This window comes from Microbacterium sp. Leaf151, assembly GCF_001424225.1.
Taxonomy (GTDB): domain Bacteria; phylum Actinomycetota; class Actinomycetes; order Actinomycetales; family Microbacteriaceae; genus Microbacterium.
Genome location: NZ_LMOR01000001.1, coordinates 230,687 through 345,007, shown reverse-complemented (window position 1 = coordinate 345,007; position 114,321 = coordinate 230,687). Strand labels below are relative to the sequence as shown.

Annotated in this window: 104 protein-coding genes and 2 riboswitches (2 of these 106 only partly in view); of the genes, 50 read left to right on the top strand and 54 right to left on the bottom strand. The window is 71.4% G+C overall.

What is annotated here, in order from left to right; all coding sequences use genetic code 11:
• The 15 genes from eccCa to ASF76_RS01370 all read right to left on the bottom strand — a co-directional run.
• On the bottom strand, positions 1-2,470 hold the 5' portion of the coding sequence (gene eccCa, locus ASF76_RS01440; RefSeq protein ID WP_082484787.1) for a type VII secretion protein EccCa. 1,610 nt of this gene lie to the left of the window's left edge; 2,470 of the gene's 4,080 nt are visible here — the first part of the coding sequence; it begins with the start codon at positions 2,468-2,470; its stop codon lies off the left edge, out of view.
• Complete coding sequence (locus ASF76_RS01435; RefSeq protein ID WP_235561204.1) at positions 2,467-3,255, bottom strand: hypothetical protein; 789 nt, start codon at positions 3,253-3,255, stop codon at positions 2,467-2,469. Before ASF76_RS01435 ends, eccCa begins: the two co-directional genes overlap by 4 nt.
• A 2-nt stretch (positions 3,256-3,257) precedes the next feature.
• On the bottom strand, positions 3,258-4,607 hold the full coding sequence (locus tag ASF76_RS01430) for an EsaB/YukD family protein (protein ID WP_055951863.1): 1,350 nt from the start codon (positions 4,605-4,607) through the stop codon (positions 3,258-3,260).
• The gene (locus ASF76_RS01425) at positions 4,604-4,861 is read right to left on the bottom strand and encodes a hypothetical protein (RefSeq protein ID WP_055951860.1); all 258 of its coding nucleotides are present in this window, start codon (positions 4,859-4,861) and stop codon (positions 4,604-4,606) included. The genes ASF76_RS01430 and ASF76_RS01425 overlap by 4 nt, the downstream gene beginning before the upstream one ends.
• A complete protein-coding gene (locus ASF76_RS01420) occupies positions 4,861-5,934 on the bottom strand; it encodes a DUF6177 family protein (protein WP_055951857.1) in 1,074 nt (357 codons plus the stop codon). The genes ASF76_RS01425 and ASF76_RS01420 overlap by 1 nt, the downstream gene beginning before the upstream one ends.
• Positions 5,931-6,692, bottom strand: a complete 762-nt coding sequence (locus tag ASF76_RS01415) for an FHA domain-containing protein (RefSeq protein ID WP_235561229.1) — start codon at positions 6,690-6,692, stop codon at positions 5,931-5,933. Before ASF76_RS01415 ends, ASF76_RS01420 begins: the two co-directional genes overlap by 4 nt.
• 245 nt (positions 6,693-6,937) lie before the next feature.
• Entirely contained in the window at positions 6,938-7,771 is an 834-nt protein-coding gene (locus ASF76_RS01410) for a hypothetical protein (RefSeq protein ID WP_055951851.1), read from the bottom strand.
• On the bottom strand, positions 7,768-8,205 hold the full coding sequence (locus tag ASF76_RS01405; RefSeq protein WP_055951848.1) for a hypothetical protein: 438 nt from the start codon (positions 8,203-8,205) through the stop codon (positions 7,768-7,770). The genes ASF76_RS01410 and ASF76_RS01405 overlap by 4 nt, the downstream gene beginning before the upstream one ends.
• Positions 8,206-8,208: 3 nt before the next feature.
• On the bottom strand, positions 8,209-10,917 hold the full coding sequence (locus ASF76_RS01400) for a hypothetical protein (protein WP_055951845.1): 2,709 nt from the start codon (positions 10,915-10,917) through the stop codon (positions 8,209-8,211).
• Positions 10,917-11,261, bottom strand: a complete 345-nt coding sequence (locus tag ASF76_RS01395) for a DUF6507 family protein (RefSeq protein ID WP_055951841.1) — start codon at positions 11,259-11,261, stop codon at positions 10,917-10,919. Before ASF76_RS01395 ends, ASF76_RS01400 begins: the two co-directional genes overlap by 1 nt.
• 103 nt (positions 11,262-11,364) lie before the next feature.
• Positions 11,365-11,676 carry a pore-forming ESAT-6 family protein gene (locus ASF76_RS01390; RefSeq protein ID WP_055951837.1) on the bottom strand — a complete coding sequence of 104 codons (312 nt, stop codon included), beginning with the start codon at positions 11,674-11,676 and terminating at the stop codon, positions 11,365-11,367.
• A gap of 20 nt (positions 11,677-11,696) precedes the next feature.
• A complete protein-coding gene (locus tag ASF76_RS01385; RefSeq protein ID WP_055951834.1) occupies positions 11,697-12,029 on the bottom strand; it encodes a hypothetical protein in 333 nt (110 codons plus the stop codon).
• A 117-nt stretch (positions 12,030-12,146) separates the two neighbouring features.
• Positions 12,147-12,719: an HhH-GPD-type base excision DNA repair protein gene (locus ASF76_RS01380; RefSeq protein ID WP_055951831.1), complete on the bottom strand. Its 573-nt coding sequence runs from the start codon at positions 12,717-12,719 to the stop codon at positions 12,147-12,149.
• A 41-nt stretch (positions 12,720-12,760) separates the two neighbouring features.
• On the bottom strand, positions 12,761-13,042 hold the full coding sequence (locus tag ASF76_RS01375; protein ID WP_156459077.1) for a hypothetical protein: 282 nt from the start codon (positions 13,040-13,042) through the stop codon (positions 12,761-12,763).
• A 251-nt stretch (positions 13,043-13,293) separates the two neighbouring features.
• Positions 13,294-14,640 (bottom strand): glutamyl-tRNA reductase, encoded by a 1,347-nt coding sequence (locus tag ASF76_RS01370; protein WP_055951824.1) that lies wholly within the window; start codon positions 14,638-14,640, stop codon positions 13,294-13,296.
• Between the two features lie 100 nt (positions 14,641-14,740).
• Between ASF76_RS01370 and hemE the strand changes: the two genes are divergently transcribed.
• The 5 genes from hemE (at position 14,741) to ASF76_RS01345 (ending at position 18,543) form a co-directional block, all read left to right on the top strand.
• Positions 14,741-15,841, top strand: coding sequence for a uroporphyrinogen decarboxylase (gene hemE / locus ASF76_RS01365; RefSeq protein WP_055951821.1), 1,101 nt, complete (start codon positions 14,741-14,743; stop codon positions 15,839-15,841).
• The gene (gene hemG, locus ASF76_RS01360; RefSeq protein WP_055951818.1) at positions 15,838-17,346 is read left to right on the top strand and encodes a protoporphyrinogen oxidase; all 1,509 of its coding nucleotides are present in this window, start codon (positions 15,838-15,840) and stop codon (positions 17,344-17,346) included. The genes hemE and hemG overlap by 4 nt, the downstream gene beginning before the upstream one ends.
• Before the next feature lie 111 nt (positions 17,347-17,457).
• Positions 17,458-17,859: a hypothetical protein gene (locus ASF76_RS01355; protein ID WP_055951815.1), complete on the top strand. Its 402-nt coding sequence runs from the start codon at positions 17,458-17,460 to the stop codon at positions 17,857-17,859.
• 5 nt (positions 17,860-17,864) lie between these two features.
• The gene (locus tag ASF76_RS01350) at positions 17,865-18,275 is read left to right on the top strand and encodes a phage holin family protein (RefSeq protein ID WP_055951811.1); all 411 of its coding nucleotides are present in this window, start codon (positions 17,865-17,867) and stop codon (positions 18,273-18,275) included.
• Positions 18,265-18,543, top strand: a complete 279-nt coding sequence (locus ASF76_RS01345; RefSeq protein WP_055951808.1) for a hypothetical protein — start codon at positions 18,265-18,267, stop codon at positions 18,541-18,543. The genes ASF76_RS01350 and ASF76_RS01345 overlap by 11 nt, the downstream gene beginning before the upstream one ends.
• Before the next feature lie 225 nt (positions 18,544-18,768).
• Here ASF76_RS01345 and ASF76_RS01340 read toward each other — a convergent pair whose 3' ends face one another.
• Entirely contained in the window at positions 18,769-21,546 is a 2,778-nt protein-coding gene (locus tag ASF76_RS01340; protein ID WP_055951805.1) for a hypothetical protein, read from the bottom strand.
• Between the two features lie 150 nt (positions 21,547-21,696).
• Positions 21,697-22,572, bottom strand: coding sequence for a bestrophin-like domain (locus tag ASF76_RS01335; RefSeq protein WP_235561203.1), 876 nt, complete (start codon positions 22,570-22,572; stop codon positions 21,697-21,699).
• Between the two features lie 52 nt (positions 22,573-22,624).
• On the opposite strand from ASF76_RS01335, the gene hemQ reads away from it, so the two are divergent.
• From hemQ to cofD, 6 genes are all read left to right on the top strand, one after another.
• On the top strand, positions 22,625-23,296 hold the full coding sequence (gene hemQ, locus ASF76_RS01330; protein WP_055951800.1) for a hydrogen peroxide-dependent heme synthase: 672 nt from the start codon (positions 22,625-22,627) through the stop codon (positions 23,294-23,296).
• Positions 23,293-24,291 carry a hydroxymethylbilane synthase gene (gene hemC, locus ASF76_RS01325; protein WP_055951798.1) on the top strand — a complete coding sequence of 333 codons (999 nt, stop codon included), beginning with the start codon at positions 23,293-23,295 and terminating at the stop codon, positions 24,289-24,291. Before hemQ ends, hemC begins: the two co-directional genes overlap by 4 nt.
• The gene (locus ASF76_RS01320) at positions 24,288-25,100 is read left to right on the top strand and encodes a uroporphyrinogen-III synthase (protein WP_055951794.1); all 813 of its coding nucleotides are present in this window, start codon (positions 24,288-24,290) and stop codon (positions 25,098-25,100) included. Before hemC ends, ASF76_RS01320 begins: the two co-directional genes overlap by 4 nt.
• A complete protein-coding gene (hemB, locus tag ASF76_RS01315; RefSeq protein WP_055951791.1) occupies positions 25,097-26,080 on the top strand; it encodes a porphobilinogen synthase in 984 nt (327 codons plus the stop codon). The genes ASF76_RS01320 and hemB overlap by 4 nt, the downstream gene beginning before the upstream one ends.
• Positions 26,081-26,183: 103 nt before the next feature.
• Positions 26,184-27,524 (top strand): glutamate-1-semialdehyde 2,1-aminomutase, encoded by a 1,341-nt coding sequence (gene hemL / locus ASF76_RS01310; RefSeq protein WP_055951788.1) that lies wholly within the window; start codon positions 26,184-26,186, stop codon positions 27,522-27,524.
• Positions 27,525-27,967: 443 nt separating this feature from the next.
• Complete coding sequence (cofD, locus tag ASF76_RS01305) at positions 27,968-28,933, top strand: 2-phospho-L-lactate transferase (RefSeq protein WP_055951785.1); 966 nt, start codon at positions 27,968-27,970, stop codon at positions 28,931-28,933.
• A gap of 289 nt (positions 28,934-29,222) precedes the next feature.
• On the opposite strand, the gene cofC is transcribed toward cofD, so the two are convergent.
• From cofC to cofG, 4 genes are all read right to left on the bottom strand, one after another.
• Positions 29,223-29,858 (bottom strand): 2-phospho-L-lactate guanylyltransferase, encoded by a 636-nt coding sequence (cofC, locus tag ASF76_RS01300; protein ID WP_055951782.1) that lies wholly within the window; start codon positions 29,856-29,858, stop codon positions 29,223-29,225.
• A 170-nt stretch (positions 29,859-30,028) separates the two neighbouring features.
• Positions 30,029-31,039 (bottom strand): glucose-6-phosphate dehydrogenase (coenzyme-F420), encoded by a 1,011-nt coding sequence (fgd, locus tag ASF76_RS01295; RefSeq protein ID WP_055951779.1) that lies wholly within the window; start codon positions 31,037-31,039, stop codon positions 30,029-30,031.
• Between the two features lie 11 nt (positions 31,040-31,050).
• Entirely contained in the window at positions 31,051-32,544 is a 1,494-nt protein-coding gene (locus ASF76_RS01290; RefSeq protein WP_156459076.1) for a flavin-containing monooxygenase, read from the bottom strand.
• Positions 32,541-35,339 carry a 7,8-didemethyl-8-hydroxy-5-deazariboflavin synthase CofG gene (cofG, locus tag ASF76_RS01285; protein ID WP_082484786.1) on the bottom strand — a complete coding sequence of 933 codons (2,799 nt, stop codon included), beginning with the start codon at positions 35,337-35,339 and terminating at the stop codon, positions 32,541-32,543. Before cofG ends, ASF76_RS01290 begins: the two co-directional genes overlap by 4 nt.
• A gap of 248 nt (positions 35,340-35,587) precedes the next feature.
• Here cofG and ASF76_RS16560 point away from each other — a divergent pair, with 248 nt between their 5' ends.
• Both ASF76_RS16560 and ASF76_RS01275 read left to right on the top strand, forming a co-directional pair.
• The gene (locus tag ASF76_RS16560) at positions 35,588-39,073 is read left to right on the top strand and encodes a family 43 glycosylhydrolase (RefSeq protein ID WP_082484785.1); all 3,486 of its coding nucleotides are present in this window, start codon (positions 35,588-35,590) and stop codon (positions 39,071-39,073) included.
• A 157-nt stretch (positions 39,074-39,230) separates the two neighbouring features.
• Complete coding sequence (locus ASF76_RS01275) at positions 39,231-39,620, top strand: hypothetical protein (protein WP_055951776.1); 390 nt, start codon at positions 39,231-39,233, stop codon at positions 39,618-39,620.
• A gap of 180 nt (positions 39,621-39,800) precedes the next feature.
• Here the strand turns inward: ASF76_RS01275 and ASF76_RS01270 are convergent, their stop codons facing one another.
• The 3 genes from ASF76_RS01270 to ASF76_RS01260 all read right to left on the bottom strand — a co-directional run bounded on the left by ASF76_RS01270 (position 39,801) and on the right by ASF76_RS01260 (position 42,757).
• Positions 39,801-40,619, bottom strand: coding sequence for a sulfite exporter TauE/SafE family protein (locus ASF76_RS01270; protein WP_055951773.1), 819 nt, complete (start codon positions 40,617-40,619; stop codon positions 39,801-39,803).
• A 138-nt stretch (positions 40,620-40,757) separates the two neighbouring features.
• Positions 40,758-41,576, bottom strand: coding sequence for an ABC transporter permease (locus tag ASF76_RS01265; protein ID WP_055951770.1), 819 nt, complete (start codon positions 41,574-41,576; stop codon positions 40,758-40,760).
• Positions 41,573-42,757, bottom strand: coding sequence for an ABC transporter ATP-binding protein (locus tag ASF76_RS01260; protein ID WP_055951767.1), 1,185 nt, complete (start codon positions 42,755-42,757; stop codon positions 41,573-41,575). Before ASF76_RS01260 ends, ASF76_RS01265 begins: the two co-directional genes overlap by 4 nt.
• Positions 42,758-42,866: 109 nt before the next feature.
• Here ASF76_RS01260 and ASF76_RS01255 point away from each other — a divergent pair, with 109 nt between their 5' ends.
• The 5 genes from ASF76_RS01255 to ASF76_RS01235 all read left to right on the top strand — a co-directional run bounded on the left by ASF76_RS01255 (position 42,867) and on the right by ASF76_RS01235 (position 46,607).
• On the top strand, positions 42,867-43,931 hold the full coding sequence (locus ASF76_RS01255) for an enoyl-CoA hydratase/isomerase family protein (protein ID WP_055951764.1): 1,065 nt from the start codon (positions 42,867-42,869) through the stop codon (positions 43,929-43,931).
• A gap of 7 nt (positions 43,932-43,938) precedes the next feature.
• Positions 43,939-44,775 (top strand): LssY C-terminal domain-containing protein, encoded by an 837-nt coding sequence (locus ASF76_RS01250; RefSeq protein WP_055951761.1) that lies wholly within the window; start codon positions 43,939-43,941, stop codon positions 44,773-44,775.
• On the top strand, positions 44,772-45,350 hold the full coding sequence (locus ASF76_RS01245) for a hypothetical protein (RefSeq protein WP_055951758.1): 579 nt from the start codon (positions 44,772-44,774) through the stop codon (positions 45,348-45,350). The genes ASF76_RS01250 and ASF76_RS01245 overlap by 4 nt, the downstream gene beginning before the upstream one ends.
• Positions 45,351-45,435: 85 nt before the next feature.
• The gene (locus tag ASF76_RS01240) at positions 45,436-46,362 is read left to right on the top strand and encodes a DnaJ domain-containing protein (protein ID WP_055953305.1); all 927 of its coding nucleotides are present in this window, start codon (positions 45,436-45,438) and stop codon (positions 46,360-46,362) included.
• A gap of 62 nt (positions 46,363-46,424) precedes the next feature.
• Positions 46,425-46,607 (top strand): DUF5302 domain-containing protein, encoded by a 183-nt coding sequence (locus ASF76_RS01235; RefSeq protein ID WP_055951754.1) that lies wholly within the window; start codon positions 46,425-46,427, stop codon positions 46,605-46,607.
• 85 nt (positions 46,608-46,692) lie between these two features.
• On the opposite strand, the gene ASF76_RS01230 is transcribed toward ASF76_RS01235, so the two are convergent.
• The 8 genes from ASF76_RS01230 to ASF76_RS01195 all read right to left on the bottom strand — a co-directional run bounded on the left by ASF76_RS01230 (position 46,693) and on the right by ASF76_RS01195 (position 55,068).
• Positions 46,693-48,240, bottom strand: a complete 1,548-nt coding sequence (locus ASF76_RS01230) for a bifunctional hydroxymethylpyrimidine kinase/phosphomethylpyrimidine kinase (RefSeq protein WP_082484784.1) — start codon at positions 48,238-48,240, stop codon at positions 46,693-46,695.
• Positions 48,237-48,881 (bottom strand): thiamine phosphate synthase, encoded by a 645-nt coding sequence (thiE, locus tag ASF76_RS01225; RefSeq protein ID WP_055951750.1) that lies wholly within the window; start codon positions 48,879-48,881, stop codon positions 48,237-48,239. The genes ASF76_RS01230 and thiE overlap by 4 nt, the downstream gene beginning before the upstream one ends.
• Positions 48,878-49,699, bottom strand: coding sequence for a hydroxyethylthiazole kinase (thiM, locus tag ASF76_RS01220; protein WP_055951747.1), 822 nt, complete (start codon positions 49,697-49,699; stop codon positions 48,878-48,880). The genes thiE and thiM overlap by 4 nt, the downstream gene beginning before the upstream one ends.
• A riboswitch (TPP riboswitch) is annotated at positions 49,691-49,783 on the bottom strand. (Overlaps the previous gene by 9 nt.)
• 340 nt (positions 49,784-50,123) lie before the next feature.
• Positions 50,124-50,789: an SDR family oxidoreductase gene (locus ASF76_RS01215; RefSeq protein ID WP_055951744.1), complete on the bottom strand. Its 666-nt coding sequence runs from the start codon at positions 50,787-50,789 to the stop codon at positions 50,124-50,126.
• Positions 50,790-50,815: 26 nt separating this feature from the next.
• Positions 50,816-51,229: a GNAT family N-acetyltransferase gene (locus tag ASF76_RS01210; protein WP_055951741.1), complete on the bottom strand. Its 414-nt coding sequence runs from the start codon at positions 51,227-51,229 to the stop codon at positions 50,816-50,818.
• Positions 51,230-51,340: 111 nt separating this feature from the next.
• Positions 51,341-52,702, bottom strand: coding sequence for an HNH endonuclease (locus tag ASF76_RS01205; RefSeq protein WP_082484783.1), 1,362 nt, complete (start codon positions 52,700-52,702; stop codon positions 51,341-51,343).
• A gap of 425 nt (positions 52,703-53,127) precedes the next feature.
• Complete coding sequence (locus ASF76_RS01200; RefSeq protein WP_055951738.1) at positions 53,128-53,484, bottom strand: GntR family transcriptional regulator; 357 nt, start codon at positions 53,482-53,484, stop codon at positions 53,128-53,130.
• 3 nt (positions 53,485-53,487) lie between these two features.
• Positions 53,488-55,068 carry a D-alanyl-D-alanine carboxypeptidase gene (locus ASF76_RS01195; protein ID WP_082484782.1) on the bottom strand — a complete coding sequence of 527 codons (1,581 nt, stop codon included), beginning with the start codon at positions 55,066-55,068 and terminating at the stop codon, positions 53,488-53,490.
• 36 nt (positions 55,069-55,104) lie between these two features.
• Positions 55,105-55,214, top strand: a riboswitch (TPP riboswitch).
• On the opposite strand from ASF76_RS01195, the gene ASF76_RS01190 reads away from it, so the two are divergent.
• The 3 genes from ASF76_RS01190 (at position 55,208) to ASF76_RS01180 (ending at position 58,070) form a co-directional block, all read left to right on the top strand.
• The gene (locus ASF76_RS01190; protein WP_055951735.1) at positions 55,208-55,840 is read left to right on the top strand and encodes an ECF transporter S component; all 633 of its coding nucleotides are present in this window, start codon (positions 55,208-55,210) and stop codon (positions 55,838-55,840) included. It overlaps the preceding riboswitch by 7 nt.
• Positions 55,840-57,288, top strand: a complete 1,449-nt coding sequence (locus ASF76_RS01185; protein WP_055951732.1) for an ABC transporter ATP-binding protein — start codon at positions 55,840-55,842, stop codon at positions 57,286-57,288. Before ASF76_RS01190 ends, ASF76_RS01185 begins: the two co-directional genes overlap by 1 nt.
• Positions 57,285-58,070 carry an energy-coupling factor transporter transmembrane component T family protein gene (locus ASF76_RS01180; protein ID WP_055951729.1) on the top strand — a complete coding sequence of 262 codons (786 nt, stop codon included), beginning with the start codon at positions 57,285-57,287 and terminating at the stop codon, positions 58,068-58,070. The genes ASF76_RS01185 and ASF76_RS01180 overlap by 4 nt, the downstream gene beginning before the upstream one ends.
• Positions 58,071-58,182: 112 nt before the next feature.
• Here the strand turns inward: ASF76_RS01180 and ASF76_RS01175 are convergent, their stop codons facing one another.
• Positions 58,183-58,917, bottom strand: a complete 735-nt coding sequence (locus ASF76_RS01175; protein ID WP_055951725.1) for an aminoglycoside 3'-phosphotransferase — start codon at positions 58,915-58,917, stop codon at positions 58,183-58,185.
• A 175-nt stretch (positions 58,918-59,092) separates the two neighbouring features.
• Positions 59,093-59,587, bottom strand: coding sequence for a GNAT family N-acetyltransferase (locus ASF76_RS01170; protein WP_055951722.1), 495 nt, complete (start codon positions 59,585-59,587; stop codon positions 59,093-59,095).
• A 127-nt stretch (positions 59,588-59,714) separates the two neighbouring features.
• Between ASF76_RS01170 and ASF76_RS01165 the strand changes: the two genes are divergently transcribed.
• From ASF76_RS01165 to ASF76_RS01150, 4 genes are read left to right on the top strand one after another with little or no spacing between them, the layout of a single operon-like run.
• Entirely contained in the window at positions 59,715-60,680 is a 966-nt protein-coding gene (locus tag ASF76_RS01165) for a hypothetical protein (RefSeq protein WP_055951718.1), read from the top strand.
• A 45-nt stretch (positions 60,681-60,725) separates the two neighbouring features.
• Entirely contained in the window at positions 60,726-61,487 is a 762-nt protein-coding gene (locus ASF76_RS01160; protein ID WP_055951716.1) for an SDR family NAD(P)-dependent oxidoreductase, read from the top strand.
• Complete coding sequence (locus tag ASF76_RS01155; protein ID WP_055951713.1) at positions 61,484-62,260, top strand: enoyl-CoA hydratase/isomerase family protein; 777 nt, start codon at positions 61,484-61,486, stop codon at positions 62,258-62,260. Before ASF76_RS01160 ends, ASF76_RS01155 begins: the two co-directional genes overlap by 4 nt.
• Complete coding sequence (locus ASF76_RS01150) at positions 62,257-63,111, top strand: SDR family oxidoreductase (RefSeq protein ID WP_268774060.1); 855 nt, start codon at positions 62,257-62,259, stop codon at positions 63,109-63,111. The genes ASF76_RS01155 and ASF76_RS01150 overlap by 4 nt, the downstream gene beginning before the upstream one ends.
• A 385-nt stretch (positions 63,112-63,496) precedes the next feature.
• On the opposite strand, the gene ASF76_RS01145 is transcribed toward ASF76_RS01150, so the two are convergent.
• Genes ASF76_RS01145 through ASF76_RS01120 form a run of 6 tightly spaced genes read right to left on the bottom strand, consistent with a single transcriptional unit; the run spans position 63,497 to position 70,793 of the window.
• Positions 63,497-64,486 carry an ornithine cyclodeaminase family protein gene (locus ASF76_RS01145; RefSeq protein WP_235561202.1) on the bottom strand — a complete coding sequence of 330 codons (990 nt, stop codon included), beginning with the start codon at positions 64,484-64,486 and terminating at the stop codon, positions 63,497-63,499.
• Positions 64,486-65,709: an amidohydrolase family protein gene (locus ASF76_RS01140; RefSeq protein WP_055951711.1), complete on the bottom strand. Its 1,224-nt coding sequence runs from the start codon at positions 65,707-65,709 to the stop codon at positions 64,486-64,488. Before ASF76_RS01140 ends, ASF76_RS01145 begins: the two co-directional genes overlap by 1 nt.
• Positions 65,706-67,244, bottom strand: a complete 1,539-nt coding sequence (locus tag ASF76_RS01135) for an ABC transporter substrate-binding protein (RefSeq protein ID WP_055951707.1) — start codon at positions 67,242-67,244, stop codon at positions 65,706-65,708. The genes ASF76_RS01140 and ASF76_RS01135 overlap by 4 nt, the downstream gene beginning before the upstream one ends.
• Positions 67,241-68,983: a dipeptide ABC transporter ATP-binding protein gene (locus ASF76_RS01130; protein ID WP_082484781.1), complete on the bottom strand. Its 1,743-nt coding sequence runs from the start codon at positions 68,981-68,983 to the stop codon at positions 67,241-67,243. The genes ASF76_RS01135 and ASF76_RS01130 overlap by 4 nt, the downstream gene beginning before the upstream one ends.
• The gene (locus ASF76_RS01125) at positions 68,980-69,879 is read right to left on the bottom strand and encodes an ABC transporter permease (RefSeq protein WP_055951704.1); all 900 of its coding nucleotides are present in this window, start codon (positions 69,877-69,879) and stop codon (positions 68,980-68,982) included. The genes ASF76_RS01130 and ASF76_RS01125 overlap by 4 nt, the downstream gene beginning before the upstream one ends.
• A complete protein-coding gene (locus ASF76_RS01120; RefSeq protein WP_055951702.1) occupies positions 69,876-70,793 on the bottom strand; it encodes an ABC transporter permease in 918 nt (305 codons plus the stop codon). The genes ASF76_RS01125 and ASF76_RS01120 overlap by 4 nt, the downstream gene beginning before the upstream one ends.
• 187 nt (positions 70,794-70,980) lie before the next feature.
• On the opposite strand from ASF76_RS01120, the gene ASF76_RS01115 reads away from it, so the two are divergent.
• Entirely contained in the window at positions 70,981-71,682 is a 702-nt protein-coding gene (locus ASF76_RS01115) for a GntR family transcriptional regulator (protein ID WP_055951699.1), read from the top strand.
• A 211-nt stretch (positions 71,683-71,893) separates the two neighbouring features.
• Here the strand turns inward: ASF76_RS01115 and ASF76_RS01110 are convergent, their stop codons facing one another.
• The 4 genes from ASF76_RS01110 to ASF76_RS01095 all read right to left on the bottom strand — a co-directional run bounded on the left by ASF76_RS01110 (position 71,894) and on the right by ASF76_RS01095 (position 77,193).
• Positions 71,894-72,739 (bottom strand): Cof-type HAD-IIB family hydrolase, encoded by an 846-nt coding sequence (locus ASF76_RS01110; RefSeq protein WP_055951697.1) that lies wholly within the window; start codon positions 72,737-72,739, stop codon positions 71,894-71,896.
• Positions 72,740-72,798: 59 nt separating this feature from the next.
• Complete coding sequence (locus ASF76_RS01105) at positions 72,799-74,214, bottom strand: glycoside hydrolase family 1 protein (protein WP_055951694.1); 1,416 nt, start codon at positions 74,212-74,214, stop codon at positions 72,799-72,801.
• A gap of 19 nt (positions 74,215-74,233) precedes the next feature.
• On the bottom strand, positions 74,234-76,093 hold the full coding sequence (locus ASF76_RS01100) for a beta-glucoside-specific PTS transporter subunit IIABC (RefSeq protein WP_200936064.1): 1,860 nt from the start codon (positions 76,091-76,093) through the stop codon (positions 74,234-74,236).
• A 191-nt stretch (positions 76,094-76,284) separates the two neighbouring features.
• Positions 76,285-77,193: a PRD domain-containing protein gene (locus ASF76_RS01095; RefSeq protein WP_055953286.1), complete on the bottom strand. Its 909-nt coding sequence runs from the start codon at positions 77,191-77,193 to the stop codon at positions 76,285-76,287.
• A 212-nt stretch (positions 77,194-77,405) separates the two neighbouring features.
• Between ASF76_RS01095 and rlmN the strand changes: the two genes are divergently transcribed.
• From rlmN to ASF76_RS01065, 6 genes are all read left to right on the top strand, one after another.
• Complete coding sequence (rlmN, locus tag ASF76_RS01090; RefSeq protein ID WP_082484778.1) at positions 77,406-78,719, top strand: 23S rRNA (adenine(2503)-C(2))-methyltransferase RlmN; 1,314 nt, start codon at positions 77,406-77,408, stop codon at positions 78,717-78,719.
• Positions 78,720-78,909: 190 nt separating this feature from the next.
• Entirely contained in the window at positions 78,910-79,785 is an 876-nt protein-coding gene (locus ASF76_RS01085) for an ABC transporter ATP-binding protein (protein ID WP_055951691.1), read from the top strand.
• Positions 79,782-80,585, top strand: coding sequence for an ABC transporter permease (locus ASF76_RS01080; protein WP_055951688.1), 804 nt, complete (start codon positions 79,782-79,784; stop codon positions 80,583-80,585). The genes ASF76_RS01085 and ASF76_RS01080 overlap by 4 nt, the downstream gene beginning before the upstream one ends.
• A gap of 261 nt (positions 80,586-80,846) precedes the next feature.
• On the top strand, positions 80,847-81,860 hold the full coding sequence (locus tag ASF76_RS01075; RefSeq protein WP_055951685.1) for an aldo/keto reductase family protein: 1,014 nt from the start codon (positions 80,847-80,849) through the stop codon (positions 81,858-81,860).
• Positions 81,861-82,322: 462 nt separating this feature from the next.
• The gene (locus ASF76_RS01070) at positions 82,323-84,050 is read left to right on the top strand and encodes a DUF4407 domain-containing protein (RefSeq protein ID WP_055951682.1); all 1,728 of its coding nucleotides are present in this window, start codon (positions 82,323-82,325) and stop codon (positions 84,048-84,050) included.
• Complete coding sequence (locus ASF76_RS01065) at positions 84,050-84,529, top strand: NUDIX domain-containing protein (protein WP_055951679.1); 480 nt, start codon at positions 84,050-84,052, stop codon at positions 84,527-84,529. Before ASF76_RS01070 ends, ASF76_RS01065 begins: the two co-directional genes overlap by 1 nt.
• Before the next feature lie 510 nt (positions 84,530-85,039).
• Here ASF76_RS01065 and ASF76_RS01060 read toward each other — a convergent pair.
• Positions 85,040-86,014 carry a zinc-binding dehydrogenase gene (locus ASF76_RS01060; protein WP_055951676.1) on the bottom strand — a complete coding sequence of 325 codons (975 nt, stop codon included), beginning with the start codon at positions 86,012-86,014 and terminating at the stop codon, positions 85,040-85,042.
• Between the two features lie 211 nt (positions 86,015-86,225).
• Between ASF76_RS01060 and ASF76_RS01055 the strand changes: the two genes are divergently transcribed.
• The 6 genes from ASF76_RS01055 (at position 86,226) to ASF76_RS01030 (ending at position 92,808) form a co-directional block, all read left to right on the top strand.
• Positions 86,226-86,810: a TetR/AcrR family transcriptional regulator gene (locus ASF76_RS01055; protein ID WP_055951673.1), complete on the top strand. Its 585-nt coding sequence runs from the start codon at positions 86,226-86,228 to the stop codon at positions 86,808-86,810.
• Between the two features lie 161 nt (positions 86,811-86,971).
• Positions 86,972-87,601 (top strand): GntR family transcriptional regulator, encoded by a 630-nt coding sequence (locus ASF76_RS01050; RefSeq protein WP_156459129.1) that lies wholly within the window; start codon positions 86,972-86,974, stop codon positions 87,599-87,601.
• On the top strand, positions 87,598-89,124 hold the full coding sequence (locus ASF76_RS01045; RefSeq protein WP_055951666.1) for an MmgE/PrpD family protein: 1,527 nt from the start codon (positions 87,598-87,600) through the stop codon (positions 89,122-89,124). Before ASF76_RS01050 ends, ASF76_RS01045 begins: the two co-directional genes overlap by 4 nt.
• A gap of 202 nt (positions 89,125-89,326) precedes the next feature.
• Positions 89,327-90,226, top strand: coding sequence for a methylisocitrate lyase (gene prpB, locus ASF76_RS01040; protein WP_055951663.1), 900 nt, complete (start codon positions 89,327-89,329; stop codon positions 90,224-90,226).
• 219 nt (positions 90,227-90,445) lie between these two features.
• A complete protein-coding gene (locus tag ASF76_RS01035) occupies positions 90,446-91,630 on the top strand; it encodes a bifunctional 2-methylcitrate synthase/citrate synthase (protein ID WP_055951661.1) in 1,185 nt (394 codons plus the stop codon).
• Positions 91,630-92,808: a thiolase family protein gene (locus ASF76_RS01030; protein ID WP_055951658.1), complete on the top strand. Its 1,179-nt coding sequence runs from the start codon at positions 91,630-91,632 to the stop codon at positions 92,806-92,808. Before ASF76_RS01035 ends, ASF76_RS01030 begins: the two co-directional genes overlap by 1 nt.
• A gap of 123 nt (positions 92,809-92,931) precedes the next feature.
• Here ASF76_RS01030 and ASF76_RS01025 read toward each other — a convergent pair whose 3' ends face one another.
• A complete protein-coding gene (locus ASF76_RS01025) occupies positions 92,932-93,348 on the bottom strand; it encodes a hypothetical protein (protein ID WP_200936063.1) in 417 nt (138 codons plus the stop codon).
• 39 nt (positions 93,349-93,387) lie between these two features.
• Between ASF76_RS01025 and ASF76_RS01020 the strand changes: the two genes are divergently transcribed.
• Positions 93,388-94,104, top strand: coding sequence for a Type 1 glutamine amidotransferase-like domain-containing protein (locus ASF76_RS01020; RefSeq protein ID WP_055951655.1), 717 nt, complete (start codon positions 93,388-93,390; stop codon positions 94,102-94,104).
• A 72-nt stretch (positions 94,105-94,176) separates the two neighbouring features.
• Here the strand turns inward: ASF76_RS01020 and ASF76_RS01015 are convergent, their stop codons facing one another.
• Positions 94,177-97,659 (bottom strand): choice-of-anchor I family protein, encoded by a 3,483-nt coding sequence (locus ASF76_RS01015; protein WP_055951653.1) that lies wholly within the window; start codon positions 97,657-97,659, stop codon positions 94,177-94,179.
• A gap of 184 nt (positions 97,660-97,843) precedes the next feature.
• Between ASF76_RS01015 and ASF76_RS01010 the strand changes: the two genes are divergently transcribed.
• The 3 genes from ASF76_RS01010 (at position 97,844) to ASF76_RS01000 (ending at position 100,992) form a co-directional block, all read left to right on the top strand.
• Entirely contained in the window at positions 97,844-98,581 is a 738-nt protein-coding gene (locus tag ASF76_RS01010) for a VIT1/CCC1 transporter family protein (protein ID WP_055951650.1), read from the top strand.
• A 185-nt stretch (positions 98,582-98,766) separates the two neighbouring features.
• Positions 98,767-99,945: an acyl-CoA dehydrogenase family protein gene (locus tag ASF76_RS01005; RefSeq protein WP_055951646.1), complete on the top strand. Its 1,179-nt coding sequence runs from the start codon at positions 98,767-98,769 to the stop codon at positions 99,943-99,945.
• A gap of 258 nt (positions 99,946-100,203) precedes the next feature.
• Entirely contained in the window at positions 100,204-100,992 is a 789-nt protein-coding gene (locus ASF76_RS01000; RefSeq protein WP_055951643.1) for an enoyl-CoA hydratase-related protein, read from the top strand.
• Between the two features lie 82 nt (positions 100,993-101,074).
• Here ASF76_RS01000 and ASF76_RS00995 read toward each other — a convergent pair whose 3' ends face one another.
• A complete protein-coding gene (locus ASF76_RS00995) occupies positions 101,075-101,602 on the bottom strand; it encodes a MarR family winged helix-turn-helix transcriptional regulator (protein ID WP_055951641.1) in 528 nt (175 codons plus the stop codon).
• Positions 101,603-101,806: 204 nt separating this feature from the next.
• Between ASF76_RS00995 and ASF76_RS00990 the strand changes: the two genes are divergently transcribed.
• From ASF76_RS00990 to ASF76_RS00980, 3 genes are read left to right on the top strand one after another with little or no spacing between them, the layout of a single operon-like run.
• Complete coding sequence (locus tag ASF76_RS00990) at positions 101,807-102,583, top strand: electron transfer flavoprotein subunit beta/FixA family protein (RefSeq protein WP_055951638.1); 777 nt, start codon at positions 101,807-101,809, stop codon at positions 102,581-102,583.
• On the top strand, positions 102,583-103,548 hold the full coding sequence (locus ASF76_RS00985; RefSeq protein ID WP_055951635.1) for an electron transfer flavoprotein subunit alpha/FixB family protein: 966 nt from the start codon (positions 102,583-102,585) through the stop codon (positions 103,546-103,548). The genes ASF76_RS00990 and ASF76_RS00985 overlap by 1 nt, the downstream gene beginning before the upstream one ends.
• Complete coding sequence (locus ASF76_RS00980; RefSeq protein WP_082484777.1) at positions 103,549-105,558, top strand: cytochrome b/b6 domain-containing protein; 2,010 nt, start codon at positions 103,549-103,551, stop codon at positions 105,556-105,558.
• A gap of 472 nt (positions 105,559-106,030) precedes the next feature.
• Here the strand turns inward: ASF76_RS00980 and ASF76_RS00975 are convergent, their stop codons facing one another.
• A complete protein-coding gene (locus ASF76_RS00975; protein ID WP_055951632.1) occupies positions 106,031-106,636 on the bottom strand; it encodes a TetR/AcrR family transcriptional regulator C-terminal domain-containing protein in 606 nt (201 codons plus the stop codon).
• A 53-nt stretch (positions 106,637-106,689) separates the two neighbouring features.
• Between ASF76_RS00975 and ASF76_RS00970 the strand changes: the two genes are divergently transcribed.
• Genes ASF76_RS00970 through ASF76_RS00960 form a run of 3 tightly spaced genes read left to right on the top strand, consistent with a single transcriptional unit; the run spans position 106,690 to position 108,574 of the window.
• Positions 106,690-107,295 carry a biotin transporter BioY gene (locus ASF76_RS00970; RefSeq protein ID WP_055951629.1) on the top strand — a complete coding sequence of 202 codons (606 nt, stop codon included), beginning with the start codon at positions 106,690-106,692 and terminating at the stop codon, positions 107,293-107,295.
• Positions 107,292-107,972, top strand: a complete 681-nt coding sequence (locus tag ASF76_RS00965) for an energy-coupling factor ABC transporter ATP-binding protein (protein ID WP_055951625.1) — start codon at positions 107,292-107,294, stop codon at positions 107,970-107,972. The genes ASF76_RS00970 and ASF76_RS00965 overlap by 4 nt, the downstream gene beginning before the upstream one ends.
• Positions 107,966-108,574 (top strand): energy-coupling factor transporter transmembrane component T family protein, encoded by a 609-nt coding sequence (locus ASF76_RS00960; RefSeq protein WP_055951622.1) that lies wholly within the window; start codon positions 107,966-107,968, stop codon positions 108,572-108,574. The genes ASF76_RS00965 and ASF76_RS00960 overlap by 7 nt, the downstream gene beginning before the upstream one ends.
• Before the next feature lie 92 nt (positions 108,575-108,666).
• Here the strand turns inward: ASF76_RS00960 and cofE are convergent, their stop codons facing one another.
• Both cofE and ASF76_RS00950 read right to left on the bottom strand, forming a co-directional pair.
• Positions 108,667-109,419: a coenzyme F420-0:L-glutamate ligase gene (gene cofE / locus ASF76_RS00955; RefSeq protein WP_055951619.1), complete on the bottom strand. Its 753-nt coding sequence runs from the start codon at positions 109,417-109,419 to the stop codon at positions 108,667-108,669.
• Between the two features lies 1 nt (position 109,420).
• Positions 109,421-109,927 carry a GNAT family N-acetyltransferase gene (locus tag ASF76_RS00950; protein WP_055951616.1) on the bottom strand — a complete coding sequence of 169 codons (507 nt, stop codon included), beginning with the start codon at positions 109,925-109,927 and terminating at the stop codon, positions 109,421-109,423.
• Positions 109,928-110,189: 262 nt separating this feature from the next.
• On the opposite strand from ASF76_RS00950, the gene ASF76_RS00945 reads away from it, so the two are divergent.
• A complete protein-coding gene (locus tag ASF76_RS00945) occupies positions 110,190-110,750 on the top strand; it encodes an acyl-CoA thioesterase (protein ID WP_055953277.1) in 561 nt (186 codons plus the stop codon).
• Positions 110,751-110,936: 186 nt separating this feature from the next.
• Here ASF76_RS00945 and ASF76_RS00940 read toward each other — a convergent pair whose 3' ends face one another.
• The 3 genes from ASF76_RS00940 to ASF76_RS00930 form a co-directional block, all read right to left on the bottom strand.
• Positions 110,937-111,914: an acetylxylan esterase gene (locus ASF76_RS00940; RefSeq protein WP_055951612.1), complete on the bottom strand. Its 978-nt coding sequence runs from the start codon at positions 111,912-111,914 to the stop codon at positions 110,937-110,939.
• Between the two features lie 70 nt (positions 111,915-111,984).
• Positions 111,985-112,605 carry an FMN-dependent NADH-azoreductase gene (locus ASF76_RS00935; protein WP_055951609.1) on the bottom strand — a complete coding sequence of 207 codons (621 nt, stop codon included), beginning with the start codon at positions 112,603-112,605 and terminating at the stop codon, positions 111,985-111,987.
• 187 nt (positions 112,606-112,792) lie between these two features.
• The gene (locus tag ASF76_RS00930) at positions 112,793-113,917 is read right to left on the bottom strand and encodes a S1 family peptidase (RefSeq protein ID WP_235561201.1); all 1,125 of its coding nucleotides are present in this window, start codon (positions 113,915-113,917) and stop codon (positions 112,793-112,795) included.
• A gap of 223 nt (positions 113,918-114,140) precedes the next feature.
• Between ASF76_RS00930 and ASF76_RS00925 the strand changes: the two genes are divergently transcribed.
• A protein-coding gene (locus ASF76_RS00925; protein WP_055951606.1) for an aldehyde dehydrogenase family protein crosses the window boundary here: on the top strand, positions 114,141-114,321 show its 5' portion. 3,650 nt of this gene lie beyond the right edge of the window; only the first 181 of its 3,831 coding nucleotides appear in the window; its start codon is at positions 114,141-114,143; its stop codon lies beyond the right edge, outside the window.

Below are 114,321 nucleotides of genomic sequence, written 5' to 3'. Positions count from 1 at the left end.
CCGTGATCGAGACGTGTCCGCCCGAGCGCGTGAGATCCAGCATCCAGGGCCCCTGCGTCTGGGTCGAGGGGTCGTCGAGCAGGCCCATCGGTGCGCGCAGCGTGCCGGCGCCGTCGGCCTGCGGCAGCACTCCGCCGAGCGTCAGCACGGGTGGCAGCGGTGGCAGCCATACCGGCCGGGTGCGGGCGATGCCGCGTGCCAGTTGCGAGGTCGCAGCCTGCACGAGTGTGCGACCGGTGGTCGGCGTCTCGGGCTCGGAGCTGTCGAGATGCGCGTCTTCGGGGGTCTCGTCCGGGAGGTCGTAGGCACTGAGCGGCAGCACGGGCGGGGCGTCGTCGTGGCGGGGCCCCGACTCGACGGTGTCGGGGACGGGGCCCGAGACGTATCCGGCGCGGAATCGCGTGTAGACCGAGGTGTCGACCTTGAGGTAACCGAAGCCGGGGATGGCGGGCAGGTGGAACGCATCGGGGGTGTCGAGTACGACGGCCGATTCCGACTCCGAGAACGTGCGGAGGCCGATGCGGTACGACAGGTAGGTGTCGAGACCGCGCAGGCGCCCGGCCTCGATGCGCTGGCTCGACAGCAGCAGGTGCACGCCGATCGAGCGGCCGATGCGCCCGATCGTCAGCAGCAGTTCGACGAAATCGGGCTCGGCGGTGAGCAGCTCGCCGAACTCGTCGATGACGAGGAACAGGTGCGGCAGGGCGGGGAGCTCCGGGCGGTCGCGGCGTAGCTGCCGATAGTGACCGATGGATGCCGCGTTGCCGGCATCTTTGAGCAGACGCTGTCGACGCACGACCTCGCCCTGGATGCTGGCGCGGGCGCGCTCGGTGAGCTGGGGGTCGTCGGCGAGGTTGTCGATGATGCCCGCGACATGCGGGAGTCGCGCGAAGGGCGCGAACGCGGCCCCGCCCTTGTAGTCGACGAGGATCATGCTGAGATCGTCGGGCGCGTGTGTCAGCGCGAGACCCAGGATGAGCGTGCGCAGCAGTTCGCTCTTACCGGAGCCGGTGGCGCCGATGCAGATGCCGTGCGGCCCCATACCGAGCTGTGCCGATTCCTTCAGGTCGAGCAGCACCGGTCCGCCGCGGTCGTCGACGCCGATCGGCACGCGGAGGAACTCCGCGGCGCTGCGGGTGCGCCAGGCGGCGGCGGTGTCGATGGCATCCACGTCGGCCACACCGATCAGCTGCGTCACATCGGGGGCGAGGGTGGTGCCGGTCTCTTCGGCCGAGGTGCGGCGAAGGCGCAGGCCCGCGAGGGGACGCGCGACGATCTCGAGGGCGGCGGGGGTGAACGCATCGATCCGGATGCCGTCGACGGCGGCCTCCCCCGACCCCGGTGTTTCGATGGTGGCGACGCCACCGTCGACGGTGACGCGGACGGCGACCGTCGTCGGCTCCTTGAGCCGGTCGTCGACGAGGTGCACGACCGTGACGCCCAGCGCCGTGAGGTCGAGGGCGGCATCCAGACGGGGGACGGCGGATGCCGCGTGGTCGGCCTCGTCGACGAAGACGACCAGTCGGCCGGGTTTGGTGCGTCGGCCCGCGCGGCGCGAGGCGGCGGCGGTGGCGACGCGGTCGCGCAGCTCGTCGCGCAGCAGTGACAGGAGCCCGTCGAGGCTCGGCGCGATCCGCCGCGCGGTGACGGCTCCGGCGGGAGGCGTGTCGCCGGTGACGTGGGGGAGCAGGTCGAAACCGTGCCAGTCGTCGCGCTGCGCGGGGGCGACGGCGAGGGCGACGTGCACGTCGTCGGGGGAGTGGAACGCGGCGATCTGCGCGGCGAGGGCACGGGCGACGCTCAGGGTGTCGCGGCGCGCGCCGACGAGAGAGACCTGTCCGCCGCGCTCGAGGTCGACCGTCGCCGGCATCCCCTGGGAGACGCCCGCCAGGCGCACCATGCGCTCGGCCGACTCGCGCATCACGGGGTCGAAGGGTTGCACGGGGTTCTGCTCGGGCGGCAGTGCGACGTCGACGGCCCGCAGGTCGCCGGTGCCGATACGGGTGCGCAGGAAGTCGGCGTCGCCGGGGCGCCGCTCCCAGCGGCGGGCCGGGTCGGCCGCGATCTCGACGAGCGTGCCGGGAGCGGGATGCAGCGCGAGCGCCCTGCTGCGCTGGGTGTCGGCCGTGCGGCGCACGTCTTCGCGCGTCTCCTCGAGGTAGTCGAGGTAGCGCTCACGCTGCACGCGGCGCTGGCGGGCGGCGTTGCCGCGCTGGGTGAGGGCCATGCCAAGACCGCCGACGAGGGCGACCACGAGGATGACGGCGCCGACCACGACCATGATCGGGTTGTTGCGCAGCAGCACGATCATCGTGATCGACGAAAGGCTGCCGACGATCGGCAGCAGCGACTGCAGCGGGAAGCCGGTGTTTCCCTCGCCGATCGGCGGCGGCGGGGCGAGGATCACGTCGGGAGCGGGCTCGACCGCTTCGCTGATGCGGGCCGGACGGTGAACGATGCGGACGGTCACGCGGGCCTCCCCGTCGCCCCCACCACGGAGGCCGCGAGGCGGATGACCGCGAGGTGCGTGACCGAGCGGCGCGCCCGCCCGCCCGCGGCGAGACCCGCGTCGAACGGGAGGGGCAGCACCACGTGGTCGGCCCCGGTGGCGATCGCGCGCGCGACGCCGTCGCCTTCGCGCGCCTGGTCGACGAGGGCGAGGGCGACCGACGGCGATTCGGGCAGAGCGCGCACGGCCTCGACGACCGAGCGGGCGTGTTCCGCCGCGGCCCGGCGGGCGTCGCTGACGAGGCAGACGACGTCGCACAGCGCCGCGCACGCGGCGAGATCGACCACCGGATGACGCGTTCCGAAATCGGTGACCGCGACGTCGAAGAACCGGGCGATGGGCGCCGCTTCGCCGAGCCACGCGCCCACCGCGTCGTCGGTGTCGCGGGGACGGAGCGCCACGATCCCGTCGCGCTCGGCGAGCCCGCTCAGGGCTTCGGCGGTGGTGCGTGCGGCGGCTCGCGTCTCGTCGGGCGCGACCGGGGCCCTGCCCAGGCGCCCGGCGAGACCGGCGGCCCCGGTCGAGACGTCGACGGCGAGCACCGGCTCGCCGCGTCGCCCGGCGATCGCGAGAGTGAGCTGGTGGGCGACCGTACTGGTGCCGGCGCCCGGTGCGAGCGACATCACGCCGACCCGCCGCGTCGTCGACAGGCCACCGCGGATCGCGGCGTCCCATTCCGTCAGCCGAACACGGCCGTTGGCACCGCTGCCGAACACCGCGTTCGACACCGCACGCAGGTCGAGCACGCTCACGAGCGTCCGCCGAACATGCCGAGCAGATCGGCGTAGACACCCAACGCCCCCACGAGCAGCGGCACCAGCGAGACGACGGCGAGGGTCTCGACGACGTTGCCGAGGCCGCGCAACCGCGCCCGCACGTGCGGGCGGGGCCGTACCAGCACCATCGTGGCGATCAGAGCGGCCAGCACGATCGCGGCACCCGCGCCGACCCATCCGAGGCCGTCCGACAACAGCACCGTCAGACCCGCCACGGCGATCGCACCCGCGGCTGCCCAGAGCAGCCAGCCCTGCCAGCGCAGGGGGAATGCACGCGTGCGGAGGGTGGCGACGAGGAAGAACGCCAGGGCGAGCAGTTCGGTCCAAACCGTGCCCGAGAACGCGAGCGCGACGCCGGCGACCCCGAGAACGGATGCCACGGCCCCCACGCTCCACGTGAGCGCCGCGTACGCCTCGTCGATGGCGGCGAAAGCGCGGGGACGGGCGGGCGGGGCGCCGTCCGCGGCGCGCTGGTCGAGGTCGGTGAGTCCGGCGGCCGATAGGGCGATCCAGGGCAGCGGGCCGGTGGCGAACGCGGCGATGACGCCGGTGATGGCCGCGGCGGCCACGGCATCCACCCCGCCGAGGACGAGCCCGAGCAGCAGTGACGACAGCACCGCGCCCAGTGCTCCGCCGGACGCGGCGCCGCGACGGCGGTGCGCGACGCCGGCGCCGAGGAGGGCGACGGCGAATCCGGTGGCCAGTGCCGCAGCGATACCCCCGACGAGCGCGGCGTCCGCGGCGAACCCGTGCGATGCCAGGACCGTCGTCGTCGCCGCTCCCACGGGCAGCGTGAGGCCGGCGGCACCCGCCGACACGCACGTCGACAGACGGCGGAGCCCGCCGAGGCCGAGGCCCGTGGCGACGGCCACGAGCACCACGGCCGCGACCAGCGACGCGAAAGCTGCGACGGTCGGCGACGACCACGGCGACAGCAGCCCCGCGACGGCGAAGGCGGCGGCGATCCCCATCCCGCCCGCGACGGCCCGAGCCCGCTCGTCCCACCGGTCGGGACGGGCATCGTGCGCATCGGCCGCGGCGTCGGTCACGTCGATCACCACGGGCGGTGGCGGTGCGGCGTCCAGGCGCACGAGGCGCACGAGGGAGCCGTCGACGAGATCCAGCTGGTGAGGCGTCAATGCGATGTCGATCTGCTCGCCGTCGGGCGCGATCACCGCCAGCGGCCGCTCGACGGTGCCGGCTGTCTCACCGAGCAGGTCGAGCAGGCGCGGCAGTGCGGCGCCGACAGGCTCGCCGCTGGGGACGACGACCTCGGCTCGACGCTCCGAACCCGAGACGGTCAGGCGGGTGTAGATGCTCACGGGGTGACGGCTCCGGTCGGGGTCTGGATGGAGGTGCTCGTCTGCGCGCGCTCGGTGAGCAGCTGCGACACGAAGGACACGCCCACGCACGCGGCGCAGGCGATCGCGGCGACGACGATGGATCCCATCAACCGCTTCATGTGATCGTTGACGGTGCGCCGCTCGCCGATGTGGCCGTAGACGAGGGCGGCGCCCAGGCGCATGCGCTGGATCTTGGCCTGCTCGATGAGAACCGTGTCGCGCTGGTCGGGCATCAGCGGGCTCCTTCCCGCGCGATGAGCTGGGCGCGCACCTGCGGCGCGAGATCGAGCAGTTCGGCGAGCCGCGTCGGATCCACCGTCGCCAGCACCTCGTTCAGGCGCGTCCATCCGCCGCCGTCGACGGATCCGAGCGGCAGCAGTACGCTCGGGAGCCGGGGGCTGCCGACGGTCGTGCCACCGACGTCGTCGATCCAGCGCTTCGCGTCCATGCCCAGGGCTCGCACGCCCACGGGCCCGATCAGCAGCACGAGGGGCTCAGGGTGGGGGGCCGCGGTAGCGCGGCGGGCGAGGTCGGGGGCGCCGATCGCCGCGAACGCGACGCCGATGAGCGGAAGCCCCACGGTCGCCGCTCGCGCCAGGAGTTCACGGGCCTCGGCCGTCGCCGCCGTTCCCGCGTCGCGCCCCACCCCGGGGACCGCGGCCCACACGCGCGTGGTCTCCTCGAGTCCCTCGCTGGTGCGGGCGGCCTGGATCGTCGCGATGACCGCGCGCTCGCTGCCCCCGACCGCGGTCCAGTGGCTGTCGAGGGGGACCCGCCGCCGTGAGCGCTCGGTGAGGTCGTCACGGTCCCAGGGGGCGAGGAGCGGTTCGACGGCGCCCCACGCCGCCGGTCCCGCCCCGGTGAACAGCGCGACAGCCGCCTCGGCGACCCCGCCCATCCGCACCGGGCGGGTCACGCGGTGACGCGTCGACACCGTCGCCACCACCTGCAGACTGGATGCCACCTGCGCCCGCACGAACAGGGGGTGCACGTTCTCGGGCGTCGGCGTTCCGGCGGTGAGCGCGTCGGCCGGAGCGTCGAGGCGCACGCCCGTGCGGGCATCGTAGAAGCCGTCGTCGCGGGCGCGGACGACCCAGTGGCCCTGCACCGACGACAGCACCTGGGCCAGCGGTTGCGTCATGCGCGAGTGCTCGCCCGAGACGATGATCGGGCGCAGACCCTGGGTGGCCGTCTTGTGCAGCCAGTCGCTCGTCGCGGTGGTGAGGGCGATGATCGGCACGCGCGTCTCGGTGCCGACCCAGCCCGGGCCGGCGGCATCGACGAGGGGGTGGTCGACGGTTGTCATGCGGCATCCCGGACGGTCAGCGTGCGGTCACCGATCTCGAGGACGACACCGGTGGGCACGGGGGTGCGTTGGTGGGGGAGGAGGGGAGTGGACGCCCCGTCGCCGCGAACGAAGGTGCCGTTGGTCGAGCCCAGGTCGATGACCCATACCTGCCGGCCGTCCCACTCGAGGCGCACGTGCGACTTCGAGAGCGTGCGCGACATATCGGCCCAGCGGTACACCTCGGCCGGGGCGTCGGCCGGGGCCGAGGGCGCCCGACCCAGGATGAGGGCGGTGTCGAGGGGAAGGCGTTCGCCGGAGTCGAGCAGCAGCGTCGGCACGCTTCCGCGCCGGGCCCGGCCCGGGGCTGCGGGGGCGACCTCGGGGAAGCGGAAGGGCGCGATCGCCGGGGCGAACGGGTCACGACCGCGGCGCAGGTCGACCATCGCGAGCTTGCCGGACACCAGTGCCCACACGGCCGCGCCGCCCGCAGCGGCACCCGTCGTCCGGCGGACGATGCGCGCGTCGACGGTGGCCGTACCGAGGGTGCGTCCGGTCCGCCCCAGCAACCAGACGGCAACGGCGAGGAGGCCGATTGCGGCGATGACGAGGAGCCACCCGAGAGCGGACGGACCCGTCACGATGACGACGATCCCGCTGGCGAGAAGAGCGAGCGGCATGACGATGTCGAGGGCTGAAGCGCCGACGATCTTTCCGGCGCGGGCGCGCTCGGTGAAGACGAAGGGGTCCACGTCGGCCAGGCGTGATGCTTCCTGCATGCTCGTCACGGGTGCCTCCTCGACCTTCCACCATAGGTGGGTCGCCGCGGTGCTGCCGAGTTGATGCGTCCCTTGCGTGGACAACTCACGGCGCGGCAGAATCGCGCACTCACGAGCACGTCTGCCCCTCCGCGTCCAGGCCGGGACGCGGAGGGATCCAGGCTCGATCCCGTCTCCCTCGCGCAAAGCCGCAAGGGAGCGCGACGCGACCGCGCCGCGGCCGACGCGGGGAGAACTGCGGGCATTCAGGCGACGAGCTGATCAGCTACGAGCTGCGTATCGCCGAGTTCAGTCCCCGGAATGCCGGAGACTTCGAAGACGCCGTAGTCCACCATGACGGCCGACAGTCGGCTGGCGGTCTCGGGGTCGTCGGTCAGGAGTTGGGCGCGTACCGCGCCGTCGTACTGTTCGAGCACGCGCAGGGGGACGCCGCCGAGAGTGGCCGTGAACCCGAGTTCGTAGACGTCGCAGGCCACGAGGGGAACGGTTCTCGTCCATGCGCCGATGCGCACGGGGGACCACTCCGCGGAGGTCTGCTCGACATACGAGGTGAGTTCCACCTGGTCGCCGTGGACATCCGCGGCGAACTCGGTCCCGTCGTGGACCGCGCGCGTGCCGAAGAAACGGCTGGATGGGTGCCATTCCTCGACCGGCGGTTGATCTGGGAGCGCGGTCCACCCGCGCGCCGCTCCACCGTAAGCCGCGAGGAGCTCTTGTTGACCGTCGTCGGAGATCCGCCAGAGTTCGGCGCCGGGAGAGTAGCGCGTGGTCGACATGCTCCACACCGGAACGATCGCTTCGTCGACGGGACGAAGGAAGCCGAGCGGGTAGGACGGCCACGGCCGCTCCACCTGCGGTGGCGCGGTGAGGGTCGCGCACACGGGGACCTCGAAGCGGACGACGTCGACGTGACCGGAAGGATCCGACGGCCAACCGTATGCCTCCCGGAGAGCGTTGGCTGTTCGCAGCCCCGTCGCGTCTGCGGCTGCCACGACATGCCCCCCGACCTGCGCGTAGCCGCGCTCGCGGACGAGCTGAGACATCCCGGGGTGCAGGAGCTTCTGCAGGACGGCCCTCATGGGCTCACCATCGGGTGTCGTGTCGATTCGACGTGCACGTCGCCCACGTCACTCGGTTGCGCCAACGCCGACCACCCGTCGTTCTGGTTTCCGTCGAGTCCCGCGGCGAGAGCCTCGTCCGGCGTGGTGCCCGCGTACCAGACCCTGACCATTCCGCGGCGGAGGCCTGTCCTGATCCGCTCGCCCACCGTGACGGGCACACCGTGCCAGGTGCCGGTGACCTCCTGCGCGAAGCGAGCGGAGATCACCCGCCGCGGGAGTTTCACCCACGGATCCTGGGGGTCGTCGTTCAACTCGATCGCGTCAGGGAAAGCCTCGCGGGTCGGCGCGTCGTCCGTGACGAGGCGGACGTAGTCGTCACCACCGGAATGCCGCGAGTAGCGCTTCCCGCGGTACTCGAACTGCGTCTCGCTTACGGGAATTGTCGACGACATCCGTCACCCCACCGGTATCCACTCGCCGGCGCGTAGCACCGCGAAGAGTCGTTGCGTTCCATCATCCAGGACTTCCCACATCTCTGCGCCATCTCGCATATCGACACGTTGGGCGCGGTACTCCGGGATGATGTCGTCGCCCGTCTTGAGGAATCCGTTGCCCGTGAACGGCGGGCGGTAATGGTCGACGGACCCGTCGCCACCCATCGAGCTGTGCAGCTGGGGCTTCACCGACCCCGACGTGTCGATGTCCGGCTGGAACCGGACGACGAATGCCGACTGATCGTCCTTCAGGAAATTCGTTCCGGGATAGTCGAGCCGCAGGGACCGGTAGAAGTCCGCGGGCGTCGTCAGGTGCGCGGTGTCTTCCGCGACCGACACGGACCCGGTGATCGTGCCCTCGTCGCCGAGGACGATGTTCTCGCCCTGCCCGAATGTCAGGGTCCCCGTCGAGTCGAAGTGCGGCTGGTCGAGCACCTTCTGGAAGACCGTGTCCGGAGATACCTGAGCGGTGAGTTCGTTGCGAACGCCGTTGACGACGGTCTTCTCAGCCGTGCTCAGGGTGTCGATCGGCCTGTTGATCAGGTCTTCGAATTGCGAGCGCGTCACCCCGTGCTTGTCGAGAAGCGGCGTGGTCACACGACTGTCGCCGAGCGACTCCGGCGCGAACGAGGTCGTGTGTTCGGTCCCGTCCATCATCGAGTACACGCGTCCAGGCGCCCCAGGCGCCCCAGGCGCCCCAGGCGTCGTCGTGTCGTTCGTGGACGCGTTCGCGTTGTCGGGGGTGGTCCTCTCACCAGGACCGGCGTCCGAGCCACGGTCGTCTTGCCCGCCGTGGGGGACTCCGTCGTCGCCGCGGCCCACGCCGCCACTCCCGATGCCGTTGTCGGAACCGAGGTGGCCGCCAGCGCCGGTGCCGTCGCCGCCCGCGGTGCTGTGGTCGCTGCCCGTGGAGGGCTCGCGCACGACCGTGGACTCTCCCGAACTGCTCGTCTCGCGGCGGACGGGGGCGTCTTGGACGAGGGAGTCCACGGCGCCGGGACTCGCCTCACCGCGCACGCCACCGGCCGCCACGAGCTCGGGCTCGCGTACGGGCGCCGTAACACCGGCATCCACTCCGCCGTCGGTGCGCACGGGCGCGTCCGTACGCATGGGCACATCGCCGCCGCGCACGCCGTCGAAAGCGCCGGCGGGCATCTCGACGCGGCCGGAAGGGATCTCGGCGGTCGGGGGGAATTCGTACACGGGCACGCCGTCGTCGATGCGGGCCGTGACGGTGCCCAGATCCACGCCCGCGCCGTCCAGTGCGCTCAGCGCCGACGTCGGGCCATCGGCGACCAGCGGCATGTCGGGGGTGTTGAGGTGGAAACCGTCGGTGGTGTTCGAGCCGAGGCGGCCGATGAGGCCGTCGAGGCTGTGCAACCCCGCGCCGCCGAGGCGCATGGCACCGTTCATCGCGAGCGCGGCCGGGTCGACGAAGTCGGCGACCCGCGCCATCTTCGACACGACGGAGGCCGCGGTCGAGGCGGTCTTGACGCCCGCGACGGCCGCACCGCCGACGGGGATGAGCGCAGTGCCCACGTTGAAGACCGACTCGCCGAGGGCGGTGCCGGGGTCGTCCTGCCACTTGTCCCACGCGATGAGCGCTTTGCCGGTGTTGATCGCGGCTTCGTCGGCCTGCGCCTTGAAGTCGCGCACCTCTTGAGGGAGGAACCCGTCCATGCCCATGGACTGCATCAGGGAGTCGGATTGGAAGATGGGCGCGAGGATGCCGGTGTTGGCGGCGCCCGCGAAGAGGAGCATGCCGAGATTCCCCCAGGCGGCGCCGTAGGCGTCGCCCGAGAAGAAGTCGCCCGTTTCGGGGTTGTAGCCGAGCACGAGTGTGCCGAGACCGGTGATCGTGCCCCAGACTCCACCGACGGCGATGCCCTCCCACAGGAAGTCCTTGAACACGAAGTTCACGGTCGCCTCGCCGCAGCCCTCGGTGCGTTCGACTTCGGCGCCCCAGGGCATCTCGGTGCCCTCGGGGATCTCGGAGATGCCGTAACCGAGGGAGTCGTCTTCGGACTGCGCGGCTCGCAGAGGGGCGGCGCCGTACAGCGCGCGGATGCGGTTCGCGCACGTGCGCTCGGCCTCCCACAGCTTGACCTGCTGCGCGTTCACCGCGGCGAGCAGCTCGTTGTTGCGGTCGACGTGCTCCTGCGACTCGTGCCACTCCTTGGTGACCGTGCGGTACTGCTCGGGAGCCGCCGGAGCCGTCGTCGTCGACGACCCCCACGATCCCTGATAGGTCGGCATGGTGGTCGCCCCGCCGTAGGGCGACTGCGCGGCCGTCCACGCCGGGTTGATCTCGCGCACCTGAACGCCACCCTGGATGGAATCCACGAACGTCTTCGCGTCGGCGCGTAGCGCGTCGAGCTCGGCCTTGATCGGCCGGACGTCGGCGGCGAAGGCGACGAGCGCCGCCGACACCTCGGCCAGGTTGTCGCCCGCCTGCGTCGCCTGGGAGCTGACGGGGGCCATGAGCCCGAGCAGCGTCGGCGATTCGGGCGCTTCGTAGACCGCCGCCATGCCCTGCCAGGTGAAGTTCACGTTGGATCCGTGCTCCGCCACCTGGCCGGAGATCGTGCCGACCGTGCGGGCGTTCTCTTCGATGGCATCCGGCTGGATGTCGGCGCCGGGGATCTTCTCGTAGTCGATGGGGCTGGGCATCACATCGCCCCGTTCGGAAGGTCGGGCGGGTAGACGGCGGCGACGGCGGCGGACTGCGCGGTGGCGGCCATCTCCATGTCGCCGGCGACGTACGCCTCGGTGGCGGAGACGACACCCTGGGCAGCCGCGCCGATGCGCGTGCTCATGCCCTGGATGCGCGGGCCCTCCTCCTGCTCGAAGTACGCCTGGACCGCCTCGGAGATCGCACCCGACTGCGTCGCCGTCACCGCTCCCTCGAGAGCAGGGCTCAGTGCATTCAGCGCCGTGCCGAGAGCCTCGGCATCGACGTTGACGTCCTGCAGTACGGATACGACACCCGACGGCTGAATACGCCACGCTGTCATCGCCCGATCCCCTTCACTTCTGTTCTGCGCGCGCGTCGCTCACCCCTGACGCCGCGCACCGGCGATGCCGGGCGCGACCGCGCCCGGCATCGTGCGGCCCGTATCAGCCGATCGACTCCACCGCCGCGCGAGCCTTGCTCAGCGCGGTCTGGGCCGATTCGTCATTGCGCTCGAGCGAGGAACGCAGCGTCTGGATGATGCCGCGCACCTCGGCGGCGGCGTTCTTCCAGCGCAGCTCTTTGGCGCGGTAGTCCTCCGACACCCCGTCGGCGGAGTAGTCGGCCATGGCCGCCTGCACGTCGCGGTCGCGCTGGTCGATGAGCGACTCCAGCAGCGCGGCGACGCGGTTGAAGTTGTCCTGTGCGTTCTGCGAGGCCGCGATCGAGTAGTCGCGACGGTCTCCCTGGTTCACCATGAGTCAGTCCTCTCTGATCCTCAACGCGCGCCGAAGCGGGCGGCGTCGAACGACGACCCTGCTTCCAGGCCGGTGGTCTGATCGACCATGGACGACTCGCCTTCCTGGAAGGAGCGGTCCATGCTCGAGATGCCGCCGAGCACGCCGTCGAGGGCGAGCTTCAGCTCGGACGAGATCGCGTCGGTGCGCGACTTGAACCGGTCGAACGCGGCGCGACCCGCGCCCTGGAACTGCCCTTCGAGCGGCTCGGCGGCCTCGAACAGCTGACGCACCAGCAGGGACAGCTCATCACTCGACCCCGAGGTTGCCTTCGTCAGCACACCCAGAGTGTCGGAACCCATTGCGAACTTCACGAGCCCACCCTTCGATCGTGAACAACTTGCAGCGAACTCGACGACTCTAACCATCGCTCCCGGACGACGAAGCGAATATGAGAGAACTCTCCTTTTTCGCGCACGGGGGAGGAGGGGTCAGTCGCCCGCTTTCGCGGCGGCTTTCGCGGCGCGCTTGTGTTCGCGCACCTTGGTGAGCGATTCGGGGCTGACGATGTCGGCGACGGAGCGGAACGAGCCCTCCTCGCCGTACGGTGCCGACGCCTCCCGCCAGCCGGTGCCGTCGTATCCGCGCTGCTTACCGAGCAGGGCGAGGAAGATCTTCGCCTTCTGCTCGCCGAAGCCGGGCAACGCCTTCAGACGCTTCAGCACGGTCGCGCCGTCGGGGTCGTCGCGGGTCCAGATGTTCGCGGCATCCCCGTCCCAGTCCTGCTCGACGGCGGCGCACAGCGACTGGACGCGCTTGGCCATCGACCCCGGGAAGCGGTGCACCGCGGGCGACCGGGAGAACGCGGCGGCGAAGTCGTCGGGGTCGTCGTGCGCGATGGTGGCGGCATCCATCGACCCGGTGCGCTGCTGGATCTTCAGCGGGCCGGCGAACGCCGTCTCCATCGCGACCTGCTGGTCGAGCAGCATCCCGATGAGCAGTGCGAGCGGGTTGCTCGTCAGCAGGTCGTCGGCGGCGGGGTCATCGGTGATGCGCAGGCTCATGTCTCCATTCTCGCGCCGTGGCTCGTATCGGGCGTCGCGGGTCACCCGCGCTCGGCGACCCACTTCTCGGCGAAGGGCACGGCGTCCATCGTCGCGAGGTCACGGGTGATCTCGTTCAACTGGTCGGTGAAGGCGTCGACATCGCCCGGCGGGAGCCGCTTGACCACCGACCCGTCGACGCGGCGGATCACGACCTCGCTCACCGATGGCGCATTCCCGCCTGCGTCGAAGAAGCCCATCACGACGGTGGCTGCCCAGCGCAGTCCGTTGCGGGCGCGGTCCTCACCGGCGACGGCGTAGACCTCGGATGCCGGTGTGTTCACGGCATCCATCCTGCCGGAGCCACCCCGCCCCTCGAGGCGAGGCGCTGCGGGAGGCGATTCGGGGAAGGGAGGACGGATGCCGCGGTCTCGGTCCTCCGGTCGCGATCCGTCCTCCGCTCGCCGGCGCCGGCGCCGGCACCGGCTCGAGGCGCCTCGCGGCCGGCTCGGCGTCGGACGTGATTCGGGGAATGGAGGATGGATGCCAAGGCGGCAATCCTCCGCTCGCGGGGAAAGCACCGCAGCGCGGCGCGTCAGCCCGCGTCGGCGATACCGCGCTGGTCGAGGGCGGCAGGATCGACGGCGGCGGGGTCGGTGACCTCGATACCGAAGAGTGCGGAGAGCGCATCGACGTACTCGTCGGCGCGGCCGGTCTCGGCGAGCTCGTGCGCCCGCGTCGTCGGGGTGTGCAGCAGTACGCCCACCAGGTGGCGGAGGGCCTGCTCGGTCTGTCCGCCCTCGTCGCCGCGGGCGCGCACGCGGGCCACCTCGGCGTCGAGCACGCCGAAGACGTGGGCGCGCAGGGCGACGACCGCGGGGGTGATGTTCTTGCGCTCGCCGACCGAGGTGAAGCGGCGCGCGGCGTCTCGCACGAGGTCGCGCGCGGCATCCGTCGCCTGCAGTTCTTCGAGCGGGGCGTGCAGGCGGATGGTCTCGAGGTCGAGCAGGTCGATGCCGGCAACCGTGGCGACATCGGGGTCGACGTTGCGGGGCAGCCCCAGGTCGATCACGAGGCGACGCGCGGTGTGGTCGACGGGGCAGACGCCGGCCGAGGTGTCGACGGCGGTCTCGTAGGCCCCGCGTCCGGCGGCGAACGTGGCCGCGCTCAGTACGTAGTGCTCGGCGGTGGTGCACGTGATGACGAGATCGGCGTGGGCGACGGCGGCGGGGAACGTCTCAGCCGACACCGCGCGCAGACCGTGCTTGAGGGCGAACTTCGCCGCCCGGCCCGAGGGCGAATGCACCGAGATGTCTTCGGCGCCCTGGTCGCGGAGGGCGGCGACCGTGGCGGCGGCGTAGGCGCCGGTGCCCACGAGGAGCACGCGCTGCGTCGACCAGTCGGTGATGCGGCTGTCGGCGAGCTCGAGGCCGAGACGCACGAGCGATCGACCGGCGCGGCCGATGGCTGTGGAGTTCTTCACGCCGCGCTGCGCCTCGGACGCCCGCTGGAACAATCGCTCCAATTCGGCGGACGTGGTGCCGAGCTTGCGCGACTCGGTGAGGGCGCGGCGCACCTGGCCGGCGATCTCGCCCTCGCCGACGACGACGGATTCGAGACCGGATGCCACCGAGAACAGGTGCTCGGCGACCTCGCTGCCACCGAGCACGGTGTACCGGCCCTCGAGCTCGCCGGCGGGCACGCCCGTTGCGGCCTCGATGGCGGCGAGGGTGGCCTCGATGCCGAGGGCGACGGCGGCGGTGACCGGCTCGTCCATGTCGACGTACGCCTCGAAGCGATTGCACGTCGCGACGACGACAGCGCCCTGCACGCACTCGTCGTGCGCGGCGATCAACGGGGCGACGGGGGTGCGGGGTACGCTGAGCCGCTCGAGGAGCTCGAAGGACGCGGTCTTGTGACTCGCGCTGACGCACAACAACACCTCATCATTCTACGCCCGGGTGTCGCGAGGTGTTCCGGACGGCGTCTCGACGTCAAGGCATCCCCTTCTCGCCCAGGGGGCGGGTGGGAGGATGGATGCCATGGCATCCCTCGACGCACCCCTCCTCCGCGCCCTCCGTGGCGACCGCCCCGAGCGGCAGCCGGTGTGGTTCATGCGGCAGGCAGGGCGCTCGCTGCCGGAGTACCGGGAGCTCCGCGTGGGCACCCGCATGCTCGATGCGTGCCTGACCCCCGACCTCGCGGCCGAGATCACGCTGCAGCCGATCCGCCGCCACGACGTGGATGCCGCGATCTTCTTCAGCGACATCGTCGTGCCGTTGCGCCTCGCCGGTGTCGACGTGGTCATCGAGCCCGGGCGCGGCCCGGTCTTCGCCGATCCGGTGCGCACGGCCGACGACGTGGCCCGCGTCACCTCGATCGACCCCGACGACGTCGCCGCCGCGGCGGAGCCCGTGCGCGAGGCCGCCCGCCGCGTCACTGCCGAGCTCAGCGACGCGGTGCCCCTCATCGGTTTCGCCGGAGCGCCTTTCACCCTCGCCGCCTACCTCGTGGAGGGCGGTCCGTCGAAGGAGCATCTGCGCGCCCGCGGCATGATGCACGCCGACCCCGCCTCGTGGCACCGGTTGGCCGGCTGGCTCGCCAAGGTCTCGCGCGCTTTCCTCGACGCGCAGATCGAGGGCGGCGCCCAGGCGGTGCAGCTCTTCGACTCGTGGGCCGGCTCGCTGTCGCCGTCGACCTTCCGCGAGTTCATCGCCCCGCACTCGCGCGACGCGCTCGAGGGTATCGAGGTCCCCCGCATCCACTTCGGGGTGGGAACGGGCGCGTTCCTCGACGACATGCGCCTGGGCGGCCTCGCCGACGCGGTCGGCGTCGATTGGCGGATGCCACTCGACGAGGCCGCAGCCCTCGTCGGTCCCGACGTCACCCTGCAGGGCAACATCGACCCGGCGCTGCTCGGCGCCCCCTGGCCGGTGCTCGAAGCCCACGTCGACGACGTGTTGACGCGTGGCCGCGTGGCGCGCGCGCACGTGCTGAACCTCGGCCACGGGGTGCCGCCCGACACCGATCCCGAGGTGCTGACCCGCATCGTGGCGCACGCGCACGGGCACGACGTGGATGCGGGCGGCACGGCCGCTGCGGGCGACACGACCGGCGAGAGCGCGCGCGGGAACGCCGCGTGAGCGAGGCCCTCGACCGCCTGGTGCAGCATGCGCACGACACGCGCGTGGTGGTCGTCGGCGGCGGGGTCTCGGGCCTCGTCGCCGCCCGCGAGTGTGCGAAGGTCGGGCTGCAGGTCACGGTGATCGAGGCGTCCGACGCCTTCGGTGGTGTCCTGCGGTCCGCGGAGGTCGGCGGGATGACCCTCGACGTGGGGGCCGAGAGCTACGCGACCCGGGGCGGAGTCGTCCGCGAGCTGCTCACCGAGCTCGACCTCGGCGAGGCCGTCGTGTCGCCGAATCCGGCGGGTGCGTGGGTGGCGGGTGTGCCCGGTGTCGGCGCCGCGCCGCTGCCGAAGGGCGGGGTGCTCGGCATCCCCGACAATCCCTTCGCCCCCGATGTGCGACGCGTCATCGGCTGGTCGGGGGCCTGGCGCGCCTACCTCGACCGGGTGCGTCCGCCGCTGACCATCGGACACGCGCACAGTCTCGGAAAGCTCGTGCGCTCGCGCCTCGGCGCGCGGGTGCTGGAGCGCCTCGTCGCCCCCGTGACCAGCGGGGTCTACTCCGCGCGCCCCGACGACATCGACGTCGACCTGGCCGCTCCCGGGCTGAACGCCGCCCTCACCCGCACCGGCTCGCTGACGGGCGCTGTCGCAGAGCTTCGCGCGCGTCGATCGGGTGCGCGGCCCGCCGACGCTCCGGCATCCGATGTGCCCGTCGCCTCCGGCTCCGCGAGGGTCGCCCCCGCGCCCGGCGGTGCGGTGGAGGGACTCAGGGGAGGCATGTCGCGCCTCGTCGACGCCCTCGTGGAGGGGTTGCGCGAGAGCGGCGTCGAGCTTCGCACAGGAGTCGCCGCCACGAACCTGACCCCGGCCGGCGACGGGTGGGCGATCGGAACGTCGCTCGACGACGAGCCCCTCACCGCCCGCGCCGTCATCGTCGCCCTGCCCGAGGGGCCGGCGCGTGCGCTGTTGGCACCGGTGGTCCCCGGACTCGAGGTGGGCGACCCGATCGCCCCGGTGGTCGAGGTGGTGACCCTGGTGGTGAACGCCCCGGTGCTCGATCGCGCTCCCCGCGGGACCGGCGTCCTGACGGTGCCCGGCAGCCACACCGCCAAGGCCCTCACCCACTCGAGCGCGAAATGGGACTGGGTTCGGGATGCCACCGAGCCCGGCGTCCACGTCGTGCGGGTGTCGTTCGGGGCGCAGGGCGAAGAGCCGGCCACCGCGGCCCTCGACGACGACGATGCCGCGCGACTCGCCCTGTCGGAGGCGGCGGCCCTGCTCGGCGTCGAGCTGCCGGCATCCGTTCTGCTGGCGGCGCATCGCTCGCGCTATGTGCAGTCGCAGCCCGCCGCGACGATCGGTCGTGCGGCCGTGACCGCCGCGGCGCGCGGTGCGGTGCGGGCCGTCCCGGGTCTCGGTGCCACGGGAGCCTGGATCTCGGGCACCGGGCTGGCGCAGGTGATCCCCGACGCGCGCGACGAAGCCGATCGCGTACGCAGCGCCGCACTCTGGCGCAGCTGAGCGCCGCCGCGATCGTCCATGCGGGCCGCGCTGTCAAGGGCGGATGCCGGAGACGGCATACATGACTACTGTGAGACTCGACCAGCACTCGATCGAGCGTGAGGAGACCCCATGAGGGGCAAAGCAGCACTCGTCGTCGGACTCGTGGCGGGCTACGTGCTCGGAGCACGCGCCGGCCGCCAGCGTTACGAGCAGATCAAGGAGCAGGCCGAGAAGGTCTGGGACCAGCCCGCCGTACAAGGACAGGTCGAGAAGGTGAAGGCGCTCGGCGTCTCCGCGCTCAAGTCCGTCCCCGGCGTGGTGTGGAAGGGCGCGAAGTCCGTCACGGGCGCCGCGAGCCAGTCCGGCACCGTTCAGGAGCGCGCCGAGCGCGCGACGCGGGCGGCCAAGCGGTCGGCATCCGAGGTCGCCGACGCCGTCGAAGACTCCGTCGACGACGCGAAGCAGGCCGAGAAGACGGCGACCGCGCGGGCCAAGGCGGCCCAGAGCGGCTCCAACGCGTCGGAGGGCTGACGCGCATGACCACTCCTCGCGGGTTCCGCGATCGTTCCGACGACGGCTTGTTCACACTCATCGGCGACATCCCCGAACTGGTGCGCAACCTCGTCGTCGCCGAGATCAACGGGGCGAAGGCGTGGGCGCAACGGACGGCCAAGGACGCCGGGATCGGCGCCGGCTGGTTCGTCGGCGCCCTGATCGTGCTCTTCTGGGCCGTTCCGGTGTTCTTCGCCTTCGTCATCGCCGGCCTGTCGTCGTGGTGGCCCGTGTGGCTGTCGGCCCTCGTGGTCTTCGGCGTGATGGTCGTGATCACCGCGATCCTGGCGTTGCTGGGCTACCTGCGTTTCAAGAAGCTGTCGAACCGCGAGAACCCGGGCAAGGCCATCGCGGAGGACGTCCGCATCGTTAAGGAGGCCCGCGATGAGTATTGATCGTCCCGTCCCCGTGCCCCGCACCGCCGTGCCTCTCGGGATCTCCGACCCCGTCGAGTCGGCCCGCGCCGAGCTGAAGGCGGCGTTGGCGGCCATCGAGGTCAAGGCCAACGTCCCGCGTCGTGCCAGTGACGCCGTCGACCGCACGGTCAGCGAAGTGCGTGCCAAGGCGCGGTCGAACCCCACCGCGGCCGCTGCCGCCGTGGGTGGTGTCGCAATCGCCGTCGGCCTCGCCGTGTGGGGGATCGTCAACGCCTACACGCGCTGAGCATCCGCGTCCGGCACTCCAGAAGCTCCCCGGCGGGGAGGTCGTCCGTACAGGGCGGCCTCCCCGTTTCTGCGTCGAGCATCGTGTGCGGGATGCCGAGCGGGCGGGGGCCCGATCCATCTCGCGGTCGTAGCGGGTTCCGAGGCCCGATCCGGCTCGCAGCCGGGCGGACGCCGGCGTGCACCCGCTGCGGCACGAGTCCGGGTGAAAGCGTGCGCGGAGGGGCTACGCGCTCCGTCTCGACCGTCGGGTCCGGACCAAGACGATCAGAAGCGCGCCGAAGATCAGCAGGAGAAGGGCTGCCACGGCCGGTCGCCAGGGCTCCCCACCGATCCCCGAGCTCGCCAGGACGTCCCGATCGGTCGCGCCGACCGATCGCGCCGCGGTGTCGTGCGCCGAGCTGCCCGCCGCCGACGATCCCCCGGCGCCGACCGGTGCCGCGCCGGACGGGTCCGGGATGACGCCCGGACCGGGGGTGACCCCCGGATCGCCCGGCGTCCCCACGCCGACGCTCGGGAAGACGAAGCGATCGTCGACGCGGACGGCGGCGACGGTCGCACTGCGCACCTCCGTCTCGTTCGCCACCTCGGCGGTGCGGGCGGTGAACGAGCAACGGAGGGTGATCCGCCCCGACTCCCCGGCGCTGCCGCCCGTGTTCCAGCCCGCCTCCGTCACAAGGGCGAGCAGATCGAGGTGGGCGCCGAACGGGACGACCTTGGTGAAGGGTTTCCCGGTGCGCGACCAGGCTGTCCACGCCACGTCGCCGTACTGCATGACCGAGCTCGTGTTCCAGGCGGGGGCGACGCATACGGCGGTTCCGTCGTCAGCCCGGTCGACGGTGACGTCGGTGGTGGCGACGGGTCCGCTGAGGCTCGGGTTGGGCACGTGCGACGTGATCCACGCTTCCAGGGCGGGCCCGCACCGGGTCTTCGCGCCCCAGGTGGTGAGGGCGCAGTCAGGAACGGGAGCGCTCGGCCAGAGCGTCCGGGTGGCGGCGGGGTCTCCTTCGTAATGCTCCCCGTTGGCCGCATCGATCGGGGCGAGCCATGAGGGCGCACCCTGGGCGAACGACTCGCCGCGGGTGGAGTACATCGCGTCGATGATGGTCGCGCATTCCTCGTCGATGTTCGGCTGGCCGCGGCACTCGCGCTTCCTGTCGATCATCACCATGCTGTCGATGTCGGGGTTCACGGGCGTGACGCGGTACGCGTTCTGCACGGACATGGCCCCCTCGATCGAGAGCCGGTTCACCCACCACGACCCCACCGACTCGTGACACACGGCGCCGTCCTGTGTCGCGACGAAGCACTTGACACTCATCTTCGCGTCATCCAGCACACGCGGCGCGAAGTCGACAGTCATCCAGAGTCGCGAGTGCGGGAACGACAGGCCCGTGCCCCGGGACCATTCCGGTATCGGACTCCGCCACATCGGGAAGTTCTGACTGGCCGCCTCGTTCGGCATCCACGCGCTCGTGTCCGCCTTCACCGTGAATGCGTGCGAGGGATCGGTGCCCGCGGGCGCCGGAGACACGGAATCCTTCATGGTCGTGAGAATGTCCAGCGGGGCGAAGGGGGCCACACCGGAGTTCTGCCATCCGCTTCCCGACCGCCACCGCATGGCCTCTTCGCGTGTCGTGGTCTGCACCGTCGGGTGCGTCGCACGGTAGCCGTTGCTCAGGTCGGACCACTGCTGTGAGCCCGCTGGCACGAATCCGTCGATCCCGTAGGCCGAGACGGCGCCGGCGGTCGTCGACCAGGTCCCGGTCGTCCACGCCGCCGGGAAGGTCGAGGGATCCCTCGCCCACACCCGGGATGCCACCCCCACCGGCGCTCCGGCCGAGAGGAGGGGCTCGTCGGCGGGGGCCCCGGCCGCCCGGGGTGTGGTGGGTTGGTACGACAGGCCGGTCACATCGGTGCCCATGCTCATCACGACGTTCGTGTCGCTGATCGGCACGCCCACCTCGCGCCACTCGGCCGCGAAGCCGTTGTAGATGGTCTTGGCGAGGGTCAGGCCGCCGTCGCACGTGGCTCTGGCCATCGCCGGGCCGTTCGTCTTCGCCAGGGCGCACACCCTTGCCGAATCCTCGACGCTGAGGGGGCCGTGGGCGGTGACGTAGTCCCTGCTGACCCGCATGAGGGATGCCTGCTGGTGGAGGTAGGTGCCCTGCGCGACGGCGGTCTGCCAGAACGAGACGAGCTTCTGCAGCGGGTCGTAGTAGTCGCGATCATCGAGCCACGCGCCGTGAGCGGTCGCCGGCATCCCTCTCAACGCCGCCGCGGAGGTGTTCCCGATCTTCCAGTCGTTGAGGTAGGCGCGCCCGCAGCTCTGGATGATGCCCGCGACGCCGCCGGTGGTACCCATGTCCGCGTGCACGCTGCGGAGGGATTCCGCGAAGGCGCTGTGGTCCGGAAGGATGGCCTCGCTCTCGCCGGTCGTGTACGCGATGAACGAGTTGATCGCGACCTTGAGGTCGTCCTCGTCAGCGGTGCCCACGCGCACCTCATCGATCTTGTCGACGACGTTCGCGTAGGCGTCGTTCGCGGCAGCCAGCTTGGTGAGATAGTCGCGCGGTCGGCTGGCCTGCACGGCGCAGGTGCCGGTCAGGACGTCTTGGCCGACCGTGGCGATCTCCGCCTCGATCGTCACGAGGGAGTTCTGCACCTGATCGATCTTGTGCTCGATGTCGTCGAGCTGCTTCAGGCGTTCCAGCACGTCGCCGATCGACGGAGCGGACGAACCGCCGAAGATCGCCGAGATCAACGGGGAGGCGATCGAGAGAGCGGTGTTCCACGGCCCGGTCTTGAGACCGAACAGTCCCTCGGCCCAGCCGAGACCGGTCTGCATGCTCGCGATCCAGCTCTGCGCGTCTTCCTCCCACGCGGCCTGCGCCGGCGCGGGGGCCGCGACCACGTTCCCGGCGACGATGACCGCGCCCGCGAGGACGGCGGCCGGGTACTTCAAGAAGCGGCGGGATCGTCGGGGGGTGCGCGAGCGGAGCATGGGGCCTCGAATCATCTCGGGTCGTCGCGCGGGGGCGCAGTTCACTGTGGCAGGCGCAGGAGGTCGGCGCCACAGGAAATTCAGCGGTGGCGACTCGACTTGCCCGGACGGCTGCCCGACCCCTCGTCACGCTCCGGGGCCGGCTGCAGGTCACGGCTCGGCGGCGAACAGCCCCTGCAGCAGATCCTCGAAGTACTCCGGCGTCACGGCGATCGGGCCGGCGTAGGCGTGGTCGAAACCGGCGATGGCGTAGAGCAGCAGCGCGACGAACAGCGCGAGCATCGCCGACATCAGCAGGTGCACGCGGAGGTTTCGCACCTCGATGAGGCCGATGAGGATCGCGTTCAGTACCGCGCCGACGGCCAGCACGATCCACAGCACGCTCGGCAGCGCCAGGTGGGTGAGGGCGATGCGCTCCCGCCGGCTCTCCACGAGCGAGTGGAACTGATCGAGCGACTGCTGCACGTACAGGATCTCGGCGGGGGAGGTGGGCTGCACGGAGGCGATCGCCTGCTGCATCGCGGTGATGTTGGCATCCGTCTCGGCGGGGATCTGGAGCTGCCGCTGCATCGGCCAGTCGAGGTCGATGACGTTGCGCGTGTATTCGGCGATCTGCTGCTGCAGTTGTGTCGACGCCGGTTCCGGAAGCAGCGCGCCCGTGCGGTAGAGCGCGGCGAGCGTCGAAGACTCCTCGAGCACGACCCCGTCGACCTCGGTGAAGTTGCCGTAGGCGGCCGCGGCGATGAGCGCCAGGGTCACGCCGTAGAAGACGCCGTAGGCGCCGACCGCGTAGCTGAGGACGCGATCCCACTCCTCACCCTGGGGCGCGACCCGGAAGACCCACTTGCGCAGGACCAGCAGAATGGCGCACGAGCCGCCGACCACGAGCACGATGAACACCGGCAGTCCCACGGACAACGGCAGGTCGTAGAGCCACATCCGGCACCCCTTCACCGCGGCATCCCCCGACACCGTCGTCGCACAGTACCAATGGCGGGCGGCGCGCCGCACCTGTCGGTCTTTCACCGGTGAGTCAACCGGTTTGGCCCGCCGCCGCAGCGAGACGAGACTAGGACGCATGTCCCACGACAGCTCATCTTCCGTGTACACGCTGTGGGCGGTTTTCCGCCGCGATCCCGAGAACCCCGTCACCGCCGTCGACGCGACCGAGCTCGCCGACCTCGTCTCGCTCGTCGAGGCCGACGGCGTCACGGTCCGAGGCTTCTACGACGTCAGCGGCCTCCGCGCCGACGCAGACCTCATGGTGTGGCTGCACGGCGAAGACCCCCAGGCACTCCAGCGCGACCTGCGCCGTCTCCGTCGCACCGAACTGCTCAAGAACCTCCTGCCGACCTGGAACGCCATGGGCGTCCACCGCGATGCCGAGTTCAATCGCTCGCACGTGCCCGGGTTCCTCCGCGGCATCGAGGCGCAGCAGTGGCTCTGCCTCTACCCGTTCGTGCGCAGCTACGAGTGGTACCTCCTACCCGAGGAGGAGCGCCGCGAGATGCTCATCGAGCACGGCAAGAAGGGGTCGCAGTACCGCGGCGTCATCGCCAACACCGTGGCATCCTTCGCTCTCGGTGACTACGAGTGGCTCCTGCCGATGGAAGCCGACGTGCTCACCGATCTCGTCGACATGATGCGCGACCTGCGCTACACCGAGGCCCGCCGTCACGTGCGCGAGGAGGTGCCGTTCTACACGGGTCGCCTCGTCGCCCTCGACGAGATCCCCGAGATCCTGCAGTGAGCGCACCCCTTCGCCTCGGCACGCGTCGCAGCGCTCTCGCGATGACGCAGTCGCAGACCGTCGCCGACGCCGTGGCCGCGGTGTCGGGGCGTGTGGTCGAACTGGTGCCCATCGTGTCGGAGGGAGACGTCAACCGCGCCTCGCTGTCGCAGCTGGGCGGACGCGGGGTGTTCGCCAACGGTCTGCGCGAAGCGCTCGCCGCCGACCGGTGCGATTTCCTCGTGCACTCGCTGAAAGACCTGCCGACGCTCCAGCCCGAGGGGCTGGTCATCGCGGCGACACCCGCGCGCGAGGACGCCCGCGACGTCGTCGTGACGCGCGACGGCACCCCGCTGGGCTCCCTCCCGCCGGGGTCGCGCGTCGGTACCGGCTCGCCCCGTCGCGTCGCGCAGGCCCGGCGGCACAACCCCCGGCTCGACATCCATGACATTCGCGGCAACGTCGATTCGCGTCTCGCGCGGGTACGCGATGGGGAGCTGGATGCCGTCATCCTCGCGGCCGCGGGCATCTCGCGCCTGGGCGGAGATCTCGGCGGACTGCACGCCGAAGAGCTGGGCCTCAGCGAGTGGCCCACCGCTCCCGGGCAGGGGTCGCTCGCCGTCGAGACCCGCACCGACATCGATCCCGAGATCCACGCCGCACTCGCTCAGCTCGACGACGCGGACACGCGAACGGCCATCACGGCGGAGCGCACGGTGCTCTCGGCTCTCGACGCCGGTTGCAGTGCGCCCGTGGGTACGCATGCCTCGATCGCCGACGGCGACCTGCGGTTGCGCGCGATCGTCTACGCCCTCGACGGATCCCGCCGGATCGGCATCGATCGGACGGTGCGACTTGACTCGGGGTATGCTCGGGAACCTGGCAGTGGCAATGATGCGGATGCTGCCGACGACGGGGGATCCATCGCGCGCGCGACGCGTATGGGCCGAGAAACCGCGCGTCGGTTGCTCGAACGCGGGGCGGCCGACCTGGTACCACGAGAGTCGACCACATGAATGAAGGCCACTGGCACACGCCGAACCCCTCGACGGGCAGCGTGCCCAAGCCCCTTGCCGGACGGCGCGTCCTCGTGCCGCGCGGCGGCCCCTGGGGCGACGGTGTCGCCGCGCGCCTGCGGCAGCTCGGGGCCGTGCCGGTCATCGCTCCATTGATCAACTTCGCACCGACGAACGATCAGGCGACCCTCGACGAGGCCTTGTCGGATCTCGCCGGGGGCGAGTTCGACTGGCTGACGCTGACCAGTGCGACGACCGTCGACGTGCTCTACGCCTACAAGGCGGTCATCCCCACGCGCACCCGTGTCGCCGTCGTGGGCGAAACCACCGCCGCCGCCATGCAGGCGGTCGGGTACCGCGTCGACCTCGTGCCCGAGCGCGACAACTCTGCGCAGGGCATGGCCGAGCAGATGATCCACCTCGAGTCGGTGCCCCGCAAGGTTCTGACCCTCCGCAGCGAGATCGCCAAACCGGTGTTGACCCGTCTGCTCATCGAAGCGGGCCACGACGTGCGCAGCGTCGTGGCGTACCGCACCGTCGGGGTCCCCGCCTCCGAGAAGATCGCGGGCGACGTGCACTCCGGTCGCATCAACGCGATCCTCGTCACCAGCGGTTCGGTCGCCGAACAGGTCGTCGAGCAGTTCCCCGACATCCCGGCATCCACCGTCATCGCCGCCATCGGACCGCGCACCGCGAAGGACGCCAAGCGCGCCGGTCTCAGCGTCGACGTCGTCGCCGAACGGCAGACGGTCGACGCCCTCATCGAGGCGGTCGCTCGTTTCCCCGTCCCCACCGAATCGACCCCATGAGTTTTCCCGAGCACCGCCCGCGGCGCCTGCGCCGCACCCCCGCCGTCCGTCGTCTCGCCCGAGAGACGCACCTCGTGCCCTCGCAGCTCGTGCTGCCGATGTTCGTGCGCGAGGGCCTCGCCGAGCCGAGCCCCATCGGCTCGATGCCGGGAATCGTCCAGCACTCGCTCGACTCGCTCCGGCGCGCGGTCGCCGAGGCGGCAAAGGAACGCATCGGCGGCGTCATGCTGTTCGGCGTGCCCGAGACCCGCGACGCGGTGGGCTCCGGCGCCGACGACCCGAACGGCATCCTGAACGTCGCGACCGAGGCCGTCGTGGCCGAGGTGGGCGACGCGCTGGTGGTGCAGACCGATCTGTGCCTCGACGAGTTCACCGACCACGGGCACTGCGGGGTCCTGCAGCCCGACGGGGCCGTCGACAACGACGCCACTCTCGAGCGCTACACCGCGATGGGTCTCGCGCAGGCGAGGGCGGGCTCGGCGATGCTGGGGCTGTCGGGCATGATGGACGGCCAGGTAGGCGCGGTGCGTGAGGCACTGGATGCCGAGGGCTTCACCGACACGCTCATCCTGGCGTACTCGGCGAAGTACGCCGGAGCGTTCTACGGCCCGTTCCGCGAGGCCGTCGACTCGCAGCTCAAGGGCGACCGTCGCTCGTACCAGCTCGATCCCGGCAACGGTCGTGAGGGTGTGCGCGAAGCGCTGCTCGACGTCGAAGAGGGCGCCGACGTGGTCATGGTCAAGCCCGCACTGCCCTACCTCGACGTGCTCGCCGACGTGAAGGCCTCGGTCGACGTGCCGGTGTGGGCCTACCAGGTGTCGGGGGAGTACGCGATGGTCGAGGCCGCCGCAGCCCACGGGTGGATCGACCGCCGGGGCGCGATCACGGAGAGCCTGCTCGGCATCCGCCGGGCCGGCGCGGACGCGATCCTGACGTACTGGGCCGTCGAGGCCGCCCGCTGGTTGCGCGCCGATCTCTGAGCTTCGCCCCCTCACGCGTGAGGGGTCACTCTTGGTCGCCCAGACCGCGCCCAAGCGACACTTTTCGACCCCTCACGCAGGGGCGCCCGGAAGAATGGATGCCATGACCGATCTCAACGACCAGTGGTTCGCCCGCGCCAAGGACGTCATCCCGGGCGGCGTGAACTCGCCCGTGCGCGCGTACGGCTCGGTGGGCGGAACGCCGCGGTTCATACAGTCGGCATCCGGGCCCCGCATCACGGATGCCGCGGGCCGCGAGTACGTCGACCTGGTCGCGTCGTGGGGTCCGGCACTCCTCGGCCACGCGCACCCCGAGGTGGTCGGGGCCGTGCAGTCCGCGGCATCCCGTGGTCTGTCGTTCGGCGCCCCGACCGGGGCCGAGGTGGAGTTGGCCGACCTCATCGCGCACCGCGTGCAGGTGGGCGAGCTCAAGCCGATCGAGAAGGTGCGCCTGGTCTCGACCGGCACCGAGGCGACGATGACGGCGATCCGCCTCGCGCGCGGTGTGACGGGCCGCGACCTGCTCATCAAGTTCGCCGGGCACTACCACGGCCACTCCGACGGGCTGCTGGCCGCCGCGGGCTCCGGCGTCGCGACCCTGGCCCTGCCCGGCTCGGCGGGTGTGCCCGCGCCGATCGCCGCGCAGACGCTGGTGCTGCCCTACAACGACCTCGACGCCGTGCGCGAGGTGTTCGCGGTGCACGGCGAGAACATCGCCGCGATCATCGTCGAGGCGGCCTCGGCCAACATGGGGGTCGTACCGCCGCTGCCGGGCTTCAACGCCGATCTCGCCGACATCGCGCACAGCCACGGTGCGCTGCTCATCGTGGACGAGGTGCTGACCGGCTTCCGCGTGCACCCGGCCGGTTTCTGGGGCCTCCAGGCGACGCAGGGCGAGCGGTACCTGCCCGACATTCTCACCTACGGCAAGGTCGTCGGCGGAGGGATGCCGCTGGCCGCCCTCGCCGGCCGCGCCGAGATCATGGACCACCTCGCGCCCCTCGGCCCGGTGTACCAGGCCGGAACCCTGTCAGGGAACCCGCTGTCGGTCGCCGCGGGCCTGGCGACTCTCCGCCTCGCGACGCCCGAGGTGTACGCCGCGGTCGACGCGGCGGCCGGTCGGGTCGCCGATGCGCTCGACGCGGCGCTGACGGCGGAGGGAGTGGTGCACGTCGTGCCGCGCGCCGGGTCGCTGTTCGGCGTCGCCTTCCTGCCCGAGGTCCCCCTCGACTACGCGACCGCGCTGACGCAGCAGTCGTACCGGTACGCCGCGTTCTTCCACGCGATGCTGGATGCCGGAGTCTCGCTGCCCCCGAGCGTCTTCGAGGCGTGGTTCCTCACCGCGGCCCACGACGAGATCGCGCTCGAGCAGGTGATCTCGGCGCTGCCGGGGGCGGCCAAGGCCGCGGCGGAGGCGTTGGATCCGACGCTGCTCGCGCAGTAGGGGTCGCTCGGGCGCATCTCATCCGCCGGGGTGACGCACATCGTCCTCGCGGTCGATGTGGGTGCGAGCGCTCCCGTCGAGGCTGGACGCATGACCGACAACCGTCCGATCCCCGTGTCCGCCTCTCGCACCGTGTCCGGGGTTGTGACGCGGATCGCCGCCCTCCGGCCGACCTCGATGACACCTCGGCGTCATCGCGCGACCTGGCAGCCGCGCCGACGGCGTGCGGCGTGACGCCGCGCGTCTGTCTCTCACGCCGGCGCCCGGATGCGTTGCACGGCTCGGCTGTGCGAAATTCCGGAAGATGAGCGGACCGGTGACAACCGCCCCGCGGAATTGCGCGGCCGGCGGCGGGACCGTCGTCCGGATCTCCGACGCTGCGCGCACGCCGTGCGCCATCGCATCCCGCGCGATCGCGCACGGCGCGGTGGAAGACTGGACGGATGCATATTCGTCAGCCCCGCGTCGTCGTGCTCGCCGGAGGAGTCGGGGGGTCGAAGTTCACGCTCGGCGTGCGCGCGGCCCTTCGTCGGCTCGGCGCGCCCGAGGCCACCGTCGTGGTCAACACCGGTGACGATCTCTGGCTCTCCGGCGTGCGTCTGCAGCCCGACGTCGACTCGATCACCTACGCGTTGGCGGGGCAGAACGACACCGTGCGCGGATGGGGACGCGCGGGCGACACCGAGCGTGTCAACGAAGAGCTCCAGGCGTGGGGCGCCGGCTGGCCCTGGTTCACCCTGGGCGACCTCGACCTCGGCACGCACCTGGCGCGCACCGGGTGGCTGCGCGAGGGTCTCACCCCGAGTCACGTGCTCGCCCGTATGGCGGAGCGGTGGCCGCTCGGCATCCGTCTGCTGCCCATGACCGACAGCGAGGTCGACACGCACGTGCTCCTGGAGGACGGCGGTCGCCTGCACTTCCAGGAGTGGTGGACCCGTCACCGCGCGAAGCTCACGCCCCGCGCGTTCGAGAACCCCGGGATCACGGATGCCGTCCCCGCGCCCGGAGTCACGGATGCGATCGCTGCGGCCGACGTGGTGCTGCTGGCCCCGTCGAACCCCGTCGTGTCGATCGGTCCGATCCTCGCGGTGCCGGGTGTGCGCGAGGCCCTGCGCGAAACCGCGGCGCGGGTGGTGGGCGTGTCGCCGATCATCGGTGGGCGGGTCGTGCGCGGGATGGCGGACGTCTGCCTGACGGCGATCGGGGTGGAGACGTCTGCCGCGGCGGTGGCGCAGCATTACGGGGCGCGGTCGGCGGACGGCGTGCTCGACGCGTGGCTGCTGGCCGAGGAGGACGCGGCCGCCGCGGCGGAGGTCGAGGCCGCGGGGATCCGTGCCGTCGTGCGACCGCTGTGGATGAGCGACGAAGACGCTTCGGCTGCGATCGCTGAGGCGGCGCTCGAGGCGTGAGGCGGGCCGCCCGTCCGGGCGGCGGCGGGGTGAGGGGCGGTGACCACGCTTCGGCTGCGATCGCTGAGGCGGCGCTCGAGGCGTGAGGCGGGCCGCCCGTCCGGGCGGCGTCGGGGTGAGGAGCCTCGGCCATCATCGCCACGGCGGTGCCGCGGCCCGAGGGGCGGTAACCACGCCGGGGATGTGCGCCGGCTCGTCGGACTGAGCGATGTGCGGCGGGATTGGGCGAAGCGCACGGCCGATTCCGTTCATCACGCGGCGGGCGGAACGCGCGCGCGATGCCGGGGGACTAGGCCGCCGCGGCCGCCAGGACCGCCGAGGTGTGCGCACCCACGCCGAGCGTCACGGCCTGAGACAGCTGCGCGGCGGTGTCGACGTCGCGACGCAGCGTCGAGTCGCGCTCGACGGCGAGGTCGGTGCAGCCGAGCAGGCGGTGGCGGGCCGCGGAGTCCTCGCCGAAGGCCGAAACCCACACCGCCCCGGCGCGGGCGGTGACGAGCGTGGAGCCGGTGGTCTCGGCATCCGGAACCAAACCCCGCTCGACGGATGCCGCGAGCTCGAGCGCGAAGTCGAGGTCGGCGGCGCGCAGAGCGGGCAGGTCGCCGAGCAGGGCGGCGCGTGCGGTGCTCTGGCCGGCAACGGCGGCGCCGAGCGCGATGGCGGCGTCGAGGCCGCGGATGTCGCCCTCGGGGATCACCTCGACGATGCGCGATCTGCGGAACTCGGTACGGACGCCCTCGTCGTCGGTGACGACGATGACCCGGGACACCAGATCGGCGGCCGCCGCGGCGGCGATGGTGTCGTGGGCGATGGCGCGCGCGAGCGCCTCTCGGTCGGTGCCGACGTCGGTCAGACGCGACTTGCCGACGGCGGCGGGTTTCACCGGGACGATGATCGTCCAGCCGGAGGTGTCAGGAATGCTCATCGCGTCCATTGTGCGCCGAACCCCCGACGTTCACGGGCGCGGGCGCGTCTGAGATCGTGAATCAGTGACCGGCGAGGTGATCCGCGATCGCCGAGATGACCCGCGTCTGCGATGAATTACGGGTCATCTCGGGAAGCGCGCGTCATCCCGCCGTCGGCGGTGCCCCCGTGTCAGCTGAAGCGCTTGCGCAGGCGCGGCAGGATCTCCTCGCCGTACATCGTCAAGAACTGCTTCTGGTCGTGCCCGGGGTCGTGGAACACCAGGTGGCGGAAGCCGAGGTCGACGTAGCGCGCGATGCGCTCCACGTGCTCGTCGGGGTCGGTCGACACGATGAACCGGGACGCCGCGCGCTCGATCGGCAGTTCGTTCGCGAGCCGCTGCATCTCGAGGGGGTCGTGCACGCTCATCTTCTCTTCGGCGCTGAGGGCGAGCGGGGCCCAGAAGCGCGTCTTCTCGAGCGCGGTGTCGTGGTCGGGGTGGTACGAGACCTTGACCTCCATGAGCGTGTCGACGTCGTCGCGCGTGCGCCCGGCCTTCGACAGCCCGTCGTCGAGGGCCGGGAGGAGCTTGCCGGTGTACAGCTCGGCATCCTTACCGCTCGTGGTGATGTACCCCTCGGCGATGCGGCCGGCCAGGCGCGTGGCCGCGGGACCGGAGGCGCCGATGTAGATGGGCACCTTCTGTTCGGGGCGGTCGTAGATCGTGGCGTCCTTCACCGAGTAGTACGTGCCCTCGTAGGTGACCCGCTCGCCCGCCCACAGTTCATTGATGATCGTGATCGCCTCTTTGAGGCGCTGGAAGCGTTCGGGCGGGTCGGGCCATTCCAGCCCGAGGGTGACCTCGTTGAGGGCCTCGCCGGTGCCGACGCCGAGGACGACGCGACCCGGGTACATCACGCCGAGGGTGGCGAAGACCTGAGCGACGACACCCGGGTGGTAGCGGAAGGTGGGGGTGAGCACGCTCGTGCCGATGATGACGCGCTCGGTACGTGCACCCAGGGCGCCGAGCCAGGGCAGGGCGTTGGGGGCGTGGCCGCCGTCGTGCATCCACGGCTGCAGGTGGTCGGAGAGGAAGACGGAGTCGAAGCCCACCTGCTCCGCCATCACACCGAAGTCGAGCAGTTCGTTGGGGCCGAACTGCTCGCTCGAGGCCTTGTAACCGAATCTCAGCGGAACGCTCATGACTGTGTCTCCTAGGCGTGCGGATGGGTGGGGGTGGACTCTATGACGGGGGTGTGGACGGGCTCGAACTCCGACCCGTCGGTTCCGGCCAGGCGCTCACGGAACGCTTGCACCGTCCCCGGCCAGAGCAGAGTGAGCCGGCCCGAGCGGTCGTCGACGTACCAGTTGCGGCATCCGCCGGTCAGCCAGGGGGTGGATGCCGCGGCGGCGGCGATCTCGTCGGTATAGGCCGCCTCGGCTTCGGGGCGTACGCGCAGGACGGGCTCGGGGCGGCGGTCGCGCTCGCAGAGAGCGCGTACGACGTAGGCCGCCTGCTCCTCGGCCATGAGGACGGCCGAGTTGTGACCCAGGCTGGCGTTCGGGCCGTTCAACACGAAGAGGTTGGGGAAGCCCGCGACCACCGTCGAACCGAACGAGGTCATGCCCTCGGACCAGTGCTCCGCGAGCGTGACCTCCTCGCCCCGCACGAGGTCGGCGTAGGGCTGCTGGGCCGACGCGAAGCCCGTGGCCAGCACGAGCACGTCGGCCTCGTAGCGCTCACCCCTCGCGGCCGTCAGCATCGGGCCGTCGACGGCGGCGAGGGCTGTGGGTTCGAGGGTCACGGCATCCGAGGCCACGGCGGGGTAGAACGCGTCGGAGAGCAGCACGCGCTTGCATCCGAAGGCGTAATCGGGGGTGAGGACGGCACGCAGCGCCGGGTCGGCGACCTGGGCGTGCAGGTGGTCGAGCGCGGTGGCGCGGGCGGCGGCGGACGCCGCGGCGTCGCCCGAGCGCGAGGCATAGCGCTGCTCGCCTTCGGCGTAGAGGTCGGCGCGCAGGCGCGCCAGGTCGCCGGGGTGAGCGTCGAGGTGATCCCGATCGACGTCGGCGATATCGCCGCCCCCGCGGGGCACGATCCACGCCGGTGTGCGCTGGAACAGCGTCACCCGGGCGCCGCGACGGGCGAGCTCGGGCACCAGCTGTACGGCGCTCGCGCCCGTACCGACGACCGCGACGCGCGTGCCGGTGAGGTCGACGCTGTGATCCCACCGTGCGGTGTGGAAGATCGGGCCGTCGAAGGATTCGAGTCCGGGGATGCCGGGGACGTGCGGCTCGGTGAGGCGGCCGCACGCCAGCACGAGGGAGCGGGCCACGACGGGTTCGGCGCCCGTGTCGAGGCGCCAGACCGAGCCTGCGGCATCCCATTGCGCGCCGAGAAGGGGGGTGCGAAGGCGCAACCGGTCGCCGAGGCCCTCGCGGGCGGCGACGCCCCGCAGGTACGTCTGTATCTCCTGGCCCGGCGCGAACGTGCGCGACCAGCCGGCGTGGGGGTGGGCGGCGAGGCTGTAGAGGTGCGCGGGCACGTCGCACGCCACACCGGGATAGGTGTTGTCGCGCCACGTGCCGCCGACGTCATCGGCGCGTTCGAGCACGACGATGTCGTCGCGTCCCGCTCGGCGCAGGGCTCCGGCCATGGCGAGTCCGGCGAAGCCGGCGCCGACGATCGCGACGTCGACGACCCTCACGGCCGCGGCCCGTCGGCGGGGAGCGGGTAACGGGTGCCCCCGCTCGTGACGAGGTACGGGGCGGAGGGATCGGGCAGAGCCGTGGCCACCTGATAGTCGGTCGTGCGCAGACGGAACGGCCGCATGAGGCTCCGCGCGATGCGTTCGGCCGCGGCGACCGGCAGTTCGAGCCCCTGCTCGATGCCCGCGTCGGGCAGGACCTGGCCGTCGTAGAGGGTGCCGCCGAGGTCGTCGCCTCCCGAGCGCAGCAGCACGGCCGACGTCTCGGCGCCCACGCGGGTCCACGGGATCTGGACGTGCGGGATGCTGCCCGACAGCAGCAGCCTCGACACCGCGACCATCGCCCGATGCTCGTCGATCGGCGCGCGGCCCGCGACGAGCGGCACGTCGCCGCCGGGCAGGGGGATCGGGACGAACTCGGCGAAGCCGCGGGTCTCGTCCTGGATCGCGCGCAGACGCCGCAGGTGCGCGATGCGTTCTTCGGCCGTCTCGACGTGGCCGTAGAAGATCACCGAGGTCGAGCGGAAACCGGCGCGATGCGCCGCCGAGATGGTCTCGACCCAGTGATCGATCTCGAGGTCACCCGGCGCGACGAGCGCGCGCACCCGCTCGCTGAGGACTTTGACACCCGTGCCGGGGACGGTGTCGACGCCCGCCTCGCGCATCGCCGTGAGGGCACCGTCGAGCCCGAGGCCGCCCCGGTCGGCGAGATCGCGCACGTCGAGCGGACGGTAGGCGTGCACGTGGATGCCGGGAGCCCCGCGCTTCACGGCCCGCACGATGTCGAGGTACCCGGCGGGGTCTTCGTCGTTGCGGAGCGCACCCTGCACGCAGACCTCGGTCGCGCCGAGGTCGGCGGCATCCGCGGCGATGGCGGTGGCGTCGTCGAGGTCGAACTCGCCCGGGCCGGTGCGTCCGGTGCGGCGGAAGCCCGTCGAGGTGAGGTTTCGGTTCTGCACGAGCGTGATCGGCTCGCCGACGGTGTAGCGCCGCGCGTCGTCGGCGACGGCCGTCAGCTCGTCGAGCTCTGCGCCGGTCGCGTGCAGCAGACGCACCCAGTCGCTGTCGTCGAGGGCGAGGGGACCGGATGCCGCGCGCTCGGCGAGCCGGCGGACGCCCGGGTCGGCGCCGGGCCGCGCAGCCCCGGCGTCGGCGTGGGTGGCGGAGGGCAGCGCCGCGGCGGGGGCGGCGCCGGGAGCGGAGGAGATTACGGCAGCGGAGGATGCGGCCGGGGCGATGCGTCCTCCCGCGGCGGATTCTCCTCCCGTCGAGGGAGTCACGGACGTCGCGGAGGTCGCAGAGGTCTCGGAGGTGACGGCGACGGGGTCCGGATCGGCGCCGGGCCGCTGGCCAGCGGCCGCGGCGGAATCGCCCGAATCGGCGTCGGTGCCGGGGGCGGAGGGGATTCCGGCAGCGGAGGATGAGGCCGGGGCGGTGCGTCCTCCCGCGGCGGATTCTCCTCCCGTCGCGGCCGTCGCGGAGGCCGCGGGAGCCAAGGGAGTCGCGAAGGTCGCGGCCGCTCCCGTCGCGGGTACCGCGGGCACGACCGCGCCGACCGGCTTCACGTCGGCCGCGAGACCCGTGGCATCCGCCAATGCCCGCAGGGGCGCGTGAAGCGTCTGGTCGATCCAGCGGTCGGCATCGCGGACGAACTCGGGGTGGGCGGTGAGGCGTTCGCGCAGCAGGTAGCCGCGCGCGGACGTGTGCGCGGCGAGGTCGTCGATCTGCGGCCAGGGGCGCTCGGGATTGACGTGGTCGGCGGTGAGCGGCGACACCCCTCCCCAGTCGTCGGCGCCGGCCTCGATGAGCAGGCCGAGCTCGCGCGGATCGGAGAGATTCGGCGGCACCTGGATGCGCATGTCGGGGCCGAACACGAGCCGCGCGACGGCGACCGCCGCGAGGTAGTCGTGCATGTCGGCATCCGGTGCGCCCTGCATGGCCGTACGGGGCTTCGCGCGGAAGTTCTGCACGATCACCTCTTGCACGTGCCCGTGGCGGTCGTCGAGCTCGCGCAGCGCGACGAGCGATTCGGCGCGGTCGCGCACGGTCTCGCCGATCCCCACCAGGATGCCGGTGGTGAACGGGATGCCGGCGGCCCCGGCGTCGTCGATGACTTGCAGGCGCAGCGCGGGGTCTTTGTCAGGAGAGCCGAAGTGCACCTGGCCGGGCTCTTCGTACAGGCGCCGCGAGGTGGTCTCGAGCATCATGCCCATCGACGGCGAGACGGGGCGCAGCGTTTGCAGTTCGTCGGGATGCATCACGCCGGGGTTAGCGTGCACGAGCATGCCGGTCTCGGCGGTGACGAGACGGGCGATGTGGGCCACGTAGTCGATGGTCGAGGCGAAGCCGTGGGCGTCGAGCCAGGCGCGTGCCTCGGGCCACCGCTCCTCGGGGCGGTCGCCGAGGGTGAGCAGCGCCTCTTTGCAGCCGAGGGCCTGCCCCTGGCGCACCACCGTGAGCACCTGCTCGGGGCTCATGTAGGCGGGTTTGCGCAGGAGGTTGAGCTGGCCGGGCGTGTCGACGAACACGCAGTAGTGGCACCGGTCGCGGCACAGGGTCGTGAGAGGGACGAACACCTTGCGCGAATAGGTGATGACGCCGGGTCGGCCGGCGCGGGCGAGTCCCTCATCTCGGAGAGCGGATGCCGCGGGCAGCAGTGCCTCGAGGGGCGCGTACAGCAGTGCCTCGGTCTCATCGGCGTCGGGGCGGTGACCCGCCGCGACGCGCGCCAGGAGGTCGCCCATCGAGGTGCCTCGGGCCGATGCGACTCGCGGCGCAGCGCTGCCCGTACTCATCGCTCCAGGCTATCCCCCGCCCCCGACATCGGGGCCGGGTACCGCGGCGGCGCGGTCCGGTCGGAACGCTGGCTCATGATGCCCGCGCGATCTCCGCGTGGCCGCCCCGCGCAATGACCGTGGACAGACACGAATGTTGCCGCTAACATCACCGCACGGGCACCCCCCACCTCCGCCGACTCGGTCGGCGTCGACGAGCACATCGCTCGACGGGGTGCACGATCACCCGAGCAAAGGAGCCGGACCACGTGAGTACCCGACGACGCCTCGCCTTCCTGACCGCGCTCGCGGTCGGAGCGGCGACCTTCGCGACCGCCCAGCCCGCAGTCGCCGCCGCCCCCGCCGACGGCCTCGTCGCCGCCTACGACTTCCGTCAGCCCTCCGGCGCGACGGTCCCCAACACCGCGACGGGGTCGTCACTCGGGCCCGCGACCGTCCGCAACGTGCAGAGCGCCGACTGGACCGCGAGCGGCCTGACCATGCGCGGCGGGGCCAAGACCTCGACGGGGAACTGGGTCGAACTGCCCGACGACATCCTGGCGGGTGACCGATCGGCGACGGTCGTCGCCGAGGTCAAGGCGTCGCAGGCCATGCTGAACTCGTTCCACTTCCTGTGGAACGTGGGCAACGAGTCGGCCGCGACCGAGTACTTCTTCGCCTCCCTCAACTGCGGCTCCGGTCGGACGCCGCTTCTCGGTGTGAAATCGGCCGGGGTCGAGCGGCTCGTGGGAGCGTCGTCCTGCGGCGTCACCGCGAATCAGTGGGTCAACGTCGCCTCCGTCGTCGACGGTGCCACGGGGCGCGCGTCGCTCTACCTCGACGGCGTCCGCGTCGCCGACGCCGCGATCGATCGCACCCCCGCTGACGTGCGCGACCAGTCACTGAACACCATCGGCCGCGCCCCCTGGCCCGACCCGCTCTTCCAGGGAGCGATCTCGGCCTTCCGCGTCTACGACCGCGCACTGTCGGCGACCGAGGTCGCGGCGACGGCTCAGACCGACGCCGAGACCCACGTGACCGAACTGCGGGCGCAGGCTCAGGCGATCCTCGACGCACTCGCGCTGAAGGACATCTCGACCTCGACCGACATCGACCTGCCGACCTCCGGCGGACGCGTGACCTGGACCTCGAGCAACCCCGCGCTCGTGGCGCCCGATGGAACGGTCAGCGCTCCCGTCGCCGGTCAGCCGGGCGGCACCGCGCAGCTGACGGCGACCGCCGCCGTCCGCGGGGTGACGGCGACCCGGACCATCACCGTGACCGTGACCGCCTCGACCGAGACCGCCGCACAGCGCGCGGCCCGTCTCGCGGGGCGGTTCGTGATCCCCAGCGTCCTCGAATCGGGTTCGACGCTTCCCGCCGCCCCGGAGGGGACGACGGTCGCCGTCAGCTCGACCGACGGCGGTGTCGTCGTGACCGACGGCGTCGTGTCGGGTGCCGACGGATCGATCACCGTGCGCGTGACCGACACCGCGACCGGCGCGACCGCCGAGCGCACCTTCGCCGTCACGGTGCTCCCGGCCGACTCGACCGAGCAACTGCTCGCCTACAACCGCGTGCCCACGCTGGTCACCGAGGCGAACAACGCCGATGTGGCGCTCAGCATGCACCTCGCCGTCGGCGAGGACGACGCCTGGCGTCCGCTCAACGAGAACTACGGCATCTTCTTCCCCAAGACCGCCGTCCCCGTGCCGGCGAACGGTCCGCGTGACGGCGACATCCGGAGCCTGCGCGACCCGCACCTGTTCACCCTCGAAGACGGTGGCTACGGCGTCGTCGCCACCCGCACGGCGCGAGGCGGCGGTGCCGACGGGACGCAGACCTCGAGCGTGCTCTTCGCCCGCAGCGCCGACCTGCGCAGCTACGACGAGGTGGGCATGGTCGACCTCGGCGTGACGTCGGGCGTCAACGACCCCGCAGCCGTCTACGACTCCGCCGCGGACCGCTACGTGGTCTCGTGGACATCGGACGCGGGAGCCGCGATGTACACCTCGTTCGCCGACCTCGGCGACGTCTCCACCCGCGGCGAGGTGCGCCGCGGCGAGGTCGCCGCGACCGCCGGCATCGACGAGGCCGAGGTGGCGAACTTCGACTCGGGCAACACCGTCCCGGTCGACGCCGACACCCTGGCCGGCCTCGAGGTGCGCTTCGGACGCGTCGTCAACACCGGTGTCACCGCCCCGGCGCGGGTCGAGATCGCGCAGGGGGCGACCCTCGACGCGGCAGCCCTCGCCAAGCGCGTCGACCTGTCGTACTCGGACGGCTCGAAGGCCACCCGCCCGGTGACCTGGGATGCCGCATCCATCGGCGCGGTCGACACCTCGAAGCCCGGTACCTACGAGGTCACCGGCACGGTCAAGCAGCCGGAGTACGCGACGCCGTTCGCCGACGAGCGCGCCGACCCCTCGGTGTTCCGTTACGACCTGAACGGACAGCAGAAGTTCCTCATGATCGCGACCGAGGACATCTACGGCGGCAACATCGACCCGCAGGGCGGTGCGCACATGCCGATCCGCATCGCGAACTCGATCGAGGACCTGTCCGACGAGGCGATCCGCGCCGGACGCAACGTCGAGATCGACCTGCTGCGTCGCGGTGACACCGACGCCGAGGGCCGGGCGATGACCGGGTGCTTCTGGGCTCCGGAGTACCACGTCATCGGCGGCAAGCTCTCGATCCTGTTCATGCCCTGCTACGACGGCGCGAACGGTCGGCCCGACATGTTCACCGGCCAGGCCAGCATCATCCAGCTCAAGAAGGACGCGCAGGGGCGCGACCTCGATCCCGCGGTGCCGGCCAACTGGACGAAGGCGCAGAAGGTGCTGCGGGCAGGCGGCGGCATCTTGAACCCCGTCCAGACGATCTCGCTCGACATGACCTACGTCGAGGACTCGGGTCAGTCGTACTACGTGTGGCAGCAGCTCGGCGCTCTGTTCATCGCCAAGATGGACCCGGCCAACCCGACCCGTCTGACCTCGGAGCCGGTGCGCATCCTCGCCCCCGAGTACGCCTGGGACAACGTCATCGCCGAGGGACCGAACGTCTACGCGCGCGACGGCAAGCTGTACCTGATCTACTCCGGATCGACCGTCGGCGACACCTATACGACCGGGCTCGCCCTGGCCACGGCCGGGAAGAACGTCGATCTGACCTCGCCGAGCGCGTGGAGCAAGCTCAACTACCCGATCCAGAAGTCGGGCGTCTTCAACGGCTCCTGGCAGCTCGGCACGGGCCACGGCATGTGGTCGCAGGACGAGGATGACAACCTGCTGTACGTCTTCCACGCCCGCACCGACAACAACAACCTCAGCGGTCGGGACATGTTCGTGCGCCGGGTGCACTTCGCCGCGGACGGCCTGCCGATCTTCGACATGGAGAGCGCCGAAGAGGTCGCGCCCGACAACCGTCGCGTCACGGCCACGGTCGTCGTCACCGCGCCGGCGGGCCTCGAGGTCACCGGAGCCGTGAGCTCCCGCTGCATCTCGGGCAAGGTCACCCAGACCGTCACGGTGCGAAACGCCGAGGGCTTCCCGGTGACGATGACGGCGAAGGGTCCGTACGGAACGAAGGCGTTCGGCTCCCTCGCCGCGGGCAAGAGCTCGTCGGCCGCCTTCACCACCCGTCTGGGGTCGATCCCCGCCGGAACGGTGACGGTGGATGCCACCGCGACGGTGAACGGCAAGGCTGTCACCGACACGGTCTCGCTGCCGTTCGCCGCCGCGAGCTGCGGCTGACCACACGGCTGATCGCCCACGACGAAGCCGCGTCCGGACCTTCCCCGGGCGCGGCTTCGTCTTTCGGTGGTGTCAGAACTCGAGGTGAGGGCGATCGTTGCGCTCTCGTGAGGTGCGGTGCCGGTGGGCACCCGTTCGCGCTGGCAGGATGGATGCCATGGTCACCCTGCTGCTCGATTCGACGCAGCTCGAGGTCGTGCTCTCGTCGACCGAGCGGGCGATGTCTTTCCGCAGGTCCAACATCGTCGTCCCGCGTGAGCACATCGAGCGCGTGCAGCTCACCGACGACGCGTGGACGTGGTTGCGCGGCGTCCCCAACCCCGGCATCAACCTGCCCGTCGCGGTGGGCATGGGCACGTGGAAGTCGGCGGGCGGCAACGACTTCGTCGTCATCCGCGGGCGAAAGCCCAGCGTGGTGGTCGACCTCACCGGTCACGACGAGTTCGAACGGCTCGTGTTGACCACCAAGCACGGTGTGGCGCTGCTCCAGGCCCTGCGGCTCGACGTGGCATCCGAACCCGAGAACGTGGCCGACATCGTCGCCTGACGCGCGTCGGCCGCCGGCGGTGGCAGCCCCGTGGTCCGCGCGGCGGGCTCTCCGTGATCCGTATGAGGTCGGCGCGGATGCCGCGATCTCGGCTGAGGTCGTGCGAATCGCTGAGGTGGTGACGATGCGCCGCGCTGCGGCGCGCCCCGCGGGTCGGCAGGCGGTGAGCGATCCTGCGCGTCAGCTCGTGAACTGCACCACGGTGTCCCACGCGAGTTTGACGATGAGGATCGACAGGGTCACGAGGAAGACGATCCGCACGAAGCCGCTCCCCCGCCGCGTGGCCATGTGGGCGCCGATGAACCCGCCGGTGATGTTCATCACGGCCATCGCCAGGCCCAGCACGAGCAGGATCTCGCCGTGCACGCCGTAGACCGCGAGGGCGGCGAGGTTGGTGGTGAGGTTGGCGATCTTGGCGTTGGCGCTCGCCTGCAGGAAGCCGTAGCCCAGCACCCCGACGATCAGGATGACGAAGAACGACCCCGTCCCCGGCCCCAGGATGCCGTCGTAGAAGCCGACCAGCAGACCGATCGCGGCGGCGCGCCAGGCGATGGCCGCGGTGCTGCCGTGGCGCGGCGCGTGCTCGAGGCCCATCTTCGGCTTGAAGAGGGTGTAGAGCGCGACCACGATCACCGCGACCAGCACGATCGGTGTCAGCACCTCGCGAGGCACGTAGCGCGAGAGCGCGGCGCCCACGGTCGATCCGGCGTACGCCCCGGCGACCAGGGGGATGAGCAGCACGAGCTGCACCCGGATCCTGCGCAGGTACACCCAGCTGGCCGAGAGCGTGCCGAAGAACGACGACAGCTTGTTCGTGCCGAGGATGAACGGGGTCGCCACGTCTTTCGGGACCGCGATGACCAGGGCGGGGAGCTGGATGAGTCCGCCGCCGCCGACGACCGCGTCGACCCAGCCGGCCACCCCCGCGGCGACCAGCAGCAGGAGAAGGGATGCCACCGACACCGGCAGCCACTCCGCGATCACCGGTCCATCGAGCACGGTTGATTCTCGCCGCTGGTCCCGGTCGCGCCAAAACCAACTGCGGGTGGCGGCCGAGGTGCGCCGGCGAACGCGGGCGCACGGCGACTCCGGCCGCCGTCAACCGTCGCGGGTCATGGTTCCCGCGAAGCGCCGTGCTCAGTCGATGTCGCGACGCCAGGTCGTCAGCAGTCCGATGACGACGAGCACCACGGCGTAGCCGAGCAGGACGAGCCCGCCCGCCCACCACTCGAGGGTGTCGCCACCGGCGGCTCCCATGATGCCGAAGATCGTCTGCCCGACGAGGGCATCGCTCGCGGCGCTCGGGAACCATTTCACGACTCCGGCGAACCCCTCGACCAGACCCCCGGCGGTGCGCACGATCGGCTCGACGAAGAGCGTCACCGCCAACACGATGACGATCGCGGCGACCTGGTTGCGCACGACCGTGCCGACGCCGATGCCGACGAGCGCCCACAGTGCGAACGCGAGCAGCATCCGGCCGACGAGCTCCCAGGTGTCGGGCGCGCCCAGGGCGGTGTCGATGCCGAAGATGCTCAGCACGCCCGCGCCGGCGCCGAGCGCGGCGATCGAGCCCAGGATGCCGTACAGCAGACCCACCACGATGCCGACGACGAACTTGCCCACGAGCACCGTGCCGCGGCGCGGGGTGGCGAGGAACGTCGGCGTCAGCGTCTTGTGCCGGAACTCCGTCGTGACCATCAGCGTGCCCACGAGCAGGGGGAAGACGTAACCGACCGCGGTCGCGGAGCTGTAGACGAGGGCGGGGATGCCGTCGGTCGACAGTGCGGGACCGCGCGACCCCGTCAGCTGACCGGATGCCACTCCGCCGAACACGAGGGCGAGGACGCCGGCCGTGAAGGCGACGTAGACGACGAGCACGATGCCCAGCACCCACCACCCGGCGGTGGTGAACTGCTTTGTGTACTCGGAACGGGTCGCGGCGACGAGGCTCATCGCGGGGCCTCCGTCTGATCGGGGGCGGCTGAGGGGACGATGTCGATGACTCCCGTCGATGCGACGGAATAGGAGCGTCGCGGGCCGTCGTCGGCCGGCGACGCCGCGGGACGGGCGGAGCGAGGCGGCGGCGTCACCGCCACCATGGCCGTCGAGGGACGCGGGTCGTCGTCGGGATCCGCCGATGCAGAGGTCGCCGCGATCGGTGCGGGCGCCGAGGTGACGGCATCCGGGGCGTCCTCGGCATCCGGAACCGGGTCGGGAACGGCGCCGGCGCTCGCGTGCACGCGCACGCCACTGACGAGCTCGAGGAAGATGTCTTCCAGGCTCGCGCCCTTGCTCTGCAGGTTCGACAGCGCGATGTCGGCGCCCGCGGCGAGGGCGCCGATCTCGACCGGTTCGTGGTGGCGGATCGTGAAGCCGTTGCGCAGCAGCTGGTGGTCGATCCCGCGGTCCTCGAGCAAGCGCGACAGCGCGGCACGGTCGGGGGAGTCGACGACCGTGGCGTACTCGTCGGGGTCGGCGAGGTCTTCGATGCCGCCCTGGAACACCAGGCGACCGCGCGAGATGATCAGCAGCGCGTCCACGGTCTGCTGCACCTCGGCGAGCAGGTGCGACGAGATGAGCACCGTGCGTCCCTCTTCGGCGAGGTGGCGCAGCAGCGAGCGCATCCACCGGATGCCCTCGGGGTCGAGCCCGTTGGACGGCTCGTCGAGCACGAGCACGCCGGGGTCGCCGAGGAGCGCCGTGGCGAGGCCCAGACGCTGGCGCATGCCGAGCGAGAAGCCGCCGACCCGGCGACCGGCCACGTCGGCGAGTCCGACGAGGCCGAGCACCTCGTCGATGCGGGAGGTCGGGAGGTTCGCTGCGCGCGCGTAGACCTTCAGGTGGTTCGCGGCCGAGCGACCGGGGTGGAAGCTGGATGCCTCGAGGGCCGCGCCCACGCTCTGCAACGGCGAGGCGAGGTCGGCGTAGCGCTTGCCCCCGATCGTCGCGGTGCCGGCGGTAGGACGCACCAGCCCCAGCAGCATGCGGAGGGAGGTCGTCTTGCCTGCGCCGTTCGGGCCGAGGAAGCCCGTGACCTGCCCGGGTTCGATGCGGGCGGTCAGGCCGTCGACGGCCGAGATCGCCCCGAACCGTTTGGTGAGGCCGGCCAGTTCGAGCACCTGTCCGTCGGGCATGCGGCCCCTTTCCTTCGGCAGACGTTCCGCCTATCTTCCCCGATCCGGGGCCGAAAACGTATCCTCCCGGAGGCGGAGGCGGTGCGCGGGGTCTGTGTAACGTGGCAGCGTGCACGCAGAGCGAACCGAGAACGACAGTGTCCTGGTCGGTGGCCGCGGTGGTCTCGGCCACCTCACGCTCAACCGTCCGGCGGCGATCAACGCGCTCGACCTCGGCATGATCCGCGCGCTCCACCTCACCCTCGACAGGTGGGAGAGCGACACCGACGTCGACATCGTGCTGCTCGACGGAGCGGGCGAGCGTGGCTTCTGCGCCGGCGGCGACGTGCGGGCACTGCACGAGATGGTGGTGGGGGGCCGGGTCGACGAGGTGCACGCGTTCTTCCGCGAGGAGTACGCCCTCGATCACCGCATCGCCACGTCGAAGAAGCCGGTCGTCGCCATCGCCGACGGCGTGTGCATGGGCGGGGGCATCGGCCTGGCCGGTCACGCGGCGATCCGCATCGTCACCGAACGCTCGCGTCTGGCGATGCCCGAGACGCGCATCGGGCTCACCCCCGACGTGGGCGGGTCGTGGCTGCTCGGCCGTGCGCCCGGCCGGATCGGCGAGTACCTCGCGCTGACGGGCGGGACGATGGATGCCGCCGACGCCCTCTACGCCGGCTTCGCCGACCACATGGTGCCCACCGCCCATCTCCCGGCGCTCTACGAAGCGCTGGAGTACCGTGCGGACCCCTCCAGCCCGACCGAGCTGGTGCTGCTTTTCGACGAGACGCCCGAGCCGTCGCGCTTCGAGACAGAGCGGGAGTGGATCGACGAGGCGTTCTCGGCCGCCGATGTCCCCGGCATCCTGGAGCGCCTGCGCGCCCGGCCCGAGGCCGAGGCGCAGCAGACGGCCGAGGTGCTCGCGACCGCGTCGCCGACGGCGCTCACCGTGACGCTCGAGGCGGTCCGCCGGGCACGCGAGCTGCCGTCGCTCCGGGCCGCCCTCGCGCAGGAGTACGGCCTCGTGCTGTGGTTCGCGTTCACGCAGCCCGACCTGGTCGAGGGCATCCGCGCGCAAGTCGTCGACAAGGACCGCTCTCCGTCGTGGTCGCCGGTACGGCTCGACGACCTCCCCGCCGAGCGCGTCACCGAGGCGTTCGCCTACGAGCCCACCCCTGCGTTGTGGTGACGAGCGCATGACCCCGTCGCGGCGTCGCTGGTCGATCGGTCGGGCCCTCGACGGGTTCTTCTTCGTCTTCGCCGGTGCTGCCGCGATCTGGCTCGCCTACCTGAGCCTCACCCAGTCGTTCTCGCTCGGGTGGGGCGGGGTGCTCATGGCGGTGGCGTTCTGGGTGCTGCTCGCCTACTTCGCGCTACCGCGGCTTCATCGCATCCTCACCGCCGTCTACGTGCCCGACTACTTCATGGGCCGCACCCGCACCTCCGACGGGCTGCTCGGCGATCCCGTGAACCTCGCCCTGCAGGGGTCTTGCGAGAACGTCGAGACCGTGATGGCCTCGGCCGGATGGATCCCGGCCGACCCCGTGAGCCTGCGGTCGTCATGGCGCATCGTCGTGTCGACGCTGCGCCGTCGGAGCTACCCGCGCGCGCCCGTGAGTCCGCTGTTCCTCTTCGGACGGATGCAGGACCTCGCCTACCAGCAGGAGGTCGCGGGCTCTCCCGCCCAGCGCCACCACGTGCGGCTGTGGAAGTGCCCGGACGGGTGGCTCCTGCCGGGGGGACGCCGCGTCGACTGGCTCGCCGCGGGCACGTTCGACCGCGCGGTGGGGCTGTCGCTGTTCACGTTGCAGGTGACGCACCGGATCGACGCCGACACCGACATCGAGCGCGACCACATCGTCACGAGCGTCCGCGGAGTGCCGGGCGTCGAGGTCGACGTCATCCGCGACTTCGCCACCGGCTACCACTCGAGAAACGGCGGGGGCGACAGCATCAGTACCGACGGCGACTTGCCGATCATCGACGTGAGCGCGGTGCGTCCGTCCGCACCCGAGGGGGTGTCGGCGCCGTGAGTGCGGAGCGGCTTCCCGAGAAGCGCGTGGCGTTCGAGCCGCCGGTCGACCCGACCACGGCCGATCCGGCGATGCGTCGGCCGGCCTCCATCGTCACCGGCAGCGTCCTCGTGCTGCTGCGCGCGGCGGCGGGGGCGTTGTGGGCGGCCGGGGTGGCGTTCTCCCTCCCCCCATGGTTGCGCGAGATCGCGGGCGCGGCGAGCGGGAACGCCGACGAGCCTCTCGATCTGAGCGTGTCCGACCTGGGTGTGGACACCGCGGTTTTCCTCGGCGTGGTCGCCGTCGTCTGCGCGGTGCAGGTGGTCTTCGGCATCCGGATCTTCTTCGGGGGCAATCTCGCGCGGGTGCTGGTGATGGTCATATCGGTGGCGTCGATCAGCGCCAGTTTCGTGGGGTGGTGGGAGTTCGGGCAGGTGATCACCGTGCGGACGACCCTGATCACGCTGAGCCTGGACATCCTCGTGCTGCTGGCCCTGTCGAGCCGCGACGCCGCGGCCTATGCGCGGAGGCCGCGTCGCCCCCTACGGCGGCGCCGGGATCGTCGTCGAGGGGCGGATGCCGCGGAAGCGGTGTGAGACGCCGTCGCCACGGGCCGTGCACGGCCGCGGCGGGTTAGCCTGAGAGGCGCCGCGCACCCGGGCGGCAGAACGGATGACGCACGTGTTCGACAGCCCCATGTCGTCCTCGGCATACGAGGTGCTCCGCGTCGCGGCCGACGTCGATGACGAGGGTCTGCGCCGCGCCTACCGCGTACGGTTGCGCGAGACGCACCCCGACACCGGCGGCGACGCCGCACTGTTCGTGCAGGTGCAGCGCGCATGGGAGCTCGTCGGGACGCCCGAGGCCCGCAGCGTCTACGATCGCGGCCGCGGGTCCACCGCGGGTGAATGGGGCGGCGGATCCACGGCATCCGCTCCCTCCCGTCCGACCGACACGCGACCACGCGCCCGGTCGTACGGACAGCCCGGCGGCTGGCGTCGCGAGCGCTACCTCGGCCTGATCCGCGAGTGGGTCGGTCGCGGCGTCGACATCGCCGACCCCTACGACCCCGCGCTCGTGCGCTCGGCTCCGCCCGAGATCCGGCACATCCTCGCCGACGCGCTCGCCGAGGAGGAGACGGCGCGGCTCGTGTCGGAGCTGGGCATGGGCTACACGGTCTGGCACGACGTGTTCGCCGACCGTGACGGACGCGATCCCGAGCAGAAGCTCGACCACCTCGTGCTCGGACCGAGCGGACTCTACGCCCTGCTCAGCGAGGACTTCGGCGGCCCGGTCGGCGTGCGCCGCGGCGAGATCAGCGGCCCGAACGTCATCGGTGCGCCCGTGACCGAGTTGGTGTCGCGTGCCCGCGTCATCGCGCGGTCCGCGGGCGTGCGCTTCAGCGGTGCGATGGTCGTGCTCTCTGACGACGACGTGCTCGAGGCCGTCACCGAGCTCGGCAAGATGCGCGGTACACCGGTCGCCCTGGTCACGCGCAGCGCGTTGACCACGCTGCTGCGTCGTGGCATCCCGGGTGCGCGCGAGGTCGGCGGGACCGAGCTGTTCGACATCCGCACGCGGTTGCAGCAGCGCGTGCGCCACGTCTAGGACGACCCCCACGGTCCTGTTTCGATGGTCCGCTCTCGCGCGGTCATGTCTAGGGTGGAGCCATGAGTACCGACGAGACCTCGGACGCTTCGGCGTCCGACGACATGAAACGCAAGTTCAAGGAAGCGCTCGAGAAGAAGAACGGGCACCAGCGTTCGGGTCAGGCGCACCTCGACGGCCACTCCGCCGTGCAGGGCACGCACGGAGCGGTCACCAAGCGCGAGTTCCGCCGCAAGAGCGGCTGACGCAGCGGCCCTCTCACCGGGGTCGGTCATCGGATCGCACGGAGGTGTCGCCTCGCCGCTCGCGGCGGCGACACCTCCGTCCGGTTCACAGGCGCTTCAGCGGCGCCTCGAAGAACGCCAGCTCGAGGCGCATGGAGCGGTCGTAGGCCGCGGCCATCGCCGAGCGTTCGGACGCGGATGCCGTTCGGGCCGCGTCATCCACGATCGCCGCCGCCCGAGCCGACGACGCAGCGAACGCCTCGTCGCCGTAGGCGGTGAGCCAGTCGGCGTAGGGATGGTCGGCGGCGAAGGTCCCCCGCCAGCGGGCGCCGATGTCGGTGTACAGCACGAAGCAGGGCAGGATCGCGGCGACCAGGACCGCATAGGAGCCCACGGTCGACGCCGCGTGCAGGTGGTCGGTGTAGTCGAGGGTGGATGCCGCGGGCTCGAGCCCCGCCGGGTCGACGTGCGTCTGGTGGAGCGCCGCCTCCTCCTCGAGGCAGGAGACGGAGGCCTCGGCCCAGAACCGCTGCTCGTCGACCGTCGGTGCCAGTGCCGCGGCACGCGCGAGCACCCGCGCGTACTCGCGGAGATACAGCAGGTCTTGGCCGAGATACCAGCCGAAGGCGTCGCGATCCAGGTCGCCGGATGCCAACCCCCGCACGAAGGCGCAGGCGTCGACGTCGGCTCTCACCGGGGCCAGGGCATCCCATCGCTCGGTGCTCCAGGATGCAGCCGCGTTCCGCGCGGCGTGCGGTACCCGCGGGCCGAGCTCGACGTGCGGGCGCAGCTCGTGCAGGTGGTCGATGGGACCGTTGCCGCGTCCGACCCGCAGGGCATCGGCGTGCTCGAGGGCGCCGGTGAGCCAGTGCTTCGCGCGCGTCAGAGCCTCGGGCCACGACAAGCCGTGCGCCGCGAGGGTCGCCATCGCCGACGACAGTGAGCAGCCGGTGCCGTGGGTGTGACGCGTGGCCACCCGGCGCCCGGGCACCGGGTGGACGTCGGCGCCGGCGATGATGGCATCCGGACTCTGTGCGCCGTCGAGGTGTCCGCCCTTCAGCAGGACCGCGGTGTCGGCTCGCCCGGCGAGGGTCTGCGCCTGAGAGACGGCTTCGTCCCAGCTCGTGGCGACGGGTGCGCCGACCAGGACGGCGAGCTCGGGCAGGTTCGGCGTGACGAGGTCGGCGCGGCGGCACAGTGCTCTGACCGCCTCTTCGGCGTCGGCGTCGAGCAGGCGGTCGCCGCTGGTCGCGACCATTACGGGATCGAGCACGACGATCGGGGGGCGCACGTCGGCCAGCACATCGACCAGCCACGCGTCGACGGTGGCGACGACCTCGGCCGAGCCGAGCATGCCGATCTTCACCGCGTCGATGTCGACGTCGTCGCTGACCGCGCGCAACTGCGCGTCGAGGAACGCCGTCGGCGGCACGTGCACCTCGCGGACGCCGAGGGTGTTCTGCGCGACGAGCGCCGTCACCGCGGCCATGCCGTAGCCGCCGAAGGCCGCGATCGACTTGAGGTCGGCCTGGATTCCCGCGCCGCCGGTGGGGTCGGTGCCGGCGATGCTGAGCACGCGGGGTGTCGCGCGCGTCGCGTCGGGCGACCCGGGCCGCGGTGCGGCGGATGCGGTGTCGACGGATGCGGCGTTCACGCGACGGCTCCCCACGCCGCACGCAGGGCGCGCACCACCGCGCCCGGGTCATCGGCCGCGCACACCGCCGAGACGACGGCGACGCCCGCCGCTCCCTCCGCGCGGAGGGCGGCGACGTCGTCGACGTCGATCCCGCCGATCGCCACGCACGGCAGGTCGGCGGATGCCGCGAGTTCGCCGAACCCGCGGATACCCAGGGGCTGCGGATGGTCGGGCTTCGTCGCCGTGGCGCGGATGACGCCGACACCGAGGTAGTCGATGGTGCCTTCCGGCAGGGCGGCGGCCGCGGCGAAGTGGGCCGGGGTGTTCGCCGTCCAGCCCACGAGGGCGTCGGTGCCGAGCAGGGCGCGCGCGGCATCGACGGGGAGGTCGCTCTGACCGAGATGGATGCCGTCGACCCGGGCGCCGCGGTCACGTGCGGCGAGGACGACGTCGAGGCGGTCGTCGACGAGGAAGGCGCACCGCCCCGCGACGACGTCGGCGAGGTCGAGGGTGCGGGCGAAGAGTTCGGCGCCGCCGGCGACCTTGTCGCGTAGCTGCACGACGGTGACGCCCGCGGCCACGGCCTGATCGACGATGTCGCGCAGGCGGTCGAAGGGGACGCGATGGTCGGTGACGAGGTGGAGCGAGAGGTCGGTCATCGTGCGAACTCCGCCCGGCCCGTGAGGTCTTCCGGTCGCACCGCGGCGAGTTCGTCGAGGAAGGCGACGGCGAACGATCCCGGTCCTCGGGATCCGGATGCCGCTCGCTCCGACGCCACGGCCCACACGGCGGACGCCGCGATCGCCGCCTCGAACGGCTCGGCCACGGCCGCGAAAGCCGCCATCGCCGCGCCGAGGGCGCAGCCGCCGCCGGTGACCTTGGTCAGCAACGCGCTTCCGCCGGGCACACGGGCCGTGCGCTCGGCATCCACGATCACGTCCACCTCGCCCGAGACGGCGACCGTTCCGCCGGTGCGTTCGGCGAGCGCGCGGGCCGCGTCGAGGGCGTCTTCGGCCGCGTCGGTCGCGTCGACGCCGCGTCCGCCCGCGCCGACTCCGGCCAGGGCGAGGATCTCCGACGCGTTGCCGCGGATGATCGCCGGGCGTGCCGCGAGGAGTTCGTGGGCCAGGGCCGTGCGGACGGGGAGGGCGCCGACGGCGACCGGGTCGAGCACCCAGGGCGTCGGGGCGGTGACGGCTTCGCGGGCCGCGTCGCGCTGTTCGGCGGTGGGGGTGCCGAGGTTGACGAGCACGCCGCCGGCGATCCCCGCGAACAGGCCCGCTTCGCCCGGGATGTCGCACATCGCGGGGGCGGCGCCGAGCGCGAGGAGGGCGTTGGCGGTGAAGTTCGTCACCACCGCGTTGGTGATGCACTGCGTGAGCGGTGCCGCCTCGCGCAGGCGGGCGAGCGCCCCGGCGGGGTCGGCTTCCCACGCGGGTGTGGAGGTGGACGGAGACGACGACGTGCGAACGACCATTCGCGACATCCCTTCGCTAGTACGAGCTAGATCAGGTTCAACGGGTGTGTTCTCAGCCCCTTGCGGGCACCCCGTGTCACTGCCGGCGACGCTAGCACGACCGGCGAGGGCGTCGCGGCGCGTGCGGCGCGGGGACGGGTGGCGCGGGGACGGGTGGCGCGGGGACGGGTGGCGCGGGGACGGGTGGCGCGGGGACGGGTGGCGCGGGGACGGGCGGCGTGGGAGTGGGCGGCGCGCGCTGTGACTGGTGGCGCGGGGATGCGCAGCGCCGACGGGGGGCGAGAGCGGGCGCGGGCGTCGCAGCACGTGACACAAGGCAGGAGAGTCGGTCGCGGCCCTCCGTTGGGCGCAGAGGCGCGCTATGCGGGCGACGGATCTCCGGCGTCGCGTTGCACTGCCGGGTCCCGCGCGGTCCTGTCGTGCGTCAGAACCGCGCCGAGAACCCGCCGTCGGTGTGGAGGAGCTGTCCGCTGATCCAGCGGCCCTCGTCCGACAGGAGGAATGCGGTGATGCCGGCGATGTCACGGGGTGTGCCGAATCGACCGAGGGGGTGGTGTCCGGCGAGGGCGTCGCGGGTCTCGGCATCCATCCATCCGGTATCGATCGGTCCGGGGTTGACGACGTTGGCGGAGATGCCTCGGGGGCCGAGCTCGCGTGCGGCCGAGATGACGATGCGGTCGAGGGCACCTTTCGATGCGCCATAAGGGAGGTTGCCGGTGGTGTGGTCGCTCGTGAAGGCGACGATCGCGCCGCCCGTCTCGTCGACCTGTCGGGCGAAGGCGGCGATCATCAGCAGCGTCGCGCGGGCGTTGACCGCGACGTGACGGTCGAAGCTCTCGGCGGTGGTGTCGAGGATGCCGGATTCGACGCCGTGCGCATGGCTCAGCACGAGGGCGTGGATCGGCCCATGCTCCCGCGAAACGCGTTCGACGAGCTCCGTCGGTGCCGTGGGGCTCACGAGGTCGCACGGGTAGTCGCCGGAGTCGAGCTCGCTGGTCACGACGTTCCAGCCGTCGGACTCGAGGCGGGGGATGATTCCCGCCGCGATGCTGTTCGCGCGTGCGGCTCCGGTGACGAGGGCGAGAGGCATGCAACGAGGGTACGGGTGAGTGCACGCTAGGGGCGGCTGAGGTGCATGAGTCCCTCCGGGTTCGGGAAGCTCTCGAATCCGACCTTCTCGTACAGGCCGTGCGTGTCGACGGTGGACAGAAGCACTCGTTTGAGGTTCAGAGGACGCAGGACGGCGACGACGGATTCGCTGAGAAGCAGTCCGATCCCGCGGCCGCGTGCGGTGGGGATGACGTACACGTCGCATACCCACGCGAATGTCGCGTGGTCGGTGACGACACGGGCGTATCCGAGGAGCGTTCCGTCGGCATCCACCGCCCCGAAGTTGAGCGACGCGCGGGCAGCCTGATCGACGGTCTCGCGGCTCCGCCCGATCGCCCAGAACGCGTCCTCCGACAGCCATCGGTGCACGAGGTCGAAGTCGATCTCGGCGGGGTCCATGGTCATACGCGGAGATGCCATGTGCTCACCGTGACGACCCGGGCGTGGACAACCGGTATGCGAGTCGGCGACGCGGAGTGTGCGTGTGTTGTGGCGCGCGCGAGTCCGGTGAGGGAACGTGGGGGAAGGGAGTCAGAACGGCGGGGAGCCTTCTTCTGGGTCGGGTGGGGGTGGGTCGTCGGGGAGGAAGCGGACGGCGGGGGAGTAGGGGAGGGGTTCGTCGGTGTAGGTGCGGCCGGTGGGGCTGGTCCATTCGAGGACTCCCCCGGGGAGTTGTTTCACGGTCCAGCGGGTGAACTGTTTCTGGGTGTGGTGGCGTTGGCAGAGGTGGGCGAGGTTGGTGATGGTGGTTTCGCCGCCGAGGGCGTGGTCGTGGGTGTGGTCGACTTCGCTGCGGGTGGCGGGGACGGTGCAGCCGGGCCAGCGGCAGTGTCGGTCGCGGGCGCGGAGGTGGCGGTCGATGGCGGTGGTGCGGTGGTAGGTGTCGGTGTGCAGCACGGCCCCGGTGATGGGGTGGGTGATGACGCGGTCCCAGGGGAGGGTGGTGGTGTCGGCGAGGGTGCGGGCGGTGTCGGCGTCGAGGGGGCCGTGGCCGACGAGCTCGGCGGGGTCGAGGTTCTCTCGGTCGGGGGTGAGCAGGGTCAGGGCGGGGACGATGACCTGGATGCGGGCACGGATGGTGCCGAGGGTGCCGGGGCCGTCGTCGGTGCGGGTGGGGTCGGCTTCGGGTGCGGCGGTGAGCAGCAGGTCGGTGAGGATGTCGGCGCGGAGCTGCGCGGTGGTGCGCTCATCGGTGAGGGTTTCATTGGTGTTGCCGCGGGCGTCGACGATGGTGCGGGCTTGTTGGGTGAGGCGGTCGGAGATGCCGACGGCGAGGACGGTGGGGAGGGTGGCGATCAGGTCGGACATGCCGTCTTGCCCGGTGACGATGCGTACGCTGCGGGTGTCGCGGCCGCGGTGGTGGCGTTCGGTGATCGTGGTGGGGTGGAGGCGTTCGGCGAGCATCGCCAGGCGGGAGCGCAACCGGCCGGGGCTGAGGCCGTCGGCGGTGGCCACGGCGAGCAGGTCGTACTCGGCGCGGGCGTCGACGGGGAGGGGGCAGCCGACGTCGATGATGACCTGCACGTGTGTGCGGGTGATCGCGCCCGCCTCCCATGCGGCGAGGGTGTGCGGGTAGTCGTCGACGAGGGTCATCGCCCGCCCGATCTGGGTCTGCACGGTGCGGTCGGACAGGTTCTCGGCGGCGGCGAGTTCGGATGCGACCTCTCGTAACGCCAGTTCGGCGGCGCGGGCGGTGGCGCGTTGGTCGGCCATCACGTCGAGGGCGAGGTGCCCGGCTTCCGCCAGCGCGCGGGTGCGGGCGACCTCGGCGGCGGCGAGGGCAGCGCCCGTGCGCAGGACGTCGTCGAGGACGACGGTGAGGGGTCGCGCCGGGCGGGATGGGTCTGGTGGGGGAGGGTCAGGCGGGGGTGCGGAGACGGTGTCGGAGTGCATGTGTGCATGCTAGCGACGACCTCCGACATCGGACCGGGCGACCAGGGGCGTTCGGGGAGAGATGCGCTCCTTCGCCGGGTGGGGAGGAGGGGCGGAGCGTCGGCGGAGCCGGCCCCGGGGGGCATCGTCGCCCCTCACCGAGGTCACTGAGCCCGTCGAAGTGGGACCACACGATGTTCCGATGGCTTCGACACGCGCAACCACGACGCAGATACCGGTGGCTTCTACACGCTCAGCCACATCGCGGCGCGCGCGGGTCGGTGACGCGGATCCCGGTGGTTCATACACGCCCCGCCACCTCCCGGCGCGGTCGACACACTCACCCACCCCACCCCGCACCACAGCACCGTCCATCGGGACGGCTCGCGCCGGCGCTCGCCCAGCGCCACCCCGCACCACAGCACAGTCCATCGGGACGGCTCGCGTCAGCGCTCGCCCAGCGCCGCCCGCACCAGCGCGACCGCGTCATCCGGGTCGATCCCCAGACGTCGGACCGTGTCGGCGTACGCCCGAGCCGCCTGCGCCGCGCGCGACGAGGCCGCATCGCCGCCGCGAACGATCGTTCCGGCTCGCCCGCGGGTCTCGACGTACCCGGCCTCCTCGAGCTCCCGGTACGCGCGGGCGACGGTGTTCGCGGCGAGGTTCAGGTCGGCGGCCAGCGCCCGGACGGGCGGCAGGCGCGTGCCCGCGACGAGCGACCCGTCGTCGATGGCGGCGATGACCTGCGCCCGCACCTGCTCGTACGGCGGCGCGGGCGACGTGGCATCCAGGGAGAAGTCCATGTGTCAGTCGTTCAGGCCGAACAGGTCGAGCGGATGCGTCAAACGCCACCACGGACTCGGCGGCTCGATCTCGCCGGCGAGCCGTACGTCCACCGTGTCGGCATCGACCGGACCGGTCGCGGTGAAGGTGCCGACCGTCGCGCCGGGGGCGGTGGCCCCGCCCAGGTCGAAGGTGGCCGAGGTTTGCGCGGCGCCGCCGTTCCACAGCACCACGGTCGCGTCTGAGGCGGTGACCAGGTCGATGTCGTCGCTCCATCGCGTCTCGACCTTTCCGACGACGGTGCCCGCGGTCACCGAGGGGCTCGGCTGCAGCTCCTGTTCGATGCGCGCGAACAGGTCGCGGGTCGCCTGGTTGCGGGTGTCGGGTCCGGGCTGGCCGAGCACCGCGGCGTAGGCGCGGATGGTGGCGTCGCCGACGGTGATGTCTTTGGCGGTGAGCAGGTTCCACGCGTCGAGCGTGCCGGTCTTCACGCCCACCACGCCCGGATCGGCGAGCAGGGCGTTGCCGTTCGAGAACGTGCCGGCGCCGGGGAGCGTCAGCTCGGGCGTCCGCACGATCTCGGCGATCACGGGGTTGGCGAGAGCCCGTTCGGCCAGCGCGATCAGGGCGGCCGGGGTGGCGGTGTTGCCCTCCTCGATACCGGTGGGGTTCACGATCGTGATGCCCTCGATCCCCCGCTCGGCGAGGTACTGATTCGCGGCGGCCGAGAACTCGGCATCCGTGCCGAAGAGATCGGATGCCAGACGCTGGGCGTAGTTGTTCGCGGAGGCGATCAGCATGCCCTGGAGCATCTGCAGCTCGGACAGGCTGCCGTCGATGGGGACGTCGAGGGAGGACTCCCCGCGGGCGCGGTACTGCCAGTAGTCGGCACTGTCGGCCTGCGTGAACGCGTACGACGGTCCCTGCTCGTCGGGCGCGAGGGGCAGGCGGTCGAGCACCACGAGGGCCGTGACGACCTTGGTGATGCTCGCGATCGACTCGGGCGCCGTGGCCCCCGTCGACAGCGTCTCGGGAACGCCGTCGATCGCGATGGCGGCCTCGCCCTCGGCCGGCCACGCGGGATCCGCGACGGGGGCGGCGGCGGGTTGCACACCGACGGCGCGGGTCGTGGGCGCGACGGCGTTCAGCGGCCACAGCAGGGTCGCCGCGGCGTACAGCCCGAGGATGAGCAGGATCAGCACCGGCGGGATGACGGTCGCCGGGCGAAGACGACGGCGGCGACGGCCCGCCAGCAGGTCGACGGGCCGAGAAGCGGCACCCGATACGACGAACGCGGGTGCGGGCCGCGTATCGGCGGCGTCGTCGGGGTCGAGCCAGGTCAGCGCTCCGATGAGGACGGGGGCTCCGGATGCCGCGGTCGCCTGCGCTCCGGAGGCGGGCGCCGTTCGCACCGGGTCGACGGGTGCTCCGGATGCCGCGGTCGCCTGCGACCAGGAGGCGACCGCCGTTCGCACCGGGTCGGCGGGAGCTCCGGATGCCGTGCCCGCCGGGTTCGTTGTCGCCTCGCCCGCCCCGGAGCCGAGATCCGCAGCCACCCCTCCCCGGCGCTGATCGCGTCGCGTGGCCGGGGTCTGCTCGTGCACCCGCCCACGCTACCCCGGGCATCCCCCTATACTCGTCACGTCAACCACGGGAGTCCGGTGAGCCGGGCTGAGAGGAAGCGATCCACGCTTCGACCGTCGAACCTGATCCGGATCATGCCGGCGCAGGGAGGAGCACCTCATGCACACGTCCACGTCTGCCCGCACGGCCCCGTCCGTCGCCTCCGCGAACCGCTTCCAGTGGCGGGTCGTCGACATCGTCGTCGCCGCCGTCCTCGGCGTCGCGATCGGCCTGGTCTTCTGGGGCTGGAACACCGTCGGCGGCCTGTGGTTCGTCGCGATGGACGGTCTGACCCCCGGCCTCGGCGGCATCGCGGTCGGCATCTGGCTGATCGGCGGCGTCATCGGCGGGCTCATCATCCGCAAGCCCGGTGCGGCGCTGCTCGTCGAACTGATCGCCGCCATCGTCTCGGCCCTGATCGGCAACGTCTGGGGCGTCACGACGATCTTCTCCGGCCTCGCGCAGGGCCTCGGCGCGGAGTTGATCTTCCTGGCCTTCCTCTACGTGCGCTTCACGCTGCCCGTCGCGATGCTCGCGGGCGCCGGCGCCGGTATCGGCGCGTGGGTGCTCGAACTGTTCCTGTCGGCGAACATCGCCAAGACCGTGGAGTTCAACCTCATCTACCTCGGCTCGCTCATCGTCTCCGGTGCCCTGCTCGCGGGCCTCGTCGGTTGGCTGCTGGTGCGCGCGCTCGCCGCCACCGGAGCGCTCAGCCGCTTCGCCGTCGGTCGGGACGCACGCCGCGACGTCTGATGACGGGCCCCGCGCGCGTCGACGTCGAGGGCTGGGGCTGGCGCTACGCCGGCCGCAAACTGCCCGCCACGCGCGACGTCGAGCTGTCGATCGAGCCCGGCGAGCGCGTCCTGCTGCTCGGTGCCTCGGGGGCGGGTAAGTCGACGCTGCTCGCGGGCCTGGCGGGCCTGCTCGGCGGCAGCGACGAAGGAGAGACGACCGGGCGCATCCGCGTCGACGGTCAGGCGCCCGAAGAGCAGCGCGGCCGGATCGGCCTGGTGCTCCAGGACCCCGAGTCGGGCATCGTGCTGTCGAAGGTCGGCGACGACGTCGCCTTCGGCTGCGAGAACCTCGGCGTACCCGCGACCGAGATCCCCGCGCGTGTGGCCGAGGCCGTGGCATCCGTGGGTCTGAACGTGCCGCTCGAGCGCCCCACGAAGGCGCTGTCGGGCGGGCAGAAGCAGCGCCTCGCCCTCGCCGGGGTGCTCGCGATGCGACCGGGCCTGCTGCTGCTCGACGAGCCCACCGCCAACCTCGATCCCGAGGGCGTCGCCGAGGTACGCGCGGCCGTCGAGCACGTCGCCCGCACCGACGGGACGACCCTGGTGCTGATCGAGCACCGCACCGACGTGTGGGTCGACCTCATGACCCGCGTCGTGGTGCTCGCGCCGGGAGGCGGCGTGCTGGCCGACGGGCCACCCGCTCGCGTGTTCGCCGAGTACGGCGATGCGCTCGCCGACGCGGGCGTGTGGGTGCCGGGGCGCCCCGTCGACCTTCCCGCGCTCGCGCCGCTCGAGACACCGGATGCCGTGCTGTCGGCTGCGGCGCTGTCGATCGGGCGCGAGAGGCGGACGGTCGTGGCATCCGGACTCGACGTCGTCGTCCCCCGCGCGGCCGGGACCGTGGTGACGGGGCCCAACGGCGCCGGCAAGTCCACCCTCGCGCTGACCCTTGCCGGACTGCTCCCCGAGCTCTCGGGCGAGGTCATCGCGGCATCCGGCCTCGCCGCCCGCGGCATCCGTCGCCCCTCGCGCTGGCGCTCGACCGAGCTGCTGACACGCATCGGCACGGTGTTCCAGGAGCCCGAGCACCAGTTCCTCTCCTCGACGCTGCGCGACGAGCTCGCCGTGGGGCCCCGGGCGCTCCGGATGCCGGCGGCCCAGGTCGACGCGATCGTCGACGAGCTGCTCCAACGGTTGGATCTGTCATCACTCGCCCTCGCCAACCCCTTCACCCTCTCGGGCGGGCAGAAGCGGCGCCTGTCGGTGGCGACGGTGCTCGCCGCCTCGCCGGAGGTGATCGTGCTCGACGAACCCACGTTCGGGCAGGACCGCCGCGGGTGGAGCGAGCTCGTCGGCCTGTTGCAGCGCGAGATCGCGCGCGGGCGTACGGTCGTGGCCGTCACGCACGACGCCGACGTGGTGAGGCACCTGGGACAGCACCGGATCACCCTCGGGGGCGCCGCGTGAGCGCCTCGTTGCTCGTTCGCCCGCGGCCGGTGTGGCTCGACGGGGTGAATCCCGTCGCCAAGGTCGCGATGGTCATCGTGCTCGCGGTACCGCTGCTGGTCTCGATCGACGCCGTGAGTGCGGCCACGGCCATCGTGCTCGAGCTGCTGTGCGTGCCGTTCACGGGTGTCGCCTTCACCGCGGTGCTGAAGCGCCTGTTGCCGGTGCTGGTCTTCGCACCGGTCGCCGGGATCAGCATGCTGCTGTACGCCCGCCCGGGGGGAACCGTCTATGGCTCCTTCCTCTTCGCCACGATCAGCGACAACTCGATCTCGCTGTCGGTCGCGGTGCTGTTGCGCGTGGTCGCCCTGGCGCTGCCGATGATCCTGCTGTTCGCCCGCACCGACCCCACCGAGCTCGCGGACGCGCTCGCGCAGGTGGCGAAGCTGCCGAGCCGCTTCGTACTCGGTGTGCTCGCCGGCGCCCGCACCGTCGGACTCTTCGTCGACGACTGGCGCACGATGACCCTCGCGCGCCGCGCGCGCGGCTTGGGCGACCGGGGGGCCGTGCGCCGGTTCTTCTCGATGGCGTTCGTGCTGCTGGTGTTCGCCGTGCGCCGCGGCACGAAGCTCGCCACCGCCATGGAGGCGCGCGGTTTCGGTGCCGGCATCGAGCGCACGTGGGCACGCCCGTCGACGCTGTCGGCTCGGGATGCCGTGGCCGTGGGCGGTGCGGTCCTGCTCATGACCGTGGCGCTCGGGGCGGCCGTGGTGACGGGCGCGTTCCGCGTGGTGGGTTCGTGAGGCGGGTCGCCTCCAGGGTCCGCCGGGGTGCCCGGCTGATCGAGCGTCCACGACACGCCGCTGCGGCGCGCTGCCAACGGAGTGTCTTGGACGCTCAACTGCGCGGGGCCGGCTACGTCGCGTTCCACAGCTCCCGGTAGAACGCCAGGCGGGTGGCATCCGGGGCCACGCCGTAGGCGTCGAGCAGGGCCTCGTGCCATCCGGGGCCGTAGTTCCACTCGGTCGACAAGGCGGCGACCGCGATGTCGGCCCACCGATCGGCGAGGCCGAGGGCGCCCAGGTCGACGTGCGCCGTCCACTCCCCGTCGTCGCCGATCAGGGTGTTGGGCGCGCACGCGTCGCCGTGGCACACGACCAACCGGTCGATGGGTGGGGCATCGCGCAGGTCATCGGGAACCTGAACGCCGCGGACGGCGGCGTTCGCGATACGGTCGGCCACGCTCCACGAGAACGGGCAGCCCTCCACCGGCAGCGCCTCGTGAAGGGCGCGGAGGCCGCGTCCGAGTGCCCGCACCGCCCGCTCCGGCCGCGCGACCCAGTGCGGATGAACCGCCGACAGATCCGGAACACCCGCGGTGACGAGCCACTCGTGGGCGGCATCCCGTCCCTCGTCGAGCACGCCCGGCACCGGCGTGAACGGCGCCGCCCAGCGCAGACGCTCGGCCTCGGCGCGCATCGACGTCTCGGCGGTGCGCGGCCCCCACTTCACGAACCGGATGCCATGGGCGTCGGTCGCGCGGAACGTCACGCCGCCGATGTTGTTCCGCCAGACCGGCTCGAGCATCGCGTCACCCGCGACTGCGCGTATGCGGTCGGGCACGGGCTCGCCGGTGTCGGGGATACTCACGGTTCGATCCTCGCGCACGTGCGGGGCGGGGTCACAGGCGGGCTCGACCGTGGGCCGATCCTCCGGGTGTCCAGGACACGCGGAGATCCCCCGGGCCGTCCGCGTGTCCTGCACGCTCAGCGGGGGAGTGCGACCCGGCGGTCATGAGGCGGGACCGACTCGCATTCCCCACCCGTCAGAAGACGTATTCGAAGCACAGCGAGCGCGGCATCGTCTCGACGTACGGCTCGTACACCGCAATCGGCGTGAAGCCGGCGGCGGCGTACAGCCGCAGCGACTCCGGCTGCATCCGCCCGCTCTGCAGGATCACCCGCGCAGCGCCGCCGCGGCGGGCGAGATCGATCACCTCGGCGGTGAGGGCGCGACCGACGCCCCGCCGACGGGCCGCGGCGACGACGACGAGACGCTTGAGCTCCCACTCGTCGCCGAGGCGGCGGAGGATCACATGTCCGAGCGGTGCGTCGTCGGCATCCACCGCCAGGAGGGTCGCGACCACCTGCTCGGGGTACACGGCGAGGGCCGCCTCGCGCTTCGCGGCGAAGGCGGGGGTGTCGCCGCCATCGGCGTCGCGATAGCGCTCGTCGAGGTCGGCATCCAGCATGCCGCGCAGCTCGACCGCGCGCGGATCGTCGACCTGCACCTGCTCGATGCGCAACCGCGGCTCGCTCACGCGACGAGCCTATGTGCGGAAGATCCGCCCGCGGCGGGGAGGACGGCCGCGCGTCGGGCAGACGATCGCGCCGTCAATGCGGGTGGCCCCCGGGTAGCCACGGGGCACAATGTCACAAGGGGGTGTCATGGGGCTGTCGCTCGTTCTGCTGTCGGTCAGCGTCGCGGTCGCGACGACGGTGCTCTTCGTTGCACTGCCGCGAGTCGGCACCCCCGGAGAGATCACCCTGTTCCTGCGGTTCGCGGCGGTGTCGGGCGTGTGCGCGGTGGGCTCCAGCGCGATGTACTTCATGTACGGCGCGGGTGGCGGCTCGCCGAGTCTGGTGATGGGTGATGTGGCGATGGTCCTCGCTCCGGCCCTGATGTTCGTCGCGCTCAGCACGCTCGACGGCCGACGGGCCGTCGGCCCGTCGTTCGCGGCCGGGGGACTGGCACTCGTGGTGGCCGTCGTCTCGGCGACGGTGCCCCTCCCGGGCTCGTTGACCGTGAAGGCGCTCGCCCTGGCGGCGGCATGCGCGGTGACCGCGTGGACGGCGTTCCGCTTGAACGTGCCGGCCCGCGGCCCGCTCCGCCTCATCGCTCTGACCAACGCGGTGTACGCGGTGTACTGCGTCGCACGCGTGGTGGTGGGAGCCGCGGCCGGATGGGATTCCGCCGTGTATCTCGCTGCGTTCTCGTTCGCCCCGGCGACCATTCTCGGGGCGCTGGCCGTGCTGCTCGTCGGGGCCGCCGTCGTCCGTCTGCGCTCCGGTCGGCCGCCCACCGAGCGGCCGGAACCCTGCCCGGTGGGCGCGGCCGTTGTCATCGGCGACTGGGACCTGGCATCCGCCGCCTACGGTCCCGACCGCATGCGCACCCTCCTCGCTGACCTACGCGCCGCGGCACGCGAACTGCACCCGGATGCCGTCGACGTGCCGAGCGGTGTCGAGATCACCCTGGAGAACGCCGTCGCCGTTCTGGGCGATCATCTGCGATCGGCCTACGGCTGGGAACCGGAGCAGACGATCCTGCTCGTCGACGGCGGCGAGACGGCCGCGATCCGCACCCGCCCGTCGCGCGGACTCCGCCTTCCGAGACGCTCGGCGCGGTCCTGAGTCTCGACTAGGGTGGGACCCGGTTTCAGCTTCGAAGGAGAACGCATGGATATCGCAGGAGCCTCCGCCCTCGTCGCCGGCGGTGCCTCGGGCCTGGGCCTGGCCACCGCCCGCCGTCTCACCGCAGCGGGCGCCAACGTCACGATCGTCGATCTGCCCTCATCGAACGGCGCCACCGTCGCCGAGGGGCTCGGTGGCTCCTTCGTCGCCGCCGACGTCACGGATGCCGATCAGATCGCGGATGCTGCCGCCCGTGCGGCAGAAGCCGGCCCCCTGCGCGTGGTCGTGAACTGCGCCGGCATCGCGCCTCCCGCCAAGGTGCTCGACCGGGAGGGCGTGCCCTCCGCGCTGGCCGACTTCGAGCGCGTCATCCGGGTCAACCTCATCGGCACCTACAACGTCGTCGCCCAGACGTCGGCGGTGATGGCGAAGACCGACCCTGCCGAGGGCGGCGACCGCGGCGTCATCGTCAACACCGCCAGCGTCGCGGCCTTCGACGGCCAGGTCGGGCAGCCCGCGTACGCGGCGAGCAAGGGCGGCGTGCACGCGATGACGCTGCCGATCGCGCGAGAGCTCGCCCGCCACGGCATCCGGGTCGTCACCATCGCCCCCGGCATCATGGAGACGCCGATGCTGAAGGGTCTGCCGCAGGCGGCGCAGGACTCGCTCGGCCAGCAGGTTCCCTACCCCTCCCGCCTCGGCGCCCCCGACGAGTACGCGCGTCTGGTGCTCGCCATCGTCGACAACGGCTACCTCAACGGCGAGACGATCCGCCTCGACGGCGCGATCCGGATGGCACCGAAATGACCGACGGCATCCTTCTCCACGTCGAGGACGGGCTCGCGCGCGTCACGTTCGATCGCCCCGCCTCGCTCAACGCGATGGACTTCCCCATGGCTCGTCGCTGGCGCTCCGTCGCCCACGAGGTGACCGCTGATCCGTCGATCGGAGCGGTGATCCTGGATGCCAACGGCCCCGCGTTCTGCGCGGGCGGTGACGTCGTGGCGATGGCGACGACCGGCGCGTCGGGCGCTGAGGTGACCGAGACGGCCGAGGCGATCCACGACGGCATCCGCACCTTCGCCGAGGCTCCGCTGCCGATGGTCGCCGCCGTCCAGGGCGCCGTCGCCGGTGGAGGGCTCGGGCTGATGCTCACCGCCGACTATGTCGTGGCGAGCGAGAACGCCCGCTTCGTCAGTCGCTACGCCAACATCGGACTCACCCCCGACCTCGGCGTGTCGACGCTCCTGCCCGCGGCGATCGGTCAGCGGCGGGCTCTGCAGCTGCTGCTGCAGGATCGGATGCTCTCCGCCGCGGAGGCGCGGGACTGGGGTCTGGTCGCCGAGGTCGTGGCATCCGGAGATCTGCAGTCCCGCGTCGAGGAGATCGCGCGGTTCTGGCTCGACGGTGCGAGGGCGGCCTTCGGGCAGGCGACGCGGCTCGTGCGGGTCGGTGCCGGGCGCACGTTCGCCGAGAACCTCACCGACGAGGCCGCCACGATCGGCGCCGCCTTCGACACCCCCGAGGCGCGGGCACGGGTCGCCGCGTTCGCCACCGCATCGGCGAAGGGCCGCTCGTGAGCACGTCGCTATCGTCCGGCGCCCCGCTGGCCGGCAAGACCATCCTGATGTCGGGCGGGAGCCGCGGCATCGGCCTCGCGATCGCGCTCCGCGCGGCCCGGGACGGCGCGAACGTCGCGCTGCTCGCGAAGACCGACACCCCGCACCCGAAGCTCGAGGGCACGGTGCACACCGCCGCCGAGGCGATCCGCGCGGCGGGCGGACGGGCCCTGCCCATCGTCGGCGACGTGCGCGACGAGGCATCGATCACGGAGGCCGTGTTGCGGACGGTGGGGGAGTTCGGCGGCATCGACATCGTCGTCAACAACGCCAGCGTCATCGACCTCTCGGGCTCGCTGGAGCTCGCGACGAAGAAGTACGACCTCATGCAGGACGTGAACGTCCGCGGCACGTTCCTGCTGTCGCGGGCGGCGGTGCCGCAGCTTCGCGACGCCGCGAACCCGCACATCCTGTCGCTGTCACCGCCTCTCAACGTCACGCCTCGCTGGCTGGGAGCCCACACCGGCTACAGCCTCGCGAAGTTCGGCATGACGATGGCCACCCTGGGCCTGGCGTCGGAGTTCGCGGATGACGGGATCGCGGCCAACACCCTGTGGCCGCGCACGACGATCGCGACCGCGGCGGTGCAGAACGTCATCGGCGGCGACCGGCTCATGCGCGTGTCGCGCACGCCCGAGATCTACGCGGATGCCGCGTACGAGGTGCTGTGCGCGCCGTCGCGCGAGCGGACCGGGCAGACGCTGATCGTCGAGGACGTGCTGCTGGCCGCCGGGGTGACGGACTTCGCGGGCTACGCCGCCGTGCCGGGCACGCCCGACGAGGCGATGTATCCGGACATCTTCCTGGACTGACGCGGCGTTCCGGTCCCTTCGCCGGGCGGTGGAGGTCGTGCGGTGGGCGTGGGGTCGTGGGGCCCCGCGGTCGGCATCCGTAAACGCTGTCCGTGCGCATAAACGCTCTGTCACCGCGTTTATCGACACGAATCGCGTTTATGGGCGGGTGCCCCGCTCGCACGACAGACCGACGGGCGAGTCCGACGCGAGCGAGGTGCGCTGTGCCGCAATGGCGCACGGCCCCCAGCGGGCGATGAGTCGCGGTGGTGTGGTGCGTCCATAAACGCTGTCCGTGCGCATAAACGCTCTGTCACCGCGTTTATGCGCACGAACAGCGTTTACCGGCATCGCGGATGCCGAGCGGGCGCCGCCGCACGTGGGCGCCGCCGCAACGACGGGTCGCTCAGGCGCTCAGATCGACCGTCGTGCCGAGGCCCTGCTCGCGGGCGGCGCGGATGAAGACGTCGGCGACGGCGACATCCTGCGCGCCGATGCCGACCGAGTCGAACAGCGTGATCTCCTCCGGCGCCCGACGGCCGCGCACGCGACCGGCGACGACCTCTCCGATCGTGCCGACGACGTCGGCCTCGGAGATCGCGCCCTCTGCGATCGCTCGCAGCAGGTCGCCCGACTTCGTGCGCGCCGTCGCCCGGTCGTCGACCCAGATCGAGGAGCGCGCCATGGCTTCGCCGTCGACCTCTCGCTCGTCGGCGCGCGGGCGGGCTCCGACGACGTTGAGGTGCTGCCCCGGGCGCAGCCACGCGCCCTCGACGATGGCCTCCACCGACGGGGTCAGGGTGCAGACGACGTCGGCCTCCTCCACCACCTCTCGAGGGGATGCCGCGATGTCGATCGCGGTGGACCACCCCTCGCCGCGCAGGTCGGCGACGAGCCCCTCGGTGCGCTCCCGTGTGCGCGACCACACCACGACGCGGTCGAAGGGCCGCACGTCGCGGAGGGCCAGGGCGTGCTCGCGGGCCAGCGCGCCGGCGCCGATGAGACCCAGGGTCCGGCTGTCGGGACGGGCCAGCGTGCGGGTGGCCACGGCGCTGGCGGCGGCGGTGCGCACCCGGGTCGGCACGGCGCCGTGCAGCAGCGCGACGGGGGAGCCGTCGACACGATCGACGACGAGGATCATCGAGCGCTGGGTCGGCAGCCGACGCCCCGCATTGTCGGGCACGTCGGCCAGGAGTTTGACCCCCGCGAGATCGGACGCCTCGGACACCGCCGACATCAGGATGAAGCGGTTGGAGTCCGCGGGCGTCGACATGGAGGTCGGGCCGGGTTGGTCGGCGCGGCCTTCGGCGATCTCGGCGAACCCCCGGGAGACGGCGTCGGCGATGGCTCCGCGGTCGACGAGGCCCTCGAGCTGGGGCGTGCTCAGCAGCAGCATCAGGCGCGGCTCCCGTCGGTCAGCTCGAGGGCGTCGGCGACGACGGCACCGCGGAAGAGCACGGTGCGGTCGCTCAGGCGGTCCATGACCGCCGCCGTCACGGTGTCGCCGGCGACCAGGACGAGGTCGGCGGGGTCGCCGATCCCGAGCCCGGGATTCTCGTCGCCCCGGGTCGGCATCGCGGCGCGCCCCATCACCGCGCGGCCGCCCACCGTGGCGATCGCGACGCAGTGCTCGATGTCGTCGTCGCGCCGGAAGCCGTTGGTGAAGGCCAGCTGCCAGGTGCGATCGAGCATGTCGGTGTTGCCGTAGGGCGACCAGTAGTCGCGCTGGCCGTCCTGGCCCAGGCCCAGTGCGATGCCGTACTCGTCGAGCAGGCGCGTGGGCAGCGGCGTCTGCGGCGCCACTGTCGCCATCGAGATGCCGAGGTCGCGGAACTGCTCGAGCAGCGTCCGCAGCTCCGCCTCGGGAAGCCGGCCCAGACCGTAACCATGCGAGACCGTGACGCGACCTCGCATGTCGAGGGCGCGGGTGCGCTCGATGATCAGCTCGGCCGAGAACTTCGCCAGCTGGTCGGGTTCGTGCAGGTGGATGTCGATGGGGGCGCCGTAGCGCTCCGCGATGGAGAACACGGCGTCGAGATGGCGGACCGGGTCGCGGTCCAGGGCGCACGGATCGATGCCGCCGACCACGTCGGCACCGCGGTCCATGGCCCGATCGAGCACCTCGATCGATCCCGCCTCCCGCAGCAGACCCGCCTGCGGGAACGCGATGATCTCGACCTCGCACCGGTCGAGGTTGGCTTCGCGCGCCGCGAGCACGGCATCCAACCTCTCGAGATCCGCGTCGACGTCGACCTGGGCGTAGGTGCGCACCTGGGTCGTACCGCGCGCGATCGCGCTCTCGAGCGTCGTCGCCACGCGGTGCTCCATGCTCCGCTCGGCGTGACGCCAGTTGTCGCGATCGTTCAGCATCATCCCCCACACCCCCGGCACACCCGTGTGCGGCCGGAAAGGCAGACCGATGCGCGTGGAGTCGAGGTGCACGTGCACGTCGGCGAACGACGGCAGCAGGATGCGACCCCGGCCCGACACCGTCTCGGCTGACGCGTCGATCGGTTCCGTGCCCGCCGGATGGATGCCGGTGATCAGGCCGTCCGCGAGGGCGACGTCGGAGAGGGGGCCGCCCCAGGGGCGGACGTCGGTGAGGACGGTGGAGGTCATTCGAAGCTCGTTCCGGTGAAGTCGTACAGTCCGTCGGCGCGCGGGGTCCAGCGCAGTCCGCTGACGGCGGCGAAGTTGTTGAAGGGCACGTACAGCGGCACGAAGTAGCCCTGCGTGTTGCTGTAGTCCAACAGCTCCGCGAACACGGCCTTGCGCGCATCGCCCTCGACCCCGCGCTGCTCCGCCGCCCACGCGGCGGTCTGAGGATCCTGAGCGTAGTTGTTGTTGCCCGCCGTCTCGTAGAAGTCGGTGAGGGGCAGGTCTCCGTCGAGCGTGGAGGGGGCCCAGGTGTTGAGGTAGACGCCCTGCATCTCGCGGCCGCGCACCTTCAGCGTGTGGCTCTGCTGGTCGGCGCCGCGCATGTCGACGGCGATGCCGACGTCTTGCAGGTAGCCCTGGATGCTCTGGGCCACCTCACTCGAGAGCGGGATGCGACCGTCGGTGGCGTAGTCGAAGGGAATCGGCGTGCCGTCGTAGCCGGCCTCGGCCAGCAGGGCTCGCGCGCCATCGGGGTCGTAGGCGAGGGGCTGGACGGAGTCGGAGAACCCCTCCACCGCCGGCGCGATCATGGCCTTCGCGGGCTCGGCGAGTCCCGACAGCAGCGAGTCGACGATCGCCTGGGTGTCGACGGCTTTGGCGACCGCCTCGCGTACGCGCACATCCTGCAGGGGACCGGCGGTGGAGTTGACGCCGAGGAAGACGACCCCGTTCGAGGCGGCCGAGAACGTCTGGGCCGACGGCGCGGCCTGCACGGATGCCACCTGCGTCGGTCCGATCTGGGCGACGTCGAGACTGCCCGAGAGCACGCCGTTGGCGCGCGACTCGGTGGACGAGACCGGCTGCAGCGAGATCTCCTCGATCACCGGGGCCGGGCCCCAGTAGTCGTCGTTGCGCTTCAGGTCGTACGACACACCCGTGGTGATGCTGTCGAAGACGTAGGGCCCCGATCCGATCGGCTCACGGGCGTAGGCGTCGGCCCCCATCTCCTGGTAGGTGTCGGCGGGGACGATGGAGATCAGCGAGGTGTTGCGGGGGAAGGCCGAGAAGGGCTGCTTGAGAGTGAAGCGCACGGTGGTGGCATCCACCGCCTCGACGCTGTCGAGGGAGGAGAGATAGGCGTAGTTCTCCCCGCTCGGATCGCCCAGGATCGTCTCGTACGTGAAGACCACGTCGTCGGCGTCGATGGCCTCCCCGTTGCTCGCGGTGACGTCAGGAGTGAGCGTGAACTCCCACTGGGTGAGGTCGTCGTTCGCCGTCCAGTCCGTCGCGAGCTTCGGCTCAAGGGTGCCGTCGGCGGCGATCTTCACCAGCTGATCGTGGGTGTGGAAGAAGACCGACAGCACCACCAGCGCCCCGGATCGGATGGGGTCCATGGAGCTCGGGTCGGTAGGCAGGGCGGCGGTCAGGCTCGTGCGGGCGGTGTCGCCCGAGCCGGTGGGGGAGTCGAATCCGCCGGCGCATCCGGCGAGGATCACGCTACCGAGGGTGAGGGCGGCGAAGCCCGTGAGGGCGCGGCGGGCTGTCGAGCGGGTCATGAGAGGGCCTTTCGGGTGGGCGAGTCGGAGAGCGTGGGCGAGTCGGAGAGCGTGGGCGAGTCGACGAGTGTGGGCGAGTTGGAGAGTGTGGGCGAGTTGGAGAGCGCGTGGGAGGGGGCGGGATCCGGCGACGCCGAACCGGTCGGCGGGTCGGAGAAGAGGTGCGGGATGGCATCGAGCAGGGTGCGGGTGTACGGATGCCGGGGCTCGGCGAAGACATGCTCGGTCGGGCCTTCCTCGACGATGCGTCCGGCCTGCATCACGACGACGCGGTCCGCGATGCCGCGGACGACGCCGAGGTCGTGCGAGACGAAGAGATACGCGAGCCGTTGATCGCGCTGCAGGCCGCCCAGCAGATCGAGCACCTGCGCCTGGATCGAGACGTCGAGTGCCGAGACGGGCTCGTCGAGCAGCACGATCGCGGGGTCGAGGGCGAGCGCGCGGGCGATGCCGACGCGCTGGCGCTGCCCGCCCGACAGGCGGGTGGGGAGACGGTCGTCGAACGAGCTGTCGAGGCCGACCCCGTCGAGCAGCGTCCGCACGCGCGCCGACGTGAAGCCGCGGCGGATCCTCAGCGGTTCACCGACGGAGCGGGCGACGCTCATGCGCGGATCCAGCGCCGACGACGGGTCTTGGAACACCACCTGGGCACGGGAGCGCAGCTCGGCGCTGCGCCCGGCGATGTCGGGTGAGACGGTGCGCCCCTCGAAGCGGATGGTGCCCGCGCTCGCCGGGGTGAGGCCCAGGATGGCGCGCAGCAGCGAGGACTTGCCGCATCCGGACTCCCCGACGACGGCGACCGTCTCTCCCGCGCGGATGCGCAGCGAGACACCGTCGACCGCCCGGGTGCGGCGGCCACGTCGACCGGGGTACTCCACGACGAGGTCGGTCACGTCGAGGGCGGGCTCCTCTGCGGTCTCGACGAGCGCCGGGCGATCCGCCCCGGTCCGGGTCGACGGCGCCGCCGCGAGCAGCCGACGCGTGTATTCGTGTGCGGGGGCCGACAGCACCGCGCGGGTCTCACCGCGCTCGACGACCCGTCCCGATCGCATCACGACGAGGTCGTCGGTGTGCTGGGCCACAAGGCCCAGGTCGTGGCTGATGAGGGCCAACGCCGACCCGGTGCGCTCGCGCACCTCGTCGAGCAGCGCCATGACCTGCGCCTGGACCGTCACGTCCAGAGCGGTCGTGGGCTCGTCGGCGATGAGCAGCAGCGGGTCGTTGGCGATGGCCATGGCGATGACCGCGCGCTGGCGCATGCCGCCCGACCATTGGTGGGGCCGCGACGCCGCGCGTTCCGCGGCGTCCCGCACCCCGACCGACTGCAGCAGCTCGACCGCCCGCCGACGGGCGGCGGTGCGCGAGGTGGCGGGGGAGTGGGCCCTGACCGCGGCGGCGACCTGCGCCCCCACCGAGCGCAGTGGATTGAGCGCCGACATCGGGTCTTGGAACACCATTCCGGTGACCCGCCCGCGCATGCTGCGGAGGTCGCGCTCGCCCATCGACGTCACGTCGCGGCCGTCGATGCGGACGTTCCCGGAGGCGACTCGCACGCCCGGGGGCAGCAGGCCGAGGGCTGCGAGCATCGTCAGGCTCTTACCGGAACCCGACTCCCCGACCACGCCGAGCGAGGACGAAGGCGTGACCTCGAACGACACGTCGTGTACGACGGTGCGGTGACCTTCGTCCGACGTGGCATCCAGACGCAGATTCTCGACGGACAGGACGGGGCGGGTCATCGGCGGGCTCCCTTGCGCAGGAAGGCGCCACGCGCCTCGGCGGTGAACTGCTGACTGAGGAACTGCACGCCGCCCACGGCGAGGAACATCGCGACGCCGGGCAGGATCACCAGCCAGGGGTCGGTGGCCAGATACTTCTGACCGTCGAAGATCATGGCGCCCCAGCTGGGCGTGGGCGGCTGTACGCCGAGACCGAGGTATTCGAGGGAGGCCTCGATGAGCACGATCGTGGCGATGTCGGTGGCCGCGATGATGAGCGTGTGCGGCCAGACGTTCGGCAGCACGTGTCGGGTGAGCGACCAGAAGCGATCGGCGCCCTGCGTGCGCGGTGCGACCACGAAGTCCTGCGCCCGAAGGGCCGCGGCGACGTTGCGCGTCACCCGGGCGTAGCCCACCCACCAGGTGCAGCCGACGACGAGGATCGTGAGACCGGCGCTGGGCGGCACGACGGCGCAGACGGCGATGAGCAGCAGCACGACGGGCATCGCCAGCACGGTGTTCGACAGCACCGACAGGGCGGACTCGATCCGCCCTCCGAAGAAGCCGGCCAGGATGCCGACGGTGGTGCCGATCACCGCGTTGAGGCACACGATGGCCACCGTGATACCGAGGGTGACGGCGGAGGCGAGGGCGATCCTGCTGAACAGGTCGCGCCCGAGCGGGTCGGTGCCCAGCGGGTGCCCCGGGTCGACGAACGGCGGCAGCAGGGCCCGCGACAGGTCCTGTCCGAACGGGTCGAAGCCGGGCAGTACGGGACGAAGCGCGGTCGCGCCGATGACGACGGCGAGCATCACGATGCCGACGACGGCCGAGGGGCGCAGGCGCCGACGACGGGGGCGAGGGGGCGGTGCCGAGGTCGCGGCCTCGGGGATCGGGGGCAGGGCGACGGTGGTCATGAGGTGGCCGTTCGGGGGTCGATGCGGGCGACGAGCAGGTCGACGAGGGTGTTGACGACGACGAAGGCGACGGCGACGAAGAGGAGCCCCGCCTGGACGATCGGGAAGTCGCGCTGGCTCACGGCGGCGGTCAGCAGGCTGCCGAGCCCGGGCCAGGCGAACACCACCTCGACCACGACCGTGCCGCCGAGCAGCCCGCCGAGGTTCAGGCCGGCCATGCCGAGCACCGGCGGCAGGGCGTTGGGGAGCATCTGGGTGAACAAGATGGTCGGTCGGGACTGGCCGATGGCGAAGGCCGTGCGGACGTAGTCCTGCTCGGCTTGATCGCTCAGTGCGGCGTCGAGCAGGCGGAGATACATCACGAACTGTCCGGTGGCGAGGGTCACGACCGGGAGCACGAGGCTCGCGGGACTCGTGCGGCCCAGCGACGGCAGGAGGCCGAGCGAGACGGAGAAGATCAGCACGAGCAGCAGGGCGAAGAAGAAGTCGGGGACCGCTTGCCGCGTGGCGCCGAGCCAGCCGACGATCGCGCGGAGGATCCGGCTGCCGCTGAGGTGGATGACCACGGCGGCAACCAGCGCGAGGGCGAAGCCGGCCAGGAACGCCCAGAAGGCGAGTTCGACCGTGGCGGGGAGGCGCTCCCACACGAGTCCGAGCGCGGACTCGTGCAGCCGGTACGAGTCGCCGAGGTCGCCGACGACGACCCCGCGGAGGAAGTCGAGGTACTGCACGAGCACCGGGCGGTCGAAGCCGAGGCTGGCGTTGAGAGCATCGACGTCGGCGCTGCTGGCGTTGTCGGGGAGCAGGAGTGCGCCCGGGGCGCCGGTGAGGCGACCGAGGACGAAGCCGATCGTGACCACGAGGAAGACCGTGGCGCCGGCCAGGGCGAGGCGGCGGAGGAGGAAGGCGAGCACGGAGGTGACGCTACGGCGCGCAACGGGTATACCAAAGCGATGTAACGAACACGCAATGTGATCCTTACGCCAGCGTCATTTTGGAGTACCAGAGCGCATATTGGACAAGGCGCACGGCCCTGGAAGCCTATTTTGGAATACCAAACGTCGGTTTCTTCGCACGTCCCGCTCCTGTCAGGATGGAGGCGTGGACGACGACATCGACGCGACCGGCAGGCGCATCGCGCACATCCTGCGCGAACGCATCATCACCGGCGAGATCGACATGGGGCATCGCCTCGGCGAGCGCGACATCGCCGAAGAGCTCGGCGTCTCGCGGGTCCCCGTCAGGGAGGCGCTGCACGTGCTCGAGGCCGAGGGGTTCGTGTCGTCGGCGCATCGCCGTGCCGCCGTCGTGCATCGCTTCACGGTCGACGACGCGAGAGAACTGTTCGACATGCGCATGCATCTCGAGCCCTACGCCGCAGCGCTCGCCGCGGAGCGCGCCGCCGCGGGTGCCGACACTGCAGCGCTCCGGGCCGCGCTCGACGTGGCGCACGTCGCCTCGGTCGAGGCCGCCTCGGCGTCGTCGCGGAACTCCGACCTGCACGACGAGATCTTCGCCCTGGCCGGTCACGCTCTTCTCTCGCGGATGAGCGGCCTGCTCACGGGGCGCACGCGATGGCTCTTCCGGCTGACGCCCGAACGCGACACCGTCGGCCGGTGGGACGAGCACGCCGAGATGGTGGAGGCGATCGTCGGAGGACACGTGTCGCTGGCGCAGACCCTCGCCGCCGCCCACGTCGAGCGGGCGCGCGTGGAGTCGATGCCGGGCTTGACCGAGCGCCTTCCGCCCGTCGAGCAACCCGCGCGTCGCCGCCGAGCGCGCAGCGTCGCCGCCGAGGCGTGACCCGTGCTGCGCGTCGTCAAACGCGATCCCTGCGCATAAACGCTGCCTCAGCGTGTTTCCGCGCAGGAATCGCGTTTATGCGTGGGGGGGTGCCGCGCCGCGTCCGCCCCCACTCGAGGCCCGAACGCCGGCGTCGCGCTCGCCGCATCGTCGCGGAGGCGCAGGGGCCGGTCCCTTCGACAGGCTCAGGGACCGAGGTAGCAGCAGGACGTCAGATCAGGCCCAGCTCCGCGAACGCGTTGTGCACGCCGTCCTCCAGGACCGCGGTCGTGACACGGCCAGCGAGGCGCTGCAGCTCGGGTTCGGCGTTGCCCATCGCGACGGGCGTGCCGACCACCTCGAACATCTCGACGTCGTTCCAGCTGTCGCCCATGCCGATGGCATCCGTCGCCGACAGCCCGAGCACGTCGAGCACCTCGGTGATGGCCGAGCCCTTGGTCACACCCGCCTGTCCGATCTCGCCGTTCGAGCCGCCGGGCAGGGGCATCGAACCGGGGATGACGTGGAAGCGGGCGCCGAGCTCGGCCGCGGCGTGCGCGACGGTGTCGGGGGAGGGGCTGACGAACACCGCCTTCGCGACGCGGTCGCGGTCCACCTCGTCCACGGCACGCAGGTCGCGCTGGCGGTGTTCGATGTCGGACGGCAGCCCGAGCGCCTCGAGTTCTTCGACCCGCTGGGCGTGGCGGGCGCGCAGGAAGTCGTCCATCGTCTCGGCCATTCCGGGCGAGGCGTGCACGGCGTCGTGCGTCTGAAGGAAGTAGTGGATGTCGTGGGCTCGGAAGTACGCCTCCAGGGCGTCGACGTCGCCGCGAGGAAGGGGGCGCTCGACGAGCGTCTCGCCGTCACGGGTCGCGTAGGCGCCGCCGTTGGAGATCGCGCCGTCGAAGCCGATGGCCATGACGTCGGGGTGGATGTCGGCCTCGGCGCGGCCCGTGCACAGCCACACGAGGTGGCCGTTGGTGCGGGCCTGGCGGATGGCCTCGACCGTGGAGGGCGCGATCACCGAGCCGTGCTCGAGGATCGTGCCGTCGACGTCGAGGAAGGCGATGCGGGTCATGGTGCACTCCAAAGGGGCGGCCCCGGGCCCAGAGGGCCCGGGGCCGAACCGGACGGGGGTCAGCGGGTGAGGGATGCGCCGTTGGATCGGATGACGTCGGCGTACCAGCCGAACGACTTCTTCCGGTAGCGATCCAGCGTTCCGGTTCCGTCGTCGTTTCGGTCGACGTAGATGAAACCGTATCGCTTGCTCAGCTGAGCGGTGCTGGCGCTGACGATGTCGATGCAGCCCCACGAGGTGTAGCCGAGCACGTCGACGCCGTCTTCGAGTGCCTCGCCGACCTGCACGAGGTGGTCGTTGAGGTAGGCGATGCGGTAGTCGTCGACCACGGTCTTCTCGCCGTCGACCTCGACGAGCTGGTCGCGCGCGCCCAGGCCGTTCTCGACGATGAACAGCGGTTTCTGCCAGCGGTCCCAGAACTGGTTCAGCACCAGGCGGAGCCCCACCGGGTCGATCTGCCAGCCCCACTCGCTTGCTTCGAGCGTGGGGTTGGCGATGCCGCCCATGATGTTGCCCTCGCCCTCGGCGCGCTTCGCGGGATCGGCGGTCTCGGCGATCGACATGTAGTAGCTGAACGAGACGAAGTCGACGGTGTTCGTCAGATCGTCGCGGTCCTGGTCGGTGATCTCGAGGGCGATGCCCTTCTCGCGCAGCGTCCGCAGGAAGTACCCGGGGTATTCGCCGCGCGTGTGCACGTCGCCGTAGACGAGGTTGCCGTGGTCGGCATCCATCACGGCGCGCGCGTCGTCGGGCGACGGGGTCAGCGGGTAGATCGGCATCGATAGCACCATGCAGCCGACCTTGGCCTCGGGGGCCACCTCACGGGCGATCCGGGTGGCGCGGGCGGATGCCACGAGCTCGTGGTGCATCGCCTGGTAGAGCTGCTGCTCGGGCACGCCGCCCTCGGGGATCGGGATGCCGCCGCTCATGAACGGCGCGTGCAGCAGCGAGTTGATCTCGTTGAACGTGAGCCAGTACTTCACGCGTGAGCCGAAGCGCTCGAGGAGCGTGCGGGCGTAGCGCTCGTAGAAGCCGATCAGCTCGCGGTTCGTCCATCCGCCGTAGGCCTCGGCCAGGTGGAGGGGCGTCTCGTAGTGCGAGATCGTCACGAGCGGCTCGATGCCGTGCTTCTCGAGCTCGTCGAGCACGCGGTCGTAGAAGGCCAGACCCTCTTCGTTGGGTTCGGTCTCGTCGCCCTTCGGGAAGATGCGGCTCCACGCGATCGAGAACCGGTAGACGCCGAAGCCCATCTCGGAGAAGAGCGCGATGTCCTCCGCGTAGCGGTTGTAGTGATCGATGCCGACGAGCTTGAGGTTGTCGGGCGTGGGGCGGTCGCTGCGGGGAGCCGAGATGCCACGGGGCATCACATCCTGCACCGACAGGCCCTTGCCGCCCTCGTCGTACGCGCCCTCGATCTGGTTGGCGGCGGTCGCGCCGCCCCAGAGGAAACCGTCGGGGAAGGGGGTGTTCGTCATTGTTCGTGTCTCCGGGGGATCAGCGGGCGGTGGTGAGGGAGTCGACCGAGACGGCGCGGAACAGCGTCTCGCCATGCGAGAGGGGTCCGGATGCCACGTCGGCGACGTCGGGGTACAGGTCGCCGTTGGTGACGATGACCGGGGTGATCAGGTCGTATCCGGCCTTCTCGATGGCGGCGCCGTCGAACTCCACGAGCAGGTCGCCCGCTTTGACCTCGGTGCCGGACTGCACCTTCAGGGTGAAGTGGCTGCCGCCGAGTTTGACGGTGTCCAAGCCCACGTGGATGAGCAGCTCGACGCCGTCGGTGCCCCGCAGTCCGATCGCGTGACCGGTGGGGAAGGCGGCCACGACCGTGCCGTCGAAGGGGGCGTAGACCGCGCCCGAGGTCGGACGGATCGCAACGCCCTTGCCGAGTGAGCCGTCGGCGAAGGCGGCATCCGGAACCTCGGCGAGGGGCACGACGGTGCCGTCGACGGGGTTTCGCACCACGGTGTCGGTGGCCACGGCGGGAGTCGCGGGGGCGGTGGCGTCGACCGGGTCCTTGAAACCGAGCAGGACCACCAGCAGGAACGGCACGATGATCGCGACCGCGAGACCGATGCCGAGCATGACCATGTTGCCGTTGCCGAGCAGGGCCGGCAGAGCGAGACCGGAGGGGACGACGAACGCCGTCGAGAAGACTCCGCCCATCGCGATGAGCGCGCCACCGAGCGCGCCACCGACGATGCCGAAGGCGAAGGGGCGCTTCAGCGGCAGGTTGATGCCGTAGATCGCGGGCTCGGTGATACCGGCGAGGAAGCCCGAGAGGGTGGCCGGGGCGGCGAGCGAGCGCAGGTTCTTATTGCGGGTGCGCACGAGCACACCGGCGACCGCGGCGGCCTGGGCGAGGACGGCGGCGAACACCGGACCGATGAGCAGGATCTGACCGGTGGTCTGGTATTCGAGCTGGAACAGCGGCACGAGGCCCCAGTGCAGACCGAAGATGACGAAGACCTGCCACAGGCCGCCCATGATGGCGCCGCCCAGCCAGGGGAGGGTCTGGAAGACCCAGCCGATACCGGCCGCGAGGCCACCACCGACGAGGCTCGAGATCGGGCCGATGACGAGGAACACCAGCGGCACGGCGATGAGCACGACGATCATCGGCGTCAGGAAGCGGCGAACGGCACCGGGGAGCACCTTCAGCAGGAAGCGCTCGGCGTGGCTCTGCAGCCACACGATGATGATCACCGGGATGACGCTGGAGACGTAGCTGACCATCGTGACCGGGATGCCGAAGAAGGTGATGTCGGGCTGGCCGTTGAGCGCGACGATGGAGGGGTAGACCAGGGCCGCGGCGATGGCGAACGAGGTGAACTCCGACGCCTTGAAGTACCGGGCCGCGGTGATCGACAACGCGATCGGGAGGAAGTTGATCAGCGCGTCGGAGAGGGCGTTGAGGATCGTGTAGGTGGTGGTCGTGGCATCCAGCCAGCCGAAGGTGACGGCCGCGGCGAGGAACGCCTTCAGCAGGCCCGTGCCGGCCAGCGCCCAGAGGATGGGCGTGAAGATCGCCGAGATCATCTTGATGAAGCGGTTGAAGAGGTTGCCCTTGGGTCCCTCGTCGTCGCCTTCGCCGCCCGCGCCGCCGAGCTTTGTCTGCGCCTGGATCGCGGCATAGACGTCGGGAACGTCGTTGCCGATCACGACCTGGTACTGCCCACCCGCTTGCGCGGTGGTGATGACGCCCGGGGTGGCGCGCAGGGCTGCGGCATCCGCTTTGCCCTCGTCCTTCAGCACGAACCGGAGCCGCGTGGCGCAGTGCACCATCGAGGTGATGTTCGTCTCTCCGCCGACGCCGGTCAGAACCGCCGCCGCTGTCTTCGCGTGATCCACCATCGGAATCCGCCTGCCTTTCGCCGCTTCGGTGCGGCCTGTTCGAATGTTCTGTGGCGACGACCCCGGGTGTTTTCGGGCAATAAAAAAGACCCGAATCCGTTCATCGCTCGTCAGCGATGTGGATTCAGGTCTTGCCCGCTCGCGCGGTAACAATCCGGAAATCGTCGGCAGGTGTGAGCCTGCGTCGGCGACTATAGCACCGGTGCGTCGGGTCCGCCAGAGGTGTCTGCGCGACCCAGGCTCGTCGCGAGGCGCTCGACGTGCACCGTGAGGTACAGCACCTCCTCGTCGGTCAGGGTCGACCCGGTCGCCGCGAGCACGTAGGCCTTCACGGCCTCGGCGATACCGAACGCACGGGGGTAGCGGTGCTTCGCGAACTCGAAGAACGACGAGTCGCCGCTGGTGAGCATCGCGCGGTTCACGAGACGCTGCAGCAGGAAACGCACGTGCAGGATGAACCGCGCATAGTCGGGGCTGTCGGTGTCGAGCGTGACGCCGAGGCCGGTCTCGACGGTGCGGACGACGTGCTGCACCCGGCGGAAGAGCAGCGCCGCGGTGCCGTTGGGTTCGTCGCGGGTGGCGTTGAGCAGGTGCATCGTGAGGAACACCCCCTCTTCGGGCGGGAGCTCGCGATCGAGGGATGCCGCGATCGAGGCCGCCATGTGCTCCGCCGCGCGGGACTCGTCGGGGTGGAGGATGCGCAGCTCGGGCATCGAGGTGCCGGGGATGCGGATGCCCTGGTCGAGGCGCTCGATGACGTAGTTCACGTGATCGATGACCGCGAGCGGAAGGCGCCGACCCAGATCGCGACCGAGCTCGCGCTCGGCTTCGTCGACGGCGTGGAGCACCGCCTGCACGAGTGCGTACGGAGCATCGGTCAGCAGCTTCTGCGCGTGCGCGGTGTCGGTGGCCTGGTCGAGCACGAAGGTCTTCTCGACCTTCGCGGGGTCGACGCGCCCCTCGTGCTTCAACTGGAAGCCGATGCCCCGGCCCATCAGCACGCGCTCACGGCCGTCGGCGTCGATCGCCACGACGACGTTGTTGTTCAGCAGCTTCTGCACGCCGCCGGGCGGGATGGAGGCGTCACCGGCACCGGGCATGGGATGCAGTTTAGAGCGGTGGCCGGGATGGCGGTTGGTCCGCATCGCGCCGTCGGACACAACGCAGGAGGTTCGGTGGACGGATGCAGGGGGACGCCGTCATCGCCGGGTTCCGCGTTACCGCGGGCTTGGAATCTCCTGCGTTGTGTCCTGCCGGCGAGGGTGCGAGGCGCCCAGCCGCGGTGCAGGCGCGCCCCGGTACCCTGGAAACCATGACCGACCAGCCCCCCGTGCGCACCACCACACCCCGGCAGGCGCGCCCCGCGGGGGCCCCGGCCGACACCGCCGTCCGCGAGACGCGGCCGAAAGACACCGGCATCCGCCAGGTGCGACCGAAGACCGAAGGCTGGCAGCAGGCGAAGGACGAGACCGGTCGCCCGCTCCTGCAGTTCGCCAGCCCCAAGCGCGGCAAGCCGCCCGTGCACCTCGCCGACCTCACGCCCGTCGAGCGCGTGGCGAAGGCGAAGGAGCTGGGGCTTCCCGGCTTCCGCGCCAAGCAGCTCGAGAAGCACTACTTCACGCACTACACCTCAGACCCTGCCGACATGACCGACCTGCCGGCATCCGGTCGCGACGAGCTGGTCGCGGGAATGCTCCCGCCGCTGCTCACCGAGGTGCGCCGACTCGAGACCGATCGCGGCGACACCATCAAGTTCCTCTGGAAGCTGCACGACGGTGCGCTCGTGGAGTCGGTGCTCATGCGCTACCCCGGCCGCATCACGCTGTGCGTGTCGAGCCAGGCCGGGTGCGGAATGAACTGCCCGTTCTGCGCGACGGGGCAGGCGGGCCTGACCCGCAACATGTCGGCGGCCGAGATCATCGAGCAGATCGTGCGGGCGAACGCCCTCATCGCCGCAGGCGGACTGGGCGGAAAGAAGAGCACCGACCACTCGCTCGATCGCGTGTCGAACATCGTCTTCATGGGCATGGGTGAGCCGCTGGCCAACTACAACCGCGTCATGCAGGCGGTGCGCGTCATGGTCGACAAGGACCACGGGCTCGGCATGAGCGCCCGCGGCATCACGGTGTCGACCGTGGGGCTCGTCCCCGCGATCAAGAAGCTCGCCGACGAAGACATCCCGGTGACCTTCGCCCTGTCGCTGCACGCCCCCGACGACCACTTGCGCGACGAGCTCATCCCGGTGAACTCGAAGTGGAAGGTCGATGAGGCACTGGATGCCGCGCGCAACTACTTCGACAAGACCGGCCGTCGCGTCTCGATCGAATACGCCCTGATCAAAGACATGAACGACCACGCGTGGCGTGCCGACCTGCTGGCCGAGAAGCTCAACGCCCGCGGCCGGGGGTGGGTGCACGTGAACCCCATCCCGCTGAATCCGACTCCGGGCTCGATCTGGACGGCATCCGAGGTGCCCGTGCAGAACGAGTTCGTGCGGCGCCTGAACGACGCCGGAATTCCGACGACCCTGCGCGACACCCGCGGCAAAGAGATCGACGGGGCGTGCGGCCAGCTCGTGGCGACCGAGGACGACGAGGCGGCTGCCGCGGTCACGCCCGTCGGTTGAGACCGTTCCGGGCGCCACGGGCGTCAGACGTGCGGCTTGTGCCGGCGCAGATCGTCGAGCGCCTGCCGGGCGTGCGCGTCCCGCGTGCGACGCGCGGCTTCAAGGTCGCCGCGCCCCGCGGTCGATGGTTGCCAGGACTCCTCGGCACATCCGCAGACTCCGAACGAGCCCGCCCCGCCAGACTGAGGGCATGAGCGAGAGCGTCGTCGAAGTCGAGAATCTACGCAAGACCTACCGGGGCGGCGTCGAGGCGCTGCGCGGCGTGACATTCGACATCCGTCGTGGCGAGACGTTCGCGCTGCTCGGACCGAACGGCGCGGGCAAGAGCACCGTCATCGAGATCCTCGAGGGGTACCGCGACCGCACCGGAGGCGACGTGAGCGTGCTCGGCGTCGACCCGCACCGCGGCGGTCTCGACTGGAAGGCGCGCCTCGGCATCGTGCTGCAGAACACGGGCGAGGCGCCCACCGCGAGCGTGCGGGAGCTGCTCGCCCATTTCGCTTCGTTCTACCCGCGGCCGCGCGACGTCGACGAGGTGATCGCGTCGGTGGGGCTGACCGAGAAGGCGAAGGTCAGCGTCCGCAAGCTCTCGGGCGGACAGCGTCGCCGCGTCGACGTGGCGCTCGGTATCGTCGGTCGTCCCGAGTTGCTGTTCCTCGACGAGCCCACGACGGGGTTCGACCCCGAAGTGCGGCGGCAGTTCTGGGACCTGATCCGCGATCTGCAGCGCGAGGGGACCACCATCCTGCTCACCACCCACTATCTCGACGAGGCCGCCGAGCTCGCGGAGCGCGCAGCCATCATCGTCGGCGGGCAGATGGCATCCGTCGGTCGTATCGACGAGCTGGGCGGGCCCGACGCGCGGGTGCCGCTCGTGCGGTGGCGCGAGGGTGGAGTGACGCGCGAGGAGCGCACCGACGACCCGGGAGCGTTCGTTTCCGCCCTGTACGCCCGAGGCGGCGAGCCGGAGCGGCTCGAGGTCGTGCGTCCGAGCCTCGAGGACGTGTACCTGTCGTTCCTCGGTGCCGACGAGCGCCGCACTGCCGCCGCGGGCGGTGCCGCGTGAGCCGGGTGCTGCGGCTGGGGGCCGCGCGCGTCGCGTTCGAGGTGCGCGCGTACTTCCGGCAGGGCGACTCGGTCTTCTTCACGTTCCTTTTCCCGGTGATGATTCTGCTGATCTTCGCCGTCGCCTTCGACGCGCAGACCTTCGGCCCGCCCGGCGACGAGGTGGATGCCGCGCAGTTCTACCTCCCCGCCATGCTCGCCGCCGGTGTGCTGCTGTCGGGGCTGCAGAACATGTCGATCGACATCGCGATGGAGCGCAGCGACGGCACGCTCAAGCGCCTCGGCGGGACCCCGCTGAGCCCGGTGTCGTACTTCATCGGCAAGCTCGGCCAGGTGCTGGTGACGGGCTTCCTGCAGTCGGTGCTGCTGATCGTGGTCGCGGCGGTGTTCTTCGGCGTTCCGTTGCCGACCGAGCCGGAACGGTGGCTGACGTTCGCGTGGGTGTTCCTGCTGGGCGTCACCACGTGCGCGATCCTCGGCATCGGGCTGTCGGCGCTGCCGCGCACCGGCCGCAGCGCCACCGGCGTCGTCATCCCCATCGTGTTGCTGCTGCAGTTCATCTCGGGCGTCTACATCAACTTCGCCGCCCTGCCGGAGTGGCTGCAGAACGTCGCGAGCGTCTTCCCGCTGAAGTGGCTCGCGCAGGGCTTCCGGTCGGTGTTCCTGCCCGAGAGTTTCGCGGATGCCGAGCCCTCGGGCTCGTGGGACCACCCGCTCATCCTGCTGGTGACCCTGCTCTGGCTGGTGGTCGGGCTCGCTCTGGTGCGGGCGACGTTCCGCTGGATCCGCAAGGACGCCTGACGCGGCGCAACGCATCCGCGCCCAACGCATCCGCGTGCGCGGCGGCCGCACGCGGGCGGCCCCGCACTGTTCTCTACGCATAAACGCTTTCGGCGACGATAAACACGCTCTCCTCGCGTTTTTGCGCACAGATCGCGTTTATGCGTGCGGGGGCGGACGCCGCGACGCTCGCGCGGGGTGAGCGCTAGCGGTTCGCGTTTCTCGGGGGAGGGCGGGGGATGCCGCGGCCCCGGTGTCGGAGGGGAGCGTTAGCGTGGAGGGATGGTTGGTTATCGCTACCTCGGAAACAGTGGATTCAAGATCTCGGAGATCACCCTCGGCAACTGGGTGACCCACGGGTCGCAGGTCGGTAACGACGCCGCGATCAAGACCGTGCACGCCGCGCTCGACGCGGGCATCACGACGTTCGACACCGCCGACACCTACGCCAACACGGCGGCCGAGACGGTGCTGGGCAAGGCCCTCGAGGGTCAGCGGCGCGAGTCGCTCGAGATCTTCACGAAGGTGTACTTCCCCACCGGCCCCATGGGGCCCAACGACACCGGTCTCAGCCGCAAGCACATCATGGACTCCATCAACGGGTCGCTGAAGCGTCTCGGCACTGACTACGTCGATCTCTACCAGGCACACCGCTTCGACTACGAGACGCCGCTCGAAGAGACGTTCCAGGCGTTCGCCGACGTCGTGCGCCAGGGCAAGGCGCTCTACATCGGCGTGTCCGAGTGGACCGCCGAGCAACTGCGCGAGGGTCACGCGCTCGCGAAGCAGCTCGGCATCCAGCTCATCTCGAACCAGCCGCAGTACTCCATGCTGTGGCGCGTCATCGAGGGCAAGGTCGTGCCGACGAGCGAAGAGCTCGGCATCTCGCAGATCGTCTGGTCGCCCATGGCTCAGGGCGTGCTGAGCGGCAAGTACCTGCCCGGTCAGCCGGTGCCCGAGGGCTCGCGCGCGACCGACGAGAAGAGCGGCGCCACCTTCATCAAGCGGTTCCTGCGCGACGAGACGCTCGAGGCCGTGCAGCGGCTCAAGCCCATCGCCGACGAGGCCGGGCTCGGCATGCCGCAGCTCGCGATCGCGTGGGTGCTGCAGAACCCCAACATCGCTGCGGCGCTCGTCGGTGCCTCGCGTCCCGAGCAGCTCGCCGACACCGTCAAGGCGTCGGGTGTGACCCTCGACGCCGACACCCTCGCCGCGATCGACGCGGCCCTGGGCGACGAGGTGTTCTCCGACGCCGAGAACACGTACGAGGTCTCGCCGAAGCAGCGCCTGGTCTGAGGCACGAGCGACAGCGGGTCGGGCGTTCGCGTCCGGCCCGCTTCCGCGTGTGGGGGCGTCTGACGCCGCGCTGCGTGGGCGGTGGCTTCGGGCGGTGGCTGTGGGCCCTAGCCGTAGCCGTGGGCCGTGGGCCCTAGGCGGTGAGCGGTGGGCCGCGTGCCGCGTGCCTCGTGCCGCGGCGCCCGGCGCGGCGGATGACGAGACCGCATCGGATCGTCGAGACCGCATTCGATTGCACCCCAACGGATGCGGCCTCGGCGAACGACTGCGGTTTCGACGGCGCCGACGTCCGGCCGGGCCGCGCGCCTGGCGCCGACGTCCGGCTGGGCCGCGCGCCTGGCGCCGACGTCCGGCCGGGCCGCGCGCTTGGCGCTGACGTCCGGCCGGGCGGCGCCCGCGGCGCTGGGCAGCGCCTCAGGTGCCGCTCAGGAGCGGGCAGGGATGGCGACGTACCCTGTGCGAATGTCCTTTTCCGCTCACCGGCCCGGCCGCTTCGGCTCCGACGGCCGCATCGAGTTCACGACGGACGAGGAACGCGAGCAGTATCTCGATGACATCCTCGCCGCGCAGAACTCCGCCGCGCCGCATTCGGCCGAACCTGCCACCGCCCGGCAGGAGCACGCCTCCGAGCCGTGGGACGCACCGCCCGCCGACGACGAGCCGCGCGATCCGTTCGTCGACGACGAGACCCTCCGCCTCGACCGAGATGCTTCCGAACCGTCTCCCGACGACGAGACCGTCCGCTACGACCGCGATACCGCGGCATCCACTCCCCACGACGAGACCCTCCGCCTCGACCCCCCACCCGCGGCATCCGTGTCCGACGATGAGACCCTCCGCTTCGACCGCGAGCCGGTCGGGGTCGCGCCGGAAGCTCGCGCGCCGCAGCCCGAAGCGACACCGAGTCCGATGGCATCCGAACCCCGCCAGCCGCGTCTGCGCCGCCACGATCCGCGTCGGCCGCGCCTCTCGCTGATCCGGAGGATGGCCGTTCTCGGCGGCGCAGACAACGACGTGCTCGACGAGGTGCCCGAAGAGGTGCCGCGCTTCGTGCAGATGTTCCTCGTGCTCGGGGGCACGGCCCTCGTCTCGGCGCTGTCGATGATGTTCGCGCTGATGACCGGCGTGCGCGTCAGCATCCTGCTGGCGATCCCGCTCGCCATCGTGTGGGGCCTCATCATCTTCAATCTCGACCGCTTCCTCACCTCGACGATGCGCTCGACCAAGAACGTCTTCCGGCTGCTCGGCCTCGCCCTCCCCCGTGTGATCATGGCCGCGCTCATCGGCATCGTGGTGGCCGAGCCCCTCGTGCTGCAGGTGTTCCAGAACGACATCGTTCGCGAGGTCAACTCCACGAACGTCACCCAGGCTCTGACGGACCAGGATGCCGTGACCAGCGGCCCCGAGAAGCAGGCGCTCGACGCCGCGAGTGCGCAGGTGTCGGCGCTCGAGAATCAGGCCGCCACCGGCGCGGTGACCGGCACCTCCTCGACCTCAGCGGAGTCGGCAGCGGCGCAGCAGACGGTCGACCAGCTCACCCAGCAGCTGGCGGCGCAGCAGACCGTGATCGACCAAGCGCGGGCGGTGTACCAGTGCGAACTGACCGGCCAGGGCGCCGGGACCGTCCCCGGGTGCACCGGTGTCGCCGGAGACGGCGCGAGCTCCGACGCCGCACAGGCGCAGCTCGCCCAGGCGCAGTCGGCGTACGACTCGCTGTCGACGCAGCTGCAGCAGGCGCAGTCCACGCTCGCGGCCGCCAACACCGCGGGCACCGAGGCTGCGGCATCCTCCGCAGAGTCCAACAAGCAGCAGGCGCAGGATCAGCTTCCCGCCGCCCGGGCCCAGTACGAATCGGCGCTCGCGGCGTACAACGCGCGCGCCGAGTCGGTCGCTGACGGCAACGCGGGGGCGGTCGGCCTGCTGAGCCAGATCACCGCGCTCGAGCGCCTGTCGGACCGTGAGCCGGTGCTGCGCTGGGCGCACTACCTCATCGCGGCGCTGTTCTTCATGATCGAACTGCTGCCGGTGATCGTGAAGGTGCTCACCAGCTTCGGCGGTCCGTCGTTGTACGAGAAGGCCGAGAAGATGCGCGGTCAGATCGCCCTTGACCGGGTATCGGCCCGCACGTACCGTAAGCGCGCCGACATCATCGCCGACGAAGCCAACCGCGTACCGGCGGCGGTGACCTGATGGTCGTCTGGAGCGCGGGACTGCTGCTGTACCGGCTCACCCCCGCGCCCCAGGTGCTCATCGCGCACATGGGCGGGCCGTTCTGGGCGAAGAAGGACGCGGCCGCGTGGTCGATCCCGAAGGGGGAGTTCGACCCCGACACGGAGAGTGCTCTGGATGCCGCCCGGCGCGAGTTCCGGGAGGAGCTCGGAGCCGAACCGCCCACCGTGGAGTGGGCCGAGCTCGGCACGTTCGCGTACTCGAGCGGCAAGAAGGTCGTGGTGTTCGCCGGCGACGGCGCCGGGTTCTCGGCATCCGGGTTCACGTACGGCACCTTCGAGCTGGAGTGGCCGCCCCGTTCCGGCAGGATGGCCTCGTTCCCCGAAGTTGACCGCGCCGAGTGGATGGGTCTGGATGCCGCCCGCGAGGCCCTCGTGAAGGGTCAGCGTCCGGCGATCGATGCGCTGGCCGCCGCACTCGAGGCCCTGCCCGGCTCCTGACCCCCTCTGCGTGGGGGAGTCGGTCGAGTGTCCAAGACATGCCGCGTCCTTGCTCGCCACGCGGCGTGTCTTGGACACTCGTGCCTTCGGGCCGCGACCGTGCCTTCGGGCCGCGACCGTGCCTTCGGGCCGCGACCGTGCCTTCGGGCCGCGACCGTGCCTTCGGGCCGCGACCGGGGATCGGGCGCGTCCGGAGGCGGCACTGTGCGGAGCGCAGAGGGCTGAGGCTGTTGAGTGTCCTCGAAACGCCGCTTCCCGCCCCGCCACGCGGCGTGTCTTGGACACTCGACCGGGGCTTCGGGCCGCGACCGGCGACCGGGCGCGTCCGGAAGCAACGTCGGGCGCCGCGGGACGCGGGCCCCGTGCTGCCGGTGCGAGCTGTTGAGCGTCCAGGACACGCCGCGCGGCTGCCTCGCGCGCGGCGTGTTGTGGACACTCGGCGGGGATTCCGGCTGGGGTCGAGGGGCCGCGCCGCGCGCCGCGGGACAGGAGCCCCGCGGCGCGAGCCGGTCACGGGCGCAGCAGCACCTTGCCCACGCGGGGCGAGTCGCTCGCGGTGACCGCGTCGACGATGTCGTCGAGGCCGAAGGTGGCGGCGACGGGGAGGGTCACGGTTCCGTCGGCGAGGTAGCGCGACAGTTCGCCGAAGAGGGCGCCGCGGGTGGTGGCATCCATCGTCTTGCTGACGACGCTGCCCCAGAAACCCTTCACGGTGGCCTGGCGGAAGATGATGTCGCCCGCCGAGAGCTCGAGCTTTCCGGCCCCCATCGACCCGAAGATCACGAGGGTGCCGTTCTCGGACAGCAGCGAGAGCACGTCGTTGCTGGTCGAACCGCCGACCGAGTCGACCCCCGCCACGATGCGGGCGCCGTCTGCGAGCGCGAGGGCCTTGTCACGCCAGTCGTCGGCGTCGGTCGAGACGACGTTGTCGATGCCCTGCTCGGCGAGCTCGGCGACGGCGCTCTGGCGGCGCACGAGACCGATGACGTGGATGCCGCGGGCCTCGGCGATCTGCGCGACCATACGGCCGACGGCGCCGTTGGCGGTGTTCTGCACGATCCAGTCGCCGGGATGCAGGTCGAGCGAGTGCAGCAGGCTGATGGCGCTGAAGGGCATCGACACCAGCTGCGAGGCCACCTCGTCGGACAGGCCCTCAGCCACGGGGATCAGGCCCGCGGCCTTGGCGACGACCTGCTCGGCCCAGACGCCGAAGGTGCCGCCGGTCGCGACGCGCTGACCGACGGTCAGACCCTCGACGCCCTGGCCGAGCTCCTCGATGATGCCCACGGCCTCGGTGCCGGCGCGGGCGGGCAGCTCGGGTGTGAAGCCATAGGTGCCGCGGATGGTCCACAGGTCGTGGTTGTGGATGGGCGACAGGAGCACGCGCAGGCGCACCTCACCGGGGCCGGGCGTCGGGTTCTCGACCTCTTCGGCGCCGAGGACGTCGGCCGGTTCGCCGAACTCGTGGTGGATGACTGCGCGCATGGAATGCCTCCTGTGGTTATTTTGTAACGACCGGTCTAATATAGACCCGGGGTCGGTCAACGCAACCGCGAGGACCCTGAGCCCGTCGAAGGACTCGGACCCGCCGCGGGTTCGATGGCGTCGACAGGTTCAGCCACCTCGGTCTGCCACGGAGGGCCCTGAGCTCGTCGAAGGGTCCGGGCGCAACGGGGGACCAGGAGAGGAAGTGAGCATGGGCAGGATGCCGACGTTCGAGCGCTCCGCCGTCGTCGACGCCGCGCGCGACGTCTTCTGGCAGCGCGGATACGCCGAGGCGGGCATCGCCGAGCTCGAGGAGGCGACGGGGCTCACCCGCTCCAGCCTCTACAACGCCTTCGGCAGCAAGCGCGGACTGTTCGACGCGGTGCTGGCCGCCTACCTCGACGACGTCGTGCGCACGCGTCTGCGGCCGCTCGGCGGGGGAGACCCCGGCGCCCTCGAGGCGTACGTCGACGACATGCGCGCGGCCATCGAAGCCGACGCCCCCCGCGCGCGCCTCGGCTGCCTGCTGCTGAACGCCGGTTCGTCCCCGCTGGCGTCCGACGACGCCGAGGTCCGCGCCCTCGTCTCGGGCTATGCCGCCGAGATGCGCGCCGCCATCCACTCCGCCGTCGCCGACCGCCGACCCGACCTGGCCCCGGATGCCGTGGGCGCGCTCGCCGCGGTCTGTGCCTCGCTGGTGGTGGCCGGTCTCACCCTCGCGCGCGCCGATCGCGACGCTTCGTTGGCGACGTTGGCATCCATCCCGACGACGCTGGAGTCGTGGGGCCGGCCCTGACGCGCCCGCGTGAGTCGCCGGGTTCTGTCGCCGGAAGGCGGCCGCAGCGGCGGATCGTGACGCCGCCCGCGCTGTGTATACGCAGGCCGCTCTTGCGATGCGGGAAGTCCCCATTCGCCCCCGCGAATGCATACAATGGTCGGGTGATGGCAAGGGGCGATATGCGAGCCGGTGAGCGCGCGTACGCGACCCTCCTCGACGAGATCCAGACGGGCGCCCTGGCGCCCGGGACCGTCCTCGGCGAGGTCGAGCAGGCGACGCGCCTCGGCGTCAGCCGCACACCGCTGCGCGAGGCCCTGCGCCGTTTGGCATCCGATGGTCTCGTCGCCCAGGCCTCGGCTCGGGTGACGGTCGTCGCCGGGATCGACGCCGACGACATCCGTGCGCTGTTCGAGGTGCGCCGGGCTCTCGAGAGCGAGGCGGCGCGATCGGCTGCCCGCCGCGGTGATCGTCGGGTCTTCGTCGCCCTCGCCCGGGAGTTCGCCGCGGTCGATCTCGCGGATGCCGACGCGTACTACGCCCTCATCTCCCGCTTCGACGCGGCGCTCGACGCCGCCGTCGACAACGCCTACCTCTCCGCGGCCCTGCGCAGCGTGCGCACCCACCTCGTGCGGGTGCGGCGCATGGCCCGCTTCAACCCCCTTCGCCTCTCGGCATCCGCCGGGGAGCATGAACTGATCGCGCGAGCGATCGGCGCCGGCGACCCCGAACTCGCCGTCCACGCCACCCATGTGCATCTGCACAACGCCCTCACCACCATCCTCGAAGCCCTCACGGAGGACCCCTCATGACGATCACCCACCACGTGCGCGTGCACCGCAGCGACGAGAACCTCGCCCGCGAGGGCCAGCTCGCCTGGGCCCTCGCCCGGGTCGCGGTCGACCCGGTGAGCGTCGACGACGACGTGGTCGACATGATCGTCAATCGCGTCATCGACAACGCCGCGGTCGCCGCGGCATCCCTCACTCGTCAGCCCGTGAGCGCGGCGCGCCAGCAGGCGCTCGATCACGCCGTGTCGATCGGCGGAGCCGGTGCGACCGTGTTCGGATGCCTGCTCGAGCGGCGCACGAGCCCCGAGTGGGCGGCCTGGGCGAACGGCGTCGCCGTGCGCGAGCTCGACTACCACGACACCTTCCTCGCGGCCGATTACTCGCACCCGGGCGACAACATCCCGCCCGTGCTCGCGGTCGCCCAGCACACCGGCAAGGACGGCGCCGCCCTCGTGCGGGCCCTCGCCACGGCGTACGAGATCCAGATCGACCTCGTGCGCGCCATCTCGTTGCACAAGCACAAGATCGACCACGTCGCCCACCTCGGCCCCGCGGCGGCGGCGGGCATCGGCACCCTGCTCGACCTCGACCAGGAGACGATCTACCAGGCCATCGGCCAGGCCCTCCACACCACCACCGCCACCCGGCAGTCGCGGAAGGGCGAGATCTCGACGTGGAAGGCCCACGCCCCCGCCTTCGCCGGCAAGATGGCGATCGAGGCCGTCGACCGGGCGATGCGCGGAGAGACCAGCCCCTCGCCCATCTACGAGGGCGAAGACGGCGTCATCGCGTGGATGCTCGACGGTCCCGACGCCTCGTACGACGTGCCGCTGCCCGAGGAGGGCGAGAGCAAGCGCGGCATCCTCGACTCCTACACGAAGGAGCACTCGGCCGAGTACCAGGCGCAGGCGTGGATCGACCTCGCCCGTCGTCTGGGCACGGAGCGCCCCGATCTGCGCGACCCCGCGAACGTGGCATCCATCGTGCTGCACACCAGCCACCACACGCACTACGTGATCGGCTCGGGGGCGAACGACCCGCAGAAGTACGACCCCGCAGCCTCGCGCGAAACGCTCGACCACTCGATTCCGTACATCTTCGCCGTCGCGCTGCAGGACGGCGCGTGGCACCACGTCGACTCCTACGCCCCGGAGCGGGCGGGCCGGGCCGACACCGTCGCCCTGTGGCACAAGGTCACCACGGCCGAGGATGCCGAGTGGACGCGCCGCTACCACTCCGAGGACCCGAACGAGAAGGCCTTCGGCGGCCGCGTCGTGATCACCCTGACCGACGGGTCGACGGTGGAGGACGAGATCGCCGTCGCCGATGCCCACCCGCTGGGCGCCCGTCCGTTCGCCCGCGAGGACTACGTCCGCAAATTCCGCCTGCTGGCCGAGCCCGTGCTGCTGCCCGAGGAGATCGAGCGCTTCCTCGAGCTCGTGCAGCGACTGCCCGAACTGACCCCCGCCGAGGTCATGCAGCTCTCGATCGTGGCCAAGCCGGGCGTGCTGGCCCTGGCGCCCGCGCCGAAGGGGCTGTTCTGATGCGCCGCGTTCTCGAGGGGCGGCGCCGCACGAGGCCGCGCGCAGCGGCGGGACTTCACTCCGACACGCCGGTTCAGGATGCCGCGGGGCGGCGTGTCGTGAGAGGCATCCGCCGTTGTGCACGCCCGGGCGGCGGGTGCGCGCCCCAGAAGCCGGAGCCGCCGGTGCGCGCGATCCTCCACAGCCTCGAGGGAGCCCGCTGATGCTGTACGCCCAGACCACCCCCGCCCAGAAGCGCCGCGCGCTGCGCGAGAAGCTGGCATCCGGAGAAGTCGTTCGGATGCCGGGAGCCTTCAACCCCCTGTCGGCCCGGCTCATCGAACGGAAGGGCTTCGACGGCGTCTACATCTCGGGCGCGGTCATCTCGGCCGACCTCGGCCTGCCCGACATCGGACTGACGACCCTCACCGAGGTCGCCGGACGCGGGCAGCAGATCGCGCGCATGACGGAGCTGCCGGCGATCATCGACGCCGACACCGGGTTCGGCGAGCCGATGAACGTCGCCCGCACGATCCAGACGCTCGAAGACGCGGGGCTCGCCGGCACGCACATCGAGGACCAGGTGAATCCGAAGCGCTGCGGCCACCTCGACGGCAAGAGCGTCGTGGATGCCGACACGGCGATCAAGCGCATCCGTGCGGCCGTCGATGCCCGCCGCGACCCCGACTTCCTCATCATGGCGCGCACCGACGTGCGGGCGGTGGAGGGCCTGGATGCCGCGATCGACCGCGCGAAGGCCCTGGTCGACGCCGGCGCCGACGCGATCTTCCCCGAGGCGATGCGCGACCTCGGCGAGTTCGAGGCGATGCGCTCGGCGCTGGATGTGCCGATCCTGGCCAACATGACCGAGTTCGGCAAGAGCGAGCTGTTCTCCACCGCCCAGTTGCAGGACGCCGGGGTGAACCTGGTCATCTGGCCGGTGTCGCTGCTGCGGCTCGCGATGGGCGCCGCCGGTCGGGGCCTCGACGCCCTGGCATCCGAGGGTCATCTGCGCGACCAGCTCGGCGAGATGCAGCACCGCGCCGACCTGTACGACCTCATCGACTACGAGGGTTACACGCGCTTCGACGCCGACGTGTTCGACTTCACGGTCGAGCGCTGACGCGGCGGGGCGTCCGGTCGCAGCGGTTCGGCGAACCGTGTCCCGATTCGTGCAGACCGCGTCCCGTTTTCGGCTGTCTGGGGCGGCTCCAGACAGCCGGAATCGGGACATGGCTCGCCTCGCCGGGCACCCTGGCAGCCGAAATGGGGACGAAGTTCCCCGCACCGCGCCCGCAGAATCCGGCACCATGGACACCGAGCACGACTCGAGGGAGAGACGATGACCGACATCAAGAAGGGCCTCGCCGGCGTCACGGTCGACGAGACCGCCGTCAGCAAGGTGAACCCCGAAACCAACAGCCTGCTGTACCGCGGATACCCCGTGCAGGAGCTCGCCGCCACCCAGCCCTTCGAGGCGGTGGCGTACCTGTTGTGGAACGGGGAGCTTCCGGATGCCGCACAGCTCGCCGCCCTGCGCCAGGTCGAGCGCCAGCACCGGGCGTTGACCGACGACGTCCGCGCCGCGATCGACCTGCTGCCGACGGCGGCCCACCCGATGGACGAGGTGCGCACCGCCGTGAGCGTGATCGGCGCGCGCGAGACGGCGGGCATCGCGAACGTCATGGATGCCGTGGGCACCCCCGAGGAGAACCTGGAGCGCAGCATCCGCCTGTGGGCGGAGCTCCCCGCCGCCGTCGCGTACGGGCAGCGCCGCCGCCGTGGTGAGGAGCTCATCGAGCCCCGCGACGACCTCGATTACGCGGCGAATTTCCTGTGGATGACGTTCGGTGAGGAGGCCGACCCCGTCGTCGTCGACGCGTTCAACCGCTCGATGACCCTCTACGCCGAGCACTCCTTCAACGCCTCGACCTTTACCGCTCGCGTCATCGCCTCGACGCTCAGCGACCTCTACTCGGCGGTGGTGGGCGCGATCGGCGCCCTCAAGGGCCCGCTGCACGGCGGGGCGAACGAGGCCGTGCTGCACGTGTTCACCGAGATCGGCTCCGCCGAGAACGTCGGCCCGTGGCTCGACACAGCCCTCGCCGAGAAGCGCAAGATCATGGGCTTCGGCCACCGCGTGTACAAGCGCGGCGACTCGCGCGTACCGACGATGAAGGCCGCGCTCGACACCCTCGTCGCCCACTACGACCGCCCCGACGTCGCCGCGCTCTACGACGCCCTCGAGGCGCAGTTCGTCGAGCGCAAGGGCATCTACCCGAACCTCGACTACCCCTCGGGTCCGGCCTACGACCTGATGGGCTTCGACACCCTCACCTTCACGCCGCTCTTCGTCGCGGCGCGGGTGACCGGCTGGACCGCCCACATCAGGGAGCAGCAGGCGTCGAACGCCCTCATCCGTCCGCTGTCGGCCTACGTCGGTCCCGATGAGCGGCACGTCGAGGGATACATCGCGGATGCCGCTGACGTCGAGGCGCAGGAGCGAGCCGAAGAGGCGGTGGGCTGATGTCGGCGCCCAGGATCGTCATCGTTTCGGGAGCGCGGACGCCCATCGGGTCTTTCGGCGGGGCGCTCTCGAGCGTGGACGCCCATGAGCTCGGCGCCGTCGCCGTCACCGAGGCCCTGCGTCGGGGCGGGGTGGACGCGGGCGACATCGACGAGGTCGTCATGGGCTGCATCGCCCAGAACGGCCCCGACGCCTACAACGCCCGGCGCGTCGCGCTCGCCGCGGGGCTGCCCACCCGCGTCCCCGCCTTCACCGTGAACCGCCTGTGCGGCTCGGGCCTGCAGGCCATCTGGTCGGCCGCCCAGGAGCTGCGCTGGGGTGGCATCGACGTCGCGGTCGCCGGCGGCGACGAGAGCATGTCGCGCACGCCCTTCCTCGACTACGGCGCCCGCGGCAACAGCCGACTCGGCGACCGCACCCTCCTCGACGGGACGCTGGCGATCCTCACCGACCCGTTCAGCGGCCGGCACATGGGCACGACGGCCGAGGTCGTGGCATCCCGATACGGGGTGTCGCGCGAGGAGCAGGACGCGTTCGCCGTCGAGAGCCAGCGGAGGGCGGCCACGGATGCCGCCCGCGCGGCCTTCGCGGAAGAGATCGTGCCCGTGACCACAGGCGGTAAGCGGCCGGTCGAGGTCGCGGTCGACGAGCACCCGCGCCCTGGCACCACTCTCGAGGCGCTGGCGGGGCTGCGCCCGGCGTTCGAGAAGGAGGGTTCGGTCACCGCCGGCAACTCGTCGGGCATCAACGACGGCGCCGCCGCGACCGTGCTGATGCGCGAAGAGGAGGTGCGCGACCGCGGCCTCACCGGTCTCGTGACGCTGGAGGCCGTGACCACCGCCGGCGTCGACCCCGAGATCATGGGCTACGCCCCCGTCCTCGCCCTGCAGCGGTTGTGGGAGCAGACGGGACTCACCCCGGCCGACGTCGACGTGATCGAGCTGAACGAGGCGTTCGCCGCCCAGGCGGTCGCGGTGATCCGCGATGCGGGCCTCGACCCCGCGAAGGTGAACCCGTACGGCGGCGCGATCGCGCTGGGTCACCCGGTCGGCGCGACGGGGGCGATCCTCACGGTGCGCGCGGCGCTCGACCTGCAGCGCCGCGACCTCGAGTATGCGGTCGTCACGATGTGCATCGGCGGCGGCCAGGCGCTGGCGGCGTTGCTGCGGCGGTACTGAGTCCCCGCTGTGCACAACGGCGGGGGCCGTCGACGGCGCGCCGCTCCCCGTCCCACGGCGTCGGCGTGTCGCGCACTGCGCCCGCCGTTGTGCGCGTGTGATCGCCGCCGGACGCCGGCAGGGTCAGGGTACGAAGGTCGACTGGCCGTCGGCGCCCATCAGGAACAGTCGTCCGGCGAAGAGCCACTGAGCCACGAGCAGACCGATGATCGACGCGACCGTGACGCTCGCCACCGCCCAGATCCAGACGCGGCCGGTGCGGCGCCGCCCGGGGAACGCCGTGAACCCGAGCAAGCCCAGCCCGATCACGTGGGCCAGCACGAGGGGCGGAATGCCGAGGCTGGCGCCGAAACCGGCCATCGTCGTCCCCGCCGAGACGGCCTTGGGCTGATCGCTCATCTCTTCTTCGAACGCCATCCCGAACCACACCCACGCGGCGATCATGGCGACGACGCCGGTAACGCTGAAGAGCCAGAACGTCGGGCCCGGTGAGCCGCTCGTTGCCGACGCGGATCGTCCGGCGCTGCGCGGCGAGGTCATGCCGCCCAGGCTATCCACCGCGACGGTGATACTGATCCGATGAGCGTGCATCTTCTCGGCGGCGGGCGCGACATCGCGCGATGTGGCGACCTGTTGCGGTCCTTCGTGGACGAAGCGCGGGCGGCGGCGGGTGAACGTGCCCCGACGATCGCGGTGCTGCTCGTGCTCGAGACTGACGACGACGCGTCGGCCGCGCGATTCCGCGGCGTCGTGGAGGCCGCGGGCGCGGCGCCCGAGGAGGTCCGCATCGAGGCGATCGTCGAGGGGGAGACGTTCGCCTCGCCCGTGATCGACGCCGACGCCGTTTTCGTGGGCGGCGGGCTGACCCCGGCCTACCTCGAGTCGTTCTCCGGGATACGGGATGCCGTTCGCACGCGCGTGACGCGGGGGATGCCCTACGCCGGCTTCTCCGCCGGCTCGGCGATCGCCGCAGAACGAGCCGTGGTCGGTGGCTACCGCATCGGCGGTGTCGACGTGGTGTCGGAGGACGCGGCGGAGGAACTCGACGAGGTGGAGGTGTGCGACGGTCTCGGTCTCGTGCGCTTCGCCGTCGACGTGCACGCGGCGCAGTGGGGGACGCTGTCGCGCCTCGTCGCCGCTGTCGACGCGGGGCTCGTGGGCGAGGGCGTCGCGATCGATGAGCACACCGCGCTGATCGTGGATGCCGAGGGCGCGGTGACCGTGCGCGGCGCGGGTCAGGTGTGGAGGGTCGAGGCCGCGGCATCCGGGGTCGGCGTCACCGTACGGCGGTCCTGACCCGGGCGGCGGCCCGGCGGAACGGGAACGGCCCCCACCCGCGAGGGTGAGGGCCGATCCACATGCCGGGTGTCAGACGCGGCGGCGACGAAGCGCGGCGGCGAGACCTCCCGCGACCACGAGGAACCCGCCCGCGAGGGCGATACCCCACGGCATCTCGGCACCGGTGACGGCGAGGCCGCTACCGGGGCGAGTGCCCGCGGCCTGGCCCGAGCCCGGCTGACCCGATCCGCTGCCCGGCTGCACCGAGCCCCCGCCCGCGCCTCCGTTCGAGCCACCGCCCGGGATCTCGGCGGTCGCGAGGATCGCCCGACCGAGCGGGGCCGGGTCGACCGGCGAGGTTGCCTGGAAGTACTCCAGCGTCGCGTCGAGGTCGACCTGCCCGGTGTCGGTGCGGTCGGTGCCCTTGGCGAAGGTCGCAAAGCCGTCTCCGCCGTTCGCGAGGAACGAGTTCGTCACGACGGTGAAGGTGTCGGTCGGCGCGATCGGCTTGCCCTGGTACGACATCGAAACGACGCTGCCCACGCGCGGGTTGCTCGCATCCTGCCGGTATTCGTAAGTGAACCCGTCCGAGACGCCGAGGTGCAGCTTCGGGCGGTCGCCCGTCGCCTTCCACTGCTCGTTCAGGATGCCGCGGATCTGGTCGCCCGTGAGGGTCACCGTCACGAGGGTGTTGGCGAAGGGCTGCACGAGCGCTGCTTCCTTGTACGTCACCACGCCGTCGTCGCCCTTCAGCAGGTCGGCGCGGAGGCCGCCCGGGTTCATGAGCGCGATCTGGGCCGGGGTGCCGGCGAACTCGTTGTTCTCCGACGTCGCCCACAGGTAGACGTCGGCGACCCAGTTACCCATCGACGACTCGACGCCGCGGTCCGAGCCCGTCGGAGTGCCTCCGCGCAGGATGTCTCCGCTGATCATGCCGACCGGCTCGGCGCCGATCACATCGGCCTGTGCGACGTACTCGGCGACCTGCGCCGCGATGGCCGCGTCGGGGGCGAAGGCGCCCGCGAGCGGGAACGTGGTGCCTGAGACGGAAGCGAGGGAGTCGGTGCGGGTGTCCCACGCGAGCGAGAGCTGACCCATCGCCTTTCCGTACTCCGACGCCTGGATCACCGGGCGGGTGCGGTCGGTGCCGGCCACAGCGATGTCGCACGCGTACGTCTGGTGCGTGTGCGCGGACACGATCGCGTCGATCTCGGGCGCGGCGTTGGTGGCGAGGTTGCCGAAGCCGGCCTGATCGGCGGCGAGGGCGGCGCAGTCGTTCGAGGTCGCGGCTCCCGAGTGGGTGAGCAGCACGATGACGTCGGCCAGATCGCCCGCGGTGATCTCGTCGGCAACTCGGTTGGCGGCCTCGAGCTGGTCGCCGAACTCGAGGCTGGCGATCCCGGCCGGGTCGACCATGGTCGCGGTGTCCGGCGTCACGGTGCCGATGAAGGCGACGCGCACGCCGTCGACGTCCTTGATCGCGTACTCGTCGAGTACGGGCTCCTTCGTCCCCGCCTTGTACACGTTCGCGCCGAGCCCGAACTCCCCACCGCCGTACTCGGGAAGCACGCGGTCGGTGAGGTCGGCGAAGCCGCGGTCGAACTCGTGGTTGCCGACGGCCGAGACGTCGAGGCCCGAGGCCTTCAGCGTGTCGATGGTCGGCTGGTCGTCCTGGATCAGCGAGGTGAACGTCGAGGCGCCGATGTTGTCGCCCGCGGAGACGAACAGCGTGTTCGGGTTCGCGGCTTCCTTCGCCTTCACCGCACCGGCGATGACGGCGGCGCCGGCCTCGCCCTGCGTGCCCGCCTCGAGGCGGCCGTGGAAGTCGTTGATCGTCAAGATGTCGATGTTCTTCACGCTCGGGTCCGAGACCTCGAAGACGGTCGTGGTTCCCGAGACCTCGTTGCCGACGACGACGAGCGGTCGCCCGTTCGGCGAGCTCGCGGCGGGGATGAAGTCGACGCCCTCGGGACCGAGGTCGCCGGCCTTCGACAGCAGCGTGCGGTCGGCCGCCTCGTCACCGGTGAGATCGTCCTCCATCGAGACCGAGAAGTCGCGGTTGTTGACGTACCCGGCGAAGGTGGCGTTCTGGGGGTCGGTGATGTCGTAGGTCATCACGCCGCCCACGCGCTCGAGGCCGATGAAGGCGTAGGTGCGCCCGTCGATCTCGCCGATCGCGAGGTTCTCGGGCTCGGGGCCCTTGTCGTCGCTGCGGCCCTCGAGGTTGGACTCCGAGTGGTTGGAGTTGAAGAAGTCGGGGTTGGCGTCGTGGGTGATGGCCTCGAAGTCGGCGTTGGAGTCGAACATCCGGTTGCCATCGGTGTCCCACACCGAGAAGCCGCGGCCACCGAAGGTGTAGAGGCTGGTGTAGCAGGTACCGTCGTCGTTCAGGCCCATGTCGGTGGCGATGTTGAGACGACCGAGTTGGGCGTCGTCGATCTGACTGACGGCCTGGTTGTCGCAGATCGGTGCGAGACCGTCTTCTCCGAGGTCACCGACACGGGCGGTGTCGGTGTAATCGCCCCATGCGCGCCCGTCGCCCTCGTTGGCGGTGACGAGGAAGGTCTCGCCGTCCACCTCGTAGGCCTGGATGCCGTCGGGCATGTACATGCCATAGAGGTCGTAGTAGCTCGACTGGTTGTACGTCGGTGCGCCCTGGGGATCGCGGTCGCTCGCGTCGAGCGTGACGCCGGAGTAGTACGGCTTGACCCCCAGCGGAGTAAGGGCGGTGACGGTGGCAGAGGCCAGGTCCACGACGGCGAACGAGTTCGCCTCCTGCAGCGTCACGTACGCGGTGCCGCCGGCGACGGCGACGAACTCGGGCTCGAGGTTCCGGCTCACGCGGTTCGCGGCGAGCGGGGTACCGCCCTGGTCGGGGGCGGCCACGTCGGGACCGAAGATTCGGACACCCGAGTTCTCTGCGACCGCCTCGAACGCGCCGAATCCCGCCGTGCGCACGGCATCCTGGGCCGGTGCGCTCTTGCCGGCGGGCAGCGACACGACGCCCACCGATCCCTCGGGGTCGACCGAGAAATCGTCGGCGGGCTCGCCCTCGTTGGCGACGACCGCGTACGTGCCGTCGTCCGAGATCGTCACCATGTCGGGGAGAGCGCCGACGGTGACTTCGCCGAGGATCGTGGGCGTCGTGGCATCCGCGTCGAAGAAGACCAAACGACCAGGCGACGTCTTGTCGGCGTCCTCGAGGGCGATGACACCGAGGCCGTCGCCGCGAACGGCGACGGAGTTCGCGACACCCGTGCCGGCGAGCGAGTAGAGCTTCTTCGGTGCCGTCGGGTCGCTGTTATCGAGGACGTCGACCGCACCGGCCTGGGCGTTCACGACGAGGAGACGGTTCTTGTAGGCGTGCACGATCTCGGCGGCCGACTGATCGAACACTCCCGTCTCGTACGTGCCGATCGGGTGCAGGCTCACTGCCGTGTCGGTGGGCGAGGCGCGCACCGGGTCGGGCACGATCGCGGCGGATGCCACGGGGGCACTCGTCAGGGCGAGCGCGCACACGGCCGCGGTCGTCGCGGTGAACGCGGCAGCGCGTCGGAGGAGGGGCGAAGGCATGGGGCGTGTCCTCGGATTCGGGTGGGGATGCGAACCGCGCGGGTGGCGCGATCCTGTGGATTTTGCCCGGATCGCGTGACGGGCGGGTGAACGGCGCGATAACGCGGCCGCCGATCCGCACACGGGCGAGGTGTCGATCGGTCCTCGCCGCCCCGGACGCCCATGGCGGTCGTACGCTCGTCGCATGATCCAGGATGCCGCCGGCGGTCCGCCGCCCGGAGCCCACCCCGAGGAGCCCCACCGCCAGGGCCTCTCGCAGCGCCTCAACGGGCTCCGCGCCGGCGTGCTCGGCGCGAACGACGGCATCGTGTCGACCGCGGCGGTCGTGGTGGGCGTCGCGGGAGCGACGACCGCGACCGGACCGGTGCTCGTGGCCGGCCTCGCCGCCCTGGTGGGAGGTGCGATCTCGATGGCGCTGGGGGAGTACATCTCGGTGTCCAGTCAGCGCGACAGTGAGCACGCGCTCATCCAGAAGGAGCGCCGCGAACTCGCGGAGGATCCGGATGCCGAGTTCGCCGAGCTCGTGGGCCTGTACGAGGCCCAGGGGCTCTCGCGCGACACCGCGAGGCGCGTCGCGACCGAGCTCACGGCATCCGATGCCCTCAAGGCCCACCTGTCGGTCGAGCTGAACCTCGACGCCGAGGACGTGGTGAGTCCGTGGACGGCGGCGCTGGCCTCGGCCGTGGCGTTCACCGTCGGAGCCGTCCTTCCGCTGCTCACGATCCTGCTCTCGCCCGTCGAGGTGCGCATCGCCCTCACCTTCGTGGCTGTGCTGATCGCCCTCGCGGTCACCGGCTACCTCGCCGCGTGGATCGGCGGAGCGCGGCGCGGGCGCGCGATCCTGCGGACCGTGATCGGCGGCGCGCTGGCCCTCGGCGCGACCTATCTCGTGGGGTCGTTGTTCGGCGTGGCATCCGCGTAGGTCCTTCGGGCACGCGAGAAACGCTCTCGCGCGGAAGACACGCCTCGTCACCGCGTTTCTCGCGCGGCGGAGCGTTTCTCGAGCGTGCGTCGACAGCCGTTTGCTCGCGTGCCCTACCAATTACTAGGACGTCCAGCTAATCTGGGAGGTGCGACGACGCCGTCGCCCTCACGAAGGAGAGCCGCATGGACGCCACCCCTGCCCCCGCGCTCGACGCCCCGGCCGCCGGAACCCTCTCGGCCGACGAACGCGCCGCCATCCTCGATGCCGTCCGCGATTTCGCCGCGACCGAGCTCGCTCCGCACACCCTCGAATGGGATGTCGAGAAGCACTTCCCCCGCGACGTCCTCCGCCGCGCGGGTGACCTGGGTCTCGGCGGCGTCTACGTCAACGACGACGTGGGCGGCGCCGGGCTGACACGGGCCGACGCGGTCGCGATCTTCGAGGAGCTCGCCTACGGCGACCCCACCGTGACGGCCTACATCACGATCCACAACATGGTGGCCTGGATGATCGACGCCTACGGCACCGGCGCCCAGCGCGAGCGCTGGCTCCCCGGTCTCGTCGCGATGGAGGATCTCGGCGCCTACTGCCTGACCGAACCGGGCGCGGGGTCGGATGCCGCGGCCATCACGACCTCCGCGATCCGTCACGGCGACACGTACGTGCTCACCGGCGTCAAGCAGTTCATCTCGGGTGCCGGCGAGGCATCCGTCTACGTGGTCATGGCCCGCACGGGTGAACCGGGGGCTCGCGGGATCAGCGCGTTCCTCGTGCCCGCCGATGCCGGGGGACTGTCGTTCGGGCCGAAGGAGAAGAAGATGGGCTGGAACGCGCAGCCCACGCGCGCCGTCGTGCTCGACGAGGTGTCGGTGCCGGCCGAGAATCTCCTCGGCGGTGAGGGCCGCGGCTTCTCGATTGCCATGACCGCGCTGAACGGCGGACGTCTCAACATCGCGACCTGCTCCCTGGGCGGGGCGCGCTGGGCGCTCGACCGCGCGGTCGCGTACGTGCACGAGCGCTTCACGTTCGGCGAGCCGCTGGCCGAGAAGCAGTCGGTGGTGTTCGCCGTGGCCGACATGGCCACCGAGCTCGAGGCTGCGCGGCTCCTCGTGCGCGACGCGGCCCTCGCTCTCGACGCCGGGGCCCCCGACACCGCTACCCGCTGCGCCATGGCGAAGCGCTTCGCGACCGACGTCGGCTTCCGCGTCGCCAACGAGTCACTGCAGTTGCACGGCGGCTACGGGTATCTGCAGGACTACGGCATCGAGAAGGTGGTCCGCGACCTGCGTGTACATCAGATCCTCGAGGGGACGAACGAGATCATGCGGCTGATCGTCGGCCGCAGCGTTCTCGCCGCGTGAGCGCGCGGTCAGCCGGGGGTTGCGGTTCGGGGCGGGGTCCACGGTGTTCGGGGCGGGTTTCGCGGTTCGAGGCGGGCCGATCGTGCCCCGAGGTGCCGAACGTGCCCCGAACCCGTTCGGTCGCAGTCGGGGCTCCGACGCTATCCCGGGCGCTGCCGGGCCGGCAGGGAACCCCCTCGATCGATGTCGGCGGTGCGTGCGAATATGCGGGGGCGGCACTGTCCGTACCGCGCGAGACCTGAGACGACGGGAGTCACCATGACGGAGCACGATGCCGAGCACCAGACCATCCGCGTCGAGCAGCGCGGCCGCGTCGGGTGGATCACGCTCGACCGCCCCGAGGCGCTGAACGCCCTCAACACCCAGACGATGAGCGAGGTGGTCGCGGCCGCGGAGGCCTTCGACGCCGACACCGGTGTCGGAGCGATCGTCGTCACCGGCAGTGAGAAGGCGTTCGCCGCCGGCGCCGACATCAAAGAGATGGAGCAGAAGTCGGGTCTCGACATGACGCTCACCGACCACTTCGGCGCCTGGGCGCGTTTCGCCGCCGTGCGCACGCCCGTGATCGCCGCGGTGTCGGGGTACGCGTTGGGCGGTGGGTGCGAGCTCGCGCTCATGTGCGACGTGATCCTGGCGTCCGACCGCGCGAAGTTCGGTCAGCCCGAGGTGCAGCTGGGCGTCATCCCCGGCATGGGCGGCACCCAGCGGCTCGTGCGCGCCCTCGGGTACTACAAGGCCGCCGAACTCGTGCTCACCGGCCGCATGATCGACGCGGCCGAAGCCGAGCGCGCGGGGTTGGTGTCGCGCGTTGTACCGGCCGCCGAGCTGCTCGCCGAGGCCGATGCCGTCGCTCGCACGATCGCCGAGAAGCCCCTGCCCGCGCTGTACGCGGCGAAGGCGGCGCTCGACGTGGCACTGGAGTCGACGCTCGCCGAGGGCGTGCGCTTCGAACGGCAGGCGTTCGCCGGCCTCTTCGACACCGCCGACCAGAAAGAGGGGATGGCGGCGTTCCGCGAGAAGCGCCCGCCCTCCTTCACGCACCGATGAACGGCTCGGCGCGGCGTGACCCGGTGGCGGGCGTTCGTACCCGTCGAGGGAGGCCGTCGTGCGGCGTGGGAGGTCTGCGGCGTCAGAGCGGGTCGGGCACGGGCGCCGGGTCGGCGAAGTCGCCGGCACCCTTGCGGAAGCGCGCGATGATGCGCACGAGCGCGGTCGCGTCGTCGTCGTCGAGACCCAGATCGGCGAACACCGCGTTCAACGCCTCGGTCGCCTCGTCCACCCGGCGGCGACCGGCGGCGCTCAACACGAGCAGGGCCGCACGACCGTCGGTGGGATGCGGTTCGCGCGAGATCAGCCCGTCGCGGGTCAGGCGCTCGACGGTGTTCGTGACGCTGGTGGGATGCACCTGCAACCGCGTGATGGCGCTGGCCATCGGCATCCGTCCCTCGCGGGTGAAGGCGAGCAGCCGGAGCATCTCGAAGCGTGAGAACGACAGGTCGCACGGTCTGAGCGCACGGTCGATGGATGCCATGAGCAACTGGTGCGCCCGGATCACCGAGGTCACGACCGTCATGCCGTCGGCGGCGTCGTCCCACCCGTGCGCCAGCCACTGGCGCTTCGCCTCGGCGATCGGGTCGACCGGCAGTCGTCGCGTCATCGGTCCTCCTCCGGATTCACGGTACCGCTCCCGCGCCGCCCGTGCCGGGCGATCGCACCCGTCGCAGCTGTCGGCTCCCTGGGGCGATGCGGGCGCTTCGCGTGCGGAGTCCTGGCTGAGCCGCTCGTCGAAGCCTCCGCGCCCCGAACCCCGCCGCGGCACCGCCGCCGTGGCATCCCTCCCCCCGACCAAGGAGACGCATCGATGAAGATCGTGGTCCTGATCAAAGAAGTGCCCGACACGTGGGGTGAGCGTCGACTCGACCTCGAGACCGGGCTCGCTGATCGCGCCGCATCGTCGCCCGTACTCGACGAGATAAACGAGCGTGCGGTCGAGGTCGCGCTCGCTCACGCCGACGCGCATCCGGGTACCGAGGTGACGGTCGTGTCGATGGCACCCGCGTCGGCCACGGCGACGATCCGCAAGGCGCTCGCGATGGGGGCGACCTCGGCCGTGCACATCGTCGATGACGCCCTGCGCGGGGCCGACCTGCTGCTGACCGCAGAAGTGCTCGCGGCCGCCGTGCGGCGCGCCGACTACGACCTCGTGATCGCGGGCAACCTGTCGACCGACGGAGGCGGAGGCGTCGTCGCCGCGATGGTCGCCGAACTGCTCGGTGTGCCGCAGGTGACCGGCGTCGCGGCCCTCGAGCTGTCCGACGGCGCGGTGTCCGGAGATCGCGTGAGCGACGCGGGCACGATGCGGGTGACCGCCGAGCTTCCCGCTGTCGTCTCGATCACCGAGGCGCTGCCCGAGGGGCGATTCACCACGTTCAAGGGAATCATGGCCGCGAAGAAGAAGCCGTACGAGACCGTGGATGCCACGGCCCTCGGCATCGAGCCCGAAGATCCGGCCACCGCCCGCTACATCATGCTGGCCGTCGCCGAGCGGCCCGCGCGCACGGCGGGCACGAAGATCGTCGACGAGGGAGACGCCGGCGAGAAGCTCGCCGCCTTCCTCGTGGCCGAGGGGGTGGCGTGATGAGCGTCGCACTGGTTCTGCTCGAGGTGCTTCCGGGCGGCGCGCTCGCCGCGACGGCGCCCGGCCTGCTGGCCGCCGCTGCGCGGGTGGGCGACCCGGTCGCCGTCGTCGCGGCCGCCTCCGACGCGCTCGCCGGGGCAGCGGCCGAAGCCGCCGGGATGGGCGCCGTCCGCGTGCTGACGGCCGAGACGCCGCCCGACGTCCTGACGATCCCGGTCGTCGACGCACTCGCCGCGGCCGTCGGCCGTGAGCGCCCCGACCTCGTGCTGGCATCGAACGCCGTTGAGTCGCGTGACGCGCTGGCCCGTCTGGCCGCTCGTCACCAGCTGCCCCTGGCCACCGATGTCGTCGGAGTCGACCGCGACGACATCGGAGTGGTGGCGCACCACTCGGTGCTCGGCGGCGCTTTCACCGTCGACGGCGCGCCCACTTTCGGTCCGCTGTTGGCGACACTGCGCCCCGGCTCCGTCGATGCGCGTCTCGACGCGCAGCCGCTCGTGGTCGAGGAGCTCGAGGTCACGGCATCCGGGGTCCGCGCCGCCCGGATCGAGGGCTTCGCCGAGGCGTCCGCACCCTCGTCGCGCCCGGAACTCCGCGGGGCCGCGGCCGTGGTCGCGGGAGGGCGGGGCATCGGTTCGCGCGAGGACTTCGCCCTCGTCGAGCGTCTCGCTGACGTTCTCGGTGCCGCGGTCGGCGCCTCGCGTGCCGCGGTCGATGCCGGCTACGTCCCCGCGAGCGCACAGGTGGGCCAGACCGGAGTCTCGGTGTCACCGCGCCTGTATGTCGCGCTCGGCATCTCGGGGGCGATCCAGCACCGCGCGGGCATGCAGACGGCGGGCACGATCGTCGCAATCGACAAGAATTCCGACGCACCGATTTTCGACATCGCCGATTTCGGTATCGTCGGAGATCTGTTCACCGTTGTCCCGCAACTCATCAGCGCGCTCGAGGCCCACAAGAACTAGATGGCGTCCACACCCCGCACCCCGCGTCGCGGGCTGCCGCGCGTCCCCGGCGGGGAGCCCTGGCCGCCCGCGGCCTTCGGCGTGCCCGAGGTCGTCGAGGCGAACGCGGTCGACAGCTCGTCGGTGGCCGCCGGAACGTCCCGCAGCGCGGGCTCCGAAGCGAGCGGCGACGAGGCGGCGCCGAACGCGGCACGGGCCTCGCAGAATGGCGCGGATCTCGCAGATATCGCGCGGGATGCTGCGAGCATCGGTTCCTTCTCCGAGGATGCGCGAGCGGATGCCACGGACTCGACGTATGCGCGAGCGGATGCCACGGACTCGACGTATGCGCGAGCGGATGCCACGGACTCGACCCCGCTACCCGGCGCCGCGCCGCACCCGGTGGCCGGTTCGCACCCGGGCCCCGCCTCCGACCCGGTCGCCGCCCGCGGCACCGACGCCACGCCCGCGGTGGCCTCGGTGCGTCGTGGGCTGCCGCGCGAGCCGGGCGGCGAGCCCTGGCCGCCGACGCCCTCGGCCGTCGCGGGTTCGGTTTCCGGTGCGCAGGCGCGGGCTGCCGCGCCCGCGGCCGTTACGGATTCGGACGCCGGCACCTGGATCGAGAGGTCGGCCGATTCCGTTGCGGTACCGGCCGTGCGCGGTGACTCGGACCCTTCGGCGCACGGCTCGGCTGCCGAGGAGATCCCCGCGCATTCGAACGTCGACCACCCCCGCCGAGGGCTTCCGCGCGAGGCCGGCGGTGAGCCCTGGCCGCCCGCTCCCGAGCCTGAAGCCCTTTCCCTGCACCCGGCTGCGGCCGCCGACGTCCCGACGTCCGGAAGTGCGGCATCCGGCTCGTCTCGTAGCGACGATGCTCCGACGTCCGGGGGTGCGGCATCCGGCCCCGAACCGACCTCGGCTGATTCTCTGGCCGTGGCATCCACTCCCTTGGCGGAGGCGTCTCCAACCGCGCCGATCGAGGCGGCACCGTCCGAACCCGCGTCGGAACACGTGTCCACCGCCCCGCGCGCGCCGCTGACGGTGCGGCGGACCGTCTGGCCGGGGGCGGCGGCCTCCGCCGCGCGTCCCGCGAGGACGGACCCGAAGCGCATCGGCCCCTACACGTCGCTGCAGTGGCTCGGGTCCACCGCGGTACTCGGCGTCTTCGCCCTCGCTCTCGCGGGCATCACGGTGCTGGTGGCGCGGTTCCTCCTCGCGCTCGGCCCGGGCCAGGAGTTCCTCGCCGCATACCCGGGCGAGTACCCCCTGCCCGATTCCGCGCCCGTCGGCATCCCCGCGTGGCTCAACTGGTCGCACTTCCTCAACAGTTTCTTCCTGTTGTTCATCATCCGCACGGGTTGGCAGGTGCGCAGCGAGAAGCGCCCCGCGGCCTTCTGGTCGCCGCGCAAGAACAAGCGTCGACGCATCAGCCTGACGCTGTGGTTCCATCAGGCGATCGACATCCTCTGGATCGCGAACGGTGTCGTCTTCGTCGTGCTGCTGTTCGTCACGGGGCAATGGATGCGGATCGTGCCGACCTCCTGGGAGGTCTTCCCCAACGCTCTGTCGGCGGCGCTGCAGTACGTCTCGCTCGACTGGCCCACCGAGAACGGGTGGGTGAACTACAACAGCCTGCAGCAGCTGTCGTACTTCGCGATCACCTTCCTGGCCGCCCCTCTCGCCATCGTGAGCGGCGTGCGGCTGTCGGGCGTGTGGCCGAAGGATGCCGAGAGGCTCAACCGCATGTACCCGGTCGAGTGGGCGCGGAAGGTGCACTTCCCGGTGATGTTGTTCTTCGTCGCGTTCATCGTCGTCCACGTCGCGCTCGTGCTGGCCACCGGCGCCCTGCGCAACCTGAACCACATGTACGCCGCCCGCGGCTCGGTCGACCCCGCCGCCTTCACCAGCGACCCGACTGGTCTGCTGATCTTCGCGGCATCCCTGCTGGTGATGGCCGTCGGCTGGGCGGCCGCGCGTCCCCGCGTACTCGTGCCGATCGCCCGCCTGTTCGGCGACGTCAAGCAGCGCTGACGCGCCCCGGCGGCCCGGCCCGGCCCGGCATGCGGCCCTCCCCGGCGCGGTCCGGCCCGCCGCCCTCCCCGGTGCGGCCCGGCCCGGCCCGGCTCGGCTCGCGGGGTGGGTGCCGAGACCGTACGCGATTGCCGAGGACGCAGGTGTTCGTCGACGAAAGGGTGCGTCTTCGACGATTGACTGCGGTTTCGCCGCGGTCGGCCCGCGCCCCGCGCCGCACGCCGCCGCCGGCCGCGCTCGGGCCCCTGTGCGGATGGGGGTGCCGAGACCGTACGCGATTGCCGAGGACGCAGATGTTTGTCGACGAAAGGGTGCGTCTTCGACGATTGACTGCGGTTTCGCCGCGCCCGCTCCTCGCCTCGTGCCCGCTGCCGCCCCGCGCTCTAGCCGCCGCGGGGCACCGCCGCCCGCCCCGCCCCCGCTCGACCCGCGCCGCCGCCCGCCGCCACCGTCGGGGGCCACGGCTGGATCGTCAGACGCGGCGGCGTGCGTGCAGGCCGGCGATGATGAGGTCGAGGCCGAAGGCGAAGTCGTCGCTCGCGAGACCCGCGGCGCCAGCGTCGACCGCGCCGGCTCCGTTGGCACCACGGAGCGCCGCACCCGCCCCCTTTCCGCGCACTCCGACGCTGTCGTACTGCAGGCGCTGCTGCTCGTGCCAGGCGAAGCCGAGCACGTAGTGCAGCACCGTCGTCGCGACGCGGCCCGCGGTCTCGGCGTCGAACCCGTCGGCGACGACGGCGGCCGTCAGTCGGTCGGTCGCGAGCGGCGCGCCGAGGCCGAGCGCGAGGGTGCTCGACACCACTTCGGCGCCGTCGCGGTAGGTCAGGAGCGCATCGCGCAGGGCGCGGGCCTCGGTGCGCAGGTCGGTCGCGGCGCCGGATGCCATGCGCGCGACGATCCGGTCCGACAGCTCGGCGAGCAGCGTCTGCTTGTTCGGGAAGTGCCAGTACAGTGCGCTGGGCTGCACCTCGAGGGCGGTCGCGAGACGTCGCATCGTGAGGTCGGGGAGGCCGTGATCGTCGAGGATCCGCAGTGCGGTGCGGGCGACGTCATCGGCGGAGTGTCCGCGAGGAGCCATGGTGTGAGTATAGTGAACGGCGTTCAGGTGAACAGTGTTCAGGAAGGACCGTCATGCGCACCGCCGACGCCACCGATCTCGCCCGCATCGCCGTCTTCGCCGCGCTCATCGCGGTGCTCGGGCTCCCCGGCAGCTTTCCCGTGTTCGGCGGGGTGCCGATCACGGCGCAGACCTTGGGCGTGATGCTCGCCGGAGCGGTCCTCGGTCCCTGGTTCGGTGCGCTGTCGGTCACCGTGCTGCTCGCGCTCGCGGCGGTGGGGCTGCCGGTCCTGGCAGGCGGCCGTGGGGGGTTCGGTGTCTTCCTCGGACCGACCGCGGGTTATGCCCTCGGCTGGATCCTCGGGGCGATCGTCATCGGGCTCATCGTGCACGCGGGCGGACGTCGTCCCGTTGTCTGGCGCACCGCGCTGGCGATGCTGGCCGGTGGGATCGGTGCGATCTACGCCCTCGGCATCCCGGTCCAGAGCCTCGTCACGCGCCTACCGCTCGCCGAGACGGCCCTCACCAGCCTCGTGTTCGTGCCCGGTGATCTGCTGAAGGCGGCGGTCGCCACGATCGTGGTGACGACGCTCGTCACGGCGTACCCGCGCGGCTTCCGCCGTGACTGGCGCGCGCCGGCCACCGGACGGCGACCGGCCGAGGTCGCGTTCGACGCGTGATCCGGTGCGCGGGCGTCGGCGCACGCCTGGGGCAGCGCGAAGTGCTCCGAGGTGTCACCCTCGACCTGGAAGCGCGGACGGTCGCGGTCATCGGCGACAACGGATCGGGTAAATCGACCTTCGCGCGACTCGTGGCCGGCCTCGTCCGCCCGTCGGTCGGAGACCTGTGCGTGCTGGGACTCGACCCGCAGCGGGATGCCGCTGAGCTCCGCCGACGGGTGGCGCTCGTGCTGAGCAACCCCGACGCGCAGATCGTCATGCCGACCGTCGCCGACGACGTCGCCCTCTCGCTGAGGGCGGAGCGTCTGCCGCGCGACGTGCGCGATCGTCGGGTCGCCGCCGCGCTCGGACGCTTCGGACTCGCCGAGCTCGCCGACCGTCCCTCGCACGATCTCTCCGGCGGTCAGAAGCAGCTCCTCGCGCTGTGCGGCGCCTTCGTCCGCTCGCCGCACCTGGTCGTCGCCGATGAACCCACCGCCTTCCTCGATGCGCGAAACGCCCGCCTCGTCGCCGACCACCTGCTCGCCGATACCGGACACGCGCTGCTCGTCATCACCCACGACCTCGCTCTGGCGCGTCGCTGCGATCAGGCCGTGGTCTTCGCCGAGGGTCGGGTCGTGGCATCCGGAGCCTCCGCCGAGGTCGTCGACGGCTACTCAGCGGCCGTGGCGTGCTGAGCATGTACCGCCCCGGTGGGGGATGGATGCACCGGATGCCGGCGGGCCCGAAGCTCGCGTGCCTGGCCCTCGTTGCCCTGGTGCTCGCGGCGCTGCCGTCGACCTGGGCGACGGCGCCCGTCGCGGTGGGCGCGTCGGCCGCCCTTTATGTCGGATGCGGCATGGGCGTGCTCGCCGGGGTCCGGGTCCTCGGATGCCAGGCATGGGCGCTCCGCTGGGTCATCGTCGTCACGGCGGTCGGACAGCTGCTGTTCCTCGGTCCGGAGGCCGCCGTCGCCAACACGGCACGAGTCGTCGCCGCTCTCTTGGTGGCAGGGCTCGTCCCGCTGACGACCCCCGTCGCGGCGACGCTCGACGCCCTCGAGCACGGGCTGCGGCCGTTGCGCCCGGTTGGTGTGGATGCGGCGCGCGTCGCGCTGCTGGTGACGATCGCCCTGACCACGATTCCGGTGCTGTCGAAGCTGGCCGGCGATATCCGCGATGCCCAACGCGCACGGGGCCTGCGGCCTTCCCTCGCGCGCGGAGCACTGCCGTTCCTGGTGGTGACCCTGCGTCACGCCGACGACCTCGGCGACGCCCTCGCCGCCCGCGGCATCCGCTGATTCGCTCAGTCGCGGGGCTTGCGGGGCCGAAGGGGCGGGACGTCGAGGATCGGTATGGCGCGAATCGTGAACCCCCTAAGAGAGATAACTCGTCAGTCGCGCGCCGCACGCCCCGCCGCGAAACCCTCCGCGTACGCCTCGTCGGCGCCCTGGCGGAACATGTCGCGGGCGGGATCGCGCACGATGGACCGTGCGCCGGGGAGGTCGAGGTCGCCGACCAGGTCGGCTCGGCCGCGCACGATCGCGACGGGTCGACGCGACGCCTTGCCCTTGACGAGGTCGGTGGCCGCGGCGATCTCGTCGGCCACGCACGGCAGGGTCACGACGAGGGGTCGCCCCTCGGCGTCGGTCGTCCCGCGGAGGTCCTCGAAGACATGGATGCCGGCCGCCCCGATCGCGTGATCGGTCTGGCCCTCGCGCCACGCGCGCCCCAGCGTGTCGGTGATGATCACGCCCACACGGGCGACGGACCGTAGCCCCTCGGCGAGGCGTCGCGCCGACGCGTCGGGGTCGACGGGCAGCAGCAGCACGGTGCCTTCGGGAGTGTTGCTCGCGTCGACGCCGGCCGCGGCCGAGACGATGCCCAGGGGATTCTCGACGATCCGCGTGACATGCCCCGTGGGGGTGGTGCGGGATGCCACGAGGCGCACGGTCTCACGGGTGATTGCGTCTTCTCGGTCGTCGGCGTGGATGATCCGGCCTTCGGCCTTCGAGACGATCTTGCTGGTGACGACGACGATGTCGCCATCCTGCAGGGGGTCGAGCAGGGCATCGATGATCACCCCGACGAGGTCGTCTCCCGGGGTGATCTCACGGATGCCGTCGAGGGCCCAGACCTGCAGCACGTCAGCGGACGAAACGGACCTCGGTGAGCTCTTCGCCGAGGAAGGGCTGCGTCTGCGAGGCGCCGTCCACCGCGAAGCCGTTTCGTGCGTAGAAGCGATGAGCGCGCGGGTTGTCGTCGGCGACCCAGAGGTACAGGCCCTCACCGTCTTCGACCGCCGCGTCGAACAGCTGCTGGCCGATGCCGGTGCCGTGGTACGCGTCGAGCAGGTAGATGAAGTACAACTCGCGCTCACGCGGGGCGTCGTCGTCGCGGGCGGGGCCCGACCCGACGAAGCCGACGATCTCGCCGTTCACGAGCGCGGCGTGCATGCGGTAGTCGTCGCCCTGGGAGGCCCAGTGGGTCCAGAGCTCGGCCATGCGTCGGGGCGAGACGGCTTCGAGGGCCGCCTTGCTGATGAGGTGATCGTACGTCTCGTGCCAGCAGGTGGCGTGCACGCGGCCCAGGGCCTCGGCATCCACATCGCGCACCGGACGGACGACGATGTCGGTTCGGGTTTCCGCAGTCATGGCGCGACTCTACGCTCGGGACCCGTTCGGGTGAAATCCGTCGCGGGGCCCCTCGCGATGGGGTAGCGAGGTGCGTCACGAATCGCCGCGCCCGTCTCCGTCGATTGTCCGGAACACGCCGTCCCGCGCGCGACGCGACGGCGTTTCGTGGACACTCGACATTTCGCCAGAGCCCGCATGCGTCGGATCCTGAGGCGCCATGTTTGTCGATCGCGCACAACGCGATGGTCGATCCGTCGTCGGATCGCTACGCTCGCCCCTCGTGAACGTCCTCTGGCGCACCCTCCTGGTGCTCTTCCGTGCCCGCCGCCGCCTGCGACGCGAGGGCCCCCTCGACCCGAACACGGTCACGCGACTGCGGCTGCGGGTGCTGCCCACCGACATCGACGTGCTGCGCCACCTCAACAACGGTCGCTACCTGTCGCTGTTCGACCTGGGGCGGTGGGACCTTCTCACGCGCTCCGGACTCGTGGCGGCGATGACGAAGGAGGGCTGGTACGCCGTCGTCGCCGCCGAGACGATCACCTTCCGCCGCTCGCTCGAGCTGTGGCAGCGGTTCGATCTCGAGACCCGCCTCATCGGCCACGACGACCGGGCCGTGTACCTGGAGCACCGCGCCCTCGTCGGCGAGGAGATCTACGCGCGCGCGATCATCCGGGCGCGGATCCTGCGCCGCACCGGCGGGACGGTGCCCCACGACGAGCTGTTCGCCGCCGTCGGACGACCCGAGGGGCTGCCCGACATCGAGCCGTGGGTGCACGAATGGGCGGCGGGCTCGGCGCTGCCGTCGACGAGGCGCCCCGCCCCCAGCGTCTGGGAATGAGCCGACACGCCCGATGGATGCCGGGGCGGCGAGGCCCGGCGCGGGAGCGCCTTGCCCACGCGTGACGAGCGGAGAGATTGGGCGAGCGGAGGACGGATTCGCCGGAGGCGCCCTCCGCTCGTCCCTCGTCCTCCGTTCGCCGCACCCTCCGTTCGCCGAGCCGCTCCTCACGGCTGCGTCCCCGGATCAGCGACCGAAGCGGGTGTCCAGCCAGGCGACCTGCTTCATCCAGTGCCGGTACCCGCCGCCCTCGTGGCCGTTGTACGGGTACTCCTCGATCGCGGCGTCGTCCGAGGCCAGGGCGTGGAACGCCGCGAACACCCCTGACGGCAGCACGACGTCGTCCATCAGGGCGACCGAGAAGTACGCCGGCGCGGTGATCCGGCGCGCGAGCACCGCGCCGTCGACGTGCGACAGCGTGTGCAGCACCCGGTCGACGTCGTCGCGGTGCACCGAGAGGAAGCGCGTGATCTCGGTGAACGGCGGCGAGGGCGTGCGCACGATGCCGTTCGGGAAATCGCAGAGGAAGGGCACGTTGGGCATGACCGCTGCCACCGCGTCACCCGAGAGGGCGGCCGCCGCGATCGCCAGCCCGCCGCCCTGACTCGCACCGGTGACGGCGACCCGACCGGCATCCACTCCCGGGAGCGCCCGCACCTCGTCGACGAGACGGACGGCGTCGGTGTACAGCCGGCGGTAGTAGTACTCCTTCGGATCCAGGATGCCGCGCGTCATGACGCCCGGGTAGGCGGCCGCCGAACCGTGGGGATCGGGTGTGACGCCCGCACTCCACGTCGAACCCTGGCCGCGCGTGTCCATGATGACGTGCACGTAGCCGGCGGCGGCCCAGTTGAGACGTTCGCCGGGGAGGCCCCGTCCGCCGCCGTAGCCGATGTACTCGATGACAGCGGGGAGCACCTCGTCGCCTTGCGGACGTACGACCCAGCCGCGGATCTCGTCGCCGTCGAAGCCGGTGAACGTGAGGTCGAGGACACGGAGCGAGCGCACCGGGGCATCGATGGGCGTCGCACGGGTGGGGCCGGCTGCGGCCCGCGCCTCGCGCAGCGTCTCGGTCCAGAAGGCGTCGAGTCCCGCGGGTACGGACAGGTCGGGGCGGTACGCGCGGAGCGACTCGATCGGCATGTCGGTGAAGGTCACGGCCATGGACATCGACAGTAGCGGCCGCGGGGATGCGCCGGGTCGGCGCTCACCCGGGTCGGCGACGCGGAGAGGCTCAGTCGGAGGCGGCGAGTTTCTGCGCCCGCGTGACGCCGTCGGCGATCGCCTCCGCCGCCGCGGGGTCCCAGGTGCGGTCGATGATGAGCGATCGCACATCGCGCACGCCGATCGTCCGCAGGAAGAACTCCACGAACGCGACCTGGTGGTCGAAGATCGACCCGGGGGTCGGTCCGTCCTCGCCGTAGTACTGCCCGCGAACGAAGACCACGTCGGCCCGCGCGACGTCGACGGCGGGACCGAAGTCCACACCGTCGTAGGTGAAGAGCAGGTTGCGCTGGGCGGCGAGGTCGATGAGCTGCTTCAGCTTGTAGGGGATGGACCAGTTCCACATCGGCACGCCCAGCACGATGCGGTCGGCCTCGCGGAAGCGACGCGCGAGGGACTCGATCTTCGTCCAGGCTCGGGACTCGGCGTCGTCGAGGTCGTCGCCGTCGACCCATTTGTACTTCGCGCGGATGACGCGTTCGTCGAACTCCGGCAGATCCTCGTGCCACACGTCGAGCGTGTCGACGTCGAGATCAGGATGCCGTTCGCGCAGTGCGCCGATCAGGGCGGTGGCCACGGTGACCGACGCGCCCTCGTGTCGGGGGGAGGAGATGATGTGGAGGACTCGCATGGCGTCAGTTTCGCGGGCGGAGGCGGTCGACCGCGGACGCTTGACTGCGCACACCCGCGGTGACCCGTTGCTCCCATGCGGCATCCGCCGGTCCGCGGACAGGTCGCAGCGGCGCGTCCGCGGATCGCTCCACCCACGGCGGAGCCCCGGCCGCCAGGGGCGACCGGGGCTCCGGGATACCCGGGGATCAGCTGGTGAGAAGACGCAGGTTGTACGCCTGCAGGATCTCGTTGACGGGCTGGAAATAAGTCGTGCCGCCGGTGGTGCAGTCGCCCGAGCCGCCGGAGGTGACGCCCTGCGCCTGGTTGCCGGCGATGAGCGACCCACCCGAGTCGCCGGGCTCGGCGCAGACGCTCGTGCGGATGAGGCCTGAGACCGAGCCCTCCGCGTAGCGGACGGTGGAGTTGAAGCCCTGGATCTTCCCGCAGTACCAGCCGGTCGTGGAGCCCGAACGGCATACGGTCGCGCCCACGGCGGCCTGCGTCGAGCCCTTCACCGCGACGGTGCCACCGGAGTAGTCCATGACCTGCCCGACGGGGGTGTGGTTGGGCGTGGCGACCCAGGCGTAGTCGTTACCGGGGAAGGACGAGCCGCGGAAGGTGCCGTAGTTCGTGCTGTCGCCGGTGACGCCGCAGTGGCCGGCGGTGACGAAGCCGCCCTGCACGGCGAAGCCGACGGAGCACCGGCTGGCGTTGTTGATGAGGTAGGACATGCCGCCGCGGATCGTGGCGAACGTCTCGGGGGCCTCGACGCCCGTCTGCAGGCGGACGGCATCTGCCGGCGCGCCGAGCGAGGCGACGAACTCGGTCGCGGCCTGCTCGCCGCCGGCGACGACGTCGACGACGACGTCGTTCGCCTCGACGTCGATCCACCAGGAGGGGATCGTGTCGGGAACGCCGCTCGCTTCGATCTGCGCGGTGATCGCCTCGAGCTCGGCGAGCGAGTACTCGACCGCGACGGGCACGGCGCCCGCGTCGGCGGCGGCGTCCAGAGCCGAGTCGGTGGTCGCCGCGGCGTACACCGTCTGCGTGGACTCGTCGAGCCAGGTGCCGGCGAACGCGTCGCCGGCGGCACCTTCGACCTCGTCGGTGGTCCCGGCCGCGTCGGCCTGGAAACGCAGCACGTCCTGCGCGCCCGAGACGTCGGTGCCGAGGTCGGCTGCCATGGCCTCGAGCAGCTGGGCGTCGACTCCGTCGACGGCCGCGACGGGGGATGAGGTGGGGGTCTGCGCCAGCGCGGGAGCACTGGCGGCGGTGGTCAGGAACAGGCCGATCGCGGCTGCGCCGACGACCGTCTTCGAGAAACGGTTCACGTGGAGTGACCTTCCATCCAGGGGGGATAAATGGTTGGGGTACCCACGGCTATCGAAACACGAGACGGCCGGAATGCGAAGGAATTCTTGCGAATTGATGGTTTGCGTCCAAAAAGTGTCGGTCATTTGGGGGACAGGCCGTCGTCGGGGGTCCCGGTGTCGATCCTCGACTTGCGCGGCGGGCCGCCGAGGTGGCACGCGCGCGGTGTTTAGGCTGACGGGCATGAGCACGAACGACCCTCGCGCCACCGGTCCAGCGCTCTCCTTCGACCTCGCGTCGCGGGCCGCCGCCGAGATCCGGACGTTCTCGGCACGCGCCGTCGCTCCCGCGACCGCGCGCCGCGGCGCGCTGCCGACCGATCCCGACGCCGCGGCCTTCGTCGCCCGAGTGTGCGACGGCGTCG

Coding starts and splice junctions, on each gene's coding strand:
- ASF76_RS01425 (WP_055951860.1), bottom strand. CDS start 4,861: ATGCCCGACCAGCGCGACACGGTTCTCATCGAGCAGGCCAAGATCCAG.
- ASF76_RS01420 (WP_055951857.1), bottom strand. CDS start 5,934: ATGACAACCGTCGACCACCCCCTCGTCGATGCCGCCGGCCCGGGCTGG.
- ASF76_RS01415 (WP_235561229.1), bottom strand. CDS start 6,692: ATGCAGGAAGCATCACGCCTGGCCGACGTGGACCCCTTCGTCTTCACC.
- ASF76_RS01410 (WP_055951851.1), bottom strand. CDS start 7,771: ATGAGGGCCGTCCTGCAGAAGCTCCTGCACCCCGGGATGTCTCAGCTC.
- ASF76_RS01405 (WP_055951848.1), bottom strand. CDS start 8,205: ATGTCGTCGACAATTCCCGTAAGCGAGACGCAGTTCGAGTACCGCGGG.
- ASF76_RS01400 (WP_055951845.1), bottom strand. CDS start 10,917: ATGCCCAGCCCCATCGACTACGAGAAGATCCCCGGCGCCGACATCCAG.
- ASF76_RS01395 (WP_055951841.1), bottom strand. CDS start 11,261: ATGACAGCGTGGCGTATTCAGCCGTCGGGTGTCGTATCCGTACTGCAG.
- ASF76_RS01390 (WP_055951837.1), bottom strand. CDS start 11,676: ATGGTGAACCAGGGAGACCGTCGCGACTACTCGATCGCGGCCTCGCAG.
- ASF76_RS01380 (WP_055951831.1), bottom strand. CDS start 12,719: ATGAGCCTGCGCATCACCGATGACCCCGCCGCCGACGACCTGCTGACG.
- hemE (WP_055951821.1), top strand. CDS start 14,741: ATGGCATCCCTCGACGCACCCCTCCTCCGCGCCCTCCGTGGCGACCGC.
- ASF76_RS01355 (WP_055951815.1), top strand. CDS start 17,458: ATGAGGGGCAAAGCAGCACTCGTCGTCGGACTCGTGGCGGGCTACGTG.
- ASF76_RS01350 (WP_055951811.1), top strand. CDS start 17,865: ATGACCACTCCTCGCGGGTTCCGCGATCGTTCCGACGACGGCTTGTTC.
- ASF76_RS01345 (WP_055951808.1), top strand. CDS start 18,265: ATGAGTATTGATCGTCCCGTCCCCGTGCCCCGCACCGCCGTGCCTCTC.
- ASF76_RS01340 (WP_055951805.1), bottom strand. CDS start 21,546: ATGCTCCGCTCGCGCACCCCCCGACGATCCCGCCGCTTCTTGAAGTAC.
- hemQ (WP_055951800.1), top strand. CDS start 22,625: ATGTCCCACGACAGCTCATCTTCCGTGTACACGCTGTGGGCGGTTTTC.
- ASF76_RS01320 (WP_055951794.1), top strand. CDS start 24,288: ATGAATGAAGGCCACTGGCACACGCCGAACCCCTCGACGGGCAGCGTG.
- hemB (WP_055951791.1), top strand. CDS start 25,097: ATGAGTTTTCCCGAGCACCGCCCGCGGCGCCTGCGCCGCACCCCCGCC.
- hemL (WP_055951788.1), top strand. CDS start 26,184: ATGACCGATCTCAACGACCAGTGGTTCGCCCGCGCCAAGGACGTCATC.
- cofD (WP_055951785.1), top strand. CDS start 27,968: ATGCATATTCGTCAGCCCCGCGTCGTCGTGCTCGCCGGAGGAGTCGGG.
- cofC (WP_055951782.1), bottom strand. CDS start 29,858: ATGAGCATTCCTGACACCTCCGGCTGGACGATCATCGTCCCGGTGAAA.
- fgd (WP_055951779.1), bottom strand. CDS start 31,039: ATGAGCGTTCCGCTGAGATTCGGTTACAAGGCCTCGAGCGAGCAGTTC.
- cofG (WP_082484786.1), bottom strand. CDS start 35,339: ATGAGTACGGGCAGCGCTGCGCCGCGAGTCGCATCGGCCCGAGGCACC.
- ASF76_RS01275 (WP_055951776.1), top strand. CDS start 39,231: ATGGTCACCCTGCTGCTCGATTCGACGCAGCTCGAGGTCGTGCTCTCG.
- ASF76_RS01265 (WP_055951770.1), bottom strand. CDS start 41,576: ATGAGCCTCGTCGCCGCGACCCGTTCCGAGTACACAAAGCAGTTCACC.
- ASF76_RS01260 (WP_055951767.1), bottom strand. CDS start 42,757: ATGCCCGACGGACAGGTGCTCGAACTGGCCGGCCTCACCAAACGGTTC.
- ASF76_RS01250 (WP_055951761.1), top strand. CDS start 43,939: ATGACCCCGTCGCGGCGTCGCTGGTCGATCGGTCGGGCCCTCGACGGG.
- ASF76_RS01235 (WP_055951754.1), top strand. CDS start 46,425: ATGAGTACCGACGAGACCTCGGACGCTTCGGCGTCCGACGACATGAAA.
- thiE (WP_055951750.1), bottom strand. CDS start 48,881: ATGACCGACCTCTCGCTCCACCTCGTCACCGACCATCGCGTCCCCTTC.
- thiM (WP_055951747.1), bottom strand. CDS start 49,699: ATGGTCGTTCGCACGTCGTCGTCTCCGTCCACCTCCACACCCGCGTGG.
- ASF76_RS01215 (WP_055951744.1), bottom strand. CDS start 50,789: ATGCCTCTCGCCCTCGTCACCGGAGCCGCACGCGCGAACAGCATCGCG.
- ASF76_RS01210 (WP_055951741.1), bottom strand. CDS start 51,229: ATGGCATCTCCGCGTATGACCATGGACCCCGCCGAGATCGACTTCGAC.
- ASF76_RS01205 (WP_082484783.1), bottom strand. CDS start 52,702: ATGCACTCCGACACCGTCTCCGCACCCCCGCCTGACCCTCCCCCACCA.
- ASF76_RS01200 (WP_055951738.1), bottom strand. CDS start 53,484: ATGGACTTCTCCCTGGATGCCACGTCGCCCGCGCCGCCGTACGAGCAG.
- ASF76_RS01190 (WP_055951735.1), top strand. CDS start 55,208: ATGCACACGTCCACGTCTGCCCGCACGGCCCCGTCCGTCGCCTCCGCG.
- ASF76_RS01185 (WP_055951732.1), top strand. CDS start 55,840: ATGACGGGCCCCGCGCGCGTCGACGTCGAGGGCTGGGGCTGGCGCTAC.
- ASF76_RS01165 (WP_055951718.1), top strand. CDS start 59,715: ATGGGGCTGTCGCTCGTTCTGCTGTCGGTCAGCGTCGCGGTCGCGACG.
- ASF76_RS01160 (WP_055951716.1), top strand. CDS start 60,726: ATGGATATCGCAGGAGCCTCCGCCCTCGTCGCCGGCGGTGCCTCGGGC.
- ASF76_RS01155 (WP_055951713.1), top strand. CDS start 61,484: ATGACCGACGGCATCCTTCTCCACGTCGAGGACGGGCTCGCGCGCGTC.
- ASF76_RS01145 (WP_235561202.1), bottom strand. CDS start 64,486: ATGCTGCTGCTGAGCACGCCCCAGCTCGAGGGCCTCGTCGACCGCGGA.
- ASF76_RS01140 (WP_055951711.1), bottom strand. CDS start 65,709: ATGACCTCCACCGTCCTCACCGACGTCCGCCCCTGGGGCGGCCCCCTC.
- ASF76_RS01135 (WP_055951707.1), bottom strand. CDS start 67,244: ATGACCCGCTCGACAGCCCGCCGCGCCCTCACGGGCTTCGCCGCCCTC.
- ASF76_RS01130 (WP_082484781.1), bottom strand. CDS start 68,983: ATGACCCGCCCCGTCCTGTCCGTCGAGAATCTGCGTCTGGATGCCACG.
- ASF76_RS01125 (WP_055951704.1), bottom strand. CDS start 69,879: ATGACCACCGTCGCCCTGCCCCCGATCCCCGAGGCCGCGACCTCGGCA.
- ASF76_RS01110 (WP_055951697.1), bottom strand. CDS start 72,739: ATGACCCGCATCGCCTTCCTCGACGTCGACGGCACGATCCTCGAGCAC.
- ASF76_RS01105 (WP_055951694.1), bottom strand. CDS start 74,214: ATGACGAACACCCCCTTCCCCGACGGTTTCCTCTGGGGCGGCGCGACC.
- ASF76_RS01100 (WP_200936064.1), bottom strand. CDS start 76,093: ATGGTGGATCACGCGAAGACAGCGGCGGCGGTTCTGACCGGCGTCGGC.
- ASF76_RS01095 (WP_055953286.1), bottom strand. CDS start 77,193: ATGCCCGGTGCCGGTGACGCCTCCATCCCGCCCGGCGGCGTGCAGAAG.
- rlmN (WP_082484778.1), top strand. CDS start 77,406: ATGACCGACCAGCCCCCCGTGCGCACCACCACACCCCGGCAGGCGCGC.
- ASF76_RS01085 (WP_055951691.1), top strand. CDS start 78,910: ATGAGCGAGAGCGTCGTCGAAGTCGAGAATCTACGCAAGACCTACCGG.
- ASF76_RS01075 (WP_055951685.1), top strand. CDS start 80,847: ATGGTTGGTTATCGCTACCTCGGAAACAGTGGATTCAAGATCTCGGAG.
- ASF76_RS01070 (WP_055951682.1), top strand. CDS start 82,323: ATGTCCTTTTCCGCTCACCGGCCCGGCCGCTTCGGCTCCGACGGCCGC.
- ASF76_RS01065 (WP_055951679.1), top strand. CDS start 84,050: ATGGTCGTCTGGAGCGCGGGACTGCTGCTGTACCGGCTCACCCCCGCG.
- ASF76_RS01060 (WP_055951676.1), bottom strand. CDS start 86,014: ATGCGCGCAGTCATCCACCACGAGTTCGGCGAACCGGCCGACGTCCTC.
- ASF76_RS01055 (WP_055951673.1), top strand. CDS start 86,226: ATGGGCAGGATGCCGACGTTCGAGCGCTCCGCCGTCGTCGACGCCGCG.
- ASF76_RS01050 (WP_156459129.1), top strand. CDS start 86,972: ATGCGAGCCGGTGAGCGCGCGTACGCGACCCTCCTCGACGAGATCCAG.
- ASF76_RS01045 (WP_055951666.1), top strand. CDS start 87,598: ATGACGATCACCCACCACGTGCGCGTGCACCGCAGCGACGAGAACCTC.
- prpB (WP_055951663.1), top strand. CDS start 89,327: ATGCTGTACGCCCAGACCACCCCCGCCCAGAAGCGCCGCGCGCTGCGC.
- ASF76_RS01035 (WP_055951661.1), top strand. CDS start 90,446: ATGACCGACATCAAGAAGGGCCTCGCCGGCGTCACGGTCGACGAGACC.
- ASF76_RS01030 (WP_055951658.1), top strand. CDS start 91,630: ATGTCGGCGCCCAGGATCGTCATCGTTTCGGGAGCGCGGACGCCCATC.
- ASF76_RS01025 (WP_200936063.1), bottom strand. CDS start 93,348: ATGACCTCGCCGCGCAGCGCCGGACGATCCGCGTCGGCAACGAGCGGC.
- ASF76_RS01020 (WP_055951655.1), top strand. CDS start 93,388: ATGAGCGTGCATCTTCTCGGCGGCGGGCGCGACATCGCGCGATGTGGC.
- ASF76_RS01015 (WP_055951653.1), bottom strand. CDS start 97,659: ATGCCTTCGCCCCTCCTCCGACGCGCTGCCGCGTTCACCGCGACGACC.
- ASF76_RS01010 (WP_055951650.1), top strand. CDS start 97,844: ATGATCCAGGATGCCGCCGGCGGTCCGCCGCCCGGAGCCCACCCCGAG.
- ASF76_RS01005 (WP_055951646.1), top strand. CDS start 98,767: ATGGACGCCACCCCTGCCCCCGCGCTCGACGCCCCGGCCGCCGGAACC.
- ASF76_RS01000 (WP_055951643.1), top strand. CDS start 100,204: ATGACGGAGCACGATGCCGAGCACCAGACCATCCGCGTCGAGCAGCGC.
- ASF76_RS00995 (WP_055951641.1), bottom strand. CDS start 101,602: ATGACGCGACGACTGCCGGTCGACCCGATCGCCGAGGCGAAGCGCCAG.
- ASF76_RS00990 (WP_055951638.1), top strand. CDS start 101,807: ATGAAGATCGTGGTCCTGATCAAAGAAGTGCCCGACACGTGGGGTGAG.
- ASF76_RS00985 (WP_055951635.1), top strand. CDS start 102,583: ATGAGCGTCGCACTGGTTCTGCTCGAGGTGCTTCCGGGCGGCGCGCTC.
- ASF76_RS00980 (WP_082484777.1), top strand. CDS start 103,549: ATGGCGTCCACACCCCGCACCCCGCGTCGCGGGCTGCCGCGCGTCCCC.
- ASF76_RS00975 (WP_055951632.1), bottom strand. CDS start 106,636: ATGGCTCCTCGCGGACACTCCGCCGATGACGTCGCCCGCACCGCACTG.
- ASF76_RS00970 (WP_055951629.1), top strand. CDS start 106,690: ATGCGCACCGCCGACGCCACCGATCTCGCCCGCATCGCCGTCTTCGCC.
- ASF76_RS00950 (WP_055951616.1), bottom strand. CDS start 109,927: ATGACTGCGGAAACCCGAACCGACATCGTCGTCCGTCCGGTGCGCGAT.
- ASF76_RS00940 (WP_055951612.1), bottom strand. CDS start 111,914: ATGGCCGTGACCTTCACCGACATGCCGATCGAGTCGCTCCGCGCGTAC.
- ASF76_RS00935 (WP_055951609.1), bottom strand. CDS start 112,605: ATGCGAGTCCTCCACATCATCTCCTCCCCCCGACACGAGGGCGCGTCG.